The organism is Microcoleus sp. PH2017_35_SFW_U_B (genome assembly GCF_020737865.1).
In the GTDB taxonomy this organism is placed as follows: Bacteria; Cyanobacteriota; Cyanobacteriia; order Cyanobacteriales; family Microcoleaceae; genus Microcoleus.
Window position 1 is genome coordinate 1 of the sequence record NZ_JAEQDE010000021.1, and the last position, 115,343, is coordinate 115,343.

The following is a 115,343-nucleotide window of genomic DNA, read 5'->3' on the forward strand; positions in this document are numbered from 1 at the left end:
AACGATTCTCGGTGGATTTAATGATGTGCCTCTCTGCTAGTTGCATTCAGACTCTCCATTTTTTGACGATCGCAATAATTCTCTTGACCATTTTGACTATATGATACTATTGTTGTTTATTACTGCTTACAAACTTAATAAAGTTTTATAATACCATTTTTCTAAAGATTAGATAGAGATAAAGGACGACAAGACGTTGTAATTCTCTCGTTTCCCTAGTTTGCAAAAGTCTGTCATAACTTTAAAAAAATGGTATTATTGCAGCAACAGCAGGATCTCGTCACACCAAGCTAGCCAGCCTGTTTCGTAGTGAATCCCGCGCAGTAAAGTCATGTACTGAAATTTTAGGCTGTTTGACAACTTTTGGGGATTTGTAAATTCCTGGGTTTTAATTTGTTGATAAATCATTAATCGCTGCTGATGTTGCTGGCGGTGCACTTCGAGTTTTGCCACGATTATCTGAGGAGACACCAGATAGCCAGCATAGAGTTTGACGAGTAACTCATCTTTGATTGGTGCCATCTCCTCCGACTCAGCAATCCATTGACACAACTGCTGTTTACCCAATCCCGTCACGGTATAGATACGTTTGTCGGGTCGATTTTCCTGCTGTACGGATTCGGCTTGCAGCCACTGCTTTTCTTCGAGGCGGCTCAATTCTCGGTAAATCTGCTGGAAGCTGGCACTCCAAAAAAAACCAACCGATCCTTCCACAGAGGGATTGAAGCGCTTGGCTAGGTCGTAGCCACTGCTGGGGGCGCTTACTAAGACTGACAGAATGGCATAGCTAAGAGACATAGGCTAGGGGTTGACATACTCACTAAGTTGAATATATCATAAATTGTATATTCAATTTAGTGAATAATCGTGAGATTGAATATGTAATTTCCAGGTAGTAAGATTTTCAAGGAGTTTGAAGATGGCAAATGCAAACAGATATTCGATTTACCAGATCGATTTGCCGGATCGCGCGGAAGCAGTGGTGTTTGTCAACGGCTTTGTGGCACGCGATCGCGCGGGGTTTTTCTGGATGTGGAAAAATCTAGTGTCGATCGGCACTTCGACTGGTAAAGCTGAAGGCTGCGTGCAAGTGAAAGCAGGAATTTGTGGGCCAAAGGAAGTGATTATGGTCAGTTACTGGCGTTCAGAAGCCGATCTGAAACAGTTTTTCCGAGGTGAAGCCCATCGGCGGATGATGCAGTTTGTGTTGAAAAATCCTGATAGCCTCTGTTTGTATAACGAGACATACACACCTTCGCAAAGTGGGAAATACAGCCACGAACCGCAAGGGATGGCAACGCTTTATCCTAGTTTTGCAAAATGAGCAATAACGTGCCAAGTAGCTTGATGTTCGGGCAGCATCCCAATTTGGTAAAAAGCATTTTTTACGCAGTGCGAGCGTCTCGCTCGCGTGCTTTATAAAGCTTTGCTGTGCGGGGACAGCACTACAAATGCAAAACTGAGATGCTCCCGCTGAGGTAACAGAAAATCTGATGTCAGTTCTCGGCTAAAATCAATTAGCTCGATCTGCTTTTGCTGTGGTATTCTCATCTTTCGCTAAAAAAAAGTAAATCTAAAATCTACCAGAAAGAATTGGTTGAAAGCCGGAACCATTTGAGGGAGAAATTAAAAAGACGATTCATTACTCCAATTCTCTGACTTAAGGGTAGAGGTAGCTCTCAAACTGTCAACTGTCAACTGTCAACTGTCAACTGTTGAAAATCTACAATCGACTGAGGGCCACACCATTCGATCGAGCAAATGTTCGATCGCACTTGGGAGATTCTCGCAAAAACCAGTGTGTACCCGTTTTCTTGAGGAATTACCGTAATCGCGATCGCAAGTGCGATCGACTCGTCATTCGTCTGGGCGATCGAATCATAATCTTCTGGATTCACAAGATTTGACATGATTTTTAAATCACCTAAAGTAACCAAAGAGAGATAGAAATCGATTTTGGAAAATGAGCCGATTCTACTAAGAAGCCGGAATTCTTATCCATCCTAACAACTCCTTTGGGAATACAATCAGTAAATTCCCACTTTAACGAAGTTTCCCAAGCTGTTTCAAAGCACTTACTACCGCCTCCGCACGAGTTTGTACTCCCAGCTTTGAGTAGATATGTTCTAAATACTTTCTGACTGTACCAATACTCAGACTCAGTGTTGCCGCAATTTCTGGATTAGTCTTACCTTGCGTCACCTCAAACAATACTTCTGTTTCCCGCTTGGTTAATCCTAGGAATTCCAAAGATACGGATGATAGAGTTAAAAACTCCTCTTCTTCAAGCAACAATAGATATTTTTCCAGCGGTTGCTCAGTCAGAAAGCGTACAATTAATTGTTTTCCTGCTTGTTCTAATTTCAGCGGTAAATGAGGTGCAGGGATTTCATCACTTGGTGTTACCAGCGACAACTGATATTTAACCCATCTCTGCAAATTGTCTGGCAAACATTTTGTTGAAAAATGTGAGTCTTGAAAATACTGTTTCAGCCAATGCAAAGCTCGTTCGCTCATGAATTGAACTTGCCCATCTCCGTTGAGAGAAATAATTCCTAATGCCTCCAGAGTATGACGCTGTTCTACCCACTCCTGTTCTATTTGGGTAAACTGATTCATGTTTTGCTGGGCTTGTACCAGATGAGGGTGCAGTAAATTGAATAAATAGCGATCGCGCTCAGTAAAAATCCGATCTCCCAAAAGTGTAATCGCAATAATATCATCTTGTCCAGAGTAGAGCTTGCTCGCAGATTTAGCAGCCAAAGCAAGAGGTAGTGAAACTGCGATCAGATCCTTGATTCCTCTAGGCTGCATCACCTTTCCATACAATCCTTCCAGACGGTGCAGTTGCTGCTCGTTTAAGAAGTCTGAAACCTTATGCGCTCGATCGTCACGAGTTCGGAGATAATTACCGACTAGAGGGTTTTCGTAAAAATGCTGGTGAGCAACTTTCTCAAAATTCACTGTATCAAGGCGATCGAACCCAGGGGCGGGTTTATAGTCGAGGGAGGTAGTCTTGCTATTCTCGAAGGAGAGGGTGGTGTAGGTGTAATCTACTGCGGAAATAACCTTCGAGACGATCGCCAGCAGATGAGATGAGAAATCCTCAACGCTACAAGTTTTGTATAGTTCCTGTAGGCATCCTGAAAAAATTTGAAAATCATGCTGAGTTAAGTGTTGCATTGTCCCTGATAAAATAGTCGCTAATCATTCGGACTCGATATAGAGTAAGACGAGTTGCGAGGAGAAATAGATGCTTTTGTATCTTTTTTGTAACAATTGACTACGGCAAATGACGGGTTGAATCTAGATTTGAGATATGACAAGCTTTAAAAACAGTTGACAGTTGACCTGGGACAGTTGACAGTTGACCTGGGACAGTTGACAGTTGACCTGGGACAGTTGACAGTTGATTAACATAACAAAAACGGTTTGTAGTGCGGACTTCAGTCCGCAGCTTGAGAGCGGACACTCCCGACGCACGCGCGATCGAATCTTATAGCGGTTAAATGACACTACGAATGTAACAACAAGTCCTAAGTTCAAGTTGGAATAGTTGAAATAGTTAAAATGTCACTAACCCCTGCCTTAAGGCATGGGGCTTGAAAGAGGGAGATTCACCAACTTCTTAATTTGAGACTAAAATAGTGTCTAGACGCCAACCGCATCGTTGGGACAAAAAACTGAACAGCCTGGGCGTGGTAGCTCGAAATACGTCAAGAATGCCTCCCTAGTTTTTAACCTCTATAGCTGTCAGTGTCGAAGGGAAATATATACTCGCAAGAGACTTACCGTAAATGTTTGTACCAGTTCTAGATAGTGAAAACAGACCGCTAATGCCTACTACGCCAAGTCGTGCGCGGCGTTGGATTAAGGCGGGCATCGCCACCCCATTTTGGAAAAAAGGAGTGTTTTGCGTTCGACTCAATGTAGAACCATCAAACACGCACCGCCAACCAATAGCAGTTGGTATTGACCCAGGTTCAAAGCGAGAAGCTTTTACAGTCAAATCCAAAGCTCATGCCTACCTCAACGTGCAAACCCACGCCGTCGATTGGGTGAAAGACCATATTGAGACACGGCGAAATATGCGACGCGCCAGACGTTTTCGCAAGACGCCATGCCGCCAAAACCGAGCAAACCGACTGGTCAACAAACATCGCCTGCCCCCATCGACTAAGGCGAGGTGGCAGTGGAAATTAAGAATAGCTAAATGGCTAACCTTGATGTTTCCGGTATCAACTTTCGTCGTCGAAGATATCAAAGCCCGAAAGAGGAAAAACGCACGCAAGTGGAACGTGTCGTTTAGCCCTCTGGAAGTAGGCAAACGCTGGTTTTATCGGGAACTTACTCGTATTGCACACCTTGAAATCAAAACGGGTAACGATACCTACAATCTGCGTCAAAGTCTGGGACTCAAGAAATCAAAGCAGAAATTGTCAAACAAATTTGAGGCTCACTGCGTTGATTCTTGGGTGCTTGCTAATTGGTATGTTGGAGGACATTTTGAACCCGATAACACAGTGTTGATAGAAGTGATGCCTCTGGAGTTTCACAGAAGACAGCTACATCGATTGCAACACGCTCCCGGTCATATTCGTTCTAGATATGGCGGTACGATTAGCGCAGGGTTTAAACGCGGCTCAATCGTCAAACATCCCAAGTATGGGTTTTGCTATGTCGGTGGCTGGCAAGCGTCACCAACGAAAAAAGACCCAAACCGGAAAACAATTAGTTTGCACAGTTTAGGGACTGGCAAGCGGTTGTGCCAAAATGCGTTGCCGGGAGATTGTAAGTTTTTGTCCCCGAACTCGTGGCGCATTGCCAATTAATTGTAAAGCCGTCCTATAAGGACGGGGTTTCACACCGATTTTTCTGATGACTAAACTGCCGCAAAAGCGCAAGCGCCGAGGCGTGATTCTTTCAGATTGGGGTTTGCAGCGTCTACAGAATACCCAGGAACAATTAGCCATTGCTGAAAATGGCGGTTCTGCTTACACATTAGAGCGATTAAGCAATTTGACAGGGCTCAGTGCTCGATCGATCGGACGGCTGCGAAGTGGCAAAGCAGCAGTCGATCGCCAAACCCTAGAAGAGTTATTTCGCGCCTTTAACCTGACTATAACCGAGCAAGACTACATCCAGCCAGAACCAACAACCGCAGAACGCCAGCCTGTAAAGTCGATCGCCCAAAATTGGGGAGAAGCCATAGATGTTTCCCGCTTTTACGGGCGTACCGCAGAACTTACCACCCTCACCCAATGGATTTTACAAGATAATTGTCGGTTGGTGTGTATTTTTGGGATTGGTGGCATCGGGAAAACCGCTTTATCTGTCAAATTAGCAGAACAGCTACAAAACCAATTTAGCTACGTCATTTGGCGAAGCCTCCGCAATGCCCCGCCGCCGGAAATTTTCTTAGCAGAATTAGTCTCATTTCTCTCAGGACAACAGGATACAAAAGCAGAAATTAGCAGCTTGATTCAGTGTCTGCGGAATCATCGCTGTCTGATCGTTATAGACAATACCGAAAGCCTGTCACAACCAGGGGATCAGAGTGGACAATATCGTCCCGGCTATGAAGCTTACGGAGAAATGTTGCGCGCGGTGGCCGAAACTCGCCATCAAAGCTGTTTGGTGTTAACCACCAGGGAAAAATGCCCTCAATTTGCTCAATCGGAAGCGGGCGACTTAGCAGTACAAAGCTTGTCCTTGGGCGGTTGTCCAGAAGCCTCCGAAGCATTGATTGAGGCGACGGAATTAACTGGATCGGACAGTCAAAAACAGGATTTGTGCGATCGCTATCGATGCAATCCCCTGGCCTTAAAAATCGTTGCCACCACCATTCGAGATTTGTTCAGCGGCAATATTGGTCTTTTCCTAGCACAAAATGTTACTGTATTTGGCGATGTTGCAGATTTAATTCAACAACAATGCAATCGTCTGTCAATCTTAGAGACTCAAGTCATGTGCTGGTTGGCGATCGATCGCGAATGGGTTTCCTTTACCGAACTTCGAGAAGATTTGAATGCTGGCGTATCCCAAACGCAGTTGATGGAAGCCCTGCAAAATTTGAAATGGCGATCGTTGATTGAAACCAACGCAGGTCAGTTTACATTACAACCTGTGGTGATGGAATATGTCACGCAGACACTGATCGATCGCATTTGTGACGAAATTGCCGATCGCTCATCGCCGACTCCATTGTCAAATTCTTCCCTATTGCAAACCCATGCCTTAATCAAAGCACAGGACAAAGACTACATTCGCGACAGCCAAAATCGCATGATTTTAAAGCCACTGAGCGATCGGTTGCTGAGTCAATTGGGTTCTCAAAAAGACATCGCATATCAACTAAAACAAATTCTATATCGCCTGCAAACCGAGTGTCCGAATCAGGCTGGATACACTGGTGGCAATATTATCAATCTATTACGCCACCTTCAGATTGACCTAACTGACTACGACTTTTCCTATCTCAGCATTTGGCAAGCCGATCTTCAGGATGTGAACCTGCATCGAGTCAATTTCACCCATTCTGACCTATCAAAATCGCGGTTTACCCAACCATTAGGCAGTATTTTAAGGGTTGCATTTAGCCCCGACAGTCAACTGCTAGCAACTGGAGATAGCAATAATCTGGTGTCCCTATGGCAAGTTTCTAACGGACAATCCAGAGCCATATTTAGATCGCATCACGGTTGGGTTTGGGCGCTGGCTTGGAGTCTCTTTCCCTTGCCTCTTAACGGGGGAAACGAAGCAGGGTATGTCCTCGCCAGCGGCGGTGCCGATCGAACTATCAGACTGTGGAGTATTGAATCAGAAAGTTGTTTGGCAATCTTGCAAGGACATCAGACTACCATCAGAACCCTAGCATGGCAGCCGCACGGACACATCCTTGCTAGCGGGGACGATCGCCAGATTCGACTGTGGGATACTCGTACCAAAGAATGTTGCCAGATTTTGCAGGGCCACAGTAATTGGGTGATGTTTGTTGCTTGGAGTCCCGACGGTCAAATCCTCGCCAGTGCTTCCTTAGATGGAACGGTTCGAGTCTGGGATATACAGAATGGTGAGTGCCTGAAAATCTTATCCGAACATACTAATGGAATTTGGTCAATTGCTTGGAGTCCCAACGGAGAACTTCTCGCCACAGGGAGTCAAGATCGAACCGTGAAGATTTGGGATGCCGACAGCGGTAAATGTCTCAAAACTTTGCAAAGAGACGATCGGGCAGTCTTTTCCCTCGCCTGGAGTCCCGATAGCAGAATGCTCGCCAGCGCTAGCGGAGACCAGAATATCGCGATCTGGGATATAGAAAGCAGTCAATGCTTGCAAACCTTACAGGGAGACAGCAATTCGATTTGGAACGTGACTGTAGCTTGGAGCCCAGATGGGAAAACGATCGCCAGTGGTTCCCACGATCAAACCGTGCGACTGTGGGAGGTCGATCGCAGTCGATCGAATCAGTGCCGAAATTTCAAAACATTGCAGGGATACAGCAATTCTATGTTTGCGGCGGTTTGGAGTCCCGATGGTACGATCCTTGCCAGCAGCAGTGGCGATCGTCTGGTTCGGTTGTGGAATCCTCGCACAGGTCAATGTTTGAAAACATTAAAGGGTCACACCAATTGGATTTGGGGTTTAGCCTGGAGTCCCGATGGCACTACCCTTGCTAGCGGATCCGATGACTGCACGGTTCGACTCTGGGATGCCAGCAGCGGCCAATGTTTGGCAACCCTCGAAGGACACGCAGCCTGGGTTTGGGCTGTCGCTTGGAGTCCCGACAGTCAAATTCTTGCCAGCGCGGCGGGCGGCCTGAATATTCGGTTGTGGGATGTTAAGCACCGGAAATGCCTGAACATCTTGCAGGGAAATGACAGTTGGGTTGGGAGTTTAGCCTGGAGTCCCCACGGCAAAATCCTTGCTAGCGGTTCCCACGATGGAAATCTGCGACTCTGGGATAGCAGCACCGGTCAATGCGTGGATGTCTTGCAGGGACATGAAAGTTCCATTAGATATGTATCTTGGAGCCCGGATGGCCAAACCCTTGCTAGTGCTTCCCAGGATCTGAGCATCCGACTCTGGGATAGCTGTACTGGCAAGTGTCTGAAAATTTTGCAGGGACACAGCGATATGGTAAAAGCAGCAGTCTGGAGTCCTGACGGTGAAATGCTGGCCAGTTGTTCGCACGATCGAACTATTCGACTCTGGGATGCGGGCACGGGAGAATGCACGAAAATTCTACAGGGACATACAAGTCAAATTTGGTCTGTTGCTTGGCGTCCTGTTGTCTCGAATGAGGCAGAAAATCGCGACTTTGTTCTTGCAAGCACCAGCGCTGATGAGACGATTAAGCTGTGGGATGTCAACACAGGTGAATGTTTGAAAACTCTCAGAGCCGATCGCCCCTATGAAGCTATGAATATTACCGGAGTCACGGGTATTACACAAGCTCAGAAAGCCACTTTGGAGGTGTTGGGGGCACACAGTTGACAGTTGACAGTTGACAGTTGACAGTTGACAGTTGACAGTTGACAGTTGACAGTTGATACCCGGTTTCTTAAAGAAACCGGGTTTCTATGTACCTCACTTACCACCAAACCAGATTTGGGATCTAAACCAAATTGTTAGCTACCGAACTGTCTACTGTATCGTTGCCTCCGAGCATCGAAACTCCCAAAGGAAAATTATTGGCATCTGCGATCGACAAAAAAACTGTTTCGGATGTATTGTCGCCAATTAAGCGGCGCGGTTCGGATGGATCTGTTTGTAAAGCCATGATGTCTTACCTGATAAAAAATCTCGGTTTTGATGCAGAATTTTTGCTAGAAACAGGGTTTCTATGTACCTCACTTACCACCAAACCAGATTTGGGATCGTGGCAAATTAAAATCCTTGAACCGAGATGATATTGCCTTGAACCTGGGCTGGAGTTACACCATCAACAAAACCCAATATATTGCCGGAATTTTTAACTTTGATGAGAGTTCCTGTCGTTACAATAGGGCCAGGATTTAGTAAACTTGTCAGACCTTGGTCTTTTAAAACTTGTGGCCCGTCAAACCCCAATATAATTGTCACATTTGTCAGGTTTTCCAAAACTACATCGCCAGCAGTCAAACCCCCTGCTAATCCAATTCGATCGAAACCAACTCTGAAAAGGCTAATCAGATCCGCATTATTGATATCTGTAACTCCGGGTTCTGCTTGCAAGACATACAAGTTGCTGCCGATTTTAGGCCCAGAAATATTGTCATCAAATCCCAATAAAATATCTCGTCCCAAACCCCCAATAAGAGTGTCATACCCATTACCGCTAACTAAGAAATCATTGCCTCTACCGCCCAATAAAATATCGTTTCCCCCAAACCCATAAATCAAATCTGCATCTTGCCCTCCGCTGAGATAGTCATTTCCAGCCTCTCCACCTAGTAAGTCTTTCCCCCTGCCTCCAAATAAGGAATCATTACCCGAGTTTCCCCTGAGAACGTCTTCTCCTTCATTGCCATACACCAAATTGTTAGCTGCTGAAATGTTAACTGTATCGTCACCTTCGAGCATCCAGACTCCCAAAGGAAAATTATTGGTATCTGCGATCGATAAAAAAACGTTTTCGGATGTATTGTCACCAATTAAGCGGCGCGGTTCCGATGGATCTGGTTGTAAAGCCATGATGTCTTACCTGATAAAAAGTTGTCATTGAAATAATGAACCTAGAATTGTTTAACAACAATTAAAATTCAAATAATTACAATTTTTGGAGTTAAACAAATAGGTAAAGTCGCATGAAATTTGCAAGCTGACTATTTATGGGTCGCAGTGCCTATAAACAGACTCAAGCTTTTGATTAAAATTCTTACAAATTTAAACAGTGCTCCGACTTATCAGCACATTAACAAAATAACTCAACTCCATGAATCATGTCCAGGACAGTTAGCCACTTAAGCTAGCCACTTAAGAAAGGCTACCAAACAAAAGATTTTTTAATTTTCAAAGCGCCGATGTTAATTTTTTATGTTCCGGCACACAAATAATCAAAGACCGGGTTTTTTACCAAAATCCTTGGTTGAAGTCCATAGATTAGGTAAAAAACCCGGTTTTTTTTAGCTAATTTGTCCAGGAATGTCCTAGCAAGCGCGACAAGTCCTAAGGAACAAAGACGATATCCGAATCGGGACGAAATCCACCCGGTATTTTGGCAAATTGCTGGTTTTTAAACGACAGCGCACCAGTGCTGTTATTGTATTGAAATTCACTGACTGAAGACACTCCCATTCCACTTACCGAGACTTGGACTTTATCACCTTCCCAGTAATGAAAGTCTTGGATTAAATCAATGCCTTCATAGGCGGGGGTGGAGTAAAAAATGAAATTATCTGCTCCACCACCACCATAGAGAGTGTCATTTCCTGGTTCACCAGAAAGATTGTCGTTGCCATAGTCACCGTCGAGGTAGTCATTACCGAAGGAACCAAGCAAAAGGTCGTTGTCATATCCACCGTAAAGGGTGTCGTTACCAGTCCAACCATCTAAGGTATCGTTACCCCCCTCGCCGTAGAGTTTATCAGCAGAATCGGTACTATTGAATAAACCATTGCTACCGTTGATATAATCATTACCTGCACCTCCCCAGACGGTATCCGCGCCTTGTTCGCCATAGAGGTAGTCATTATCCTCTTCACCGAAGATCAAGTCATTGCCCGAGTATCCCCACAAGGTATCATTTCCAGACCCTCCATACATCGTATCGTTGCCCGCCCCGCCAGATGAAGAGTCGTTACCCGCCAAGGCATAGATAGTATCAGCCCCGCTAGTACCATCCAAATACGTATCGTTGAATGATGTACCGATAATTGGCTTTGCCATCGGAATTTCTCCTAAAATTTGTAGTTTGTTTGCTTGTTTTCTCTGGTTCTCAAAGTTCAGAACCAATCTGCAAATTGCGAATTAGATTCACAATCGATCGATTTTGCGATCGCACAGATACAAGCTGTCGCGATAGGTGAGCGTCGCACTAAACACATTGCTGTGAATCTGAGTTGAATGCGAATTAGAACAATCGGAAATGCCACAATAATTAAACATTATTTAGGTAATTTCCTGATTGGTTGAAATCTAACGCTGCACGCTGATATATCTACTTTGTCCTGAGTGACAGCCAATGTCCAGGACATTTAGACAGTTAAGCTAGCCACTTAAGCTAATATCAAAAAACTACCTATAGATTAAGATTGAAAGATAAATATTACTAAGATTTAATTTTTTTTTAGCAGGGTTAGATTCAGCCATTCAGTCAGTTATGCTGTCATCTAAACAAACAAAAGAGTGCCCAATGGGTACTCTTTTGTTTGCATCCGGTATTGTAACTAGCACGCTACTATAGACTTGTAGGGTGCGTCAGATTTTTATGTTTCCCAAAAGGTACGTTGTTGCGCTTCAGCGCTCTTTCTAAATATAACACTGCGAGCGAAAGATTCGCGGACGCTGTTGGGATGAACTCACTCCTGAGAGTTATTGTGTAGCAAGGTATGCGCCTAACAACTCGATTTACAGTCATACCTCATCTATCGCTCGAAAGGCTATATAAAAGAGCGCTGAAGCGCAACTACGTGCCTTTCCGGAGCGCTCAAGCGCAACTACGTGCCTTTCCGGAGCGCTCAAGCGCAACTACGTGCCTTTCCGGAGCGCTCAAGCGCTCCGGAGCGCTCAAGCGCAACTACGTGCCTTTCCGGAGCGCTCAAGCGCAACTACATACCTTTCCGGAGCGCTCAAGCGCAACTACGTGCCTTTCCGGAGCGCTCAAGCGCAACAACATACCTTTCCGGAGCGCTCAAGCGCAACAACATACCTTTCCGGAGCGCTCAAGCGCAACTACATACCTAAGATTTAGTGGGGGCAGAACATCCTGTCTGCCCCGTAAATTGCTGATTGAAAATGGTGTAATATCTGAGTTAAACGGACTTAATGTCAAGTCTGTTTAACTCAGATACAATTCAATTCATCCTCATGGCAATAGCACAATATCTCGGGATACTAAGAAGTCTGCTGGCTTATTCTCAAGAGTGGCAAACTTAACTTGACCGAAGAATAAATCACCAGTAGTCTTGCTATAGCTGAATTGGTTTAGGGAAGTAGCACCAAAACTGCGGTGAATTTCAATTTTGTCAACTTCACTTTTCTGGAAGTCTTTGATGGTGTCAATGCCTGTGGGAGCAAAATAGAATCTGAATCCATCCGCCCCTGCACCACCCCAAAGAATGTTGTTGCCGGCAAGGTCAATATCGCCACCACCAGCTAAGACATCATTGCCATTACCACCATTGAGGATGTCGTTACCACCACCACCAAAAAGTTGATCGTTATCATCGTTGCCGTAGAGGATATCGTTACCTTTCATGCCTTGTATGTCATCATTTCCAGCATCACCTAAAAGCGTGTCAATTCCATTACCACCAAGAATGATATCTCTGCCACCTCTACCATTGATTAAATCGTCTCCATCCTCACCTTTGAGGAAGTTCTTGCCAGCGTTACCCAGCATATAATTATTCAATTCGTTACCAGTGCCATCGATATCAGCAGCATCACTCAAGGTGAGGTTTTCGACGTTTGCACCCAAAGTATAGCTGATAGTGGAAGTGACTACGGTATCAGTACCTTCGGCAGCTTTCTCGGTAACTAAATCAGCAACATTATCAACCAAATAAAGGTCATTACCGCTACCACCATTCATGTCGTCGGCACCAGCACGACCATATATGATGTCGTCGCCTGTACCACCATAGATTTGGTCATCGCCATCACCACCATCTAGGAAGTCGTTACCACCTCCACCAAATAAGTAATCGCGATCGCCTAAACCATAGAGAGAGTTGTTCGCATCATTACCTAGAATAGCATTGTGCGCGTTGTTTCCCGTCGCATCAATGGCAGCGGTTCCCTTCAAATGCAGGTCTTCGACGTTCACTCCTAAAGTGTAGCTGACGGTAGATTCCACCAGATCGATACCTTCGGCAGCAGACTCAGTAACTACGTCAGCAATATTATCGACAATGTACTTATCATTACCGCTACCACCATACATTTTGTCTGCACCAGAACCACCATCAAGCTCATCATCTCCTGCTTTACCGTAGAGAGTGTCGTTGCCTGCTAAACCTGTGAGAGTATCGTTATCAGGAGTGCCATGTAGTAAGTCGTCTTTGGGAGTACCTGGAATCTTAGCCATGTTAAATTTCTCCAAAAAAAATGATGAATTTGTCTGAACTGTATCGGGCGCTAGAAAGTGTCGCGATACGTTAAGAACTTATCTACAAATTGCAAATCTAATTGGCTATTTGCAGATGCCAGATGCGGCGATAGGTGAGCATTGCACTCAAGACTTTGCTGTGAATTTGAGTGAAATGTAAATTGGAACAATAGGACAGATCGCCATACTTAAACAGCATGGGATTGATTTCCTGATTTGTTGAAATCTAACGCTGCACTTGATATATCAACTTTGTCCTGATTTATGGTGAACGTCCAGGACAGTTAGACAGTTAAGCTAGCCACTTAAGAAGTAAAGTAAGAATATCTAAAAATCTCTAAGTTATTTTAGGATTGAAATTGAGGGCTGATGTACAAGTTTGCGGCGGCTGCGGAGGATGAATTAGTTGTGTTTGGTGCGGCCAAACCGGGCTACCGCGATGAGGAAGTTGCTGGCTGGATTGATTTTATGCGGCGACAGAAGATCGATCGAGTTTGTTGCTTGCTTCCCCAGACACAACTCATCGGCTATGGTGACTTGTTGGGAAGCTATGGAAATGTTTTTGGGTGCGATCGCGTTTGCTGGGCTCCGATCGCAGATTTTGAATTGGCCGATCGCGAAATTTTAGTCGATCGCATTTTACCGTTTTTGACATCTGCAAGTCGATCGGGCGATCGGGTGGTGGTTCACTGTGCTGGCGGGATTGGGCGCACAGGACAGGTTTTGGCTGCTTGGTTGGTTAGCGGGCGGGGTTTTTCTAACCAAAAGGCGATCGCGGCTGTGAAAAAAACTGGCAGAAATCCTTATGAAGCTGCGATCGCTGCTGTTTTCAAGGGTCGAAATCCGTGGAAAGTCGCTGCTGAACTTGATGCTTTGTTGGATGATTGTCGTTGACAGTTGACAGTTGACAGTTGACAGTTGACAGTTGATCGCTTGAGTGCACTTGATAAAGGAAGGAGGAGGATTGGAGTAATGATATCGTTTCCGGTTACATCGATATTGTTTAAACAGTCACCGGAAAAGGGTTCCGGCTTTCAACCAATTCTTGGTGGTTAAAAAGTCGGTTTCTGATCTCGCAAATGCCTAAATGGTGTTCAACATAGGAGATCGATCGCCTTCAATGACTATTGACTATTGACTATTGACTGCTGACTACCCTTCGGCTTCGCTCGGGGGGCGAGCTGACTACTGTCAACTGACTACTGTCAACTGTCAACTGTCAACTGTCAACTGTCAACTGATTTGTCACTGCTTCGGCGAAGGGAACCGGCGCATCAAGCTGCAACCAGTGGCTGGTTTCTGGTATGACTGTGGTGGCAATTTGGGGGCGCAGTATGTGGAGGCTGAAAGGCCAGGAGTTTGCCGGCGCGAGGACTGCTGAGATTTGAGTGCCCGGAGTTGCTAGGATGCGATCGATCGCACCAACTGCATCGTAAGCAAACATACCTTTGTACATACCGATGAGACGATCGCGCGGCGTGGCTGCGAGGCGTGCGATCGTGGTTTCGCGCGTCGCAGTTGTACCGCCGTCGAGGGCTTGGGAGAACTTTTCCTCTGCCGCAGCGCGGTAGCTGTCGCCCGCTAGCGCTGCGAGGAAGGGAACCATCTGTTCTTCGTACACGGAGGGCGGCAGGTAGTTAAAGTCACCGGGGGGATCGGCTAGGATGACGCGGGTGATGCGAGTTGGGGCGCAGTCGGCGGTGGCGAGGACGACGAGGGAACCGAAGCTGTGTCCGACGAGGGCTACTTGGGGGATATTCAGCGCGTCGAGGATGGTGATGATGTCGGTGGCGCAGCTATCGGGGGTGTAGTCGCCGTCTGCGGGCGGATCGGATGCGCCGTGGCCCCGGAGGTCGATCGCCAAAATGCGCTGGTTTTGGCCGAGATTGGCGCGCAAAAGTGCGATCGTCTCGTCCCAGACTCCGAGGTGGTATGCCATACCGTGTACGAAGAGGACGGGGATGGGTTCTGCTTCTGCGCTGCTTGCTGCGCCCGTGTCGGTGAGATTGAGTCGCCCCGCTGGGCCGGTGACAGTCGTAATTTGCATAAAATACCTGGACTTTAACGTTGTTCGGATTGGTTCGTAGTGCGGACTTCAGTCCGCATAATGCTACGGACTGAAGTCCGCACTACGAACCGTTTTTGTCATGGTAATCGACCGGAAGCGATCTGCGCGATCGCAAATATGAATCATAATTGGAACCTGCGGCATGAATAATTTGCAGTCGCCCCTCAACTTGTTTTACTCAAAGATAGCCCCATCCAAGCAAGCTTTTTTCAAGTCTACTTTACCTAAAGTTGCACCTCTTAAATCAGCATTTGTTAAGTCAGCATTACTTAAATCTACATTAGTCAAATCGGCACCTCTGAGATTAGCATTGCTTAAATTTGCCCCAGCTAAATTTGCCCTCACAATTTGTGACTTATGCAAGTTGCAGCCACTCAAATTAGCCGATTGCATCTGTGCTGCTGCTAAAATTGCTTTATTTAAATTAGTGCCGCTCAGGTCAGCCAAATTCAATTTGGCATAACTCAGATCGATGTTTTCCAAACAAAGTTGGCTCAATTGAGCGCATCTCAAGTTAGCATTAACAAAATATCTGTCTCCCGCCGCATAACGGCGCAGCAATTCGTCAACTCCCAGCCGAGTTAAAACCGGTTCGGCCGCCTTTTGATAGCACCACGATGTCTCCAGCAAACTCGCGGCTGTTTCAATTGCTACCTTGTCGGATTTAGGTAGAACCAAGCTATTGCAGCCATCCCACTCGCCGCCTAGCATAAATGCCATTTCAGAAGCTGCTGCAATTGAGTCGCAAAGCAAAACGGTTTCTGGTTTGGGTGGCAGCCAGTTCATTAAAGCGATCGAACTCTTGTTTTTCACTGTTTATTCAGGATTTGTTCGCGTTTCTTAAATTATAAGTTAAATTATTTTTCCTCTCTGGAAACAGGTAAGGTGCGCTGCGCGCACCTACCGTTTGAGTTCTTGCAATTAGTCCTAGATATTGCAGCAGTCAGAAGGCCTTTGTCACAATCTGACTGAGGACTTATGACTGATGATTAATCAGTCGTACTAACGTGGTCGATGCGCTCTAATTGCCAGAGAATTTGGTTGCCCTCGCGGCGCACGCGAGAAACTACCCAGTTGCGCCAAACCCAGTTGTCTCCGCGGCTGGTGACAGCGCTGGCATTTACATCCATCAAATCAGCCAGTTCAGAACTGGTAATCAAGTAGCCTTTGGTGGCAACTTCGTCAGCTATGTGCAACGTCTCGATCAGGTTGCGGAGTTCCTGAACCCTCACCTCGCGGGGTAAGTTCTCCAGGGTATCGGCAGTTGAATCCATCATGGTAGAGTTGGAGATCGGAAGGTCAGAAGTTATGACATAGGATTCTATCGTTTTGTTACCAGTTGTGTCCGTTTCTTCCAAAACAATTGGGTTTTCAATGTCTAGCGGCGATGACCCAGACTCATCTGTTGTTGGTCGATGCTGTTGCAGGGCGGGAGTGCGATTGTGAGAGAAGCTGCGGGCAATTTCATCGCATCTGTCGTTGTAGAAGTCGCCGGAGTGGCCGCGGACGTGTTCCCACTTGATTTGTCGGGAATTCAGCTTGTCTAGCAGGTGCCAAAGGTCTTGGTTGACGACATCTTTGCCTGTTGAGGTTTTCCAGCCTTTGTTTTTCCAGCCTTGAATCCATTTGGTGATGCCGTTTTTAACGTATTCGCTGTCGGTGTAAACGGTGACTGGTTCGGTTTGACCGGAATTGGCAAAAAATTCTAATGCAGCGACGGCCGCCTGCATTTCCATGCGGTTGTTGGTAGTTTGAGGGTCTGCACCTCCGAGTTCGTGACATTTGCCGTCGGCGAAGCAGATGACTGCACCCCAACCGCCGGGGCCTGGATTGCCGGAACAAGCGCCGTCTGTGTACAAGCTTTTGATTGTGGGAGTTGTCATGAGTTAATTAATTTGTTATTTACGATTATTTTGTTCGCGGGTGCGATAATTGAGGGAAATTGCGATCGACTGTAGATGCCCATGAAAAACGTCAACTTAAAGATTAAAAAGGTCGGGCTATTTGTTTGTCCGTTTTCTTTGTTAATTTTTAATACTTTCGCCCAGGCGCAAACAGTTGTGCCTGCTGCTGACGGTACTGGCACTGCTGTCATCCGCAATGGTAACCGCTACGATATTAACGGTGGCAGTTTGTCGGGAGACGGGGCGAATCTTTTTCACAGTTTTGGGCAGTTCGGCTTGAATGAAGGTCAAGTTGCTAATTTTCTGACTAATTCGGCTATTCAAAATATATTAGCTCGCATTGCTGGTGGGAACCCTTCGCTAATTAATGGTTTAATTACGGTCACGGGTGGCAATTCTAATCTGTTTTTAATTAATCCTGCGGGGATTGTGTTTGGCCCGAACGCGAGTTTGAATGTGCCAGGTGCTTTTACTGCGACTACTGCTAATAATGTGGGTTTTGGTTCTAATTGGTTTAATGCGGCAGGTACAAATAATTTTAGTGCCTTAGTTGGTGCGCCAAATGCTTTTTATTTTGGGGCGAATCAACCGGGAAGTATTGTTAATGCTGGCAATTTGGCTGTGACTCCGGGCCAAAGTTTGGCTTTGCTGGGCGGTACGGTTTTGAGTACGGGGCAGTTGTCGGCACCGGGCGGGCAAATTACTGTTGCTGCTGTTCCGGGCGAGAATGTTTTGCGGATCAGTCAACGGGGGCTTTTGTTGAATTTGGAAATACCAACTGACCAGAATTTGCGTAATTCTCAACAAAGTTTAAATCCTGTTTCTTTGCCGCAGTTGCTGACAGGTTCTGCACAAAATCAGGCGACGGGTGTTGCTGTTGCTGCTGATGGTAGCGTGCAGCTTGTGGACTCTGGTTTGCAGGTGAATTCTGGGGATGTGGCGATCGCTGCTGGGAATATATCTGTACTTCCGCAGGTGAATGCGGGAAGTGCGACTGTTTCGGCGGCGGGAAATCTGACGTTAGCGGGGGCTAGGCTGCAAACTGCGGGGGATTTGAACTTGCTGGCACGGGATGCGGTGCGGGTTCGCGATCGCGTGCAGAATCCTTTTTTGGCCCGGGCTGGGGGGAATTTAGAGATTCGGGCCGATCGCGCGATCGACATTCTCACCTTAAACGCTACCGGCGGCTTATCTCTTCCCCCGCAATTTCAAAGCGGTGGCAATTTGAGTTTAGTCAGCAACGGTGTAATTTCTGGGGATGCTCACTTTGCTTCAAGGGGCAATTTTTTGGTGCGGAATCTGTCGGGAAGGCCGGGAAATTTTGTCAGTTTATTTGACCCGATTATCAGTTCCGAAGGTGATGTTTTATTGGGAGATTATACTGGGGTTTCGCTGAAAGTCGAGGCGAGGGGTAGCATTGTTGCGGAGGATATTACAATTACCGGCCCGGATGTTGGATTGCGGACTGAAAATGCGACTTCAGATCCAGATATTGCTATTTTAACTAGCAGTCCAGCCTTAATTCTCCGGGCGGGAGTAGCAAGTTTGGCAAATCCGGTGAGTATTTCTTCTGACAGTGTAGATGATGATAGTATTTTCACTTCGACGCCAATTTTGAGTGGCAGAACTTTGATTTCTGTGGAAAACATTTCCGCAGGCGGGCCAGTGATTTTGTCGGCGGCGCAAGAGGTGGCAACTAGAAATATTAATGGCGGTCAAATTAATCTCGAAAGCAGGGAAGGGGCTGTGATAGTTGGAGGCAGATTAACGTCTGCTTCGACGATTAATATTCAGGCTGCTAACAATATTAATTTGACAAATGACATCGTTCCGGCTGATATCAACGGCAATATTACTCTGAATTCGACTGGGGGCAATATAGTAACTCGCGCGATCGACACTGGGAATTCTGGGGCGATCGCACTCACAGCATTCGGCAATGTCAATTTCGGGAATTTGCGGGGTTCTCAAGTTAATGTTATCAGCAACTCCGGCGCTCTGGGAGTGTTGAACGATCCCAATACAATCGTCCCAAATACTACACCTGCCAGCGTTACAGCAACCGAGAATGTCACTTTGGCAGCTCCTGGGGACTTAAACGTGGGGAACCTCACGGGTTCGACTGTCGGAGCTACCAGCCGCACCGGAAATGTCGCTACGGGTGCGATCGACTCTACGGGAGATGTCAGAGTTGTAGCGGGACAGCAAATCATTACAGCGCCAATCACTGTTAATCCGATCGCAGCAAATCCAGTTAATCCTACTACTCCCACAGTCAATCTGGACGCGAACACTAATATTAATGTAGCATCGGTTAATGCTCCCACTGCCACCGTTGCTTTGAGAGCAACCAACAACTTAACTGCCGGAAATTTGCAGGGGGGAGCAGTGGATGTTTCCAGCACCACGGGGAATATTACAACTACTAATACTGCATCAACAGGAAATATCAATATCAGGGCTCCTGGAAATGTAATAAACTCAGGAAATTTGCAGGGTATCGGAGTTAATGTTGCCAGCAATTCGGGAACTGTTACCACTGGTAATACCAACGCTACAGGTAATGTAGATTTGACAGCTTTTGGCAATTTAAATGCCGGGAATTTGCAGGGAGTTGGGATTAATCTTAACAGCACTACCGGAAATGTCACCGCTGGTAATCTCACCGCTGCCGAACAAGTTGGGATTTCGGCGGGCCAGCAAATTCAAACCGGGACAGTTAATATTACTCGCCCTACCACACAGCCAGTTAATCCCCTGTCGGCGGTAACTCTCAATGCTGGAAATAATATTAGCGCGATCGGGATAAATGCTCCTGCTACAAGGATTGTTTCGAGAACACCGACTAACTTTACTGCGGGAAATTTGCAAGGAAGTGCAGTTGATGTTAATAGCGGTGGCAATATTGCGATCGGCAATACTTTGTCAACGGGCAATATTAATTTAAATGCGGTGGGAAATGTGACTGCGGGTAATTTGCAGGGAGTAGGAATTGATTTAACTAGCAGTAGGGGAAATGTCACTACTGGTAATATCAATGCTGCGGAAGTTGTGAGGATTTTAGCGGGAGGGCAAATCAGAACCGGGGCAATAAATGTTAATCCTGTGGTTGTCGATCGCACTTCTGGAGTAAATCTTAACGCTCAAAATGATATTAGCATTGCATCCATCAATGCTCCGGGCGGTACGGTGAATATCCAGACTCCGGGTTTGGTGCGGGTGACGGGTACTTTTGACCAAAACGGTACTCCTGTGAGTGTCTCGACTGTTGGCGGCACTCAACCGGGTACAGTGAGGATCGCCCACGGCGGCGGTGATGTCAATCCGCCGACACCTTTTGTGGTGGGAAATCCGATGAATAATGGAACGGCTGGGGCGATCGCGAGCAATGCGGATGGTACGATTACTGAGGGACAATCTTTCATAAATTCTTACACTCAGGGCAATAGTGCGATCGTCACTACCAACCAGCCAATTAATCCCAACCAACCAATTAATCCGAATAATCCGAATAATCCCAACCAACCAACTAATCCCGAGAATCCAATTAATCCGAATAATCCCGAGAATCCAATTAATCCGAATAATCCAATTAATCCGAATAATCCCGAGAATCCAATTAATCCGAATAATCCAATTAATCCGAATAATCCCGAGAATCCAATTAATCCGAATAATCCGAATAATCCGAATAATCCAATCGATCGCAATAACCCAAATTCGTTGCCACCATCGCTAATCAATAGATTTCCCTTAGATAGATCCAGAGCGGTTTTTCCCGAACCCAACCAACCCTTTAACCCCGAACAGCTACAGAATCAAAACAGAATATCGCGATATCTAGGAAAACCCGGAGACAGGCTGCCGCCGGAAAGAATGCAATCTCCGAGAGGACTCAGAAATTTCATCGTTGGAAATCCCAGAGAACCAGTTTTTGAGGCAGCATTTCGCAGCGACATCGGCAGGAACTTGGATGCAGGGAAATTATCAGCAGCTTTACCTCTGCTGGAGAAATCTTTTGGTCAAGAATTCGAGGAATATTTCGGTCTTAACATCAGCAAGGATTTACTATCGGTAGACGACATCAAGAAAAAATTAGTATCGGTGGGCGCAGAAACGAAAACGAAACCCAGCTTAATATATCTGTTTTCGCGATCGGAAAAATTAGATTTAATGTTAGTAGATTCTTGCGGTGCAGTAGTTCACAAAACTGTGCCGGAAGCGCACCGGGAAGAATTGCTGAAAGTTGTAAAGGAGTTCAGGAATGAGATTACTAATCCAGCCAGACGTAATACTACGAGTTATCTATCATCTGCCCAACAGCTTTATAAGTGGATGGTTGAGCCTTTGGAGGAGAATTTGAAGAAGTGCGAAACAGATACTATTTCTTTTGTAGTCGATCGCGGTTTGAGAGGTATGCCCTTTGCTGCTTTGCACGACGGAAAGCAATTTTTGATCGAAAAGTACAATCTCAGCCTGATGCCCAGCATTAATTTAACAGATACTCGCTACGTGGATATCAGGAAATCTGAAGTTTTAGCAATGGGTGCGGATCAATTTTCGGAATTGAATCCTTTACCAGCGGTTCCTGCGGAAATAGCGGCTATTTCGCGAGAATGGCCGGGAATTAGTTTTCTGAATGAGGGTTTCACTTTCGATAATTTGAAGCAACAGCATGAAAGCCGACCTTTTGGGATTATTCACTTAGCTACTCACGGCGAATTTCGTCCGGGACTGCCGAATAATTCTTTTATTCAGTTGTGGGATAGTCGGTTAAGACTGAATCAATTGCGTGACTTGAGATTGAATAATCCGCAGGTAAATCTATTAGTTTTAAGTGCTTGTCGGACTGCGGTGGGTGATGACAGTGCGGAGTTGGGTTTTGGGGGATTGGCGCTGCAAGCGGGGGTGCAAACTGCTTTGGGGAGTTTGTGGTATGTTTCGGATGAGGGTACTTTGGGATTGATGGCTGAGTTTTATCAGCGTTTGAAGATTGCCCCAATTAAGGCGGCGGCGCTGCGAGAAGCGCAAATTGCGATGTTGCGGGGAGATGTGCGTTTGGAGGGCGGCAAGTTACGGGGTTCGAGTCGGGGTGAGGGAGTGGAGTTGCCGCAATCTTTGCAAGGGTTTGCAGATTTGAAGTTGTCGCATCCTTATTATTGGTCGGCTTTTGTGATGATTGGGAGTCCGTGGTGACTGGTAATCGGTAGTCAAGCCTTCAAATCTGAAAACCAAATAGAAACCTCAGCATCTGGATTTTCGGGTAGCCGAGTCCATCCAGTTGATTGGGCAAATCTCTGCTTGACTAGCGCCAGTTGATTTTCATTTTTATCCAAAGCATTGGAGACAACAAGTATGACTCTCAAATCTTGCGCTGTTGTAATTTTACTCTTAGCTTCTTCACCGTCAACTATTGGGAGTGAGAGGATTCTGTGTCTCATTTCCAGCCACGAACCAAAACGCAATTCATCGGTATCTTTAGTTAAAACGACAACATCTTTAGGTGATTTAACGGCAGATTTTATCTGAGTAACTACCGATTTAACATTCTTTTTTGACAAGATATCGACATAGAGAAAATTCTCTGTTGTTGCGTAATTTTTCCGCAAAATTATAGCCTCAGCCCAATCAACTATATAATTGAGCGGGGGCAGCAATACAAAGAATACCAATACAACAGACAATACAATTTTTGACAGTATAGATTTTTCATGATTTGAAATCCAGTAAATGTAGTAAGAAATCACAAAGAAGACAGTAAGTATAAAGAAAGGATTGCTGTAACGACCGATGCCTGCCATTAATAGATTTATTCCAGTTTTATAAGATATATATGCAATGAATATAAAAGGAATCGTTGTAATGCAGCCCCAAAGAATAATAAGTTTTTTATTGTATATATTTTTGCGAGCAGACTCTGCAACAAACCAAAAAGCTGCTAAGGTTCCTGCCAGACCTACAAATATTTTAAAAGTTTCTGCTTTCCGTGAAATATCTAAGGTAAATAACTGTTTAAGAATAGTGCTTGTAAACGTCAACAGCCTACCTTGAGTAAAAATTTCTGAATTGAATAGACCTAAACCTGGAGCTCCTATTAAACTCAATAAAAAACGCATTCCTCTTGTAGAAGGCGATGCCACAGGAATAGCAGCTTCAAATTGGTCTATAGCACTATTGACTCCAGAAAGTGCATGGTGAATAGCGCTCAGACCAATTACTGGCAAAAGGGTGAATACCGTACAAACTGCTAACAGGATAAAACGGTTTTTTAAGGTATATTGTTTGCTGAAAAACCATAAAAATACAGCTAGATAGGCGAGCATTCCTAGAGAAACTAAAAAAGCAGAGTATTTTAACCAGTAAATTCCTCCTAAAAGTAGACCTAGTAGAGCTGCATGAACTAGAAAGCGACTATCAAATTTATTCCCTGAGTCTAAAATTGAGCACAGATACATTGCGTACAGTAATACCCAAGGCATGACTGCCCAAGGAATCACATCTCCTGCTGTACAAACCAATAATGAGCCAATTTCTATATAATAGATAGATAACAGGACAGCTATAATTATTTTGATTTTCTGGTCAGAGGTGAGAGTATCTATTACCTTTATCCACCCCAGACCGCCTGAAACAAACAAAAAGTATGCGGTTGTTCTGACTGCGATTCCTAAAGGCAATCCGAGGGCGATTAAAGGTAAAAATGCGAAGGTGACGCCGGGAGCGTGCCAGACTATCCAGGTTTGTATATCTTGAGAGATATCTTTTTGATTTACTGTGACAACTGAGTTGATCAAACTAGATCCTCCGCTCAACCACTGGTTGATTCCTTTGATTTGAGGGATTGGATCGAACTCTATTTGGTAAGGAAATACTGAGGCGATCGCAAAAAAGACAGTGACTATAAATAGAAATATTAAATATGGCGCTAATTTCTGATAACGAGAATTTGTTAAATTCATAATTATAGTTTTAATTAGGTGAAAAATAAACTATAAGTCACCTGTCTAAAAACTGGCGATAAATGTGATATTTCTTAATAGTTATGAAAGTTTTCGCTGGTAGGTATGTTCGCCAGCAAGAGGTGGGAGTGTTGGGTGGGACGATCGCGCTTGTTGTCGATCGCGCTTATTGTCGATCGCACTGCGCTATCATTCGGATCTAAGCGGATTTGAGATCGATGATTTTTTGGGAAAGGTCGATCGCCCTTTTGACCTATTTTTTCGGTTTGGTGCGCCACCAGGTGATGCCGGCTGCGAAAAGGGCGATCGCGCAACTCAACAAAAAGGAGAATGCAAAGGGATGCAGGTGCATTACAACTGGGATGTGATGGTTTTGCACTGTCTCGAAGAGTTTGTCTGTACCGCTGGATGCGGCGATGCCTCCGGCTGCTAAACCTACGCCGATCGCCTGTACTGTGCTCTCTAGGCGATCGTCCCGATCTTTCTCTTTGTCCTCGCTGTTGCGGAGTGCGAGTTGATTGGTGCGATCGCTCCTGGCTTGTTCTATTTCTACTATGCCGCGGATTGAGGCGATCGCCTGGTCGATTAAGTTTGTCCCGTGGCGGAAATATCCTAAGTCTCCGGCTATTTGCGATCGCATATAAAGAGCACTTTTTCTACTGAAGTGATTTAATATAGATAGTTCTTCCTTATCGATTCCTAGTATATCACAAATTGTTTGCAAAATGTCAATGTAATTGTTAAGATTTAGGACGATTGTATTGTCATAATCTTCGAGTTTCCGCAGCAGACAAGTATAAGTTACAGCTTTACTGAAGAGTTGCTTTAGCTGTTCCTGAAATTCCTGCAATTGGGCGGCAGTTAAGACGGTTCCTCTGGAAAATTGAGCCTGCAATATCTCCACATTTTTCTCAATAATGCGGTATTCGCGATCGAGTTCGCGGTAAATCAGGCGGCTGTCTTGAAAAACTTTGATGATTTTGTTGCGGTAAAATAGTAGGTCAAATATTTCTTCTTGGCAAGTGTTAAAATCCTTGTCGGTTTGTTTGTCAGCCAGCAGCCAGACAAGCAAATGGCGGTAATTTGCTATATCGGCAATTGAACCGTATTCAAAAATCGGACTACCAAATAATTTACCTGAACGATAAAATACAGGTGGCGAGTCGCCTTGGAATAAAGCATTGCGACATTCATCGGCGAGGGGTTTGAGGGAATCTAAATTATCTGAAGAGTTTTCGGGAAGCCCGGTGGTAATTAGGAGAGTTTGACCTAAAAAGTTGTCGTCGCCGTTGATAAGTAAGACTCGATTGGGGTTGAATTTCTGGATGAAATCGACACCTAAATTATTAGCGGTGCCGTCTTCCGGGCAACCTATATTTAAGCATAAAGCATAGCTGTCTTGAATTTGTAGCGGTTGGGCAAAACCTTCTATGGGTTGATTGCTGTTGAATTTTAGTGCGACATTTGGCAGTAAATCCTCGCGGTAGCTGTGAGAATTTGGCGGAAAAACTAGATTTGGTGTCAGCTTTTTATCGGTGAAGTTGGCGAGGATGTTGTCGCAGTGTTTCCAGAGAGGATTATGGCGGCCCTGACTGTCATCGTGCAGTTGGAAAGCGTATAGATAAACATTGGGGGCAGAAATTTTGTCGCTCATATTATTGGCGCGGGGGCTGTGAATTGGGAAGGCGTTTTTTGAGGTTTTCGGGTAACTCTGGATAGCGGTTTAATAGCCTTGGTTCTTGCTCTTCTTTTTTGGTGGGTTGCGGTTCTGGTTTTCTCTCAAATTTATTGATTTCATCTGTTATTTTAGGATAGTTTGCACACCAATCGCCAATGGCATCAGCTACTTCGTTGTTCGATTTATCAGCCATCTGGGATATTGTATTGCTGAGATTTGCTAAATCCTCAACCGCCCCGACTTGTTCAAATACTTCGGGTTTAGTTTCAAAGACTGCTAGGAAACCAGAAATAAATTCTTCATCTGTCATTGCCAATTTCTCCTTTGATTGTATTGTAGTTAGCCGGGGCGGGTTTTTGGGATTTACGGTGTGGTTTCACAGATAGTCGCGAACCCGCCCCTACAGCAATTATATCTGTTTCATACAAGATTAAATTCCCAATTTCAACAATTTTGTAGGGGCGGGTTCGCAGAAATTTATGACTCAAAACCAACCAACTAATAAACCCGCCCCCACCCCATGAAAAGACAGTTTATATTATTGCCCAACTGCACAGAAAGCCGCCCAGTATACGGGAGACTCATAAGGTTGATAATCCTGTTTGTAACCGCGCCTGTATTTGCCTTGAATTTTCTGTTTGTGTTCGCGACTCAGCAACTGCGACGCTTCCACCCATTCTAGCAAACTTTTAACAGTCAAACTCCGCAGCCACAACTGAGACTCCCGCAAAGCAACAGCCACAGGCGGGCGAGTTTTAGACAAGAAAATCTCATAAAACTTAATCATCAAAATCGCCGTAGATACATCATTGACAGCCCACAAAGTGCTAATCACATTCGTGGTTCCGGCGTACAAAAAACCGCTAGGCAATCCGATATACTCATCTGTGCTATCTCTAATATCCGTTAACCCAGTTTCGCAGGCGGAAAGCGTCACTAAACTGCACTTACTCAGGGGCAAATCAAAGATTTCTTCCAGCGTCAGACATTTTTCAATATCCCACAATTTGTCTTGAGGGGAACGAATATAACTTTTGTTCTCGGAGTCCACGTTATCGGTGGCATTTTTCGCACCAGCTAAGATTAAAGCTGATTTCCGAGGATTGTTAAAGTCGAAAAAGCCGTGACAGGAAAAGTGGGCGATCTCGGCATTTTGCAACGCTTCAAGCTGTTGCTGCAATCCTGTCTTACTTGCCTTTTCCCGAATCAAAACTTCCGCTGGATTAAAGGATTTGGCAATTGCTTCAACTTCGATGTCGGTGAAGTCTAAATCTTCTGTCGGGTTTTGAATGGCAAACAATCTTGTGGGTGATGACTCTTCCCCAGTCGGATTTACCCGCTGAGATAATTGTAATAGCTGACAACTGGGAGTATATCTCACGCCGCCAGGGAAAAGATCGAGGAGACATCCAGTTTCTTCTATATTTTGTCTTAGTCTTCGGCTGGTTAATGCGTGAAGCGGTAACAAGTGCAAATATCGGAAGGGAACTAATATTAATTTTTGGCATTTTTCTGGGAGGCGAGAGATTATTTCATCGAAATGCAAGATTTTAGCTAATTTTTCCAGGCGGGTTTTTAGCTGATTTCTCCAGTTTTCAGGTTGATTGATATAGTCACCGATATATTCATTCATAAACTCCACTAATGCTTCTGAGTCTGTATCGGAAGATTGCCAGACATCAGGTTGGGTGGAGTCGCGGGTAATAATGAAAACTTTAAAACCGTTAGAGGTGATGTACCATTCCAAAATTGCCTCATCTTCACCTAACAGACTGCGAATTTCCTGAAAACTAATCTGCTGCACATTTTCCGGGAGGCTGCGGGCCTTGTGAAACAATTCTACTAGGTTTCTGGTTTTGCTGCGTTCGAGGTATTCTAGGGCGACAGTGTTGTTTTCCATTTCCAGGCAAACTGCTACCATATTATGATAAAGCATATCCCATTCTTCGGCTAATTTCTGTCTGTCTGCTTCGCCACCGATAATAATTTCACTCCGCATTAATTCTACTGTATTAATGGCGGATTTAAAGGTATTGTAAGCTTCTGGTAGTTGGGAATTATCCCAGTAAGCAAGTCCGAGATTAGATAGGCTTACAATATTATCTATAGGAAATGCCTCGCGGGTGTAAACTGATAATGATGCTTGAGAAGCAACGATTGCGATTTCGAGATTATCGGCTTTTTCACCTCGAATTCTGTTGCGGTAGGCAAGCCCCAAATTATTTTGACTCCGGGCCCATTCAAAGGGAAATGCCTCACGGGTATAAACTGATAATGATGCTTGATAAGCGGCGATCGTGAGTTCGAGATTATCGGCTTTTTGGCCTCGGATTCTGTCGCTGTAGGCAGCCCCCAAATTATTTTGAGTCCTTGCCCAATCAAATGGAAATTCCTCAGAGGTATAAACTTCTAATAATTCGTCAAAAGCAGCGATAGCCAGTTCGAGATTCTCAGCTTTTTCGCCTCTGATTCTTTTGCTGTAGGCAAGCCCCAAATTATTTTTACTGGTTGCCCATTCAAACGGAAATGCCTCGCGGGTGTAAACGGACAAAGCTGCTTGTGAAGCGGCGATCGCCATTTCGAGATTCTCAGCTTTTTCGCCTCTGATTCTACTACAGTAGGCAAGCCCCAAATTATTTTTACTCATTGCCCATTCAAACAGAAATGCCTCGCGGGTATAAACGGACAAAGCTGCTTCTGAAGTGGCGATCGCCAGTTCGAGATTCTCAGCTTTTTCGCCTCTGATTCTGTTGCTGTAGACATTCGACAAAATATTTTGAATACCTGCCCATTCGCTGGGAAATGCCTCACGGGTGCTAACTTCTAAAGCTGCTTGAGAAAACTCGATCGCCCTTTCAAGATTATCGACTTTTTCCCCTCTAATTCTGTCAAAATAGGCAACCGCCAAATTATATTGAGTCATTGCCCAATCCTCTGTATATTCTTGACGGTTAAAAACAGTCAGGGCAACTTCATAACCTGCAATGGCAATTTCCAAATTACTCTCTCTGTTTAAGGAAAATTGCCAGATTGCATTACTAAACTGGACAACAAGTAATATTATAAAAATGCAGTCTTGTTTCCTATCTAAGTTTTGCAAAGTTTGCTTCGCCCAATTTCGGAAAACTACAGCAAAATTATCATTAATTAAGTTGAGATTATCCCGCAGCAGGGGATAGATTACATTACGATAGTCGCCACTTTCTGCCGTACTTTTTGCCGTACTTTCTGCCGTTACCTGCAATACTTGCTTCAAAAATTCTAACTGATCATTAAAAGAGGGCAATTTTAATATGAGATAGCTTGCCCAATTCATTAAAAAATCTGCTTCATTCTCATTGCCTTCCTCGCGTTTAATTTCTGCCAGCCATTGCGTTACCTGCACCAACCCCGCATCAACTAACTCGGGGTTTGCCTGCAAAATTTGGTTTCTTTCCCCGCTGGGGCAATTCACTAGCGATTGAATCAAATTGAGATAAGCTTGGATTCGTTGTTCGTCCATATCTGGTGGCGGGGATTGCGCGGCGAGGGTATTATTATTTAGCCGGATGTAGCACAATACTGAGTCCGACTTATAATATCCGCATAATTTCTCAGTCTCGCGTTGCGGGAACTTCGTTTGTATAGATGCGATCGCAATCGCCGAATTCTCTGGGGCAATTCAGTAGGGATCGAATCAGATTTTGAGCTAATTCGACAAATTGTTCGGGTTTCATAAAACTATTCCCTCTTTACGAATGTTCCTCAACAAAGGCCCGTTGTAGTGCAAAAACCGATTTTCATCCATAAACAAACAGCTAATCACTTCATCATTTTGGAGAGACAAGTCAGCCCGAATATGGCTAATTCTTTTGATTTCTTCGCCGGGATTGACTTGTCCTTTGAGAACTACCAAAACATCAATATCTGAGTCGGGATCTGCGTCGCCCCGCGCTTGGGAACCGTAGAGTACCATTTGGGTGAGCCGATCGCCGTAGAGTTGCTCGAAGTGCGATCGCAACTGAGTTAAAATAGTCTGGAGCTTATTGTTGACGTTCATATTCGTTGTCGTGGATGCTGGAAGGGCGATGGGGCTTGTCAATCTACGTACATAGTCTAGTCTAAATGCACAAAACTCGGCACAAAACTCCGCACTCTTCAACCCGCGGAGGCGGGTTTCGTATGTGTAGACGCGGTTTCAACCGCCGTCTCAACCGCCGAAAAAACCCCGCACTCTTCAACCCGCGGAGGCGGGTTTCGTATGTGTAGACGCGGTTTCAACCGCCGTCTCAACCGCCGAAAAAACCCGCCGAAAAAATCCCGAATTATCTACGAGAAATATCCCAGCATTCCCGCGCAATCTCCCAATCTTCCTGAGTATGAATCACCAAAACCCGCACCGCAGAATCAACCGCCGCAACATCATCATCAATTGGCGAATTCAAATTCTTCTCCCCATCCAACCTTAACCCAATAAACCCAAAAACCTCGCACACAGCAGCCCTGACAGCAGCCGAATTTTCCCCAACACCAGCCGTAAAAATCAAAGCATCCAACCCTCCCAAATTCGCCAACATCGCCCCAATTCCGGCGCGCAAACGGTGGATGTAAATATCCAATGCAAGTTGAGCCCGAGAATTGCCATTTGCGATCGCCTCCGCAACCAGCCGCATATCGCTAGAAACCCCAGAAATCCCCTTCAAACCAGAATTTCGATTCAGAATATTATCGAGTTCCTCAGCAGTAAAGTGCGATCGCCTTAACAGATGAATTATGATACCAGGATCGATCGCACCCGATCGACTCCCCATCATCAAACCATCCAAAGGAGTAAAACCCATCGTAGTGTCAACACTCAGGCCGTCGCGAACCGCCGCCAGAGAGCATCCGTTGCCCAAATGACAGCTAATCAGCCGCAAATCGGCAGAATCGCGGTTCAGAATTTCGGCAGCCCTGCGAGCGCAATATTGATGGCTAATGCCGTGGAAACCGTAGCGGCGAATCCCCTCTTCCAGCCATTCGTAGGGGCCCGGATACACAAAAGCTGCGGGCGGTAACTGTGAGTGAAAAGCTGTATCAAAAACTGCGACTTGCGGCACATTTCCGAGGATTTTCTCAATCGCTTCGATACCTTCCAAGTTAATCGGATTGTGAATGGGAGCAAACTCAGATAAACGGGCGATTTCCTGTTTTACTTCCGGCGAAATTCGCGTACTTTGCTGATAGTTTCCCCCCCCATGTACGACGCGATGACCGACAATATCAATCTCGTTTAAACTGTTAATAACTTGAGTTTCACCCTGCCACAGAGTCTCTAGCATTCGAGCGATCGCCCCAGCGCGAGAATCCGAGGCAATTTCTTCCTCAAATCTATGGCCAGCAGCAGTTGTGACTTGCAACTCCCCCGCACCTTCGCGGTGAGTCCAGTCTATTTTTGCTTCCCATAGAGGTTGTGGCGGGCGATCGGGAAGCGTGTCATTTAGTTCGTAAAAGCAGCTTTTTTGACTGCTAGAACCTGCATTTAAAACTAAGATTTTCATGGTAATTGGTAATTGGGAATTGGTAATTTAGGACTTACTCACTCCAACCTCAGAAACCGGGTTTTTACCTTTTCTGCTGGTTGGAACCTGTGTATTTTGCTCAAAAACGCGGTTTCTGGCTACCCGTATTGATTGTTAGCTATTCACTAATGACGACTTTATTAAGGAATTTATCAAAATGTTAAGTATTAATGCAATCTGTAGTCAAGCGTTACGGTTATTTGATATATCTTCGTCATCAGATTTTCATTGATTAAAGTTTAAGGAGCCGATCGCCATGTTGACAACTATTTTATTAACCGTTGCGCCTCGTACCGTAGAATGGAGCCCCACCATTGGGCTGATTATGATTGTCTGCAATATTCTAGCCATTGCTTTCGGCAAATTAACAATCCAGCATCAGAGCACAGGTGGGGCAATGCCTTCAGCGAATATGTTCGGCGGTTTTGGTTTGGGTGCAGTCTTGGGAACCACCTGCTTTGGTCATATTTTGGGCGCAGGTACGATTTTAGGATTGTCTTACATTGGCGCGATTTAGAATCTAGGTGGGGACTGCACACCTTTTCTAAGTACCGGGTAAATTGCGGAGGTTTTCATCCAAGTGCGATCGATCGCCCAAAACCTCCAGCATCGGCCCGCGCACATCAAACTTGACAATACTAACAGAAGCTGCTAAAGCGGCAATACGATTGCGATAACTTCCCAAATCAATCCCCAACAAACCGCACAGAATAATCCGAATAGTCGCCTTGTGGGAAACCACCAAAACATTTCCGCTCTTGTATTTTTCCTGAATTTCTGCAATAATTAAAGAAGCTCTACTCGCAATTTGCACAGAAGTTTCGCCCTTAGTCGGTGCATTCCAAGCAGGTTCAGTCAGCCAATTAATATAATCTTCAGAATATTCTTGTTTGACAGCTTCCAGGGTTTTGCCTTCCCACTCGCCGTACTTAATTTCCTTAAGTCCGTCGCGCAACTGCATTTCAATTCCTAGAGTATGGCACAAAGGTGTTGCAGTTGCGATCGTCCGTTTCATCGGACTAACATAAACAGCATCCCAAGGCAATTTCGCGTAAGTTGTGGCAAACTGTTGGGCCATTTGAGCACCTTCGGCTGTCAACTCTGGATCGAGGTCGCCGCAGAAACCGCCACTTTTGCTGTAAACTGTTTCACCGTGGCGTAGAAAGTAGATTTTTAAGCTCATAAATTACTTAATTGTGATATCAAATCCAGTTTACTCTTCAGTCCGCGAAGGCGGACTTCGTTCGTGTAGAAGCGGTTTCAACCGCCGATTATTTCAACCGCCGATTTCATTTGTTTTCTCATTTTAACAAAAAAGCCTAAAAAAATCTTTCAAATCATCAAGAGCAGAATTATCCCAATCCCAAATATCTTTTTTGTGTTCCATAACATAATCAAACTCAGACATACTGCATTTCCTTCCAGCTTGTTTCTGTTCCTTATTTGAGCAAGTATCAAATCTAATATAGTTGCTAACCCAGAATTTATCAAACTCTTTCTGGTTGATTTTCTTTCCCTGGTTTTCTAGGCAAGTTTTCCAGCTATCCAAACAATCAGCATAGGTCGAATCTTTAGCCTTGATTGCCTTTAAAAGCGTTTCCAGTTCACCTTTACCTCCAACATTTGTAAAATAGCAAGCCAATTTTGCATTTGTTCCATGATCTGTTGTACAAATATCGATAAATTGTTTAGTGCTTGACAAGCTTTCAGCTTCAAACACTTGTTTTATACATCTATCTACGAATTGCAGCCGTTCTTGCTCTGAATAGTTATCAATATCGATAATAATCCCTATTTTTTCTATATCTCTTTTTTGCAGGTCGGCTTCTAAAGCTTTTAATGTAGTGATTAACTTGGTTTCGCTCAAACCTTCCAAACATTCATAATCATCTATATAGATAGGTGGTTCTACCTGGATATCGCAGTTAATAAAATCAACCATTGCCTTCATAAAAATTGCATCATTTTTACTTTCTACTATGACAATATTACTCACCTCTCACTCCTTTTTGATGCTCTAGTGCGTAATTCAATGTTTCCAAATCGCGTCGGATACCGATTATTTGATTTGTTTTGGGTTTCTTTGCTAGTTCAAAATAGGCGCTGCTGCATTTCTGATTAGGTTCCAAACCAACATCAGCAAATGCTTGAAGCATCTCTAAACTGTGAGTTGTCGCGAAAATCTGGGTATCCAGTTCAACCGCCAACCGAAACAACATTCTCCAAAACTCTCGCTGGTTTGTATAGTGTATGCCATTTTCTATTTCATCGATTAGCAGTATTTTGTGTTCGCTGTTTACCAGTTTAAGGATAATGTCTGCAACTCGGTTCATAGCATCTCCAAACAATGATAGAGGCAAACGCTTTTCGCCTTTTCTTCTCAAGTATAGCGTTGGTTCCCCAATATAAAAACTCTCTACTGATTCGATTGCAGGGTCGATAATTTGAAAAGCTTTTAAAACTTCGCTATCTTTTTCATTCAAACGCGCGTTATCGTATGCTACTGTGAGTTCTCTCCCTGAAATCCTGGTAAACGATGGAATGATTGGTACTTTGCCAGTAGTAGAAGTATCATAACTCATTAAATGTGTCGCAGGAACCTTTTTTGATGACAAGGCAGATCGATTTTCGTTCCTCATAAACTCAATAACTATACTAGATTTAACTGAATTAATTTCTAATTTAATTTCTACTCGATCCGTGTTGTTGTAGTCTTTTCCAATAATTACTATAGATGTATCTTTTTTTAGTGCGTAAAATAAGTTATCCCAGGCTCTATCTGGCATAGCTTGTACAGCTTTTGATGACTCTCTTCTTAACTCTTTTAGGATTGCTAGACTGCTAGCGTGTGGAGCAATATTGAGAAAAAATGCTTCTAGCAAAGCTGTTTTGCCAGCATTGTTTTTGCCGCCGATTAAATTGACTCTTTCAAACCCAGAAATTTTGATTTGCTCAAAACACCTAAAATTTTGGATTTCTATTTCTTTCAGCATTACTTATCCTTTTGAATTAATCTAACTCATCTGCGTTAATCTGTGTTCATCTGCCTGTATCTGCGGTTAAAAAAAGAGAATTTTGCAACCGCAGATGACAATAGATTAACGCGGATTCACGCAGATAAAGAGAAGCCGTACCTACCCAGGAGCACCCGATCGCACACCTTGATCTCCCGTCACCGTCGGATCTTTCGTTTCCTTCGGCATTTCCGACACAACAGCGCCACCGTGCGGCCACTTCCAGTCGCGGATTTCCGGCATATCATCACCGTGTTTGGTGATATACAGCCTGTGATCAATCAGCTTGTCCCGCAGCGCCTGTTTCCCATAAGCCGCAGCATAACTCAGTTTTGGAACGCGGTCAATTACATCACCAACCAAATGGAAGCGATCGAGATCGTTCATCACCACCATATCAAACGGCGTGGTAGTTGTTCCCTCTTCCTTGTAACCGCGAACATGAATATTCGGGTGATTTTTGCGGCGATAAGTCAATCTGTGAATCAGCCAAGGATAGCCGTGAAAAGCAAAAATTACAGGCTTATCCTTCGTAAACAAAGCATCAAAATCCTTGTCAGACAAACCGTGAGGATGTTCTGTCGAAGGCTGAAGCGTCATCAAATCCACCACATTCACCACCCGCACTTTTAACTCAGGATAATCTCGGCGCAGAATGTCAACAGCGGCCAAAGTTTCCAGCGTTGGAACATCACCCGCGCAAGCCATCACCACATCCGGTTCGCCACCTTTATCATTGCTAGCCCACTCCCAAATTCCGAGGCCAGCCGTACAGTGTTTAATCGCAGCATCCATATCCAAATACTGCAAAGCCGGCTGCTTCCCAGCAATAATCACATTCACATAATTGCGACTGCGGAGACAGTGATCGGTAACAGACAGCAAAGTATTCGCATCGGGCGGCAAATATATCCGCACCACCTCCGCTTTCTTGTTAATTACGTGGTCGATAAAACCCGGATCTTGGTGCGAAAAACCATTGTGGTCTTGCCGCCAAACGTGAGAAGTTAAGAGGTAGTTGAGAGATGCGATCGGTCTGCGCCAAGGAATTTCGCGAGTCGTTTTCAACCATTTAGCGTGTTGGTTGAACATCGAGTCAATGATGTGAATAAATGCTTCGTAGCAGGAGAAAAATCCGTGCCTTCCTGTTAGCAAATAGCCTTCCAGCCAACCCTGACACAAATGTTCGCTGAGGACTTCCATCACGCGGCCGTCGGCAGACAGGTGCTCGTCATCCTCCGGCAAAACACTACCCATCCACTCCCGCCCAGTCACTTCAAACACCGGATCGAGGCGGTTTGAGGCCGTCTCGTCGGGCCCGACAATGCGGAAATTGGCGTTTTCCTGATTCAGTTTCATCACATCCCGTAGAAAGCGGCCGGAAACGCGGGTTGCTTCTGCCATCACAGTCCCCGGTTTTTGCACGTCTACGGCGTAGTCGGCAAATTCTGGCATTTTCAAATCTCGCAGCAGCAGACCGCCGTTAGCGTGCGGATTTGCCCCCATGCGTCGATCGCCCTTTGGTGCTAATTCCGCCAATTCTGCAATCAATTTACCCTTGTCGTCAAACAGTTCTTCGGGCTTGTAGCTTTTCATCCAATCTTCCAGGAGTTGGACGTGTCCAGGCTTAGAAGCCATTTCAGCTAATGGAACTTGGTGCGATCGCCACGAGCCCTCAGTTTTCTTCCCGTCAACTTCTTTCGGCCCCGTCCAACCCTTGGGACTTTTAAGTACAATCATCGGCCACTGAGGGCGATCGGCATAGCCCTTCGTGCGCGCTTCCTCCTGAATCGACTTAATTTCGCCGATCGCCGTATCCATCGTTGCAGCCATCAACTGGTGCATCGTTTCCGGGTCTGAACCTTCGACCCAATAAGGTTTGTAGCCATAACCGACCATCAAACTCTCTAATTCCTCGCGGGGAATGCGGGCCAACACCGTCGGATTCGCAATTTTGTAGCCATTCAGGTGCAAAATCGGCAACACAGCCCCATCCCGAACCGGGTTGAGAAACTTGTTAGAATGCCAGCTAGCAGCCAGCGGGCCAGTTTCTGCTTCCCCATCCCCGACAACCGCCGCCACAATCAAATCGGGATTATCGAAGGCCGCCCCATAAGCGTGGACAAGGGCATAGCCAAGTTCCCCGCCCTCGTGAATCGAACCCGGAGTTTCCGGCGCGACGTGGCTGGGAATACCGCCGGGAAACGAGAACTGTTTGAACAGCCGTTGAATTCCCTCTTCATCTTGGGAAATGTTCGAGTAATATTCGGTATAAGTTCCTTCGAGATAGGTGTTAGCCACCAAGCCCGGCCCGCCGTGTCCTGGGCCTGCGATGTAGATAGCGTTTAAGTCTTGGGCTTTGATGACTCGGTTGAGGTGAACGTAGATGAAGTTGAGGCCTGGAGTGGTGCCCCAATGTCCGAGGAGTCTGGGTTTGACGTGTTCGAGTTTGAGGGGTTCTTTGAGTAGGGGATTGTCGAGGAGATAGATTTGTCCGACGGAAAGGTAGTTAGCGGCCCGCCAGTAAGCGTTGATTTTGCCTAGTTCTGAGTCGGAAAGTGGCTTTAATTGGGGGATTTCGGTCGTTGCTAGCATCATAAGTTTTTCAATCCTGAGTTTGAGTGATGTGTTCGGTAAACTCTGTTTTGAAATTCGATCGAGGCCGAGAAACCGGGTTTTTTACAAAAATACTTGATTGCAACCCGCAGATTCGGGGAAAACCCGGTTTCTTTGTCGGAGTCCGTAATTTATGTTTACTCCATATTTTTCAAGCAAACAATTGAATTGTATACCAGTTTTATCTAAATCAAACTTTAAATCAACGTTAATTTTTGAGTAACAAGTCAGCTATTATCGCGGCAGAAAAGCTGGAGGTTGTGAGGGGTGAAAGCCAGCAATGAAAAATATACTTCTCTAGGTAGAGGTGAGAATAATTTATATTAGATATGCAGATTTTTAATTGTGGAGCTATAATGAAAAAGTTCGACATTGAATCTGAAGGGAGCCTTGATGCTACCTGTTAAGAAAAAACTTTTCACCATAGATTCTATGACAATCAAAGAATTAGAAGCACAACTTTTGGCCTTAACGCCAACCGAGAAAGCTCAAATCATCCAATTATTAACCCAAAACTTAGCTAACACCTGGCAAGGAATTAGCAAAACCCCCGGTGTCTGTGGCGGTGATGCTTGTATCAGACAGACTCGCATTCCTGTTTGGGTGCTGGAGAGCTTTCGTCGGTTGGGTATGAACGAGTCTCGACTTTTAGATAACTATCCCACACTAACGGCTACTGATTTAGCAAATGCCTGGGCTTATGCGGCAGTTGTTCCAGATGAAATTGAAATAGCTATCCGCGAAAATGACGAGGCAGACGCAATTTTAGATACACCGGAAAATATCAAATAGTAAAATATGGCATAATATAAATATTCGTTTCATAGCCATTCGACCTATGACCGCCCAAATCACCCTGAATTTGCCAGATGAAGTCTATCACCAAGCAGAATTACTAGCGCAGCAACGCCACCGCAGCGTGAGTGAGATTATAGTAGAAACTCTGGAAATTTTCCTTTTACCAACCACTAAACCAGTATCAGAATTGTCTGATTCTGAAGTAATCAGTCTGACTCAACTCCGGCTGCAACCAGTCCAAGAACAACGATTGAATGAATTGCTAGATCGCCAACAGTCCGGTACGATTACCTCTGTAGAACATCAAGAATTGCAAGCATTAATCCACATCTATGAAGCTAGACTATTACGACAAGCTCAATCCTTAAATGAAGCTGTGCGGCGCGGGTTGCTCGAACCATTAAAAGGATAATCAAAATGGCAATTTCTGAACAAGTTAGAGCCAGAGTTCGCACACAAGCTCAAAATCGATGCGGTTATTGTCGCAGTTTACAAATGTATGTCCTGGGAATATTGGAAATTGACCATATTATTCCTAAAGCGACGGGCGGTACTGACGAGGAAGAAAATCTCTGGCTGGCTTGTAGTCTGTGCAATAATTACAAAGGAACCCAAACTGACGCATTAGATGCGGTCACGCAAACGCGCGTTAAGTTGTTTAATCCGCGCACTCAACAATGGTCACAATATTTTGCTTGGAGTGAAGACTCTACAGAAATTATTGGACTTACAGACTGCGGTCGCGCAACAGTAACAGCACTACAACTCAACAATAATATTGCTGTTACTGTCAGGAGTCAGTGGGTTAGTGCTGGATGGCATCCGCCAACAGAATCAAGTATTTCATAACAAAATTCAAGTCCAGAGCCATTCATAAATCAAATAGATTATATGACAATCCCAGAATTAGAAGCACAACTTTTGGCCTTAACGCCGATCGACAAAGCTGAGGCCATCAGCATCTTAACCCAGAGTTTGAAAAACAGTGGCCGCCCGATCGCAAAAACTCCCGGTGCGATCGGCGGTGATGCTTGTATTGACAACACTCGCATTCCCGTTTGGTTACTCGCCAGCTATCGCAATGACGGCGCTACCGATGCTTTTATCCTAGATTGCTATCCCCATCTCAGTGCTGCTGATTTAGTAAATGTTTGGGCTTATACTGAAGCTTATCTAGATGAAATTGAGTCAGCAATTCGACAGCAAGATGATGCTGACGAAATTTAGCGAGTAAAGTGCATCAGCTATTGAAGCCCTCATAACTCGCTAAATTCTTATCTTTCCGACTGCTGCACCTCCAGCCAAGCCTGCAAATCCGCCATAGTAGCAAAATCCAACAGCGCCTCACTCAAATCTTCGAGGACTAGCAAGGGCAGATTGGCAAGGCGCGATCGCATTTCCTCAGAAAGTTCTTGCCGTAACCGACGGGTTAATTGTCGAACAATCAGGGCACAGGCTTCTGCCTGCCGTCCTTCCTGCCGTCCTTCCTGCCGTCCTTCCGCCTTAGCTTCTTGATAGAATCTCGTTTCCTGTAATGTAATTCCCAACATTGATTCCACCTCGGCTCGACTCAACGATGTAAATTTGTACGACAAAATAGTAGCTAATAGGTCTATTATGTCACGACCTGCTGCTGGTGGAACTTCTTGCTGCACTCGGCTCAGCAAATATCTTGCTTCTGCTGGTGCTTGAGTCTCCCCGACAGTCGTCAACACCATCAGCGCAATCCCTAAAGGCAAAGCGCGAATATCCCCCAACTCATCCAAGCATACCCGATGCACCTGATTGCTGTTGAGCAAAGCTCGATAAGGATAAACATCGCTTTGTTCGACGCTGCGTGATGGATAAATCACTACAGCCTGCCAATCCCTATAACGACTGCGATTGCGGTAAAAATATAAAAACGATTCGCCAAACAACCTTTCGTAAAGCTGTTCGTCTTTCTGAAACTGAACTTCACAAAAATAGACAATGCCCGGTTCCTCAGATTCTGGGGGCAAAAATACGCCGTCAATTTCAAATTTAGGTTCTTTGACTGCAACCGAGTCAAAGCGATAATTGGCAGCATTTGCTGGAGTTGTCGCTAGTAGATCGAACAGCAAAGTGGGCGCTTGTCCGAACAGTTTGTAGAAGATTGAATCCCGTCGCATGAAAGATTTGCAAAGAAAGAGAGACAAATTAATACTACTGCATAATGGTTCGCGCAAAATATGCGATCGGCCTCTATCGAAATCTCGAAATATGCGTTAGCGAAGCCCTCGAAGAGGATCGCCCTTAATTCAAATTTTATTAAAAGTTCGATCTATAAAAACCGAAGCCCTAAAATAACAAAGGCTCGTTAATGAGCCTTCGCCAAAATATAAATCTTGGTATTCAGAACGTCTTTACCGGAATTCCTCGACCCTCGTGGGTAACGGGATGTCATGATTAGATCATGTCTGCTGCATCCATGTCTTTAATATAGTTCATGGTTTAGATATGGGTCAATTTTTACCCAGAAAACGATGAATATTTTCCAGTGTGGGCAATTTACGGTATAGTATGCTTTCTATTTCTGGATTACCGCAGTTTTTTCGTTTGGTCGATCGCGCATATGGCCTTTTTGGCGACTGAGGAGATTTTAGACCAACGCGAGGTAGGGATAGGGTGGGTTTGTGCGATCGGCGTTGGGCGATCGAAATTTGTGATAAACTTTCAAATCCAATCTAAAATCTAGATTGTGCTTTTGGACTATCAACCAAGCAGTAAACAAGCCTTATGACTTCACAAGTACAACTTGAACAGGTAAAGCCGGAGCTAGTTTGGCGATCGCATGATGGACTGTCTCACCTTTATCATGGCGATACTTTGGAACTCATGGCTTTGCTGCCTGCTGAAAGCGTAGACTGCATCTGGACGGATCCGCCTTACAACCTTTCCAATGATGGTATTACCTGCGTTGCTGGTCGTATGGTCAAGGTAAACAAGGGGGAATGGGATCGCAGTCAAGGTGTTGAACTAGACCATGAATTTAACAAAGCATGGTTGGCTGCTTGTTATCGGCTTCTTAAACCAACTGGTACCATCTGGGTAACGGGTACTCTCCATGTGTATCCATCAGTCGGATTTGCTATGCAGCAGCTTGGCTTTCGTATTCTCAATGACATTATTTGGGAAAAACCTGCTCCACCTCCAAATCTGGGGTGCCGCTGTTTCACTCATTCAACAGAACTAATACTATGGGCAACAAAAGCACGTAAAGGAAAAGAACGTTACACATTCAATTATGAGGAAATGAAGGCTGAGAATGGCGACAAACAGATGAAGAATGTTTGGCGAATGTCTACTCCTGGCAAACATGAAAAACTCTATGGTAAGCATCCGACACAAAAACCTATTGAACTTGTTGCGCGTTGCCTTCGAGCAAGCACAAACCCAGACGATCTAGTTTTTGATCCTTTTTCCGGTTCTTCCACAACTGGAGTTGCAGCTTTATCATTAGGGCGAAAATTTATTGGTTGTGAAGCAGATGCGGGTCATGTTGAACTCTCGATTAAACGCTTAACCGGAAGTACCCCGACCGGGGATAACTTCGGTTTAATTAATCCCAGTCAAGTAGAGTTACCAGTGGCATTTAAGTAAGGTTATCTATGGAGAGAGTAGAGGCAATTACAAGACTCACTACATTGGTAGGTCAAGATCTTCGACAACTAGCAGATCAATACCGTATAACGGTTTGGAGTAAAGAAGATAAGAAAAACAAGGGTTGGGCTGGGCATACAATTGAACGCTACTTGGGATTAGCCCTTAACTCATCTCGATCGCCTAATTTTGGTAGTTGGGAGCTAAAGCTAGTTCCACTAATACGTAAACGAACAGGAGAACTCAGAGTCAAAGAAACGATGGCAATCACGATGATAGATCCAGTAGAGGTGGAAAACAAAGAATTTGAGGAAAGCCATCTCTTCAACAAACTACAGAAAATGGTTGTTGTTGCACGGGTATTTGAGAGCCAAGCAGATAATTGTTCTTTTGTGCATTCAGTAGCTTCCTTCGATCTTGATAATCCTACAATTTACGAGCAAGTGAAAGCAGACTACAACCTTGTTCGGGAAACAATTATAACTCAAGGGTTTTCAAGTCTTAGTGGAAAAATGGGCAAACTTGTGCAGCCAAGAACTAAGGGGCAAGGGCATGGCAGCACCTCTCGTGCTTTCTACGCTCGAACTAAGTTTGTCGCACATATATTAGGAGAGGGGTATTCTGTTCCACTGCCTGTCAAGCCTTAACCTATTTTTGATTGGCACTGCTAATTAATTAAGTGTCTAAATGACATGAGGCTGCTATAACTTTAGCGTTAATTAAGGTAAAAATTCGATCGAGTTCGAGTAAACTTGCTAATTCTACAACCTCTTCTGAAGTTAAAAGATTAGCCTTTTTTCTCTCGGCTAATTCTTCCAATCTGGCTTGCAGGTTTTCCGTAAATTTGAATAAGTAAAGATTTCTGACTTTCTGCATCGAAATCTCGCTATCTATCCAGTAAGAAGGTTGTACCATAAGTTCAGATATCATGGTGATTCAATTACTCGAATTACTACATGGATAGTCTTGATCATATCATTAAAACAAAATGTTCCGATGCCACGGTTTCTACAACCTGGATGTGAATCAATATTAACCTGCTGTTGCCAAAGAACGAACAGTTAAGATTTCATCAGGGCGGAGAACTTCTACAGTAGAGATAGGGACGGCTATAACTGTAAGAGACTCACCAACAGCATTAAATACTTCCAACAGACAGCCTTCTTCACCACCACTAGGATGAGGAACAAAATCAACCAATGTGGCAATATCTCCAGCTCTGAGTTGATATTCTGGTAAGTCACGAGTTAAAGCAACTTCCTGATATAGCTTTAGAATCATCTTAATTCTCCTTAAAAGGTTGTAGCGTCACAAACTGAAATTTTCCATCAATCCGTCGTTGCAGCCAAATTGTAACGACAGATAGGTTTATACCATTTGTACCAACGAGTTCTCCTACAACTCGATAAAAGATTCCATACTCGTTATTCCTCTCTTCAATCGCCTCACCTACTCCCACAACTGACTGGATGGCTGCTTTCAGCGCTTCTGGGTTTTCTGAGGTAAATCCAGCCCGTGCCAAGAATTTTGACTTATCATTTCTGGCTTTGTGTACCAGCAGATAACCAGTTATCTTATCGTCTGGGATGACCGCATCTTTTGGAATCTTCACCCTGAAATCTCTCCATCCTTTTATTTTGCTCGTGCAATACAGCAGCCAAAAAGTTTCTATTTCTTCGATAACGCATCATCCAAAAGAAATCCGTGAGTTTTGTAGGGACACAGCACTGCTGTGTCCTTACTAATTTCAACGTCTCCTTACTAATTTCACTCTGTTTTCTTCTTACTCGCCGTAGCAGTCGTCGCCTTCTTAGCAGTGGTTTTCTTCGCAGCGGTTTCCGACTTTGCCGCAGTAGTTTTCTTCGCCGCAGTTTCCGATTTCGCCGCAGTGGTTTTCTTCGCAGTAGTCGTTTTCTTCGCCGCAGTTTCCGACTTCGCCGCAGTAGTCTTAGTTGACTTCTTCGACTTGCTAGATTTTCCGCCGCCCGCAGCTTCCTTCGCTGCTAACAAATCCAATGCTTTTTGTAAGGTGAAATTCTCCAAAGATTCATCCTTAGCCAAAGAAGCATTGATATCCCCATGTTTGACGTAGGGCCCGTAGCGGCCGTCGTAAACATTGATGAGCTCTCCAGATTCTGGATGGGCGCCCAATTCCTTTAACGGTGTCGTTGATTTGCTGCCGCGCACGGCTTTCGGTTGCGATAATAACTCTAAAGCCCGATCGAGCGTTATAGTCAAAACATCATCAGGAACCTTGATCGATCGATAATCCTTACCAACCTTACCCTGGTCGTGTACCACATAAGGGCCGTACATCCCCAAATTAGCCTGCACCTTCGCCCCCGTATCCGGGTGAGTGCCCAACAACCGAGGTAGAGTCAACAAACTCACCGCCATATCAACCGTCACGCTATCCTTATCCGTCCCCTTCGGTAAAGAAGAACGCTTCGGTTTCTTGTTCGTTTCCGAAACATCCCCCAACTGAACGTAGGGGCCGTAATTGCCAATCAGCACATAAATCGGTTCCCCAGTGTCCGGGTGCAGACCTAATTTTTCTGGCCCTTCCGTCTTTTGCTTTAACAGAAACTCCACTTTTTCCGGGTCTAAATCTGCCGGAGTCAAATCCTGGGGAATCGATGCTTTCACCTGGCCTTCTTCGTTTTCAGATTCGAGGTAAGCGCCGTATTTACCGATGCAAACTTTTGCCGTGATATTCTCCAATACCACAGTTCGAGCAACTTTCGCGTCAATCTGACTTTCCTGTTCCTTAACTTGGGTTGCGAGTCCCGTTTCCCCTGTATAAAACTTTTGCAAATACGGCAACCATTTCGCCTCGCCCGTGGCAATTTCATCCAGGGTTTGTTCCATGCGGGAAGTAAAACCCGTGTCTACTAAGTCGGGGAAATGTGTTTCTAATAAAGTCGTGACGGCGAAAGCGGTGAAGGTCGGAATTAGCGCGTTAGCTATTAATTTCGCGTATCCTCGATCGACAATTGTACCGATAATACTCGCATAGGTACTCGGACGGCCCACACCCTCACTTTCCAACATCTTCACCAGAGAAGCCTCCGTGTAGCGGGCGGGAGGTTGAGTTTCGTGTCCCACAGCCTCTACATCCTTGCAATTAGGCTTATCCCCCACCTTCAGCGCCGGCAAAATCACCTCCTGGTCTTCCAGCGCCGCATTCGGGTCATCGGAACCTTCCACATAAGCGCGCAAAAAGCCCGGAAAATCAATGCGTTTCCCGCTAGAACGGAAACCGGCATCTTCTACCTGAGTTAATACCGTGACGTGAGTTTGGCGCGAATCTGCCATTTGAGAAGCCACTGTCCGCTTCCAAATCAAATCGTAGAGGCGGAAATCAATCCCATCCAATCCCGTTTGCTGCGGAGTCCTAAAAGTGCTACCGGCCGGACGGATAGCTTCGTGGGCTTCCTGGGCACCTTTGCTTTTCGTCGTGTATTTGCGCGGTTGGGGGCTGAGGTATTCGCTACCGTAAAGTTCTTGCACGCAACTGCGGGCGGCAGTAATCGCCTGTTCGGATAAATGCACCGAATCCGTCCGCATATAGGTGATAAAACCGCGTTCGTACAAACTTTGGGCAATTCGCATAGTTTCCCGCGCACCCAGTCTCAACTTCCGGTTAGCCTCCTGCTGTAAAGTCGAGGTCGTAAACGGCGGCGACGGTTTGCGGGTGACTGGCCGTTCTTCGATATTACCGACAGTCCAGGGTTTGTTTTGAATGCGTGCGAGTAAAGCCCGCGCCTGGTCTTCGTTCAGCAAAAGTACGCGGCGGCCTGCGGTAATTTGTCCGGTATTTTCATCGAAATCGCTACCGTTGGCAACTTTTACATTCCCGACTGTCACCAGTTTTGCCTCAAATACACCCGCCTGTCCTTTGGCGGGAGGTTTGGGGGGGGTCAAAGTTGCTTTCAAATCCCAGTAGCTACCTTGGCGGAAAGCGCGGCGTTCCCGTTCCCGGCGTACCAACAGGCGTACTGCGACTGACTGGACTCGCCCTGCGGACAAACCCCAGGCGATTTTCTTCCACAGTAGCGGAGAGAGGGTGTATCCGACGAGTCGATCGAGAATTCGGCGAGTTTCCTGGGCCTGTACCACTCGATTGTCGATATCGCGGCAGTGAGTTAGGGCGTCGCGGATAGCTTCGCGGGTGATTTCGTGAAACACCATCCGCTTGATGGGAACTTTGGGTTTGAGGATTTGCAGCAAATGCCAGGAAATGCTTTCGCCTTCCCGGTCTTCGTCAGTGGCTAGAATCAGTTCTGTGGCGTCTTTTAGCGCATCTTTGAGTTCTTTAACAATTTTCTTTTTATCTTTGGGGATGACGTAAAGCGGTTCAAAATCTGCCTCCACGTTGACGCCGAGTTGCGCCCATTTTTCACCTTTAACGGCTTCTGGTATTTCTTCGGCGGAGGATGGGAGGTCTCGGACGTGGCCCATAGATGCCTCTACCCGGTACGTAGAGGGCAGGAAGTTACGAATGGTACGGGCTTTGGTGGGAGATTCGACGATAACTAAAGTTGACATGGCATCTTTTTATATATGGATGGCGGCGCAGTTAGAGTGTCTAATTTACAGAGTGTAGGTCGGATGTCAAGGCTTAGGGGAACTTTAGGGGATGATTTCAAATTACCTTAATGTTTAAGTTACTGCCGATCGGGTTGCAGGTCACAAGCTGATGGGATTTTACTGCTTTTGGGGCAAAGACCAGGAACCCTTGTCTCTGCAAGATGCACGGAATGTCTCTCACCTGACTCTAGCAGAATTGGCGGTAACTGGATGCTGAGACTGCTGGATGCGGGCGGATGGTTCCTCTGTTGTAGATTTGAGATTTGAGATTTGAGATTGGGCAAGATTTGATGGTTTCCCCGCAAACAAGACTTGAAATGCGATCGAGAATTGGTCGAATAGTCGATCGCACTCACCAGCTAACATCAGATATTGTGGACTAATTCTTGATACCATTTTGCGATCGCGTTATTATAAATACTCGGCAAGATTACGTAAATCTTTGATTGATAGAACAACCGCAGATGTCAGGCAGATAAACACAGATTAACGCAGATGTATTTAAAGATGGGAAAGCGAATGAATGCCAGCACTCTAAAATAATAGATGCGGAAACTATCTAAAAAGAGGTTGATGTATGGAATTACACCCAATTAAAACAGAAACAGATTATCAGGAAGCCCTGCGATCAATTGAATCACTGTTTGATGCAGCCCCCAATACCCCAGAATGCGATCGATTAGATATCCTCAGTACCTTAGTGGAAGCTTATGAGAAGGCAAACTTCCCCATTGAAATACCAGATCCAATCGCAGCAATTCAATATTATATGGATACCTGTGGATGGTCTCGTCATGATTTAGAGGTATGTCTTGGCAGTCAAGCTAGAGTCTCTGAAGTGCTATCTCGCAAACGTTCTCTAACCTTGGAGATGATTCGGAAGTTGCATCAAGAATTGGGGGTTCCGGCTGAAATTTTGATCCAACCATATCAATCGGTACAAACCTCTGCTTAATCATGCCAGCGCACACCGAATAGCTAAAAAATTATGGCATTTGAATTCGACCATATCTTCATCTTAACTGATATTGGTGCCCCGATCGCCGATCGCCTTTCATCCCTCGGTTTAGTCGAGGGCTCGTCTCGCATTCACGTTGGACAAGGTACCACGAATCGCTGTTTCTTTTTCCATAACGCCATGTTGGAACTGTTGTGGGTGCGCGATCCAGAGGAGGCGCAATCTGAGCCTATTTATCGGACTCGTCTTTGGGAGCGATCGACAAATCGCAATAATGGCGCCTGTCCCTTCGGCATCTGTTTGCGTTCAACCACAGGTTCTGAGGACACAGTAGCATTTTCTAGTTGGGCATATCGTCCGCCCTATTTACCTGAAACAATCAGCATCGCGGTAGCCACAAATAGTGATAATTTAACTGAGCCGATGCTGTTTCAAACTCCCTGGGGAAAACGTCCAGATTCATCCTCTACTGAGAAATTACAGCCCCTGAATCACGGTGTTGGTTTCCGCGAAATTACTCGTGTAGAATTAGTAAGTCCTGCTGCGAATAATCCGTCACCAGAACTGCAAGCAGTAATTGATACAAATCAGGTCAAGTTAAGGAAAGGAACCGAGTATTTTCTGGAGCTAGGCTTTGATGGAGAAGTGCATGGTAAACAAGTAGATTTTCGACCGGGATTGCCGCTGATTATCAGTTGGTAATGTCAAGTTGCAAGCTAACAGTGGACATCTTCCATTCATTCCCAACTAATCTAGAAATTATCTACATTTATTTGTGTTTATCTGCCTTTAATCTGCGGTTCATTTATTAATCAAATATTTATGCAATCTTGTTTAACGATCTCTATAAGCTGTAGGAGTCATCCCCGTCAACTGCCGAAACTGTTTGCTCAAATGGCTGTGGCTGTTGAACCCACATTCTAAGGCAATTTCCGCGATCGATCGCTCTTTTTGCTGTAACAACTCCTTCGCCCGTTCGATCCGTTGTTGAAGCAGATACTGATAGGGAGCTATTCCCACCGCCACTTTAAACATATGACTAAAATGAAACTGACTCATCCCCAGCAACGCAGCCAAATCAGCGAGCTTAATGTCTTGACTTAGATGTTCGTTTATGTATTCCAAGACTTGCAACAATTGACGCTGAGGTAAACCGCCCTCGTAAATTGTCAGGCGAGGTTTGGTAGTAAAGTATTGTCTGAGCAAATGCACTGCTATAATATTTTACACTGACTTGATGTAGAGATTTGGGCTTAAATTTTGCTGCTGTAGTTCCGAAAGTAGCATAAAGCTGATCGACTCAATTTGTCGATCGCGCATCCGAAATTCCGGCAGCAATTCCAGGCGATCTGGATTCATGTCAAAAGCTTCTCTGGCAACACTTTCAATGAAACCAGACGCAATTTTAATCTGCAAATAGCGATCGTCACTATCCCAACGCGCAAACAACGGCATCCTTGCAGGCGTGATGGAAATATCACCTTTCCTGTAAAGCCCTGCATAGGTTTTTTCTCCCTGGATTTGCAGCAAACGGACTGGACGAGGTGCAAGGGACAAATTAATTGTATGTTCATCACCGCCATCATAGTTGCACTCACCCGGAGGTTCATAGAATTGCTCGACCAAAATATGCTTCCAACCCAGGCTTTGGCTAGATAAATTGTGCAAGCTACTTGCTTCAGGTTGATGAGTCGCTGGTGGCTCCATGATATAAACCCAACTCGTCTCGTTTCTATTGTACTCGCTGTTCGATAATTGCTCTCAAGTCTGGCTACAAAAAATGTTTGTTATTTAACCCCATGTGGGAGGTGCGTCGCTATAAAATTTTCCATTTTACTTGAGAGATTGTCGATGGCGACGCACCCTACGGCTAATTTTAACTGCCGTTATTCCTATACCGCCCAGAGCAAATCCTGGAACGAAACACATTCAGAAAGTTAACATAATAACTGATAAGGATTAGGAGATACTTTCATGAAAACACCTTTTACTGGCGGTTGTATGTGCGGAAATATCCGCTACGAATGTTCAGCAGAACCAATTGTGATGGGGAATTGCCACTGTCGCGATTGCCAAAAAGCGACAGGTACTGCATATGCTGCTGCGATGCTGGTTCCTCGAAATGCAGTTGCGATCGCAGGTGATGTCAAATACTATGATGTTACGGGCGATAGTGGGGGAATTGTCGGTCGTGGATTTTGTCCCAACTGTGGTGCGCGATTATTTAGTAAACCACCAAATCCTGAACTCATGGGCATCATGGCAGGCAGTCTTGACGAGCCGAGCTGGTTTGGGCCGACAATAGATGTTTACGCAGCTAGTGCCCAACCGTGGGATTATATGAATCCAGATTTGCCTAAATTTGACCAAATGCCGCCACCAAAGAATTCAAATGCGGTAGATTGAATCAATTTTTGGTGAAGGTGCTGCCGCTACTGATTCTTGCTGTTAGGTTTCAGAAGAGCGTTGACAAATGTATAACACAAGTTCATATCAATAGTGCATGAATAGGCGACTAATTAATTGCATTTCCAAGCTCTCACTTCTTGAAATTATCTGCGTTTATCTGTGTTCATCTGCCTATCATCTGCGGTCGAGCAATCAATCAAACATATGTGCAATTGCTCGTATATTGAATTGTCATTCCTTAGCAACAGTCGGGAGTCCGACGTGGTGACTTCGCTCGATCGAGTCATTTCATCGATCGCCCGTGCACCTCAATCAGGATTTTAGGATTGCTGGACTTCGCGCAACCGCCGATCGAGAAAACGGCGTTCGCTATCATTCGTAACTAACGTCAATGCTCGCTCATAACTGTGCGCGGCTTCTGCGGATGCTCCCATACGGCGCAACAAATCGGCCCGCGCGGCGTGAAACAGGTGATAGCCATCAAGTTCGGGGCCGATCGCATCCAGAAGCGCGATCGCAGTTTGCGGCCCATCTACCATCGCGATCGCCACCGCCCGATTCAGCGACACAATTGGCGATGGCTGTAAGCGTTCGAGCAGATTATAAAGCTGAACAATCTGCTGCCAGTTTGTCTCTTGGGCCCGCACCGCCCGACAATGCACGGCTGCGATCGCAGCTTGCAAAGCAAACGGCCCGATCCCGCCACGGAATGCTTCCTCAACCAGCGGCAGCGCCTCGACAATCTGTGCCCTGTTCCAGCGACTGCGATCTTGCTCTTCCAGCAGGATCAGGTCGCCAGACTCATCCAGACGCGCATCGCGCCGCGAGTCGTGCAGCAACATCAGCGCCACCAGAGCAGTCACTTCCGCTGGCGGTTGCGGTGCCATCAACATCCTCACGAGTCGCCCCAGCCGGATCGCTTCGGCCGAGAGATCGGCTCTCACTATTGTCTCGCCATGCGTCGCCGCATAACCTTCGTTAAAGATCAAATAGATCGCCGTCAGCACCGCTTCCACCCGATCGGGCAAATCCTTCGTCTCCGGTACTGTGTAGGGAATGCTCGCATCACGAATCTTGCGCTTGGCGCGTACCAGCCGCTGCGCCATCGTCGCCGTGGGTACGAGAAACGCCCGTGCGATTTCATCCGTCTCCAGCCCGCCCAGCAGGCGCAGCGTCAAAGCAACCTGAGCCTCGATCGCCAGCGCGGGGTGACAGCAGGTGAAAATCAACCGCAATCGCTCGTCGGGGATTTCGCCGATATCGTCATCGATTTCTTCGATAGTTTCGATCGACTCAGAGGCAGCATACACTTCAAGTTTTTCGGCGAGTCGCGTCCGCCGTCTGAGGCGATCGATCGCCTTAAATCGAGCTGTTTTAATCAGCCACGCGCGCGGGAGATCGGGAATTCCGGCAGTCTGCCACTGCTTCAGTGCAGCCGTAAAGGCTTCCTGCGCCGCCTCTTCGGCTACGTCGAAATCTCCAACCAGTCCGATCAATGTGGCGACGATCCGACCCCAGTCCGATCGATAAACGGAGTCAATGGCTTGGGTTACGTCTGGTTTTGCGTTTGGCATCACAACCTGATGAGAAAAATTTTTGGCGAGGTGTCGATTTGAGCGATCGCCCTTCGACTTATACCATTTTTTTAAATTTATGACAGACTTTTGCCAACTAGGGAAACGAGATAATTACAACGTCTTGTCGTCGTATCAAAATCGCCAATAGCCTAACTTCTCGTTGAAACCAAAATAGCCGATAGACTTGACACAGTATAATCGCACTGCTATATTATAATGAGCGCTCGATATAAATTTTATGCCCAAAATCGTCCATGCCCAAAATCGTTGACTCTGAGGAGTATCGTAAAGAGCTTCTCCATAGATGCTTTAACCTATTTGCCGAAAGCGGATATGCTAGTGTTACAACACGACAAATCTCTAAGGCATTGGGTATCTCCACTGGAGCAATGTATCACTACTTTGCTAGTAAACAGGTGTTGTTTGAGCAATTGGTTGAGGAGATCAGTTGGCAGGATGTTTATCTATTTAAGTCGATTGCTGAAGGAGGAACGCTGACCGAACGCATTGAAAGACTTGGATGTATGCTGGTTCAGCATGAAGAACACTTTGTCAAACAGGCAGTAATTTGGACAGATTTCTACCAGCATACCGCCGTGACAGAGATTAACAGTAATCCCATTTTTCAGCAAATAGATCGGCGCTATCAACAAATGATGGAGGAACTGCTTAATCTCTCAGATCCGAAGCTCGCTCGATTTGTCTGGACTTTGATCAATGGTATCTTGATCGAGCAGATAGAACGTGAAAATAGCTTTTCCTTTGCCCAGCAGATTCACTTATTTACCAAGATGTTAATTGCCTACTGCGAAAAATACTGTATCTAGCCTTAACAGGCAGACAACTGTAAAAGCTCTATCGACATGAGTTTAAATAATTCGAGCGCTCGAATTAAGACACTCAAAACACCATAGGATGTTGACTATGAACATTTCTGCCCAACCGATTCTAGAAAACTTGCAGCATCTAGAAACTTCGCTGTTCTCCCTATCGCTTATCTTGTTTTGTATTATCTTCGCTGAAATCGGCGTTGACTTTTTCTTTCGTAAACAACGGAATTACCGAGAAACGGCTGCAAATATCGGTGTTGGTATCGTTCATGATTTTCTCAGCGATCAATTAGCAAATGTTGTAGCTGTAGTTGGGCTATCCCTAATTGCGGCAGTCAGTCCTCTAAAGGTTCCTGTAAATGGCTGGACAATGCTATTAGCAGTATTCATCGCAGATTTTCTCTATTACTGGAACCATCGTGCAGAACATCGGATTCGTTTTTTTTGGGCATATCACAGCGTTCATCATAGTTCCACTGATTTTAATTTGACTGTAGCGCTGCGGCTGGCATGGGTTGAAGACTTTATCCTTTGGATTTTCTACATTCCGATGGCACTGCTGGGATTTCATCCCCTACAAGTCTTGATTGCGCTCGAAGTTGTGGGGCTATATCAAGTCTGGATTCACAATCAGAAAATTGGGCGATTGGGAATTCTCGAATCCATGATGAATACAGCTTCCAATCACCGTGTACATCATGGCTCAAATCTGCCATACATTGATAAAAATTATGGTGGCATTCTGATTGTTTGGGACAGGTTGTTTGGAACTTACCAAGCCGAGACGGAAAAGGTGATCTACGGGCTGACTGAAAATATTCAAACCCACAATCCTATTCAGATCAATATTATGGAATATTCCAGAATCATTAGCGATTTACGACGATCGCAGACTCTCAAAGAATGGTTCTTGAGTCTATTCGGTCCGCCTGAATGGAAACCACAAGCATTCAAACAACTGCCTAGCAAAGATTAAACCTACTTAAATCTATCTCTATGAAACTTCATTCTGTCTCGCAAATTTTGGAACGCCTGTTTCGATCAAATTACAGGTCTATCCTGTTTACCTATGGGCTGACGTTGCTGGAAAATACGTTTGAATTGCTATATCCGCTAGCGATCGGATTTGCTATCGATCAGCTTCTAAAGGGAAACTATAGCAACATCATCCCCTTTCTATGCATTTGGCTGGCACATGCGATTACAGCTATTTCTCGTCATGTATACGATACTCGAACCTTTACCAGTATCTATAGCAACTTAGCAACAGCGATGGTTGTAGAGCAGAGTAAGCAGGGCGCTTCAACGGCTCAAATTGCTGCGCGTTCCGTGCTTTCCAGAGAATTTGTCGATTTCTTTGAGCGAAATATTCCCCAAATTATTGCAGGGTTGTTTAGCTTTGTTGGCGCATTGGTAATGCTATTCATCTATGACATACAGATTGGCGCATATTGTTTGGCTTTGCTTATTCCGTTGATTTTGATCAATCGCAGCTATGCTCAGAAATCACAACGGTTGAATCAAAACTTGAATAATCAGCTAGAACAGGAAGTAACAGTTTTAAGCCAATCTGAGGCTGAAGTAGTGAGATCGCACTACTTGTTAATAGCAAAATGGAGAGTCCACCTTTCTAATGCAGAAGCCCTGAATTATGGATTTATAGAACTGTTTACGATTTTACTTGCTGCCACGGTTCTGATTCGTACAGTCTGGATTCCAGGCATTCAAACAGGTGAGATTTATGCCATTATTTCCTACCTGTGGAACTTTTTAAAGAGCTTAGAGAATATTCCAGCACTGGTACAGCAGTTTAGCCGGTTACAGGATATTGGGCAGAGAATGCAACTAAGTTCTGAGGCATTGAGCAAGCTGTGAATCTTGAAGTGATGGCAGCAGCCCAATAACTGTTCTGAACTAGAACGTATCAATACTAATTGATCAGTTGGGGTGCAAAGTTTGGCTGCATCTGATAGGTACATCAGTTATACAGAGAACCTTTGATAGGATCGTGATTAAAGATTAGAGTGTTGGCTCTCAGTATTGAATTTAGCTGTAATTGGAGGAACTATGATGTCAATGAGATTATTTACAATTTTGTGGCTAACAGGCATGGTAGGCATCGTTTCTCTTTGGTGGATGAAATTACCTATTCCTGAGGATGAAGAACTTCAGATGCCGCTCTGGGGAATCAAATTGATTTCTTTGATTCAACCAACCTTTCTTTTGTCTATTACTGTCTTGATTGGTGTTGTACTAGCTCATAAAGTTGGATTATCCGCACCTCTGGCTGAGGCAGTGTCTAATCGAACTTCAATTAGTTTGGCTATTCAGCCCCAAGTGCTTCCAGGAATTATTGGAGGCTTGATCGGAGTTATTGGATTAACTTTTATTCAGTTTTGTGCTAAAGTTTTTCTACCTTCTGATTTTATTACGAAGGCTGAAACTCTATCAAGCAACACCCCATTTTTGACTCGTATTCTGTATGGAGGTATTACCGAAGAATTATTGCTCAGATGGGGAATAATGACGCTTTTAGTATGGATAGGTTGGCGTATTTTTTCAAAAGGGCAGGGTGTGCCTTCCATATTCTGCTTTGTATCGGCGATCGCCCTTTCAGCATTTCTCTTTGGGCTGGGTCATTTACCCCTTGCCTTCGTACTAGGAACACAAGTCACTCCTTCAGTCATTACCTATGTGATTGTGGGTAATTCATTTTTTGGCATCATTGCAGGCTATCTGTACTGGCGTAAAGGTCTTGAAGCGGCAATGATTTCTCATATGTTGGTTCATGTTGTTATGGTTACATTTACCCGTTTAGCCCGATGATACAAGAATGGAATGTTTTCATTGACAACTCACTGTAAATGTTAGCCCCATTCGGTAGTACAATAATCCCAATGCACCAGATTGACACAAAGTTCTTAGTTGAGGATTCGAGGCAATCGGCAACTGGTGATTAGGAACGCCATCGTACAGCAAGCTCTTGGTGCTGGAAGCATAAGGAGAATTTTAGTGTTAAAATTTGCTGGGAAAGTCGGTCGAGGTAGAATCGTTTTATGCTTGCTCAATCCATCCTAGAAACAACCAGATTGATTTTGCGCCCCCTATCTCTTGCAGATGCGCCATCGCTCCAAAGTGTGGCAAGCGTTCGTGAGATTGCCGATACTATGATTTCTATTCCTCATTATAAATTAAAATCTTACCTCAAAGTTCCAAGACCCCAAAGTAATAAGGTGAACGAAGTTGCACAGACAAACTTCAAAAAAAACTGTGGGAGATTATCAAAGTAATGATTAAATATTTCGGAACAGGACAGCCTGTAAGGATATGGTGTCAGGACGAGAGTAGATTTGGATTGATTACTATGCAGGGCAAGATGATTACATTGAAGGGGATAAAACCCATCGGCAAAAAGCAATCTTTAGCGAGAAAACTTCTATCTTTATGGAGTTGTAGAACCATCAACAGGTGAACAATATTATCAAGAATTTTCTCAGCTCAATCACAACTGCTTTCAAGAGTTTTTAAATGGATTTGCTGAAAAATATTCAGAGAGTTTCAATCTAATTATCATGGATAATGGTAGCTTTCATAAAGCTCTCTTGTTAGACTGGCATGACCATGTGATGCCAATATATTTACCTGCCTATAGTCCTGAATTGAATCCGATTGAAAGATTGTGGGAACAAAAAAAGACCTCAAGTTGGCAAATTATTCGAGTTTAGAGAAACTCAAAGAACAGGTAGATATAATTATCAAATCTCTCACGAATGAAGAAGTCTTATCTCTCTGTAGTTGGGACTATATCCTTGAAGCTATATTAAGTGCAGGTTCATAGTGAATTGGTATTACACAGGGCAACAACGGAGGCAAATAGACATCTGGTAAAAAGAAATTAGGCGAGGAGCGAGCGATCGCACTTGCTCGGATCCGGGTGAAGCATTTGGACATAAAATCAAGGGTTTTAGGCATAAATTGTCGCCCTCGGCGTACGCCCTACATTTATCAAACAGATGTCTCTTCAAGATCGTAACCTGACGAGCAAAATTTTTTGGCGAGGTGTCGATTTGAGCGATCGTCCTTCGACTTACTGATACAGGGAAACAACCGAGACAAACCAATGAAATATTTGCTGCTGATTTACATGGAAGAAAACGCCATGAACCAGACCGATCGCGAACATTGTTATGGAGAATCCACACAGCTTGCACAAGAACTCCATGCAAAAGGGCAGTTTTTGTCGGCAGCCCCGCTGCACCCTGTAGCGACGGCGACTAGCGTCCGGGTGCGCGACGGCAAACAGTTTGTTACCGATGGCCCGTTTGCAGAAACTCGCGAACAACTCGGCGGGTTCTTCCTGGTTGATGCCCAGGATCTCGACGAGGCGATCGCGATCGCCGCCCGCATTCCAGGGGCGCGCGCCGGCACGATCGAAATCAGACCAGTAATTGAGGTCGCGGGATTACCTAAGAATTAGTTTTTGCACTTCTTAAAGACAATTTGAGTGCAAAAGATAACGCCTAAAACTCAACAAACAGGAGCAAGCCATGCAACTCAATCCTTATCTCTTTTTCAACGGTAACTGCGAGGCAGCTTTCAAGTTTTACGAGCAATGTTTTGGGGGCAAAATCGTCACAATGCTCACTAACGCGGATGCGCCAACTGCGGAACCAAAACCCTGTGAATTATCTACTGATTGGCTTGACAAAATTATGCACGCGTGTATGGAATTCGGAACGTATCGCTTGATGGGTTCTGATTGTCCGCCTAAGTTTTTTGAAGAAACCAAAGGCTTTTCTGTACAAATCGCGATCGACGATCCAACAGAGGCGGAACGTATCTTTCACGCCCTCGCTGAAAATGGCACAGTGAAGATGCCATTCGGGCAAACTTTTTGGGCTTTTCGGTTTGGAATGCTGGTCGATCAGTTCGGTATACCGTGGATGGTTAACTGCGAGAAAGCTGCCTAAATCAAAGAGAGGCTTAACTGTTTCCGTCACTTCCGCCACTAGAACGATTAGTAGAAACACCATGCAAAACAGTCAAAAAATCACACCATGCCTCTGGTTTAACTTTAATGCCGAAGAGGCTGTCAATTACTACCTGAGCATTTTCAATAACAGCAAGATTTTGGAAGTTTCGCACTACGGCGATGCCATACCCGAACACAAAGGCAAACTGCTTACCCTGCTGTTTGAAATTGAAGGGCAGCAGTTTCAGGCACTCAACGGTGGGCCGCAATTCCCATTCACTGAAGCCATTTCCCTCAGTGTGGACTGCGAGACACAAGAAGAAGTTGACACGCTGTGGAGCCAGTTGTCCGCAGGTGGAAGTGAAAGTCAGTGCGGCTGGCTCAAAGACAAGTTCGGGCTATCTTGGCAAATCGTACCGCGATCGCTCACAGAAATGCTGAAGGACAAGGATGCCGACAAGGCGACGCGCGTGATGCAAGCCCTGTTCGCAATGAGCAAGATTGATGTTGCTCGCTTGCAGCAAGCCTACAACCAGCAATAGCCAACAACGCAACAACTACCATTTACTTTCCCATAAAACAACAAAAGGAGAAGATCGTGGCTACTAAAATTTTCGTCAATCTGCCCGTAAAAAAGCTCGATCGATCTATTGACTTTTTTACTAAACTCGGCTTCACCTTCAATCCTCAGTTTACTGACGAGACAGCCACTTGCATGATTGTCAGCGACGACATATTCGTCATGCTTTTGACTTACGAAAAGTTCAAGACTTTTACGCCCAAAGCAATTTGTGATGCCACCAAAAGCACAGAAGTGCTGGTGTGTTTATCTACTGAGAGTCGAAAAGAAGTTGATGAAATGGTTGAGCGGGCGATCGCCGCTGGTGGAACAACCTATAATCAACCACAAGACCACGGGTTTATGTATTCCCATGGATTTCAAGACTTAGATGGTCACATTTGGGAACTTGTCTACATGGAACCAAGCGCAGTAAACCAATAGTCACTGCGTTCACAATGGAAGAAAGATTGCGATCGCCATTACAAATGTAATACACTGGTTACAACCTTTGAGATGATGATGCAAATGCGGATTGAACCTTACGACGCTCAACAACTGGATGCAATCATTCGCCTTTCTCTTCGGGCATGGACTCCGGTATTTGATTCGATTCAGAAAGCGATGGATCTGGATGTCTACCAGAGTTTCTATCCCGATGGTTGGCGCGTCAGCCAGCAAGAGGCTGTCGAAGGTGTCTGCGCTGCGGAGGATACAAATGTCTGGGTTGCTATTGATGCAGGTTCCACCGTGGGCTTTGTCGCCGTGAAACTCGATTCGGAAAGCAGCATGGGTGAAATTTACATGATCGCTGTCGATCCAGACTTTCAAGGTCGTGGCATTGGCTCCGCTCTGACAGAATTCGCTGTAAATTGGATGAAAGATGCGGGGATGTCTGTTGCAATGGTCGAAACCGGAGGCGATCCAGGTCATGCCGCAGCACGTCGCACCTATGAAAAGGCGGGTTTCGGGCTGTTACCGATCGCCAGATACTTCAAAAAGCTGTAGATTTGTCGATCGGGTGGAACGTTATTGTCATTGAACTCGTCGATCTGGTTACTTCTTCACAAGATAAATAAGCGATAATATAGTAGGAAAAATTGATGATTGACCATACTGGCATTAACATTAGTAATTTCGAGAAAAGCAAAGATTTTTACACCAAAGCCTTAGCCCCGCTTGGTTATCAATTACTGAAAGAGTTTGATGCTTCTGTGACTGGTTCTATATCTCTGGCAGGTTTTGGAATAGACGGAAAGCCCGATTTCTGGATTACACAGGGAGAGGTAAATACCCCTAGAATTCATATTGCTTTCCGCGCAGAAACTCATGAGATGGTTCAGGCTTTTTACACAGCAGCGCTAGCAGCAGGGGGGCGAGACAATGGTACTCCGGGTTTGCGACCTCACTATCATCCTGATTATTATGGTGCTTTTGTTTTAGATCCAGATGGACATAATATGGAAGCAGTATGTCATTTTCCTGTTTAACATTAATCAAGGCAGTGAAAATAAAATTTCAAAAGTAATGAATGATGATAAACCTCCGCTCCGCCACCTCCGCTGATTTAGCTCTACTGCGACATTGGGATGAGCAACCTCATGTGGTTAATGCAGATCCTAACGATGATTGGGGTTGGGAAATAGAACTCGATCGCACTCCCGACTGGAGGGAGCAATTAATTGCTGAAATTGATGGCCGGGCGATCGGATTTATTCAGATTATCGATCCAGCACTTGAGGATAGTCACTACTGGGGCGATTGCGAACCGAATCTACGTGCGATCGACATTTGGATTGGAGAAGAGACAGATTTGGGCAAAGGCTATGGCACACAAATGATGCAGCTTGCACTGACTCGATGTTTCGCCGACTCTGCTGTGACGGCTGTACTCATCGATCCACTGGCCAGCAATACCCGTGCCCACCGCTTCTACGAACGTCTTGGCTTTCAATTTGTTGAACCGCGACAGTTTGGTGACGATGACTGTTTTGTTTATCGCCTGAACCGGGCAGATTGGCACCCCAGTAATGAGAATAACGCTCAATGACTTGTTCGTTGCACAAGCATCGCCCTGGAAAGGAGGTTAATCAATGACAAAAATCGTACTTTATATTGCAACCAGTCTGGACGGTTATATTGCTCGTAAAGACGGCAGTATTGATTGGCTTACAGCTTTTGAGACGGACGAAACTGACCACGGGTATGGTGAGTTTTATCGATCGATCGATGGATTGGCGATGGGACGCAAAACCTACGAACAGGTGTTGAGCTTTGGCGAGTGGCCCCATCCCGGCAAGCCATCCTACGTTTTTACCCAGCAAAGCCGATCGCCCGATCGCGATGATGTGTTATTTACCTCCGCAACGCCCGATCGATTTCTGCACGAAATGGAGTTGCAAGGACTCAAACGAATTTGGCTAGTTGGAGGTGCAGAATTAATCGCCTCATTCCTCCAATGTCAACTGATTGATGAATATATTCTGTCGATCGCACCTATCATGTTAGGCGAAGGAATTCCCTTATTCTTGCCATCTCCCATGGAGATGAAATTAAAGTTAATAGAAGTACAGAAGTATCCGACCGAGTTAGTTCAAGTAAGATACACCAAATATAAAAGTAAATAAAAAATACAGACAAAGGAAGCTCTCACATGAGCAAAGTTCGCATTTAATTCTGCTGAGGAATCAGTACAGGTTTTATTTATCGAGTGATGTCTAGCTTTAAAATGATTAGAGGCGTACCAATTGCATCGGGATAGCGACGGTTAACAACAACTTTGAATGCCAACTCAATTTGAGTCTGAGGAAAGTTTTGTGAAACCCATGCTGGCGAAAAATTGTATTAAGCAGACGATGGTGACAGTCCTAATAATGAATGTAATTGTTGGCAATCCGTTTCAGCAACAAACAATCTCAGATGTACCAGATAGGAATCTCCTCAGAATACAGTCTTATCGTCAGTCAGTTTTCCTGTTCTTGAATTAGTACAGGTCAAGGGAATTTTCAAGGTCAAAATTCATTCTTTATTGTAGAATATCTTTGAGCAAACTCCACAGCAGCAATCGGGTGGGCTCAAAGCCTCTGTCCACAACCAGAAGTTTGATGAAAGCCGACGAACTCCCGCGATTGCTATCAGTCAAGCCCCTCTCTATCCCAGGGCTGATTTATTCTAATATCAATTTACGATTTAAATCTGGACAAAGCTTTTAGTAGCAAGGAAAACAGGAGTTTTTAATAATTTGCTAAGCCTGCTACAGAAAGATCTACCCAACGCCTCATAACATAAGGGTTAGAGAGATTGGAAAATTTTAGAAGGAATCAGCCCTGCTCTCTATCCCAATCTCCTGCTGCTTCAAAAGCAGAGTTTGCCTAATATCGATAGGGACTGTTGACATTTGGTAAAATCCCCATGTATTGTTAACGGAAAATTAGTACCCCGTGAGGACGGTGATTATGTCTATTCAGGCGATCGTCTCAATTGAGACTGATTACCAGGAATATTTGGTGAGGTCAGACAGGAAAATGTCAGTGATGCAACCGCATCAAAATCTCGCAATCGAATCGGATTTGCAGCGGTATGGTTAACGGCTTGAAAACACTCAGGCTGTTATGAGTTTCCTTGGGCGCTGCCCTACAGCTTGCTTGGAACAATTGAGATCAATGGTAATGGCGCCGACAAAGTTATTGTCAAACGTGCTCTGAGTATGAAGGCACTAGCTTTGAGTTCTAGGAATACAGAATGGTCAACTCAATCGCATTTTCAGGGGTGAAGGGTACGGTTGTCAAAGTTGTTTTCCAGGAATGTAAATTCGTTGAGGATTTTATGCCAAACTCTACTTTGAAATCATCGATCCCAGAAGCAAAACTCGAAGCAGTTGAAACAGCAATTCAAACTGCTTTTAATACCAGAAATGTCGAAAGTATCCAGCTTCTAACTGGAGGGTTCTCCTCAGCGCTGGTTTATAAAATTACCGTGAATGGTAAAGCTTATGTATTAAGGCTGATTATGCAGATCGATCCGCTCAGCGATCCCGTTCGGCAATATGCTTGCATGAATTTGGCCGCAGAAGCTGGCATTTCACCACAGGTTTATTATTTCAGCACGGAAGATGCTTTAGCAATTACCGACTTTATCGAAGCTGTACCTTTGTCGAAATATGTTGGCTCGCGAGATGATTTGCTGGCAGAATTCGCAAAAATGATTGAATCGATTCATGCTACCTCGCTTTTTCCAAAATTCGTGAATTTCATGGATGGCATTGACGGTTTTATTCAGGAGTTTAAGGCTTCAAAAGTATTGCCAGAAACTGCAACAGCAGAAGTTTTCAAATATTACTCAGAAATCCAGATGGTTTATCCGCGTCACGATCGCGATTTAGTCTCAAGTCACAACGATTTGAACCCACACAATATTCTTTTTGATGGCAATAAATTTTGGGTCATTGATTGGGAGGGGGCCTTTGGGAGCGATCGCTATGTGGATTTGGCGATCCTTGCCAATAGCTTTGTCACCACCGAAAAGCAGGAAAACATCTATCTAAAGGCATACTTCGGTGACGCACTGGATGACTGCAAGCGCGATCGCTTGTTCCTGATGCAGCAAGTTTGTCACATTTTCTACGCGCTACCGTTTATGAAGTTTGCTGCGGCGTTGCGTCCCCCCAATTTCGTCCATGACAGCAGCATGGATACGCCTGGTTACAGACAATTTTGCTGGCAACTTGGGGCTGGTGAAGTTTCGCTTAATTCCTATGAAGGAAAACTATTGTTTGGAAAAGTCTTGTTGAACGAGGCTTTGCACAATATGAAAACAGCGCGATTTGTAAGAGCGATCGAGCAAATGGCATAATAAGATATGATGTTCGCAACCTAACTCTGTGAATTCAGATTCCATCTCTTGAGAGCAAAACAGTTCCATAGATCGCGATTAAGGGGTAGCACATTGATTTCCACAGCAATGCAAAATCAAGAAATCACAGATTTTGGAATCAAACTGATTGCAACGGTGAATGGGATTGCAGCCTTACTGCACTTGGGTTTCTGGATATTTGCTTTCCTGCGGCTGCCCCGTCCATCGGTTGTCGAGACAGAAGCAGAACGTGTTGACCTAATCGTGACTTACGGGTTGGGAGTTGCGGATCTTTTATGGTCTGTACCTCTGTTGATTGTTGGTTGTTTTTGGCTTTACAATGGCAGGGAAATTGGTTGGCTAGCGGCACAAATGGCAAACGTGCTTTATTGGTACTCTTTTACGTTCATTCTGATCCGCGAACTGAATGCTAAGTCTATTCGTTTTGGCACCCTGCTATTTTCGCCGTTTGCTATGTTCTCGCTGTGGGCGGCCTGGTATCTATGGCAGGTTCGCACCATGTTTTATTAACCAGAAAATAGATTAGATTAATAGTGCAGAAAAAGTTCTAGCTGGATGATTCTGAAGCAAAACTACTGGTTGGAAAAGTCTTGTTGAACGAGGCTTTGCACAATATGAAAACAGCGCGATTTGTAAGAGCGATCGAGCAAATGGCTCGATAAAATCTACGCTTTAGTCATGACATTCAGGGAAATTGCCTGCGTTTAGTAAGCGGGATAGTTAGATATAAATTCCACCTTTTTGCCGATCGTTGAATGAAACATACCGCAATTGATATGCCGCGCATTCCCACCGCGCCGAGTTCAATTCAGAAGGGAGTTCCTCTGAAGCATCTGCTTGGGTCAGAAGCAGTTGATTGTTTGGCACACAATATCTTGCTCGCGTACCCGCAATTTGATGAAAAATCGTTTCGTCAGGTTGCGTTAGATGGATTGGATTCGCTTGAACTTATGGAACGCGGCCGACATCTGGCATTAGCACTCCGTCAATGTTTGCCTGATAAATATGCGACAGCTATTGAGATACTTGTGGCTTCTTTGACACCGCCACTAACTCAAACAGATGGACTAAAACTGGCAGTATTTTTTTATCTTCCTCATATTTGTTTCATTGCTAAGTATGGTATAGAACTAAAAGATAATGATGGACAAGATCCGTTTGAAATATCCATGCTTGCCCAATACGAACTTACCAAACGGTTTAGTGCGGAGTTTTCCATACGACCGTTTCTAATTCAACAACAATATCGCACCCTTTCGCAACTGCTTGATTGGACATCGGATCCAGACCCCCATGTCCGTCGTCTTTGTTCTGAAGGTACGCGATCCAGACTTCCTTGGGGAACGCGAATCCCCGCTTTCATCGCCAACCCAGCCCCCGTATTCCCAATCCTTGATGCCCTGAAGGACGATCGCAGCCTTTACGTGCGTCGCAGTGTCGCCAACAATCTGGGCGATATTGCCAAAGACCACCCCGAACAGGTATTTGCAATTTGCGATCGTTGGCTAAACGGTGCCTCTAATGAAGTCAAATGGCTCATCCGCCATGCTCTTCGGTACCCAGCAAAAAAAGGAAATAAAACCGCTCTCCAACTTAGAGTCGCAGCTAAATAACGAAAATCACTTTAATAAACCTCTCCTAAAAAGATTCTGGAGGCCTTGCTATATGACGATTTTAAAATACAATAAAAATAAAAGTGTTTTTGTTGCGTAAGTCATATTTGAATTAAATTTCCAATCAAATATCGATCGAGAAGGCAGAACCATGATTGAGACGACTAATCTGCAACTACTCCCCGTCGAACGGATACACATCAAGGCTTTTTTGAGCAGTAAAAGCGAGCTGGCAGAACTTTTGCAAGTCACAGTACCTAATAACTGGCCGCAGTTCCCTCACCGAAAACGAGCGGGAAGCCCCGGGCTACCGACATGGGGAGGAACGCGGCTGCGACTTATTTAGTCGCCTACATCTTTTTTGAGAATAAATCTTTTCATAGTCGCCTACAAAATGTTTTTTATTGGCAAAATCCCACCTTAAATAAGATTGCTATGCTAATCTAATAATCAGGAGGAAATAGAAATGTTTGGATGTCAACAAAATCTCATTAGTCCCGATAATAATCTCAAAGCAATTCTAGAATTCCTGTGCAGTGAGTCATCAAAATTGACGAATTGCGGAATTTATTATGCTCGACAGATGTACTTCAAGACTGGTAAAATACCGACGAGGGCAGAGTTACACAAAGTGTTAGGCACGGAGAATCAAAATCTGCATTACAAGGCATTCTATTCGGACACGGCACAGCAGATTTTAACTACTGTCGCCGAGTCTTTTAAATCCTATATTGGACTTCTAGAAGGCATCAAAAAAGGGACGGTAACTCAAAGACCTAGATTACCTAATTATCGACAAGGTGGTCTAGCTTTGGTGACTTATACAGGTCGCTCCGTTCGACTTAAAGACGGACTTTTGAGATTTCCGCTGGGTACTAAAGTTAAAGCCTGGTTCGGATTGGATGCTTTTTATCTACCTTGGCCTACAAACTTAGACGACAAAGCAATCAGAGAATATCGAATCCTACCTAGAAACGGCTGCTTCTATTTGGAATTAGTCTACAAAACGGCAGATATCCAAGCAGATGTAGACCCATCTAAAGCTTTGATGATCGACCACGGAATGAACAACTGGCTAACTTGTGTTAGTAATATAGGAACTAGCTTGATCGTTGATGGGTTACATTTGAAGTCGCTCAATCAAGGATACAATAAGCGTGTTGCTTTTTTGATGTCAGGGAAGGCAAATGGTTATTGGTCAAAACGACTGGCGCGTTTGACAGAAAATCGCAATCGGACGATGCGAGATGCTATTAATAAAGCAGCTCGAAAAGTGATAAATCATTGCTTAAGCAACAATCTTGGTACTGTTATATTTGGTTGGAATGCTGGCATGAAGAATGCTATTAATCTTGGCTCTCAAACCAATCAGAATTTTGTGCAAATTCCGACGGGTAGACTCAAGAATAGAATTGCTAAACTGTGTGAAGAATACGGGATTAAGTTTGTAGAAACGGAAGATTCGTATACTTCCAAGGCTTCATTTATTGACCTTGATTTGCTACCTAAATTCTGCGAAAAACTTTCGTGGGTGGCAACCTTGTGGTAAACGAGTTAAGCGCGGATTGTATCGTACTCTTGAAGGTTTGTTGATTAATGCAGACTGCAATGGGGCAGCGAATATTGGTCGAAAAGTAGCGGCAACCTTGGGGATAAGTCTCAAGGGAGTCAGTAGAGGTGCTTTGATAACGCCTTTGAAAGTCCCTTTGTGGTCTTAGTCAAGAATCCCCCTGATTCATCAGTGGGGAGTATCAAGCATTTTCCCTCCCTGAGGATGAATCCTTACCGCTTTCTAATGGTTGGAATGGATATTTGTTTATTCACCCGCAACAGGCAGTGCTTGTGGGTAATGGAGGTTTCAAAGGTGAACCAAATGAGTCGGGCATTGTAGAAATTGGTTATGAAATAGCTGCCGAATACTGGAATCGCGGATTGGCAACTGAGGCAGTACAGGGGCTAATTGACTATGCTTTCGATCGCGAGGAAGTGCGAGCAGTCAACGCTCATACTCTGGGTGAAGCTAATGCTTCCAATCGGGTACTACAGAAGGTGGGGATGCGGTTTGTGTCCGATGTTGTTCATTCTCAATTAGGTACAATCTGGCTCTGGCAGATCGATCGAGATTCTGCCAATCGTTGATGGAATTGATGAGGATTTTTGTAGCAAGGTCAACAGGTGCGATCGATCGCCCGCAATGACTCGCCAGTTGTTTCGAGCATCCGCTTTAACACTCGCTACATCACCTGTGCTTCATCATCATGTAGAATATGCTGAATCTGTCAAATAAATTAACCACAATTATTGTAGAGACGGGTTCGCGGGCGATCGCAAATATCAGCAATAACACCCGCAAACCGGATTTGATTGGGAACTTTCTAAGCTCGCAAATCGCCTAAAGCTTTCAAGGCAAATTGTGGCAAAGCCAACATCCTGCGCCAGCGCCAAGGTTCTTGATAAAGCCGGTACAACCATTCTAAATGATTGTCGCAAAACCACGCCGGTGCGCGGTCTTTTGTTCCAGCCCAAATATCAAAACTGCCGCCAACTCCCACCCAAATTGACTGCGGACAAAGGTGGCGGTGTTCGGCAATCCAAAACTCTTGGCGCGGCACTCCTAAGCCGACAAAAATAATTTTTGGCTGTATTTGTTTGAGGCTTTCACAGAATTCTGTTTCTTCCTCAGCAGAAAGATAGCCGTGTTGAGCAGAAATAGACAATCGATTAACTTTTTGCTGCCAACTTTCCGCCGCCTTCGCCGTGACTCCGGGTGCACCTCCAAAGAAAAATATTGGTTCGGAATTCGGCAATTTTCCGGCCTGTTGCAGCAGCGATTCTGCTAGTTCAATCCCCGGAAACCGCTGTGCCGATTTGCCGCGCATTCGCAAATACAGCACTACTCCAGAACCGTCGGGTATCACGAGCTCGGCAGAGCGAATTACATCGGCTAAAGCCGGGTTTTGTTCGGCTTGCATTGCCATTTCAGCATTCAGCGTCACGACGTGAGTCCCTAACCCTTGATGCAGGCGCTCTATCAGCCAACCTGCATAATCGTCTAATATGTGAACTGGTAGTCCCAGGACTGAGAATTGCGGGCGCGATCGATCCATATTTCTTTACTTTGAGATTCCTACATACCTAGTTGTTTAAATTAGCTTAGTTTGGCGATCGCCGCACTTGCCACTTCTGGACGCCAAAAATCCGGTTGGTGCCGAAAATAGGGGAAAATTAAGGGTGAGAGCTTTTCTCTGAGTGCGATCGCACTTTTGCTTGCTGGTATAGCGGTTCTCTCGCTTGCTGTGAGGTACCCGCCAGTTAATTACCAATGCCCCAAATGCCCAATCTAAAATATAAAATCTAAAATCTAAAATTTCCACCTGTGCGATCGCCTCTTAGCGTTCCATTTTCTTGACAGAGCCGTCAGCGTACCATTCCATCGGCACGAGTTCAATTTTACCATTAATTTTCACTGTAGAGTAGACAATCTTTACGAAAGCAACGCTGTTGTTATTGTTGTTGCGGCTAGACATGGCAAATACCTTGTTATGTTTGTAGAACTTGAGAAATGATAGAAACTCTGATATATTTAAAAGTCTATTCACCGCAATTCGGCTCGCATCAGGAAAACTAAGGAAAACGAAATGGCGATCGCAACAACCCAGCGGCAAACCCGGTTAGATTATTACTACCAGCAAATCAAAAACGTCATCCTCAAACGCCAGAACCCAATAACCGGTTTGCTGCCGGCGAGTACGGCTGTTAACGCCCACGGCGACTACACCGATGCCTGGGTGCGCGATAACGTGTACAGCATTTTGGCAGTGTGGGGTTTGGGTTTAGCTTACCGCAAAATTGATGGCGATCGCGGCAGAACATTTGAACTCGAACACAGCACAGTCAAACTAATGCGCGGCTTGATGTTTGCGATGATGCAGCAAGCAAACAAAGTCGAACGTTTTAAAAATACTCAATTGCCCCTAGATGCCCTGCACGCCAAATACAATACTCAAACCGGAAACATTGTTGTCGGCGATGACGAGTGGGGACATTTGCAGTTAGATGCTACCTCTATCTTTTTGTTAATTCTTGCTCAAATGACGGCTTCGGGATTGCATATAGTTTTTACAATCGATGAAGTCAATTTTGTCCAAAATTTAGTTTACTACATCGGTAGAGCTTACCGCACGCCCGATTACGGAATTTGGGAAAGAGGCCATAAAATCAATCGCGGTAATGCCGAATTAAATGCCAGTTCTGTGGGTATGGCAAAAGCAGCACTGGAAGCAATCAATGGATTGGATTTGTTCGGAGTTAACGGTTCTCAAGCATCGGTAATTCACGTTTTACCGGATGAAATTGCCAGAAGCCGCATCACTTTGGAATCGCTTTTGCCTCGCGAATCTAGTTCAAAAGAAGTAGATGCTGCTTTATTGAGCGTGATTAGTTTTCCTGCTTTTGCTGTGGAAGACAAAGAATTAGTAGCGCGGACTCGCAATAAAATTATTGACAAATTACAGGGAAATTACGGCTGCAAGCGGTTTCTGCGGGACGGACACCAAACAGTTTTAGAAGATGCCGATCGCCTGCATTACGAACCGACAGAATTAAAGCAGTTCGATAGTATAGAATGCGAGTGGCCGCTATTTTTCACTTATCTGCTCTTGGACGGCATATTTGAGGGAAACCAAGCCCAAGTCGAAGAGTACCAGGAGCGTTTGGCATCTCTGGCAGTCGATCGCGCTGGTTTACCTTTACTACCAGAATTGTACTATGTCCCTGCCGTAAATATAGAAGCCGAAAAATTAAATCCCCGCAGCCAGCAGCGCTTACCCAATGAAAATGTTCCCCTAGTTTGGGCGCAAAGTTTGTATTTTCTCGGTCAATTGCTGAACGAGAAATTAATTGCAGTGGGGGATATCGACCCGCTAGGAAGGCATCTGTCAGTCGGCCAGCAAAGAGAACCTTTAGTGCAAATTGCCCTGTTAGCTGAAGACGAAGATTTGCAAGCAGAATTAGCCGCTAACGGCATAGCAGCCCAAACGCCCAAGCAGGTAGCACCAATTCAAGTCCGCCAAACTAAGGAATTATCCGCTATTTACGCGGAGATTGGACGCAACGATCCGCTAGGCTTAACCGGGCGCCCCGTGCGCCGTTTGCGGAGTTTGACGACTTCCCGGGTGTTCAAAATTCGCGGAGAGGCGATCGTATTTCTCCCCTCATTTTTGGACAGAGAAGAATTTTACCTAACCCTAGACTACCATTTTCTAGTATCTAAAATCCAAAGTGAAATCGCTCACATTCACCGCCACTGGTATCAGTTAGGACGCCCCACAGTAACGCTGATGTTAACTCATGCGATGCTGGAAACCGGCCGGGAAGCATTGTTAGACTTGATGAAAGAACTCCGGGACGGACACTGCAAAAACACGCCAGTTAAACTCGGGAATCTCAACCAGTTAATGCTGACTGCGGGTACGGAAAGAATTGATTTCATGCACGATTTTGAATTCACCGAATCTCCGGTAACAGGTGCAATAGAAACCCGCAGCTATCTCGGTTACAATCCCGAAAAAACTTGGCCTTTGGGTCACACGCAAGAATTCAAACTAGAGTGCGAAACTAATACTAAATTGCTGCTCGCTAGCCTGCGCGGTTCAGAGAACTTGTACGAACAAATAGAGCTGCTGCACACATTGATTCGACTAAAAGGACTAAATTTCGATACAGGATTTGGAGGCGCCGAAGCAACAGTAAAAGTTGTGGATTTGCTCAACGAAGTTTATACAAAAGCTGGAGAAAGTTCGCAGTCAAAAATCCAATGGGCAGTCATCCGCTATGCCGCAGGTTTGCTCGACAAGGTTGATATCAGCTTGTCTGATGCAGTGACAGACATTTTGGTCAGGCAAAAACAAATTGCTGTGGGGAAAGCCTACAGCGAAGATTCGGTGATTTCGCGGCCTGGTTCTTACATGGAAGTGATGGATAAAATTCGGGAATTCTGCGGAGAAGATGTTCGCGATCGAGTTCTCACCCAAGAAGTTATTATCTATCTCAGCGTCCTAATTAAAGCCGAACCGCAGTTATTTAAAGGTCTGCTGACACTGAGAGTTAGCTACTTTATTTTGTTGTTAACCAGCGAATTAGCCCGCGAATTGGGAGTTACGCAAAACGAAGCTTACGAACATTTAATGCAGCTAAGTCCCTTTGAAATCAAAAATCGCCTGCGCCAAGTTTTGACAGAATACGAGGAAATGAATCAAATCCTCAAAGAGCAAGAATCCCTGCGCGTCAAACAGCCGGAAAAAGATATTGAATGGGTAGTCGCGCCTGTTTTTGAAGAACCACAAATGCCTGCGGGAGGATGGCGTCGCAAGCGGCAAATGGAAGGTGCAGTCAATCGCGTACCGAAAGATTTTTATCCGAGTGTTTGGGGATTACTGCGGCACTGTAAAGGCTTGATTATTGGCGACAAATTAGAGCGCCGAAATCGGTTAGATAGCGATGTTATTTTATCGGAAATGACGCCGGGTGAAAAGAATTTTGCGCTGCAAATCGAGCATTTGCTGAACAAGATTGTGGCACCGGAATATCGACAAGTAAATATTGAGGCGCTGATGGAGTTGGCTGCGATCGCCCAGCGGAATCCAGAATTGAAAGTAGAAGAATACATTGTTTTAGATGTATTAGTCGGTCACGCGGTGCGGCTGAATTGGCAAGGAAAACACCCGGAAAGAGCGGACAGGTATGATGAAGATAAGGCGGCGGCGTGGCAAGGTTTTTACAATACTTCGCCCTACGTTTGTGCGAGTCACGTCCTCGATGCTTTCCGATTCTTGACGACGTTTGGATAGGTAGTAGGGTGTTGTGAATTTAAATTGCATATTCGGGGTGGTGCTGCGAAGCCCACCCCACTAATTGTTTGATTGTTTTTTGGGACGCAGTTACTACCCCTAAACTACAAAACTCCTTTAGAGCTCGGAATCCGACTGGCGCGCCGAGGATCGATCGCCACCGCCATCCGCAGAGCCCGCGCAAATGCCTTAAACGCGGCTTCGACAATGTGATGAGAATTCCCGCCCTGCAACTGTCTGACGTGCAGTGTCATTTGAGTGTGGTTCACCACCGCAGCAAAAAACTCTCTCACTAACTCGGTGTCGTAACTACCGATGCGCTGGGTGGGAATTTCCAAGTTGTAACTTAAATGAGGCCTTCCCGAAAAATCTAGCACTACTTCAATTAATGCTTCATCCAGCGGGGCGATGAAGTGTCCGAAACGAGAAATGCCCGATCGATCTCCGACAGCTTTTGCTAGGGTTTGACCTAAGGTAATGCCCACATCTTCGTTCGTGTGATGGTCGTCGATCGCCAAATCGCCGATCGCCTGCACGTCCAAATCAATCAATCCGTGAGAAGAAATCTGCTGCAACATATGGTCTAAAAACGGAATTCCTGTAGACGCCTTGCAAGTTCCCGAACCGTCGAGATTGAGGCTGACAGTGACATCCGTTTCGAGTGTTGTGCGCTTCACCAAGGCGGCCCTGGCGATCGTGTTACTAGAAATTGGAGGAGGTACAGGCGGGCGATCGATTATTTCCATAATTCGCAATTGGTCATTCATTAGAATTAATTAGTAATTTGGGATTAACACTTTTGTAGCGAACAAAAGACAGTTATTGACAGTTGACTGTTTGCAAATCTTGCTGTCAACTGTCTAAAAACTTCGCTGTCAACTGTCAACTGTCAACTGTCAACTGTTTAAAAGCTGTTACATTCCCATGATTTCGTAACCAGCATCGACATACAAAACTTGACCCGTAATCCCGCTAGATAGATTGCTGCACAGAAAAGCCGCAGCATTTCCCACTTCCTGCTGAGTTACCGTCCGCCGCAGCGGTGCCACTTCCTCAACGTGGTGGATCATGTCCAGAATGCCGCCAACTGCTGACGAAGCCAGAGTCCGAATCGGGCCTGAAGAAATGGCATTTACCCGAATATTTAACGGGCCGAGTTCCGCCGCCAGATACCGAACATTCATTTCCAAAGCAGCCTTAGCAATTCCCATGACATTATAATTAGGAACTACCCGCACACCGCCCAAATAAGTTAGCGTGATAATACTGCCGCCTTCGGCCATCAGCGGTTTAGCAGCAGCACAAAGCCGCACCAGCGAGTAAGCGCTAATATCCAAAGCATTGGAGAAGCCTTGACGCGAGGTGTTGCTGAAATCTCCGGAAAGTTCGTCTTTGCCGGCAAAAGCCAGACAGTGAACTAGGACATCTAACTTGCCCCACTTGTCGGCGATGGTTTTAAAAGTAGACTCGATTTCGCTTTCGTCTTGGACATTGCAGGGCAGATACAGACTGGGATTGAGCGGTTCCACGAGTTCAGCGACTTTGCGCTCGTGCTTGCCTTTTTCGTCCTTCAAATAAGTTATGCCGAGATTAGCCCCAGCTTTGTGGAGCTGCTGGGCGATGCCCCAGGCGATCGAGCGATTGTTGGCAATGCCCGTAACAAGAGCATTTTTTCCGGTCAAATCTATCATCTGTATTTTTTTAAGAAGCAACTAGCACCGTTCTCATTGGCTGTATGCGACAACCCCGCCAGTTTAGACACAACCGATTCAGATTTAACTGATTCAGACACAATTGAGACACAATTGATATTAATTTTGCTGTGGAGCTAGATGGGGCGGAATTGAAAAAGTTAAGAGAAGGGCTAGATTTAATCATACAGCGTGTGCTTACCTTAACATTAGATGACAGTAACAGAATCCCTAGAGATTGGAGGTTGGGCAGTATATTTACTCAATAAGGTTAATCGACAAGTTACAAAGTATTGATTAGTACAAAGGATCTCGTCGTGACACATGATAGACCGCTAGCAGCCGTGTTCCGCCAAATCAGCGGCGGGGCGTTTCCGCCCATTGTCGAAAACTTTGAACGGGGCAAGACAATTTTTTTCCCTGGAGATCCGGCTGAGCGCGTCTACGTTCTCATTAAAGGCGCTGTGAAGCTCTCCAGGGTGTACGAAGCAGGGGAAGAAATTACAGTCGCCCTCCTGCGCGAAAACAGCGTATTTGGGGTGCTGTCTCTGATTACGGGACACAGATCGGATAGGTTTTACCACGCGGTAGCCTTTACACCGGTGGAATTGATCTCGCTGCCGATCGAACAAGTGGAGAAAGCGCTCAAGGAAGACCCGGAATTGTCGATGGTGATGCTTCGGGGACTGTCATCTCGGATTTTGCAAACCGAGATGATGATCGAAACGCTGGCACACCGAGATATGGGTTCGAGACTCGTCAGCTTTTTGCTGATTCTATGCCGGGATTTTGGGGTGCCGAGTACGGATGGGATTACGATTGATTTGAAGCTGTCCCATCAGGCGATCGCGGAGGCGATCGGCTCGACGCGGGTAACTGTGACTCGTTTGCTGGGGGATCTCAGACAAGAAACAATGATCTCGATCCACAAGAAAAAGATCACAGTTCACAATCCGGTGGCCTTAAGCCAGCAATTCACTTGATGCCGAGAAATTATACGATTTTGGATTTTGGATTCTTTCTTCAATCCAAAATCCACAATCTAAAATAAGAAATCGGAATGACTGCTGGATACATCTTAATATTTGTAATGTTAGTGTTGGGCGGCGTGATCGCTACTGTTAGCGATCGCCTTGGGACGAAAGTCGGCAAGGCCAGATTGAGTTTGTTCAAACTGCGCCCCCGCGATACCGCTGTTGTAGTGACAGTGATGGCCGGCAGCATCCTGTCAGCCATTACTCTGGGCATTTTATTTGCTACCAGCAAGCCGCTGCGAACCGGAGTTTTTAGCATAGACGAGATTCAAAAAAGACTCAACAACGCCCGCAGAGAAATCAAACAAGCCACTCAAGAGAAAAATCGAGTTGAAACTGAATTAGCTCAAGCTTTGGCGGCTCAATCCCAAGCTAAAGCCAATTTAGAGCAAATTAATCAATCGCTCCAAGCAGCTAATGCCGAGCAAGCTAAGACGCAAACAAAATTAAATTCGCTGCGGGCCCAACTTAACAGCGTGCAAGCAGCCAAGTCTAAAACTGAACAGCAGTTAAGTCAGGTAGAAGCGGCTAAATCGCAAACGGAAGAACAGCTTGCTACTGTGGAAGCGGCTAAATCTCAGACAGAAGAACAATTGAAATTGGTGGAAACGGCGCGATCGACTACCAGAGTTCAGCTCGATCGCACTGAGAATCAATTGAAGACTGTTTCAGGGCAAAAAACGACTTTGAGCTCGGAAATCGCCCAACTGCAAGCGGAACGCCAACAGTTAATCGAGCAGCGAGAGCAGGTTAAAACTCAAATTGCTCAGCGGGACAAGGAAATTGCCCAGCGAGAGGCAGAAATTACAAAACGAAATGTGGCAATTGTCGATCGCAACAAGCTAATTGCTGAGCGAGACAAGGAAATTGCCCAGCGTGCGGAAAATCTCGCCCAGCGCGATCGCATAATTGTCGAGAGGGACAAGGTAATTGCCGAGAGGGAAGCACTTTTAGAAACCCTGGGACAGCAACAAGCTCAACTCGAACAGCAACAAACTTTATTGCAGCAGCAAATGCAAGTTTTGGAACGCGATTTTCAAGCCATCCGCGAGGGTACAGTTGCGATCAGGCGCGGTCAAATTTTAGCTGCTGGCGTGGTTCGCATCCAGGAAGCGGGTACGGAAAGGCGCGCGATCGATCGACTGTTGCAAGAAGCAAATAAAACCACCGTCGAACTGATGCAGCCGGAAAATAATAAGGTTAGAGAGCAGGTTATTCAAATTACTAAAGCGGAAATCGATCAATTAATCAGTCAGATCAAAGACGGTAAAGACTACGTGGTGCGGATTGTAGCCGGCGCTAATTACCTGCGACAAGAAAAGGTAATTAAGGTATTTGCAGAAGCCGAAATCAATCGAGTGGTGTTCCGCGCTGGAGATGTGATTGCAGGGGTTGCTGTCGATCCCGTAGCTTTACCTGACGAACAGGTGCGACAACAGTTGCAGCAATTGATCGAAGCTTGTCAATTTCGCGCTCGGTTAATTGGTGTTGTCGGCGGTAGAGTCCAAGTTGCGGACAATCGGATTGAAACTTTGGGCGGTTTTGTCGATCGACTACAGCAGTACGATAAACCATTGGAGGTTCGGGCGATCGCCGCGGATGTCACTTACATCGCCGGGCCGCTGAAAATAGATTTAGTTGCTCTGTCAAACGGAGTCGTGGTTTTCCGCACCGGACAACAAGATCCAGCTAGGGGAGATTTGAAACTTAGATAAGTGCGATCGATCTATCGAATTTGATGAAATATTTTGGGCGATCGAACCGCAATTTTGCTTGACATTTTCGCGCCATTGACATATCATTAAATCATGGGAATCCGTGTCGCCATATATATAGCAATCGTAGGGTATGTCGCCACCAAAAATCTGGAAGCACCACCAACAATCTCACAGCGACGCACCGCACCGCTAAAAGGTCAAAGAGAGAAATTAAGAATCGATCCCTGAGATATTGACATCACAAAACAAAATTTTACTCAATTAAAATGCAGGACAGTGCGGTGTAATGTCAGAGAATCAAAATGAACCCAGAGAATACGATGCTGTCCGTGGCGGACAAAATTCAATTCCTGTCAATGCCGCGGTACTCGGAGGCATACCCGGTGTTAAAAGCCGCTTAGCCTCACCCATTGTCGAAGTGAAAATCGCCGCACTCTCCGAAGCACTGAAATATGGAGAAGCAGGCTTAGATGTGATAGTGCAAGCCTTGCGCGAGGAATCAATGCAGGTGAAATTTGCTGCCTATTCACTCCTGAAAGATAGAGATGACTTAAAGATAAAACCGCAGTTTCAAGACTATCTCCCTACATTTGAATTTGATGTCATCACAGTCGATGATAAAGGAAAAGAAAACAGTCGCATCAAGTCCTTTGCTCATTACTTCAGAGAAGACTTAGGTAATGGAGTTGTACTAGAAATGGTTTACATTCCTGGCGGCACATTTATGATGGGTTCGCCAGCAACAGAATCAGGTATATACGATCGCGAAAGTCCGCACCATCAAGTAACAGTACCCGCTTTTTATGCAGGAAAATACCCCATCACCCAAGCACAGTGGCAAGCAGTGATGGGAAATAACCCATCGCACTTTAGAGGTGAGAAACTGCCTGTAGAAACTTTAGGCTGGGATAAGGCTGTAGCATTCTGCCGGAAAATTTCTGAAAAAACAGGCAAGATTTATCGCTTACTTTCGGAATCTGAATGGGAATATGCTTGTCGCGCCGGAACTGCAACACCTTTCTATTTTGGCGAGACAATTACCACGGATTTAGTTAATTATAATGGGAATTTTCCCTTCGGTGCAGCACCGACGGGACGTTACCGCGAACAAACAATGGATGTGGGGAGTTTTCCCCCCAATCCCTTTGGACTTTATGATATGCACGGTCAGGTTTGCGAATGGTGCAGCGATAAGTGGCACATTAACTATGACGGCGCACCGATTGACGGAAGTTCTTGGGAAACTGGAACAAGTAATTGCCGAGTGCTGCGTGGTGGTTCGTGGTACAACTATGCGGTGTATTGCCGTGCTGCCCGCCGCGACTGGATCCCTGCGGGCCACTCGTACAGGTGCAGGGGTTTTCGTGTAGCGGTAGCTTTGACTGTCCCTTCCTCCCTGTCTTCCCTGTGAGGACTCTTCTCTACTCTCTAGATAGTAGGGTGCGTCGCCATCTGCAATTTGCAAATCAAATCGACAATCTCACAGCGACGCACCGCCAGAATCAGATACGCCTTCTGATATCATGTCTGGTCGATTACCATAACAAAAAACGGTTTGTAGTGCGGACTTCAGTCCGCAATATTGAGCGGACTTCAGTCCGCACTACGAACGAATCTTGCTGCGGTCAATTGATGGGACACGATATCAATTAAAACGGGGAAGTAAAGATTGTGGCAAAAACCCGGTTTCTGATTTTAGGCATTATATGGTCGCACGGATTCCCATGATGATATAATATGTCAATCCTGCAAAAAAGTCAAGTAAAATAAGTACGATCGCCCGCCAAGATTTTGAGACAGTCAAGAATGCAAGTATCAGATTAGATATAAGTTGGCGATTGAGTTAGCCGGCGCTCAAGCCCCTGTAAAAACTTATTAAATGAGGACTAATAAATATGATTTTAGGTTTCGATCCGGGGAAAGACAAGTGCGGCATCGCCGTGATGGGTAGAGATAAGAACATCTGCTACCATCAAGTAGTGCTGTCCAGTCATGGGAGACCAAACAACTTCCAAAAGTTGGAAACAAAAACTGACGCAGAGTTTGTCGCCCTTTATAAAAATTGTGCAGATTGACGAGAGGTTCAGCAGTCTAGAAGCGAAGGATCGTTACTGGGAAATGTACCCTGCGACGGGACTTTCTCGCTTGATTCCCCAGGGAATGCGGACTCCGCCGCGGCCTGTAGATGATATTGTGGCGATCGTCCTAATTGAAAGATATTTAAACAAGCAGTTGACATTTGACAGTTGACAGCGAGGTTTTTAAGCAAGTTCTAAAAACTTTGGGTTTAGTGCGAAATCCTATTTTTTACTGAATAAGTGAAATCTAGCTAAGTCTGTTGAACCATCCAAACCAAGAATCCTAAAATGGTTTCCACGGGAAGCAGCGGATAATCGGTAAGATCGATCGCCACAGTTGTTCCTGAAAGCTTGAGAAAGCGCCATTGAGTGCCGCTGCTGATACAACCGTAGATAGTTGCGATCGGGTGTTCTGCTGCTTCGTTAAAGCGCTGTGCTGCTACCATTTCAGCAATACATTGACCGATCCCTTCGTTCAAATCGGCTTTTTTTGCTTCCACAACTACGATCGCAGGTGCTTCAACGGTAAGCTGTTCGGGCGATCGGCTAATTAAAAAATCGACGTATCCGGTAAGATCGCAACTGGGGTCAACATTAAATTCCCGTCCCGAAAATAAACTGATTTGGCGGTTCATCAAGCGCCGGACTTCTTGCAAAACTGGGTAGACAAGGGCTTCCGATCTCGCTTTTTCGGAACCAACTGCGATCGTCCAAGGCAAATCTTCTAATTCGCTAGTCAATCTCGGACTGGGATTAATTGATTCCACCTCAGGAAAAAACCGAGTTCCCTCCACGATAGTTAACTGAAAGTCTTTTTTAGCTTTAGTAATTGTGAATTGACTGTAAGGCATAATGTGCGATCGCTCTTTATGAAATTGAAAATGCTATAGACAAGATACGCAAGGCGCACTCTGACTTTTTACTATCGATCGCCCATTTCCTGCAACCAACTCACCAAATCTTCCGCGCTATTGAAATCAAGCACAGCTTCTGTCAAAGTATCGATTCGATCGCTAGATAACTGTGCAATTCTAGATTTAATTGACTCATCCAAAGTTTCCAGCTTTCGTTCCAGCAAACGAATCACAGTATTAATTTGACCCCGCTGAGCTCCGGTTTCTAAGGCTTCTTCTATAGACCTTTGCTGATCTTGCAGATAAAAGACCTGTGCTTCCAGTTGATCTAATTCTTTGCGGCTGAGGTTCACGGTATTAGCAATACCAAAAGCTTGCTGAATCGGTGCAGTTGTTTCCAGCGATTCTGGAACCATTTCCAAATTCGGTGCTTCTCTGATAAAATAAATCCACTTGTCAGCTAGAGATTCTAACTCATCAACAGACTTATTAAATTTTGGTAACTCCACAAAAATTAGCGTCATTGTCGGACAGATATAATCAAAATGTTCTTCCTCTTCTTTAAAAGAAAAACGCGAAATAATTTTATTGGTGTTTTCAAACAAAATAAAATCCGTAATTGTGATGGCAATTACTGGGTCTAAACTGAAGTAGCCCTTGCCCCGCGTGAGTTGATTTCCGTAAGCTTTCGCTGCATTGTAGGCAATCCGTTTTTCAAAGGCTTTAACATTCAAAACTTGCATTTCGATAATCACGATCGTCCCGTTATCTAGGGTTGCTTTGACATCTAAATACGAGTCTTTCAATCCCACAACTTCTCCGGCTTGATACGGATCGATCATTTGTAAATCTTGAATTGTGGGATTGCCTTGATAAATCAGACCGTTGAGAAAGCTAATCAGAATAGGTTTACTTTCTGCGGAAGCAAATATTCTTTTAAATGCAAAATCCGTTCTGGGGTCGATAAAAGTCATGATGTTTATCTCCTATTTATGATTCTGTTTTCCAAGTGTTGACAATGTGAAAAAAATTAGGTTCGTAGTAAGGACTTTAGTCCGGTTTGTTTTAATTTCGGAAGGACTGAAGTCCTCACTACGAACCTTCTTGAAGGACTAAAGTCCTCACTACGAACCTTTTTGTCGTAAAGACTTTAGTCCGGCTTATCTTAATTTGGAAGGACTGAAGTCCTCACTACAAACCAGGAAATCAACGAACAGCAGTTAACTGTTTGTCTTTGATTTCAACAGGTGCAGTCAAAGCTGCTTCCAAATCCGCACAGCCGAGTTTTTCCTCCAAAATCGCCATCACTTCGCGGCCGAAATCATTGGAATTTCGCTGCCAAGCTTCTAAACAAATTTGTCCGAAAAACGAGCCCAAAGGTTCGGGATTCCACAGCAGTTTGCGCGCTGTCCAAGGCATCAAACTCATCGGATCGTAACCGGGTTGCAGAATATCCTTTTTAAAGGCGTATTCTTCTAAAATTGTGTGCGGCTGCAACCCGATAAAGAAAATCGCTGGTTCTACTTTATCGACTCCGAAAATTCGCTCTAATTCTCGGTGGTAAGCAATAGTTTGGCGGATGGTTTCAAGAGTTTCGTCAATGACGTTGAATGAATAATTTACCGAAACCACATCGTTGTAACCGGCGGCTTTTAAATCGCGGCAATTTTCCAAAACTACGCGCAAGTTGTAGCCCATCCGCATTTTGCGAACCAGTTCCTGGGAACCGCTGGTGATGCCGATTTCAAAGTAATTCATTCCCGTTTTTACCATCAAATCGCACAATTCGGGTGTGAGATTGTCCGCACGGATGTAAGCAGCCCAGTGGATGTCACTCATGCCGTCGGCGATGATTTTTTGCAATAATTCGATCGCATCATCGATGAATTTGCGCGCCGGGATAAATTGCGCGTCGGTAAACCAGAAATTGCGGATACCTCGATCGTACAATTGGCGCATCTCTGCCACCACCTCATCCGCCGGATTGATCCGCACTTGCTTGCCTTCAATCACCGTATAGATGCAGTAACAGCAATTGTGAGGACAGCCGCGCTTGGTTTGGACTCCGAGGTAGAAGTCCATATCCTGTAGATAATAGGAAAATTCTGGCCAAATGCTCTCGATGTAGTTATAGTTGCAAGCAGTTTTCTCGATGTTGGCTGGCTTTTCGTGAATTAGTCGATCGCGCGGTACAGTTTCTCCTGCTACATAACACCTTTCCTGTGCCAAATCTTCGCCTTTAATCAACTTCTCCAGCAAAGCCTCGCCTTCGCCCACCGAAACCACAGTCCCGGCCGGCAAGCTGCGGCCCAACTGCTCGTAAAACACGCTCACAGCACCGCCACCGACGACTGCGCGCGCTTCCGGATGGTATTTCCGGGCCCGCTTCAATCCGCGCTTAAGCAGTCCCAGATTGCGCCAGAGTTCGGTGTAGTAGGACGTGGCCAAACGCAATCCTCCGAGAGCTCCCCGGAACTTGGTTAGGGGATTTTTGGCGTAGTAAAACTCGAAGGCATTTTGCAGCGGATTTCCGCCTCTACCGCCCACGGGCGCGTAAATTTGAATGTCCCGCCAAGAGAAAACTAACAGCGTTGGCCTAAACTCATCTACGATCGCATCCAAACCTTTAGCGTAATCCAGCGGGGGCACCGCGCCTAAGTCGAAAATCCGCTGTTGGACATCGGGAAACAGCTTGTGCACGTGATCCGAAAGGTACACAACTCCGATCGGGAAAATGGGATTGCAAGGGAGGCGAACGTACAAAACTCGGTTTTCTCGGCTTTCCATGATTGCCATATCCTAATGTGGAACTTTTTTAACTATGTTTATATTCTTTTAATATAACTTTACATTCAATCTAATTTTCGCAATTTAATATTAAATATTCTTAAATTTTGCTAAGAGGCTTAAGGGTGAGCTGGTGGGTGTCGATGGGCGATCGCAGCAGAAAAAAGTTAAATTTTAAGCAAATACAGCGTATATTGACCGAAAATCGCCGGAAAAAGTCAAAAATTTGGTATTTTTTTGGGTAAAGACAAGTATGAGGTGCGATCGGTCTCTCATCTGTTATTCAGTTGGTAGTCGGCTTTACAGTAGGCCGGGATCGCAAGATGTTAGCCTGAGAAGATAACTAAAACTTTTAGGCAAAGCCCCTCAGCATTTATGGCTCAAATTCTTGACCCAGTACCCTCAGACGCCGACAGCAAAATTCTCTGCTGCTACGTCAACGCCACGAGTCAAATTCAGATTGCTCGCATCTGCAACATTCCTAACTGGTATTTTGAACGAGTGGTGTTTCCCGGACAGCGTTTAGTCTTTGAAGCGATGCGGGCCGCAGCATTGGAAATTCACACCGGGATGATGGCCAGTGCAATTTTGTCGGATAAAATTCCTTGCGATCGCTTGCAGATTAACGAAGGCCCTTATTCAAGCGTCAATCCTAGCAGATCCCGAGGCAAAGCTCAGGGCGATCGCGCCATGATGGCCGGCCGCCCCAAATCCCGAGAAATCTCAGAACCTTTGACAGTACCCGCATTAACAGCCGTTGATTAATATAAGTTGTGAGTTTTGAGTTATAAATTGTCCGTTAATTGATAACTGGGCACTCAAGATTCCAACTCCTGCAAATCGGTAAAAACTCAACAGTTAAAAATCAAAGTTTCTGAATAGAATTTTAGCTCGAAAGTCAACAGTGCAAATATAGTCATGTTTTGCATATTTGCCTGAGTATTTGTAGGGTGCGGATCCATCAACAATCCCTCCCATTTAATCGACTTTTCGAGTGGCGACGCACCTTATACCATTTCTTTCAAGTATTGGTACATAATTATTGAGTTTGTTTGCTCGACTATTCAAAAGTATAGGTGCGTCGCTATTAGACGAGCGATTTTTATTTGGGGATTTTTAATGGCGACGCACCCTACGGCTCAAAACTTCATGAATATAGCCGATACCCGTGCTGCATCAATGATTTGATTCGGGTTCTGCAACTGTCAACTGTCAACTGTCAACTGTCCACTGCTATAATTTCAGCCATGTCAGCAGAACCGATCGCACTTTCGCCATCTTCCCCTCCAGTATTTGAGCCGGCTGTATTCCGGCTTTCTCCCCTGATTAGAATCACGCTGTTGAGTTTGTACTTCGCCCTGAGTATTCCCTTACCGTTTTTGTCGGAAGTAACGAAAGCACCGATTCCGCCCGCTGCACTGTGGGCGGCAATTGCGATCGGCGCAGCGGGCCTTTACGGCGTGCTCAGCGAACGGGTAATCCTCACCGAGGAGGGGATTGAAGTTACCTATCCGAACTGGTTTCCGCGCGTGTTTCGCAGGGGTTGGGATCTTCCTTGGACTGAGGTGAAGGCTCTTAAACCTCGATCGACCGGTCAAGGAGGTTTAGTGTACTATTTTTTGAGTCATGCGGGTGAAGGTTATTTGTTGCCGATGCGGGTGGCTGGATTTGCTAAATTAGTGCGTTTGGTGCAAGCGAAAACGGGTATTGATACTAGAGATGTTCGCCCTTTGTCTCAACCTTGGATGTATCTTATTTTACTTTTATGTACGCTGTTGTTGCTGTTGGTGGATGCGTGGACGATCGCAACGGCGATTAGCATAAAAAGTTAAGAATTTCAAGTAATAATTGGTAATCGGTAATTGCTAATCGGTCAGTCCTGGACGCAACCATCAAAGAAATAGGGGCAACCACGAGTGGATTGCCTCTATAAAACGCTATATGTTGGTGTGTTATATGGCGTCATGCACCCTGCATGACTCGATTATGGATCCTTTATTTCGAGCAGATCCCTAAACGCTAAAGAACGAGGAATTAGGCACATTGATCGTGTCTTGAATAACAGCAATCCGGTTTCCGTTTAACAGAATCTCCGTGTCAAATGCGCTGCCCCCCAGTTGAAGGTCACGATCCTTCCTTAGCGTGTACTGAGACAGACTGCCCTTAATCTGAATCTTGTCGCCCTCACCCGGTGCAAAACCTCGGATCAGCGCGAATTGGTTGGATGCAGTGTAGAAGGCAGTGGAGAAATTGCCAAGCACATAGGTATCTGCACCACCTCCACCAAGAAGATCGTCAACTTGAGAACCAGATTGATTGCCGAAGCCATTCAAGGTGTCATTGCCCAATCCCCCCGTTAGGAAATCTGAGCCCGCCTCACCATTCAAGACATCGTTGCCTTGGCCACCGCTCAACTGATCGTTGCCAGTACCACCGAAAAGTACGTCATTGCCACCATTACCCTGGACGTTATCATTTCCGTTTCCAGCAAAGATTGTGTCATTACCATCGCTCGGCAGGGCTGCACCACCGTTATCACCAAAGATGCGATCGTCTCCGTCAAGACCTTGAATGAAATCGTTTCCTCCAAGTCCCCTGATTGTATCAGCTTGTAAAGAGCCGATCAGATTGTTGTTGCCGTTAGTACCTGTAATATCCATGTTGGGTTTCCTGTTTCTTGTTAATTCAGTCATGTGTAGAACCTAACAAGGCATCGTCTACGCATCGTCCACAGCAGCGTGAATCGATCGTGAATTGGTAAAATTTTCTGGCTTTACTGTTTTGGCTACTATGGAAAAGCTCAGCAATTTCATAACCGTAATTTTTTTGCTGAGGAATGAGAATTAAATAACTTACAAGCTTTATTATTCTTGTGGGATGGGCGTCCCGCCCGTTCTTTATGGACGGGCGGGACGCCCATCCCACTTTCATTGTGTAAATTATTTAATTTGCGATCCTGAGTACCCCTGTGGGTACTTTCTCTGCTCCTGAATCAATACATACGACTTTTTATGACTTTTTATGGCTGGCATTGTCAGTGCATTGGTTTAACTTGGGTTTATCAGGTCAAACAAACCCGCTGATACTAATACTATTCCCTAAAACTCATGCAACAGTAAAAAGAGTAGGTTGATTGCCTGAAATCAAGCCAAGGATGCAGAGTGTAGCAAGAGTTTTTAGAATTGGTATCTCCAGCAAAGATAACTGACTCAAACGCACAATTTAAGTTCTGGGAATTGACCCAAATCACACACTATTCACTCAATTAAGTTTTTGTAAGAGGCACAATATTATGACTCGATTAGCGTTAGCATTGCTCGGACAAATGCAAGTAATGGTGAACGGGCAGCCAATCCTGAATTTCCCCTATGAGAAAGTGCGGGCGCTGTTTGCTTATTTAGCGATCGAATCAAGCTATCCCCATCACCGCGATTCTCTGGCTGCGCTGTTGTGGTCAGATCGGTGCGAGTCAAACGCTCGCAGCAATCTTCGCAAAGCCTTATGCACGCTCCGCCATCTGCTAGCAGATTCGACGGTTCACTCACCGCTATTTCTCACCACGCGCAATACGATTCAGTTTAATCCTGCGGGCGAGCATACGTCTGATGTCGCTATATTAACTCAATTGCTTGATGGTCACAGCGAACATTCCTATGCCGGTGGTGAACTCGATCCAGAATGCGTGTCTGATTTAGAACAAGCAGTTGCTTTGTATCGGGGAGCGTTTCTCGATCGCATTCAACTTCCAGATAGCGAAGCTTTTGAAGCATGGGTGATGCTGAATCGCCAACGATTCCACGAATTTGTGGTCAACGCCTGTATGGCACTTGTCACACACTACGAACACCAGCATAACTATCAAAAAGCACAACATTACGTTCAACGGCAGCTTCAACTAGAACCCTGGAATGAATCAGCCCATCAATGTTTGATACGGATTTTGGCACAGTGCGGGCGGCGCACGGCTGCTTTGAAGCAGTACGATCGCTGCTGTCAGATTCTAGAACAAGAATTAGCCACCGAACCAGAACCCGCAACGATCGAGTTATGGGAAGCGATTCGATCGGGCATATTTCCTGACCGGGCGAGTGCAGATTTCGATCGGGTGAATCTACTATCCATCTCTGCGGTTTCTCAGCACTCGGTTCGAGAATCCTTAGCGGTAGTGGGACAGTGCGGACGGCAGACATGATATAACTAATAACTATTCGCAATTTCCACTGCTCCGAGCGCCTTGAGTGTTGATTTTTGAGCATCGGTTATACCCGTGACACCTGCAATATTCATGCCTTCATAAATCCTGGGCGATCGCATATTTCCAACAGATTCTGCCGTCTCCATTTCCCACAGATTAATAGCTCCATCGGCGCTGCCGCTGGCTATGGTCTTACCATCGGGAGAAATTGCGATCGCCCAAACTTCAGATGTATAGTTCTGGATGGTTTTAACACATTCCCCGGAGCACACATCCCACAACTTAATTGTTTTATCGTGACTGCCGCTGACCAAAATTCGCCCATCTAAACTAAACCGCACGCACCAAACTAAAGCTGCGTGACCTTGCAAGGTTTTCAGACATTCTCCAGACTCAACATCCCACAGTTTTACCGTTTTGTCGTCACCGCTACTTGCTAGAATCTTTCCATCTGGGCTAAAAGCAACCGAAAACAGCAAACTGGTATGACCTGAAAGGGTTTTGAAACATTCCCCAGAACGCACATCCCACAATCTCACCAGTCTATCATCGCTGCCACTGGCTAAAATTGTGCCATCTGGACTGAAAGCAACTGACCAAGCACGACAATTATCTGACAGAATTTGGCAGCATTCACCAGTCTGAACGTTCCACAATCGGAGAGTATGAGCATTATCGCTACTTGCCAATGTGCGACCGTCTGGACTGAAGCTAATGGCAAACACGACATTCGGAATGCTTGTACTCCCCTGCATTACCCGCAGCAATTGACCTGTAGCGACATCCCACAAGCGGATAATGCCACGATTACTGCTGCTAGCAAGCATTTGACCATCTGGACTGAAGGCAACCCACCAAACCCAATTTGTATGTCCTTGCAGTGTTTTGCTGCACTCACCAGATTGGACATCCCATAATTTGAGTGTTGTGTCATCGCTACCGCTGGCTAATAACTGTCCATCTGGACTAAAAGCAAGCGATTTAATCCCAGCGCTGTAGCCGTGCAGCGTCCTGAATGATTCTCCTGTTTCCCGATTCCAGAGCGTGACGGTGCAATCTAAGCTACCACTTGCTAGAGTATGACCTTGCGGGTGAAATGCGATCGACCAGATCCAACCGCAGTGTTTCTGCATAATTTTGAAACACAGTCCAGTCGCAACATCCCAGAGTCGAACCGTGCAATCATAACTGGCACTAGCGATCGCGCAACCATCGGGACTAAACGCGACTCCTGCAACAGGATCGGTATGTCCCCGCAAAATCTTTAAACATTGTCCTGTAGAAATCTCCCACAAGCGAACAGTACCATCCCAACTGCCACTGACCAGAGTTTGATTATCTGGACTAAAAGCAATCGACCGAATGATGTGTGTATGCCCTTGCAATGTGTTAATAATTTCCCCTGTTTCAAGCAGCCACAATTTTATAGTTTTGTCGTAACTACAAGTCGCCAAAAGTTTACCTTCGGGACTAAAAATCACCGATGTTACAAAATTGGTATGTCCCTGAAGCGTCTTTAAACATTCACCCGTTGCCACATCCCACAACTTAATTGTGCAGTCCCAACTACCACTAGCTAAGGTTCGACCGTCTGGACTAAATACAACAGAATCCGCCCATCCGGTATGCTCTCTTAATGTTTGAATACACTCACCAGTAGCCAAATCCCATAACTTGACGGTATGGTCAAAAGAGGCACTTGCTAAAGTTTGATTGTTCGGACTGAAAGCAACACGAGCAATCCAACTGGTGTGTCCTTCACAGGTGAGAAAATCTCGATAATCTTGGGTGCGGCAGACTCGAATCTTACCATCCGCATTGCCGACTGCCAAAAAATTACCATCGGAGCTAAAGGCAACAGATACAGCCCCATTTGAATTGCTGGTAAAAACGGATTTAGATAGATCGGAATTGGCAAAGTTCACTCGATGCAAGTTGGTACCAATCAGATAAGCTTGCCAGATACTCAAGTACGAGAAATCATAGTCGCTTAAATTTATTTTTAATTGAAGTAACAGGTTAATCAAATTGCCACCCGCATATCCCACTGAGTTAGGAAATTGCGATCGCATCCGAAACAAAACCTGATTTAGTTGATATTCGACCTCTTTATTAGAGCGGTATTCGCCGATTAGTCGTTCGGCAAACGGTGCTAAAATTAAGCGAGTTTGGCTTTCTCTGACGTAATCTTTAGCCTCGGCTTTAATCAGGGCGTGGGTTATGAATAAATCTAGATTCTGCGACTGAATTTCCCGCTCGAACCGCTCGATCAACTGTTCGGTAACGTACTCCATCACCACAGGTTGCAAGGTGAATTGTCCGGCATTTTTTTCGATCAGCGATCGCCCTCTTAGCGACAACAAAGCATCCAGCAGTTTAGATTGTGAAGGGAGGGAAACAAAATCCGCCCGTAACTCGGCAAGCGTTATCCATTCTCGATCGATCGCCAGCCAATACACGATCTGCTTTTCCAAGTCTGACAAACGACGAAATTGCCCGTCGAGCAGAATATTGATATCTCCAAACGCGATCGCTCCATGCTCCAAAAAGTTGGTAATATTGCCATCAAATAAATCTCGCACGGTTGTGGAGACAATTTTGAGCGCTAGGGGATTTCCGCAATAATGTTGAGTTAAATTTACCCAATCTGTTTCTGTTGTGGAAAAACACCCATTGGCTTGTAAAATATTTTGCACTTCCTCGGAACTTAAGCCTATTAAGGGTAAGGTTCGCACAGGTGAGTTTTCGCCTTCCAACGGCATCAAAGTTGTGGGTTTTTCCCGACTTGTTAATAGCAGACAACTGGAATGCCCTTCGCTTCCCACTCGTGTCAGAAGTTCCCCATATCCCTCGTAACCTTCTCGATATTGTTCTACTATACCTGTGGGAAAACTCTGGTTTGGCAGGCATCCTGCCTGTCTTTGTGCTTCTGGGCTGGATAAATTTGCGGGGGACTTTGCGCCATCATTACTGCCGAGAATTGCCTCAAGGTTATCCAGGATTAAAAGACAGCGTGAGGCACGTAAATATCCCATTAATTGAGAAATTTGAGCCGACAGCGATGTCGGGAGTGCAGTTTCTTGCTGCCCAGAAAGGATTTGAATCAAATTTAACAATACATCTTCAATTGGTGGCGCGTTGCGTAAGGATTGCCAGATCAGGAAGTCAAAGTTATTTTGAAGTGCGATCGCGAGTTTTGCAGCCAGTGACGTTTTGCCAATTCCACCCATTCCAATCAAGGCAACCAAACGGCAGGAGTCGCTCACAATCCATTGTTGCAGTCGCGCTAATTCCTGATTTCGGCCGTAGAATGCGGAGACATCAACGATTTCTCCCCAGTGGCGGTGTGTAGAAAATTCTTGTTGTTGAATTTGCTGTTGCAGTGGCTGTATTTTTTGTATCTCTGTGCTGGATGATTCTACGGATACCTGACGCGCTCGCCGCCCTATTACTGCTTGAAGATTGCTTTTAGTAACCTTTTCTCCAAGTGCTTGACTGAGTAGTTGCCATAACTTGTAACCCACATCTTTTATATAACTAGCATCATAGCCAGCGCTACCAGCAATATCTAAATAAGATAGCCCTTCCCAAGATTGGCGAAATACGATCTCTTGGATGTTGCTCAGAGAAGTTGGCGCGATCGCACTATCTAAAATTTTCAGTGCTTCTTCCACAGTCATGGCTTTACAGCACTCCTAAATTAGTCTTCTGATATCTTGCTTTTCTTATTTTACGTGAGATAAGTTTTCCAGCCCATCTCACAAGAAAAATTAACCTCTTGCAGGTAAGTATCTCGCCTGCCTAGTCTGTGGATGCAAAATCTGAGTCCTCTTACTTTAACAAGATTTTTCTATGTTTTTACAAAAATAGCGATCTCAACATTTATCGCCCGCCAGCGGACGAACAATGGTCATCGAACTTGCCAATCTTAATCGTACTGACTTTTTCAGACTATTTATTCCTGACTTTTTACGGCCTTTTCTTGTCGTCATATCAAAGCTGATTGCTTAACTTGGGTCTAGAGCGAAACAAAACTTGCATTGTACGCAGCAAGAGTCGCTCAATTGTCAATCATTCATTTGGATGATTTTCTTGAGTTTGTAACAAAAGAGAAACATTCAAACCTAAACAAATAAGGAGAAACAAAATCATGGCGATTATCGGAAACCCAACCCCTGGTAACGACTTAATTCTTGGTGATGCAGCGAATAACTTCATCGATGCCCTCGCAGGCGATGATACTGTCAATGGTAACGGTGGCGATGATTCCCTCCTCGGTGGATTGGGCAATGACCAACTTCTGGGTGCAGTTGGCAATGACACCCTGATCGGTGGAGGAGGCAATGACGTTCTCGTTGGGGATATTTTTGGAGGCACGGGCAATGACAGCCTCAATGGTGGTGCGGGCGACGATGTACTTAACGGAGGCTTAGGTGCAGATACTATCGCTGGCGGCCCCGGAAACGATACCTACAGTGTCGGCTCACTTAATGCCACCTTTATCGAGCAGGCTAATGAAGGCAATGACATCGTTAATTCTCCTATCAGCTTCACTCTACCAAACAACATCGAAAGATTGACTTTGGTGGGAACTGCTAACATCAACGGCACTGGCAATGCCCTTGGGAATAGCATTCTCGGTAATGCCGCTAATAACAGTTTGAGTGGCTTAGCAGGGGATGATACAATTAACGGTCTTGATGGCAATGATACTCTCAATGGTGGTGATGGCATTGACATTCTCAATGGTAACAATGGCGATGACATCCTCAACGGTGGTGCTGGTAATGATGTCATCAATGGTGGTGCTGGAATCGATCGAGTCAAGGTGAATGCTGTTGGAAGTAACATCGTGCTGACTAACACCAGCGTGACGGGTGAGGGGGTTGATAGCCTGAATGGAATTGAGAATGCTGAACTGTTTGTCTTCCAAAGTAACAATATTCCCGGCAACATTGATGCTTCAGCTTTTACCTTAGGATCTGTTACCCTCGATGGTGGAATTGGCAGTAACGTCCTCATTGGTGGCAGTGGCAATGACTTTTTGGATGGAGAAGGTGCCAATGACACTCTCACCGGTGGCAGCGGCGATGACACTCTCAATGGTGGATCTGGTAACGATTTGCTCACTGGCGGTGCTGGTGCCGATCGATTCCTTTACGAAACTGGTCGAGCATTTATTGCTTCCGATGTTGGCCTTGATACTGTCACTTCTTTCAGCGTTAGTTCCGACAAATTCGTTCTATCCAAAAAGACTTTCGATACTCTTATCACTGCTGCTGGTGGAACGTTACTCAGTTCGGAATTTGAAGTTGTAGATAGTTTCATCGAACAGTTTTCAAGCAATGCCAAAATTACTTACAATCGTGTAAGTGGCGATTTGTCTTTTAACCGCAACGGTTCTATCCTAGTTGGCGGAGATGCAGAGGGCGGTTTTATTGCGGATCTCAATCCTGGAAACGTAGCGGGTGGTGCTCCTCTGCTGAGTGCTTCAAATATTCGGATTGTGGCGTAGGGAAGTTGTATGGGATTGGAAAAAATGTAAATAAAAGAAACCCGGTTTTATTGCAAAACCGGGTTTTTGAGTCGGAAGAGTTTTAAACAGTGGACAATTGTCAATAGTCAATTGTCCACTATTAAATTAACCTGCTAACTCAATTCGATTTCCGACTGTTAGGCGATTCGTAGTAAACTCCAGAACCTGTATCGGAAACAAAGTGACAATCCCAGTAAGAGCGAATAAAGCTCTTCCAAATGGGATCGGTTGATTTGCGATAATAATCGCCCAACAGTGGCTTGATGGCTTCTGTGGCTTCCTTCAAGTGATAGTGCGGCATTGTCGAGAAGATGTGGTGGGCGACGTGGGTGCCGATGTCGTGATGGATGGAATTGATGATTCCGTAATCGCGATCGATCGTAGATAGCGCACCTTTCAAGAAATACCAGTCATCTCCGCGATACCAGGGAATATCGGCTTCTGTGTGGTGCAGGAATGTTACCAAATCCAGCCACATTACGAAGATTACGTAGGGAACTAGGTAGAACTTCAGTAAAAACAGCCAACCAAATTGATAGGTTAACGCACCCAAAAAGGCTACCATCAATACCAATGATGCGGAACTCGTCAATACGTCCGCTTTTTCGGAAGGACGGAAAATCGGGCTACCGGGCATGAAGTGAGAACCTACCCGATCGGGCGATCGCCGAAACAGATAAATTGGATAAGCAAATAACATCAAATAAAAGCGTCCCAGCTTCTCGTACCAGGGCATTTGATTGTATTTGCTCTCCGACACTGGATACCAGCTTTCATCGTTGTCCAAGCTGCCTGTATTGGCGTGGTGGGTTCTGTGGCTGATCCGCCAACCGTGGAAGGGTACGAGAATGGGTGCGTGGGAAAGGTGTCCGATCAGGTTGTTGAGCCATTTGCTCTTAGAAAATGAACCGTGCCCGCAGTCGTGCCCGACTACAAACAATGCCCAAAACATGGTTCCCTGCATGAACCAGAAGATTGGATAAAATAACCAGGAATCTAGGCTGTAGGCGATCGCGTATAAACCTGCGATAATTCCAAGATCCAAAAAGAAATAAGCTAGAGATCTCCAAGCCGAGGGTTCAAAACAATGGGCTGGAATGGCTGCTTTGACATCACCAAGAGTAAAAGGTAACTCTTTTGTACGAGAGGATGAGCTGGTATTGCTCGGCTGATTGAGAACAGTATCTAATTGCACGAAGTTTCCGATTTAAGCTGACTTGAGAAACCGCATTCCGCCTTTTAACTTTCACTTTCAGCCCGCAAGGAGCCATATTTTTTACTCTGCAAGGGTTTCTAAAGTTCTTTAGTTCCGCATGAATCGCCCGCCCGCGATTCTCAAGCAAGTTGGCTTGTAGAATATTTGTGTGGGGAGATTTAGCGCGATCGACCCTGTTATCTGAAAAAATCCTATGTGTCCGTTGTTGGTACGAAATGCGACTTCAATTTGAGATCGCACTTTCTGGAGAAACTATCTCCAGTTCGCAGGTAGCATACAACATTTCCAGCAGGTATTGTCAACGAGAGTGTAGGTTGAGCCGATCGATTTTAGATTGGCGATTTTAGATTCAAGGACAAATCTCAAATCCGAAATCTCAAATCGGAGTCTTGGGTTTCACATCAAGCTCTACCTCAATACGCTTGGGCTAACACTGTTTATTGCCCGGAGATCCCCCTCGCATCCCCCTTAAGAAGGGGGACTTTGAGAAGATTCTTGTCCCCCCTTTTTAACGGGGGTTAGGGGGGATCTGTCTTAAACCAAGCCTATTGAGTTCTACCCAACTGATCGCTCCCTACAGTTCACAAATTCTGCCAGAGTTGCTAGAGCTAAGTTAATTTAACATTTCTACACACACTCTGGCAATGACTTACCAGAAAATTTTTTTCAATCGACAAATCGCGGAAAGCGAGCTAAGTAGATGAGTATGAAAATACACAAGTATGTCCGAAGAGAGCGAAACGAAGTGAAGCGAAGCATAAGCCCTAGCCCTTTCAGGGCGGCTTCGCCAACGGGCAGGCACGCGGCTACGCAGGGGTTACGGTTGCTTTACGTTCTGTTACATGAACCGATTTATTTACACCCACCTACTTACCCAAAAACGGATAGAAGCGCTAAACAATCGTCGCGAATACAGCAGAGTTTTAGACTAAAGTTTTAGATATCAGATTCACTGTGCGAGCCGTGTGAATCTAAAATCTAAAATCTAAAATCTAAAATCTAAAATCTACTGACTGGCGATCGCTTTCTCGCTGTTTGGTTTTCTAGGTTGCAGCCTTTTCTAATAAGAGCTTCGCCCGTTTGACCATTTCCGGAATCTCGATCGGATAATCGCCGGTGAAACACGCCGAACAAAAACTTTTCGTGTCTTCGTTAGTCGCACTCAGCATTCCTTCCCGGCTCAAGAAAGCCAAGGAATCCACCCCAATTTGAACGCCAATTTCGGCGACGGATTTGGTAGCAGCAATCAACTGATCTTGATTGTCGGTGTCGATGCCGTAAAAACAAGGATGAGTCACCGGGGGCGAAGAAATTCTCATGTGAACTTCGGTGGCGCCCGCATCCCGCAAGGCTTTGACAATTTTGCGGCTGGTAGTGCCGCGGACGATAGAATCGTCGATAATAATGACCCGCTTTCCTTCCAACACATCTTTGAGAGGGTTGAGTTTCATGCGGATTCCTGACTCGCGCATTGTCTGAGTCGGTTGAATAAAAGTGCGTCCGACGTAGCGATTTTTAATCAATCCTTCGGCGTAAGGAATGCCGGAAGCTTGAGAAAAGCCGATCGCCGCTGGGATTCCAGAATCGGGAACACCGATGACTATATCAGCATCAATCGGAGATTCGACTGCCAACCTCCGCCCGATCCGCAGTCGGTAGGTATATAAATTTTCACCTTCCATAATGCTGTCTGGTCGAGCAAAATAGATCATTTCAAAGACGCAAAGTTTGCGTTTTTGCTGCTGACTCCAGTGGAAAGAAGCCATACCTTCCTCTGTAATCCAAACTAATTCTCCCGGTTCTACGTCCCGCAAAAATTCAGCACCGATAATATCTAATCCGCAGGTTTCCGATGCTAAAACGTACCGTTGCGGAGTTGTGGGGAGGGTGCCAATTACCAGCGGGCGGACGCCGTGGGGGTCGCGGACTCCCATGACGCCTTGGGGGGTGGCGATCGTCAAACTAAAGGCTCCTTGGCACATAGCAAAGGCACTGATCGCAGCTTCCAGCCAGTCTTTGCCCTGGTCTACCTCCCAACCGATCGCCACTGCGATCGCCTCTGAATCCGTCGTGCTGACAAACTCGCACTTCCGAGACAGCAATTCTTCCCGCAATTCTTTAGTATTGACAAGATTCCCGTTATGTGCTAGAGCCAGACTTCCCAAGCGAGTTTCGACAACCACAGGCTGAGCGTTGACCACGCGGGACGAGCCGGTAGTAGAGTAGCGAGTGTGCCCTACGGCTAAGTTACCGGGCAAATGACCTAAATTCGATTCGTTGAAGACTTGGGAAACCAGTCCCATCTCCTTGTGCAGGTGGACTGTTTCACCATCAAAAGTAGCAATTCCGGCGGATTCCTGACCTCGGTGCTGCAAAGCATACAAGCCGAAGTAGGTCAACTTGGCGACATCTTCACCCGGTGCGTAGATACCGAAAACGCCGCAAGCTTCCTCGGGCTTGTCTGGTTTGCTAGAATGCTCGTCAGCCTCGAAGGAATGGTTGGGAATCATAGATGGGTGGGCTCCTAATGGGAACGGTGGGTTAGCGGGAAAGTTTCAGCGGGAAGTTTTGTTTGCGATCGCGTCGCATAACTTAATAATTCCTTAATATTGCCACGGATCGAACATTAATTTCAAGTTGTTTGGCATTCTGGCTGGGGATGTGGGGCGTTTAAGGGGATTGTAATATCGATCGCCCATATCTCTGATAGTAGCGTTTATTCACGGGGGGCGATCCTCTTCGAGGGCTTCGCTAACGGGGGGAAAACCCGCATAAGTAATTCGGGATTCGCAAATCGATAGATTTTGTAGGGAAAATAGGTCTTTTTCAAAGATTAAGATATCGAGGGCGATTTCCTACGGGATAGCTACGCTTCACGGGCTGTTTGAAATATTAGCATTTAATGGCGATCGCTCTTGACTTTTGTGTGAGATTGACATACTATATCATCATGGGAATCTGTGCGGCCATATAAATCATTTTTGACACGACAAGTTATGTCAATAGCACAGAGCAGATAAATTTTTCAGTCTAATTGGTAGGGTGCGTCGCTGCGAGATTCTTGATGAAACTTGCAGATTGTAGATGGCGATGCACCTTACTATTGTGTGGTGCGTCGCTGCGAGATTGTCGATCGAAATTGCAGATTTTCGATGCGACGCACCCTACGGATTAAGTCCATGCACTTGCTATTATGTGGTGCGTCGCTGCGAGATTGTCGATTTGATTTGTAGATTGTTGATAGCGACGCACCCTACGGCTTCAACCCGCACATCCTCCGGGTTTTGTTTATCTAGACGCGGTTTCAACCGCCGCTTCCAATTCTTGAAAAATTTTGTAACTACCGCAAACTACTTCGATACAAATATCTCCTTCCAGCCGAAAGTAGAAAAGAGTTGAAGAACCTGTCTCAACCAAACCCTCTTGATTTTGAAAAGGATAGGACAAAGCAGATAAAATTTGACTTTTATCTTCTGTCAGTTGTCTTAATTCTGCGTTACCTACCCAGAAGCAAGAGTCTTCTGAGTCGGCGTTGACAGGTTGAGAGATTACCTGATGCACGAGTTGATAGAATTCGATCGCAGTATCGTAGATCCCGGTTCCGAAAGTAAAGTCCAAACGCAAGGTTAAAGGTTGAGGGATGAGAGAAATACCTGTGAGGTCGGCACTTTTCAGGTCTTCTATGCAAAAATGTTTTAAAGGGCGATCGGTTGTAGCAGTCATAGAATTACCGTGCCAATAAATTATGGTGGAAATTAACGCTTCAGCTCAATATCAAACTCAAGCCGAGAACGATAAAAGTGAACGTCAAATTCTAAGAAAAAATTTGTCTGTCCCAGAATCAATGATACGCTATCACTTTTTGCCCAAGCAAATACTAATCTTACCGGAGCAAACTCCCCTATTTCAGCCATGAAAAATACTGGCATCGCTGGTTGATTACCAACGTTACCAGCCAGTCGAATAATGGCTTTGCTGTCATCCCACACTAAGCCAAGCTGAATTCCTATTTTGTAAGGCAATACACTCACTGTTGCACCGCTGTCTACTAACCCAACAACTTCGACTCTCTGGTTATTGTGGTGCAGAATCAAGGGAATGCGCGGTAAGCTGTCAAACTCATCTTGAGAGGGGTGATTGGTAGAGTATTGAAATCGCATAATACTCACTTTTCGTTGCTGTTAGCCAGATTCATTGCCTGCATCAAAGCTGTACCAGCACCAAAAGTATTGTAGGGAGTTGGCAAGTAGTAAGTCTTGTAAGGTTCCAAAGGAAAAATATTCTGACTGATATCTTCTTCCGCCATAAGAATACGGATTAACTCTCGTTTATCGATCGCAGACAGTTTTTTAATGGTAGGGAGTAATTCTGTTAGTGTCATCGGTTGTTTTCCTACGATGCGTCTATCTTGATGATAGCAGGTGAACAGTGTTTGTAGGGTGCGTCGCTGTGAGATTGTCAATTTGATTTGTAGATTGTTGATAGCGACGCACCTACAAGTGAGACTACCCAGAAACAAGAGCAACGCGAAAACCTCTGTCGTCGTCGCCTGCCCTATTCCCGGAGCGATAGGCACTGCGACAATTCACCGCATGACATTTCCAGGAACCGCCACGAAGAACTCTCAAGTCAGAGTGAGTTTCCCAAGAACTTCCATCATTTGGTGCGCCATTGTAGTTAAAATTCACGCTATCGCTGCACCATTCGTTAACATTCCCGTGCATATCGTAAAGTCCAAAAGCATTCGGAGGAAAACTCCCGACATCCGTTGTTTCTTTGCGGGAAGGTTCCCATTGTGCAGAACCATAGGGATAGCCACTATAATTGACTAAATCCGCGGTAATTGTTTCGCCAAAGTGAAAAGGTGTTTTAGTTCTCGCGCGACAAGCATATTCCCACTCGGCTTCCGAAGGTAAGCGATAAGTCTTGCCTGTTTTTTGGGAAAGTTTCTCGCAGAATTCCACAGCATCATTCCAACTTACTTTTTCTACAGGACGTTTCGCGCCTTTGAATTTAGATGGGTTATTTCCCATCACCGCTTGGTATTGTTCTTGAGTGACTTCATACTTGCCCATAAAAAAAGGAGAGATGTTAACTTTGTGTTGCGGATTTTCCATATTTTCTTTCCCTACTTCCTCAGTGGGGGAGCCCATCAGGAAACTGCCTCCAGGGATTGCTATCATTTCTAAGCTTGCACCGCCACCTAAATCTTCGCTAATAAATTGTGCTTGATTGTCTTTACGGTTAGTTATATTACCCTGGACATCAACTGTCAATGTTTCAAAATCAAACGTTTGTAAATTTCTCATAATTGTGGGTTTTAAAGAAGAAAATATATTGTAGAAATTTAACCCGCGCAGGCGGGTTTTGTCAGTGTAGCGGTGGTTGAAACCAGGCACTTTCAACCACCGCTACTTATCCCTCGAAATCAAACAGATCCAATTCGACGCTCGATCGCATTATAGAACCGATCGCCCATATCACCCATCCCGACCTCAATCAACCCCAAATTATCCGCACTCAACACCCGCAAAGGCGAGTCAGCACCCCCAACTACACCGATTTTCTGCCACATTTTAGCCAAATGTTCTTGCAAGTAAGCTTCCCAAACTCCTTGATTTTCCGGCGCGATGGAAACAATAATGCAGTTGCCCATTTCACCAAACACAACTTCATCCCAACGGCTAACATTTGCCGAATTCAAGCCCAGATGGATTTCCGCACCCAGTTTACCAGAGATGCAGGATTCCGCCAGGGCGATCGCAATTCCACCTTCCGCAGCATCGTGGGCGGAACAAACCCAACCGCTACGGATTCCATCGCGACAAACTGATTGCACTTTCCTTTCCAATTCAAAATTAATCCTTGGCGGTTTCCCCGCTACAATCCCGTGAACTGCCGCTAAATATTCCGAACCTCCGAGAGTAGCAAAAGCCGATTTCTTCGGAGTTTCAGTTTTCAATTCAGAATTAGCAGATTGAAAAAAGGTCAGTTCATCCTGACTATTTGCTCCAATTCCCAACACATAAATTAAATCGCCCTTCTTTTGCCAACCTTGACCGCAAATCTTCGTCAAATCTGGAATCAATCCCACCATTCCGATTACCGGAGTTGGATAAATCGGTTGAGGATTGCCATCAGAATCAACCGTTTCATTGTACAGAGAAACATTACCCCCAGTCACAGGTGTTTTCAACTCGCGACAAGCATCAGCAATCCCGCGACAAGCCGATGCTAACTGCCAATATCCTACAGGTTTTTCGGGACTGCCAAAATTGAGATTGTCCGTAACTGCAATAGGTTCAGCACCGACACAACTTAAGTTTCTCGCTGCTTCCGCTACGACGGCTTTTGCACCTTCATAAGGGTCGAGATAAACATAGCGAGAATTGCAATCAACCGTCGCCGCAACTCCGGGAATAACCCCCCCTGGCGAGGGCGGGCACGGGGGCACCGCCCCTACAAGGGGGGGAGAAAATTCGGCAGTTTCTCTTCCTTGTGCTTTCTTAAATAAGGGAATAGCTTCTGCTTCCTCTTGTAGCGTCGCCTTAGTAAGGGCGGGTTCTTCCTCTTGTAGCCCCCCCTTAGCAAGGGGGGGTTGGGGGGGTTCTTTTTGACATGGTTCCAGAGGCCGCAATCTGACCACAGCAGCATCAGCGCCTCCCGGCAAAACAACAGTATTATTTTGCACCTGATGGTCGTATTGGCGATAAACCCAGCGTTTAGAAGCGATGGTGGGAGTATCTAAAAGAGTCAGCAAAATCTGATTCCAAGTTTGGAAATCACCTTGAACTTCGATACCGGCTGCGGTGCATTCCGGCAACTTGTCCGCCGTCCATTCCCATGCTTTTCTAGCATATTCTGGCGCTTCCGTTAACAATTCGCGGTGATAAATTGGCGTATTATCTGCCAAAGCAGTCGCGGTAATTTCAGCAGCGATTTCGCCTTTAAACAGAATTCGGACGATCGGCTCTGCGATGACTGTCCCCGCGACTACGGCGTGCAATCCCCAGCGATGAAAAATATCAATTAATTCCTGTTCCCGTCCTTTCTGTGCGACAAACAACATCCGTTCTTGCGATTCCGAAAGCAGGTATTCGTAGGGAACCATACCGCTTTCTCGAACCGGAACTTTATCTAAATCAAATTCAATTCCGACACCACCTTTGGCTGCCATTTCCGATGTCGAACAGGTGATTCCTGCCGCGCCCATATCTTGGGCGGCGACGACAGCACCAGTTTTGAATGCTGCCAAACAAGCTTCAATTAAGGATTTTTCGAGAAACGGATCTCCTACTTGGACTGCTGGGCGGTCATCCATTGATTTGTCGGTCAATTCTGCACTAGCAAAACTTGCGCCTCCCATGCCATCTCTGCCAGTAGTTGAACCCACATAAAGCACAGGATTTCCGATTCCCGATGCGCCAGATTTAACAATTTCTTGAGTTTCCATTAAACCCAAAGCCATGACATTAACTAGCGGGTTTTCAGAATAAGCAGCATCGAAATAAACTTCGCCGCCAACCGTGGGTACGCCGATGCAGTTTCCGTAGTGACTGATTCCCGATACAACACCTTTGAACAATCTCTGAGTTTTGCTATCATCTAAATTGCCGAAACGTAGAGAATTCAAAAGTGCGATCGGGCGAGCACCCATTGTAAAGATATCGCGGAGAATCCCACCGACGCCAGTTGCAGCACCTTGGAAAGGTTCCACTGCTGACGGGTGGTTGTGGGATTCAATTTTGAAAGCAAGTTGCAAGCCATCTCCCAAGTCTACGACGCCGGCATTTTCTCCTGGGCCGACGAGAATGCGATCGCCCTCTGTGGGAAACTGTTTTAATAGCGGCCGCGAATTTTTGTAGCAGCAGTGTTCGCTCCACATCACGCCGAACATTCCCAATTCAGCCTTATTGGGATGGCGGCCGAGACGCTGAACGATTTCTTCATATTCTTCGGGTTTGAGTCTTTCAGCGGCAATTTGTTCGGGGGAAAATGGGAGGTTTGGCATAATAATTGCGATGTTTTGTAGATTTTACATCCCGACTTGGGATTTTGTCGATCGGGATTTAGGTATCAAGACCAAAGAAACCGGGTTTTTTATTTAATCTGAGGGTTGGAAGGAAATCTTTGGGTGCATCTGGTTTTTGAGGAGGGCGAAGCATGACCGCATATAAATTATTAGTTATAATCCCATATTGACTGCGGTCATGCTTCGCCCCTACAAACATATTTGTCTTGCGCCAGATGCACCCAAATCTTTTCGGTAAAAAACCCGGTTTCTGACCACTCTTGCATCCAGGACTGTTAATGCTAATTTCTAGGATGACAGAGTTTGTGGATAACAGCATTCAGATTTTAATTTCTAGCATGAATTGAAGGGGCTGCATTGTTGTCAACTTAATCTCAAAGATCGTAGCAGTTTTTGGCGGCTCCGATGAATTCCTAGGACGCGATCGATCGTACAGGGAAACTGAGAAGTTACCAAATATCGGATAATAATTGACATATATCTTATTTTCTGCTAAAGAAGTCGCACCCGACAGTTAAGATATGCTTAATTCCTCAAACCCTCTTCCTTCTTCCCTCTTCCTTCTTCCTTCTTCCTTCTTCCCTCTTCCTTATGACTCAAAATCTCAATTTTGCCAACCAAAACTTGCGGAACCGTTCATTTAAAGGGCTGGACTTATCAGGGGCGAACTTCAGCGGTTGCGACATTCGAGGCTGCAATTTCACCGGGGCGATTTTGAGAGGGGCAAATTTTCAGGGCGTCAGAACCGGACAAAGCCGCCGCCGAGTAAAAAAATTGATTGCTAGGGCTGGGGTGACAGCGGTGATAGTGACGGCTGCTGGGGCTTTGATTGGACTGATTGGCGGGGTGGATGCGGGGGCTGTGGCTGTGGCGGGAACTGCTGCGACGGCGATTGCTGCGACTCGGGGCGAGGCGGGAATTGTGGCGGGGGCTGTAGCTGGGGCTGCTGCTGCGATCGGCGCTAACGGTATTGTGACATTTTTGGGCGGGGATACTCTGAGGGGAATTGGTTTATTTTTGGTTTCTGGGGTTATTTTGGGGTTATGTGCGATCGGCTTTTTTATCGCTGTTGAAGAAATCGAAAAATTATCAGTAACGTCGTTTAGAAAAGCTGATTTAACTGGCGCTATATTCGATCCGGGGGCGGTTCTCGATGCTGATTTTTCCGATGCGCGAGGCTTGCCGTGGTAACCTGCACAATTAGTTCGCGTTTGGTAAAATAACCCTGATAACGTTAGGTATGAAAGCACGTCCGCCGCTACTGGGAGGACGTTAAGCGTGCGATCGAGGCGGGTATTTTTTCGGCGGATTAGAAGCTGATTGATGATGGTGGAAGATGTTTTGGGCGATCGTACCCACAGACTTATGTTAAATTAGACCTCTTGCAAAAATAGCTAAGACGGGATCTCCGGCCCATCCCACAAAAATCATCTTTTCTTGTGGAATGGGCCGGAGAGCCCGTCCTAAAATTTGATTAAAAGGACTTTTGCAAAAGGTCTATTTTCCTGTATTTTCAGTCACTCACAGTACCTCCGGCAAACGACTTCTTTTTAAAGCAATAGATAATTGCCTTAATCGTTCGCTAACTTCTAAATTCGATTCTTCTGACTTCAAGTTATCAGGTATTTCAGCAAACAGAATTGAATTTCCCTGCAACCATTCATTAAGAGCAACCCCAGTCCAAGTACCTTCTTTGTCTCTAAAACTATCAACTAAACCCTTCAGTTCTTGAATACAGTATGACTCGAAACCAGACGCACCGAAGATTGCATAGCGTAGGTATTCTTCAAACGCATTAATATCATTCTCTACCTCAAAAACTACAGATTCTTGTGAAGATATGAGGTCTTTAGAAACATCTACTACTATCTGCGTTGCTACCCCAGCAATTTGTCTTGCTACTCCTGGCACTCCCAAGACTTGTTGCCGAAGGTCAGGATTAAATAGTAAATCCGAGCCATATTTTACATATTTTTTCAGAACTTTAAAGGCAGCTTCTTCGCCACTATAGTAGTTATCAACAATTTCAATATCTACTCCTAAACTTTTGATGATTTTATTTCGAGTATCACTATTAACTGGGCCACGAATCAGCGCTTCCGAAACTGGACGGGCAAAACGTAAAAATAATACGCTTAAGCTATTCTCTAGTTTTGCTAAAAAATACTCCTCTGAATTTTCAATAAGCCTGGATTTTACTTGGTTACTTTCCCATAATAAACTTGTCATGTATTCAACTAATTTTAATGCTTCATCCTTAAGTTCTAAAGCAAGTTGATGAGCAATTGAAGATAGAAGCTTACTAATATCACCATACAAACTATCACGCCAAGCAAAATTGGCTTTCATGCGATCAAACTCTGGATTTGAGTTAGCCAGAAAAATCGTATCTTTCTTGTTAAATGTTTCCTCCCTAAGTTTCTTCATTTCAGTCTCGACGATTTGTAAATATCGCTCTCTAAATTTTTCTATTTGAGTAAATGACTTAGCAGTTGAACTCTCTAAGGGTTTGTTGACAACAGAATATTCATAGTATTTTTGTAAGTCAGCTTTAATTATTTCCCATTTTTGATTCCACCATTCTGTAAATAAAACTCGCCGATTATTTTCTTCAAATAGCTTTGCTTCTTCAGGATTTTCAGGATACTTTTTACTGACTGTAATATAAATTTCTTCAGAATTGCTAATAATTTTATTGATAGACGCTTCGCATCTTTTCTTTAAAATAGATACACGCTCAGTGTTGATATAGTTAAAAATTTTGTCTTTAATTTCTGGAATGCCCGTGCCATCTTTAGTGATAATTTTTCCATCGGCAATTCCTGTTAATCTCTTCAACTGAGCTTGAATATTACTTGCGTCCCCAATCTCTAACTTAGTCTGTTCTCCTGCTAAACCATTCAAAATTAAATAGGCTCCCGCTGAACCATATACAATGCGTTCAGGTGGAAGGTTTGCACGCCTTAACCAATCTTGGGAAGCTTCTTCAATATGTGTTTTAAGCGCCTCTGCACTACCTAATGAATCAATCCGACTTAAAAAAACAAACAGCTTATCAGCAACGGTGACGTTTTTATCGCCAAGTTCTGTGAATTTTATTATTTCTAGTTCCTTTTCTCGGAGGCTAGTAAACCGTTGTACCAATATTACAGCATCACAGTCAGAGAGCATTTCTTGTGCTTCATCAACGTGCTTTGCTAAACCTGAATCTAAACCCGGAACATCATAAAAAACAATCCCTTCAGCTTGAGCAAGTTTGTTAGTATAAAGTCGAGCTTCTAAAACAGCGTGAGCATACTTTTCATCTGCTACATATTTTTTTAGCGGTTCTCTAATATCTTCTAGTCTAGTAAATGAGAAAGTCACATTACCTTCTCTTCTTACCTGTTGTAAAGTTATTTCGTTTGCTCTTATGGTATTTAGGTCTTCGTTCGCCCCTACTTTCTCAAGCTCTTTTAGTAAATTTAGAAACTCTTCATCAGTTCTCGCTTGTACTTCCAGCCTTTGTTCGGACTCATTTTCAACTGAATAAATTTGGGTGGTTGTAAATGTACATCTTCCTCCCTTCGCTGGAAGTAAATCGCATTCTAGCCAAGCATTAATAAATGTGCTTTTTCCGGCTTTTTCTAGCCCAACAACAGCGATGCGAAACTCACGCTTTCTCAGTCTTTCAAGTTGGCGACGAGTTGGTTCTGCTTCTTGTAAAAGTACCTCTTTTAATCGAGCCGGAACTTCGGCTTGGGGTAAGTTGGCTAAATTTACCGCGTGTCTTTGGATGTTTAAAGCGTCAGTGAGACGAGTCTCATAGTAAGAAGAAGCTGTTTTCCAGTCCATTGATATATTCCTTACACGCGGTTAAATTTTTCTAAACCAGATACAGATAGATATTCCAGACAAGCTAATTCTTTAACAGTACCCTGTCCATTTGGGGGAAGATTTCTTTTTAAAATATATTGAACTTTTTTCCCAATCATTTCTGGCCCATCAGCAATGTCAATCCTGAAGTAAAATTCTCTTTGTTCACTTACATCTGTAATATCTTCCTCAGTTAATTTTAGACGCTGCTGTATGATATTCGCATCTTCAGGACTTGTACATAGAAAATATGAAGCATTTTCTATTAGTGTTTCTATATCAGAGACATTAATTGTATGATTTTCTCTGATATTTCCCACCACCGATGCTGGAACAATAAGACACAAAGCTACAGACACGGAAGACTTTTTTGGAGAAGGAGGTAGAGATGGTCTATTATTTGATGATTCTCCTTGTATTTGCTTCCTCTTTGGTTCTTGAGAATTTGGCCTCTCCACAAATTTGGTAGCTGTAGCAGCAACAAAATCCTGGATAGCTGTACCAACAACATCCTGGATAACTTTAGCAGTATCCCTAATTTTTTCAAAATCCATTTCTTTATCGCTCCAATAGCAAATTTGATTTGCGTTCCTTAATACTCATTTGAATTTAACACTCCTGTTTTAAGATTATGTCGAAGCTCGAAAATTCTTCTGCTAGGTTTTGAGCTTTTTGTTTCATAGGTTGCCAAATGTTTCTTTGCTTTTCATAATCTAGAGTAATTTCTTGGTTTGCTTTATCGAGTCTTTCCTGATAACGGTCAATAATATCACTCTGAATTTTGTCTACATTTTTTTTTAGACAGTCAATTTGTTCTAGTAACCAGCGTGCAACTTGATTTACTCTTTCTGACTCTTGCCCTTTCGCCTGCTCTATCCAACCTTCCAGTAATTTTTCTGTGCTGGGTAGTTCAGCATTATCACTAGAACGTGGTTGATACTCAGTTTCATAAATGGTTTTTTTACCTATCCACAATGTATACCAAGTTCGTTTTTGTTTTGGAACCTGTACTGCTTCTTCCCAAGTCCCTTGTGTAATAGCAAATCCTGCTTTAAACCGAAAATTAAATTTTAAATTACTCTCGACTTTAATCAGTTCTGATTCAGGAAATTTAATCGCTATGTCAGGTGCACGAGAATTTGCTCCATTTTCAAAATAAGACAAGTGGCAACGAAACAATTCGGACACAGCCTGATGAATTCTATTTAATTCTTGAGTAGAAATCTGTTTTAATACATCCTGTATAACAATGTTGAGATGGATAGCTAGTTCATTAAGTTCCTCATTGAGTTGTTTGAGTTTGTTTTTATCTGCCTCTGTTCTTGCTTCCATTGTTTTTCCTTCTTTAGCAACGGAAGCTTTGTAGCCTAAGTCAACTAAACGGTTCAAGTTTCTTGCTAGTAAATTGACATTTAAAACATTTGCTCTTTTTAAATTCGGACTGTCTAACTCTACCCTTCCAGTTTCTAAAGACTTTGCCACTGCTTCTAAGACTTGAGTAATTCCTTTTTGAAATTCCTTCTCCCATGAATAAAGTGGAAATAATTTTTCTCCTAATTTCTTGTATGGCTCTTCCTGTTGGAGTTCCCTAATTACGGTTCTTATATAATTCACAACGTCATCTTGTGACTGTTTTGCAAGAACCTGTTTGACTTTTGTATCTAGTCTTTCAAACGGCTGTTTTAAGTTTGTATCGCTAGTTTCTAAGAAGCCTTCAAGCTCTGCCCTAATTTTTGATATTTTTTCACATTCCTCTTGATAACCTGCTTCTGAACTGTTAAGAATAGCTGTTGTTGTTTGTACAGCCCATTCCGTTACTGCATTTCCAGCAGCCAGATTAAAACGTTCTATAATTTGTGGAATTACTAGCTGTGGGAAGTGTTCAGTAATATGTTCTCTTAAGTGTTGCTGAAACTCTTCTGCATAAGATTTTTTCCATAATGCTTCAGCAACTCGGTTTCGGTCGTGTCTAGACCATTTTTGTACGTTACGTGGCAAGTCTTCTAATATATCTTCATCAATTAATCCATTAAAATTGTTGTCCGCTTTTTTACACGCCTCAGCACTAAATATTTCATCATAATTTTGGATCTGAAGAGCCAGTAAAGCCGGCCATGTACTAAGTTTTACAACCTGCAACTTCTCAATCTCTTCTGTATATTCTTTTAATTGTTCAGTCAATTCACCTTTAATACTGCGGATAGCATTTTCAAAAAAGCGATTTTCTGTTTCAGGCCAATTTCTATCGGAGCGAAAAACATCAATACGATTAAGAGTAAAAAGCATACGCGCCGGAGAACCACCTAAATCTTTGACCTGCTGTACAACTTCTTGCAACAAGCTTTTTACTTTCTGTGCATCGGTTTCTGCACTATTGTATGTTACTATGCACAATGCCTCTCGGCACTGTTGAATCACATTTGCGTTACCTTGATCGCCCACATAGGCTAAACCAGGTAAATCAAGAATTTTTACCCTAGTTCCTTGTGGCAGTTCTAGTTTTGACTCTTTGACAAGCCGGAAAGGGTAAAAGATTGTCGATTGTGGACAAGCTAAATTCGGTTGTTTTTCTCTATTTTCAATATAACTTATCATTGCTTCATATAAGCGCTGATAAATTTTCTCCTCTCTGATACCTCTCCATTCTCCACACTCCCACAATGCTCCTGGTGTTTCATGGATTATTAGAGACTTTTCCTTGCTATATTCGATAGTGACTGCCCCTGCGCTCATTTCACTTACGGCTACGGGGACAATTTCGGCTCCACATAACAAATTTACCAAAGTGCTTTTCCCACTACTGGTGGTTCCTGTGGTCGCCAGAGTCAGAGTTGGATTACGGAGTTCATCAACCAGATTACTTAAAGCCTCGTCTAATTTACTAGAAAGTTCTTGTATTTCAGGCTGATATGTATCTGGTAAATGTTCGGAGATTTCTGTAGAAAAATTATTCCAGTATTTAGCAAGCAGTTGAGCTTGGAATTCTACTTCGTCAAAAACTTTGTATAATTGTTTACTCATGTGTTAAATACTGGTGTTGAGAGTGAATATGTATCCTATTTAACATATTTGAGTCGCAACTGATAGAGGGCTGACAGCCGCACTGTTTAATTATGACTCTAGGGTATTATACTATACTTGTAAAGATACGATCGCACTTTCTTTAAAGAATTTTACACACAGGCTCTTGAGATTGTTGCAGGTCTTCAATCAGATGATCGGCGGGCGTTGCTTAATGCAGGTATGAAACGATCGCCCGCTCGCCGAACGAGCGCTCTCTATTGTAATAAATTATACCCATATTCCCCAAAAGTCGATCGCCCGCACAGTCAAACACCAGTTTTGTGCGAGCTCTGTGATTGTCGTTTGCGTGCACGAGGGATCTCGCACGTTAAGAGTTGGTAGACTCACAATTACCTATTCCTCACCCATTCCCGGAATTCTCGCACTGCTGCGGTTGCGCCTGCTGTTTGAGTGCGATCGATCGGTCTGTTGCGATTTTCATGTTCCGGTAGCGGCACCATAATTTCTAATTGACCTTGATGATAAGCAATTCTGGCGGAACGTTGATTTCCCAGTTCCGCGAGCAAATCTTCATATAATTTCCAACTGATGTTTGGTAGTAAAACTCTTTATTCAGAGGACGTTGATATTGTTAACATTTGAGTTGGGTTTGTATTAATGACTATTTGTTTGTGTAAAATAGCAGGGAGTGCAAAACATTGACTTTATGACTAAGTTTCCCCACGACCAGTTTGCTAAAGAATACCTTCAAGAGTTATTGTCGCCTCTGGGAGAAGTAGAAACCAGCAAAGATGTCACCGCTGAAGTCAGAGAAATTGATGTCTGGTTTCAACCAACTTCTTTTGAGGGCGAATATGTTCAGAGTTTGGGTTTATTGGGTAAGATGGCTGCTACTGTAGCTGTGATTGAGCCGTTTCGCAATCCGGTTAATACTGAGGGAATCTTCAGTTGTGTGGTAAAACTATTAAATAGTAGGGCAAAACTGGGGCGGCAGACTAATCGAGAAGACCAGCGTTTAGAAGAAAGACAATTGCCGAGGTTGTGGATTTTAACTCCCACTGCTTCGGAACTTTTACTGGACAGTTTTGGTTTTCGGGTTCCCGAAGAGTCCGAGGGCTGGGCGAAAGGAGTTTATTTTTTAACTCAGGTTTGGAGAGTCGGACTAATCGCGATTCACCAGCTACCGAGAAGTCCCGAGACTATGTGGTTGCGGATGTTGGGCCGCGGACGGGTACAGGAACAGGCGATCGCAGAACTCAGTGCATTGCCTGTGGATAATCCACTCCGAACTAACGCGCTAGAATTATTGTACATCTTGCAGGCAAATTTGCAAGCGAATACACCACCTATTCCCGCAGGGGATGATGAAGATCAGGAGTTAGTTATGGCGATTGCACCTCTTTTTCAACAACATTTAGAAGCTGCACAACAACAAGGCCTCCAACAAGGCCTCCAACAAGGCCTCCAACAAGGCCGGGAAGAAGGACAGCGGATGATTTTGGAGAGTTTTTTGCAAGTTAGATATGGGGAGTTAGACCCACGAACTGTCGCATTAATTCTACCGATTTCGGCTTTGCCTGTTGCCGAGTTCACCTTGCTGTTAGTGCAATTATCTACTCTGCCTGCGGGAGAAAATGAACACCAAAATGTGCAAATTTTGTTGGCACAAACAGTTATGGAAAAAACCTTCATTCAATCGGGACAATTAGAAGAAATCCCGGTAAATCTCATCCCCGATCTGCTGGCTTTATCCCCAGACAATTTATCATCGCTGTTGGCAGACTTGCCTCAATTATCGATTGAAGAACTGATGGCTAGATTGGCACAATCATTGACTTAGAAAAAAATAAACTGACGGGTAATAGCCTGTCAATATTGGGGCGGTTTCTCACAGACACCGCCTCTATATTTTGCAGATGTCAATAGCTACGGTCATGCGCTACTGTAGTTAATAGTAGACTGTGGTCATTAGTCCTTGTTGTATGAAGCTGCGATCGTTCTTTTCTTTCCTCATTGCTGGCGTTTTGGTACTCTTAGCCTTGAGTGCAGGCGGTTTTTACTGGCTGTCAACCAAAACTCCCCTAAATTTGCTCGCTGGTGGGCCGACAACTACTCCGGCTGCGGCTGTGTTTGTCTCGAAACAATCACCTGTGTTAGTTTCAATGCTGGTAAATCCCGATCGCCTCGAAGCATTGCGACAAATCTTTGCCTCTCCTGAAGAAAGAAGCCGATCGCACGCTGAATTCGAGCAAATAAAAAAAAGCTTCCTCGTTAATACTGGCCTGGATTACAGTCGCGATATCCAACCTTGGATAGGTGACGAAATTACTTTCGCCACCACCACGCCAGATTTCGACGATCGCGAACTCAACAACGGCAAACAAACCGGGTTTTTGCTAGCCGTTTCCTCCCAAAATGCCGATCGCAGTCAAGAATTTCTCACTTCCTACTGGCAAAAAGAATCTCGTAAGGAGAAAACTGTGCAGTCGGAAGTATACAAAGGTGTGAAAATTTCTTATAAAGAGTCACCAATAACTAACCCTAAAAAAGATTCGATTTGGTCTTTCAACTCGCTTTCTCTACCAAATTCAACTTTGCCTCCCAGCTTTGCAACAGCAGCAATCGGCGGTAGTTCTGATTCAGGAAGTAACAGTAGTTTTGTTTTATTTGCCAACAGTCCGAACGTGCTGCGAGATGCAATTGATAACGTAGAATCAGCAAACCGGAATCTCAACAACAGTCCTAACTATCAAAAAGCTTTGCAGCAGCTAACTCAAGGCAGAATAGCTTTAGGATTTGTCAATCTCCCGCAGCCAGCAACCGAGAAAAATCCCCAAGTTTCCCCCAATTCCCTCGCAGTTGCTATCGGAGTCAACCGACGGGGATTGCTGGCCCAAACTGCTTTGGTGACATCGGGAGACAAAACAGCAATTCCCACACTATCCGCACCAGTGCAAGCCTTGCAGTACATACCCTCAGCCAGTCCTTTCACGGTCGCCAGCACCGATTTAAGGAATTTTTGGACTGATTTGTCATCGGCGGTGTCAACTAACACAGAGGCTTCAAAATTAGTCGATCGCGCGATCGCAGATCTTCAGGAAAATTGGGGCGTCAATTTGCCCCAAGATATATTTAACTGGGTACAAGGAGAATACGCTTTAGCCGTGGTTCCGAGTTCGTCAAACACTCCCGACTGGATTTTTGCGGCCGAGAAATCTGCTGATGCTCAAAAGGCGATCGACAAACTCGATGAAATTGCCCGCAGCAAAGAATACAGTATCGGCAACTTTACTCTCAGAAACCAGAAAATTACCGCTTGGACGCAGTTGACAACGAGCCAGAGTTACGATGTAAAAAATAAGAGCAAAAGTGCGATCGAAACCGAGGCAAAAGGAGTTCGAGCCACTGTCGGCAAATACGAAATTTTCACGACTTCCGTAGAAGCAATGGACGCAGCACTCAAAGCAGCCGAAACAGGCTCTTTGGTGGCAAATCAAGATTTTCAAACCAGCATCGAACCGCTACCGCCAGCTAACGACGGCTATTTTTATTTAGACTGGCCCTCCAGCAGAGCAATTTGGGAAAAACAAATCCCGCTGTTGAGGTTAATTGAACTTTCTGCAAGACCACTTTTTGACCACTTGCGATCGCTCACCGTCACCAGTACGGGAGAAATAACAGGAATTCGCAAAGCTACAATATTTATGCGGCTGAATTAGTCAGTTGTCAGTTGTCAGTTGTCAATAATTCGGACAGTTTGATGCCATCCGTAGGGGTGGTAAAAACCCGGTTTTTTACGTAAACGCACCTCGACCATCTATCAGCAGTGCAGTGGGAGCATCTCAGTTTTGATTTTATAGTGCTGTCCCCGCTCGCGATCTATCCAACACTCGCGAGCGGGGACGCTCGCACTGTAAAGAAATTGCTTTTTCCAAAAGTGAGAGGCTCCCAGTCCAGTCATGAGTCATAGCACGTTTAAAAATTATTGGCACAAACATTGTGTTTGGGCTTACTGTCTCATAACTAATGACTGATAACGTTCGCGAGCTCTTAAGCTCGCAAAACATGACTAATGACTAATAGCGTTCGCGAGTAACGTTCGCGAGCTCTTAAGCTCGCAAAACATGACTAATGACTAATGACTACTCAGGATTGACTACTATTGGGTTGACTGGTGTTTTAGGTTTCCCAAAATAAGCTTGAAACACCTCTTTGGCGATCGGCGCCGCGGCAACAGAGCCAAAACCGCCATTTTCCACAACCACGGCGATCGCAATTTCCGGCTTGTCCGCAGGCCCATAGGCCACATACAGCGAGTGATCCTTCTGTCCGATCACCTCCGAAGTCCCAGTTTTGCCCGCTGTTAGTGGAATTGAACCGTCATTGAGCCCCTGTCCCGTACCGTCGGTAACTACTGCCACGAGTCCTTCTTTAATCACATTAACTGTCGAAGGTTTCATCCCCGTAGGTACTGGTTTTGTCTCAGGCTTGCCAGTCAGAGAACTCAAAAGATGCGGTTTGACCCGATTACCACCATTGGCGATCGAACCTACCATCACCGCCGCCTCCAAAGGAGTCACCAACACGAACCCTTGACCGATCGACATTGTTACCGTATCACCAGCATACCAAGGTTCTTTATAGATTTTTTCCTTCTGGGCCGGGGTCGGCATTTGACCGTGATCGCCACCGCCTAGGCCCAAAAGCTTCAAATCCGTATCCTTACCAATGCCCAAGCGGTGTCCCCACTTAGCAATTTCGTCCGGCCCGGCACTCATCCCGATTTGATAAAAAAACGTATTGCTGCTGAAAGCCAAGGCATCCCGAAAGCCGATGTTTCCGTAACCGCCACTGTGTTCGTTAAAATCAATTCCCCCCACAGTAATGTAAGACGAAGTACCAATAATTGAGTCCGGCGAAAACTTGCCCGACTCCATCCCCGCGACGGAAGTCACAATTTTAAACGTGCTGCCGGGGGGATAGCCTTGCATGGTTCGATTCACAAATGGATTTTCTTCCTGTTGAAGAGTTGCCCAATCATCCTTAGTGATTTTTCGCGTAAACAAATTGGGGTCAAAAGTCGGGTGGCTGGCCAAAACTAATACCGCGCCGGTTTTCACATCAAGGGCCACTACTGCTCCCCGGCGGTTCCCCAGGGCTGTTTCGGCTGCTTTTTGCATGGACAAGTCTATGGTTAGCTGCACTGCCTCGCCCGGTTTGGGCGGTGTCTCCCCCATCAGTCGCAATTCTTGATTTTGGGCATTTACTTCGATCAGCCGATCGCCCCACACACCCGCAATTTCCTTGTTAGAACTTGCTTCTATGCCCATCTGACCGACAATCATCCCCATTGGATATTCCGGGTGAGCTTTCAAGTCTTCTGCGGTAGCTTCGCCAATATATCCCAAAACGTGAGCAGCTAAACTGCCTTCGGGATAGTAGCGGCTTGCTTCTGGCCGCACTTCCACTCCCCGCATTTGTCCCACCTGTTCTGCTAGCGGTACAAACAATGCTGGTGGCATAGCTTGCTTGATTCGCACCGGTCTGTAGGATAGAGGATCAACTTTTTTTAATTTCTCTAATATTTCTTTAGCCGGGATTTTTAGCAGCGGACTCAACTTTTGTGCTGTCACTTTCCACTCTTCGGGCGTTTGTTCTTTCGGCCACAAATAGACCGATCGAGCTAAATTGTTAGCCGCTAGCAGCTTGCCTTTGCGATCGACAATGTGTCCGCGATTCGCCGGCATCGGTACTAGGCGAACGCGATTGTTTTCGGCTCGTTCTCGGTTTTGCTTGCCTTGTACCAGTTGCAATTCCACCAGCCGGCTAGCGTGCAGGCCCAGCAAACCGGTTGCTACTAGCATTAACACGATCGCCCGGTGTATCGGACGCGACTGTTTCTTAGGAGTTTCCAGCAGAGTTTTGTCATTCGAGCGAAATTCAGAGAGCGCAGAAATTTCTCGTTGCATCATTCTATAGGTAGATGTTAAATCCTAGATTTTAGAGTCCTGATTGTCAATTTTGCAGTATACATCATCACACCCCGGGCCGTTCTATAGGTGCAAGCTGCATTAACGGGAATTGACCGTTGGGCGAAGCGGAAAGATTGTTGACACTCCCCGGCAGTCAAGGCACGGGGATTCTTAAGACATTTCGGTCTTAATATCCCTATGGCTAGGGTTCCCAAACTCACCACATTTGCTTTTTGAGCGTGGTGATACCTTTTGGGCGTCTAGGTACATAGTACCAGGTTTCGCAGAGTCCCCGCGTACCATTTTCAAAGCTCGATCTCTAATCGTTTTTGCAGCACCAATATCAGCGTGTTCATGATAGCCACATTCTACACAGATGAATTTTTCACCATCTCTGTTGGACTTATCTATATGACCACAATTTCGACATTCTTGGCTAGAGTGTTTAGGATTGACTTTAATGACGACCTTTCCTTGCTTTGCAGCTAGATACTCAATCTTCAAAATCAATTCACCCCAGCCTGCATCAGAAATAGAGCGATTTAAACCTTTTTTTCTGGACTGTCCATTTTTGAGAAATCTTCCAGTTTTCTCCTCAATTTTTACACGACAACGACGTAGCATTCCAGAAATATGTAAATCTTCTAAAGCAATTGCATCAATATTTCGCTCCACTATTTTGTGAGCGACTTTCCATTGATACGCTTGACGCCGATTGCTGATTTTTTGATGTAATAGTCCTACTTTTTTGGCTGTTTTTTTCCGATTTTTACTGCCTTTGACTTGGCGACTAACTCGTCTCTGTCTAATTTTTAAGGTGCGTTTAACTTTTTTATTAGTTGAAAATTTGGGATTTTCAATTTGATATCCATCGGAAAGATGCACCAGCTTGGTAATCCCTAAGTCGCATCCAATTACTTTAACCACATCCTGGAGAGATTTAGCCTTGTAATCGGGAACAGACTTGTCTTCGATCCTCAGAGACACGTACCAACCATTTTGGCGCTTCCTGACAGCACAAGCTTTGATATAGCCTTTCTCAAAAAGGTGAGGTATGACTGACAGGTTATATAACCACTGAAACCAAGAGGGCTCTCTTCCCAACAACGTCCGCGAATATGAGAGCTGATTGAGCGTGAGTTATAAAACCGCATCCAACCTACTTTGGGCAAGTAGATTTTGTTACCTTGTATCTTTATTCCCATTACAAAAGTAAAAGAGGTAAAGTTACTACGGTTTTTGAATTGAGGAAATCCTCTGCCTTCAAAAAAGTTTCTGTAGGCAGTATCTAAACGTTTAACGTTCTGTTGTAAAACTGTTGAGTCACTGCCACTATACCAAGGTCTAGCTATTTTGAGCTTCGGTAAGGATGTGATTTGAATGTCACCAGCAGTGCGACGAGGATTTTTGAGTTTACCTTCAAAATCTACCTTGCCATCTTTCCAGGGATTGCCGGTTGCACCATTTTTACTGACGAAGCAGGTTAACGGACAAGCTTCAACCTGATTTCTGATATCGCAGTAGTCTCCTTGAACAAACTGTTGGTTATATTGAATGATTCTGTCGTTCAGGCACCAGTTATAGTGACTTCTCAACATATCCACCCAGTTTGAGATTTTTAAATCTTGGGTTTGATTTGGACGAAGTTTGTAAACATAGTTGGTCAACAAGATTGAGTCACCTCCTGTTTGTTGTGTACCTGATTTAAGCTTAAACTAAAATCTATTGGATTGAAGGGTTTGTCATACTTCTTTGTATTGAAAAGGTTTAAAAGTTGAAGCCTTGCTCTATATTTGAATTAAAGCCGTCCTATAATGACGGGGTTTTCAACCCAATTTTCTGATAATTGGCTTTTGAATAACTAATAACTCGTCACCGATCGCTGCAAACTAATCGCCCAAGCACCAAGAAATAGCCAGCAAAATCAAAGTCAGGCTGAGCCAAACCGGGAAATGGAGCCAGCCAGATAGACTCATAGGTAACAATAGCAAAACCTCGGCGAATAGGGAAGCAATTCCCAATACAGAGGCAAGCAGTATCAAATTTATCATCTTGACACCGTACAATTGCGGGTATGAGCGTGGCGCGTGTGGCAGAACTGGGAGTGGCACGAGGAAGGGCGATCGCACAGGTGTTGTTCTGATAAAAATAAGGAAGAGAAACCAAGAGGTTTTGAACTAATTAAAAAAAAATGTTCTTCCTCTCCTAGTTCGGATTCTTGGGGCTGCGATGGGTAAATTCTGAGTTGTGATTTTAAGTTGTGACAGAGGAGTAGTGCCATGTTGTTTAATCCGCGAGTTCATTTCAAAAACGCTGCGATCTTGGCTGCGACTTGTGCGATCGCCACCCACCCAGTTTTAGCAGAAACAGCCAATTTCGGCACATTAATTTTATCGCGAGGTTTTGGGGCCCCAACAGCAGCTTTGAGAGGTTCCACAGGCGGATCGTACTCTCTATCTGCCATTGCCAACGCCGATCGCCACAAAAACAAATGTTTGGGTTTTGCCACCCCCACTCCCGACCACATCATAGTCTTGCAGCAAAACTTGGACAAACTTACCATCCAAGTCAACAGCGGAGGCAAGGACACCACCTTACTCGTACAAGGCCCCGGTAACACCGTGCGCTGCGGAGACGATACAGGTCAGAATAAAGATGCTGGCATTGTAGATT

Annotated in this window: 102 protein-coding genes and 2 pseudogenes (1 of these 104 running past the window's edge); 47 read left to right on the forward strand and 57 right to left on the reverse strand. The window is 45.0% G+C overall.

Annotation, left to right across the window (positions count from 1 at the left end):
• Nucleotides 1–255: 255 nt before the first annotated feature.
• On the reverse strand, nt 256–798 hold the full coding sequence (locus JGK36_RS01455; RefSeq protein ID WP_293179139.1) for a PadR family transcriptional regulator: 543 nt from the start codon (nt 796–798) through the stop codon (nt 256–258).
• Between the two features lie 121 nt (nt 799–919).
• On the opposite strand from JGK36_RS01455, the gene JGK36_RS01460 reads away from it, so the two are divergent.
• On the forward strand, nt 920–1,324 hold the full coding sequence (locus JGK36_RS01460) for a DUF4188 domain-containing protein (protein ID WP_293195781.1): 405 nt from the start codon (nt 920–922) through the stop codon (nt 1,322–1,324).
• Nucleotides 1,325–1,694: 370 nt separating this feature from the next.
• Here the strand turns inward: JGK36_RS01460 and JGK36_RS01465 are convergent, their stop codons facing one another.
• Together JGK36_RS01465 and JGK36_RS01470 are read right to left on the reverse strand one after the other, a co-directional pair.
• On the reverse strand, nt 1,695–1,910 hold the full coding sequence (locus JGK36_RS01465; protein ID WP_293195784.1) for a hypothetical protein: 216 nt from the start codon (nt 1,908–1,910) through the stop codon (nt 1,695–1,697).
• A gap of 133 nt (nt 1,911–2,043) precedes the next feature.
• Nucleotides 2,044–3,183, reverse strand: coding sequence for a helix-turn-helix transcriptional regulator (locus tag JGK36_RS01470; protein ID WP_293195787.1), 1,140 nt, complete (start codon nt 3,181–3,183; stop codon nt 2,044–2,046).
• 614 nt (nt 3,184–3,797) lie between these two features.
• Between JGK36_RS01470 and JGK36_RS01475 the strand changes: the two genes are divergently transcribed.
• Entirely contained in the window at nt 3,798–4,832 is a 1,035-nt protein-coding gene (locus JGK36_RS01475) for an RRXRR domain-containing protein (RefSeq protein ID WP_293179127.1), read from the forward strand.
• 46 nt (nt 4,833–4,878) lie between these two features.
• On the forward strand, nt 4,879–8,496 hold the full coding sequence (locus tag JGK36_RS01480) for an NACHT domain-containing protein (RefSeq protein ID WP_293179124.1): 3,618 nt from the start codon (nt 4,879–4,881) through the stop codon (nt 8,494–8,496).
• A gap of 121 nt (nt 8,497–8,617) precedes the next feature.
• On the opposite strand, the gene JGK36_RS01485 is transcribed toward JGK36_RS01480, so the two are convergent.
• From JGK36_RS01485 to JGK36_RS01505, 5 genes are all read right to left on the reverse strand, one after another.
• Complete coding sequence (locus JGK36_RS01485) at nt 8,618–8,782, reverse strand: hypothetical protein (protein WP_293179121.1); 165 nt, start codon at nt 8,780–8,782, stop codon at nt 8,618–8,620.
• Between the two features lie 107 nt (nt 8,783–8,889).
• Nucleotides 8,890–9,675 (reverse strand): calcium-binding protein, encoded by a 786-nt coding sequence (locus tag JGK36_RS01490; RefSeq protein ID WP_293179118.1) that lies wholly within the window; start codon nt 9,673–9,675, stop codon nt 8,890–8,892.
• Nucleotides 9,676–10,149: 474 nt separating this feature from the next.
• Entirely contained in the window at nt 10,150–10,935 is a 786-nt protein-coding gene (locus tag JGK36_RS01495) for a calcium-binding protein (protein WP_293179115.1), read from the reverse strand.
• Nucleotides 10,936–10,956: 21 nt separating this feature from the next.
• Entirely contained in the window at nt 10,957–11,088 is a 132-nt protein-coding gene (locus tag JGK36_RS01500) for a hypothetical protein (protein ID WP_293179112.1), read from the reverse strand.
• A gap of 919 nt (nt 11,089–12,007) precedes the next feature.
• Nucleotides 12,008–13,231, reverse strand: a complete 1,224-nt coding sequence (locus JGK36_RS01505) for a calcium-binding protein (protein ID WP_293195789.1) — start codon at nt 13,229–13,231, stop codon at nt 12,008–12,010.
• 390 nt (nt 13,232–13,621) lie between these two features.
• On the opposite strand from JGK36_RS01505, the gene JGK36_RS01510 reads away from it, so the two are divergent.
• Entirely contained in the window at nt 13,622–14,146 is a 525-nt protein-coding gene (locus JGK36_RS01510; RefSeq protein WP_293185276.1) for a dual specificity protein phosphatase family protein, read from the forward strand.
• Between the two features lie 325 nt (nt 14,147–14,471).
• Here JGK36_RS01510 and JGK36_RS01515 read toward each other — a convergent pair whose 3' ends face one another.
• The 3 genes from JGK36_RS01515 to rnhA form a co-directional block, all read right to left on the reverse strand.
• Entirely contained in the window at nt 14,472–15,299 is an 828-nt protein-coding gene (locus tag JGK36_RS01515) for an alpha/beta fold hydrolase (protein ID WP_293195791.1), read from the reverse strand.
• 195 nt (nt 15,300–15,494) lie between these two features.
• On the reverse strand, nt 15,495–16,133 hold the full coding sequence (locus tag JGK36_RS01520) for a pentapeptide repeat-containing protein (RefSeq protein WP_293192459.1): 639 nt from the start codon (nt 16,131–16,133) through the stop codon (nt 15,495–15,497).
• A 176-nt stretch (nt 16,134–16,309) separates the two neighbouring features.
• Nucleotides 16,310–17,203, reverse strand: coding sequence for a ribonuclease HI (gene rnhA, locus JGK36_RS01525; RefSeq protein WP_293185270.1), 894 nt, complete (start codon nt 17,201–17,203; stop codon nt 16,310–16,312).
• An 81-nt stretch (nt 17,204–17,284) separates the two neighbouring features.
• Between rnhA and JGK36_RS01530 the strand changes: the two genes are divergently transcribed.
• On the forward strand, nt 17,285–22,420 hold the full coding sequence (locus tag JGK36_RS01530) for a CHAT domain-containing protein (protein ID WP_293195793.1): 5,136 nt from the start codon (nt 17,285–17,287) through the stop codon (nt 22,418–22,420).
• 14 nt (nt 22,421–22,434) lie between these two features.
• Here the strand turns inward: JGK36_RS01530 and JGK36_RS01535 are convergent, their stop codons facing one another.
• From JGK36_RS01535 to JGK36_RS01565, 7 genes are all read right to left on the reverse strand, one after another.
• Nucleotides 22,435–24,183 (reverse strand): hypothetical protein, encoded by a 1,749-nt coding sequence (locus JGK36_RS01535; RefSeq protein ID WP_293185267.1) that lies wholly within the window; start codon nt 24,181–24,183, stop codon nt 22,435–22,437.
• 253 nt (nt 24,184–24,436) lie between these two features.
• Nucleotides 24,437–25,837, reverse strand: a complete 1,401-nt coding sequence (locus JGK36_RS01540; protein ID WP_293185265.1) for a hypothetical protein — start codon at nt 25,835–25,837, stop codon at nt 24,437–24,439.
• Between the two features lies 1 nt (nt 25,838).
• A complete protein-coding gene (locus tag JGK36_RS01545) occupies nt 25,839–26,171 on the reverse strand; it encodes a hypothetical protein (protein WP_293185264.1) in 333 nt (110 codons plus the stop codon).
• Nucleotides 26,172–26,399: 228 nt separating this feature from the next.
• Nucleotides 26,400–29,363: a CHAT domain-containing protein gene (locus JGK36_RS01550; protein WP_293185263.1), complete on the reverse strand. Its 2,964-nt coding sequence runs from the start codon at nt 29,361–29,363 to the stop codon at nt 26,400–26,402.
• Between the two features lie 91 nt (nt 29,364–29,454).
• Complete coding sequence (locus JGK36_RS01555; protein ID WP_293185262.1) at nt 29,455–29,577, reverse strand: hypothetical protein; 123 nt, start codon at nt 29,575–29,577, stop codon at nt 29,455–29,457.
• Nucleotides 29,574–29,900: a nucleotidyltransferase domain-containing protein gene (locus JGK36_RS01560; RefSeq protein ID WP_293185260.1), complete on the reverse strand. Its 327-nt coding sequence runs from the start codon at nt 29,898–29,900 to the stop codon at nt 29,574–29,576. The genes JGK36_RS01555 and JGK36_RS01560 overlap by 4 nt, the downstream gene beginning before the upstream one ends.
• 265 nt (nt 29,901–30,165) lie before the next feature.
• Nucleotides 30,166–31,380 (reverse strand): acetate kinase, encoded by a 1,215-nt coding sequence (locus JGK36_RS01565; RefSeq protein WP_293195795.1) that lies wholly within the window; start codon nt 31,378–31,380, stop codon nt 30,166–30,168.
• Nucleotides 31,381–31,657: 277 nt separating this feature from the next.
• On the opposite strand from JGK36_RS01565, the gene psaK reads away from it, so the two are divergent.
• Nucleotides 31,658–31,918, forward strand: coding sequence for a photosystem I reaction center subunit PsaK (gene psaK / locus JGK36_RS01570; protein ID WP_293185258.1), 261 nt, complete (start codon nt 31,658–31,660; stop codon nt 31,916–31,918).
• 27 nt (nt 31,919–31,945) lie between these two features.
• Here the strand turns inward: psaK and JGK36_RS01575 are convergent, their stop codons facing one another.
• The 4 genes from JGK36_RS01575 to JGK36_RS01590 all read right to left on the reverse strand — a co-directional run bounded on the left by JGK36_RS01575 (nt 31,946) and on the right by JGK36_RS01590 (nt 37,013).
• A complete protein-coding gene (locus tag JGK36_RS01575) occupies nt 31,946–32,584 on the reverse strand; it encodes a histidine phosphatase family protein (RefSeq protein ID WP_293195797.1) in 639 nt (212 codons plus the stop codon).
• A gap of 123 nt (nt 32,585–32,707) precedes the next feature.
• Complete coding sequence (locus JGK36_RS01580) at nt 32,708–33,397, reverse strand: DUF3226 domain-containing protein (RefSeq protein ID WP_293195799.1); 690 nt, start codon at nt 33,395–33,397, stop codon at nt 32,708–32,710.
• On the reverse strand, nt 33,390–34,394 hold the full coding sequence (locus JGK36_RS01585; RefSeq protein ID WP_293195801.1) for an AAA family ATPase: 1,005 nt from the start codon (nt 34,392–34,394) through the stop codon (nt 33,390–33,392). Before JGK36_RS01585 ends, JGK36_RS01580 begins: the two co-directional genes overlap by 8 nt.
• 141 nt (nt 34,395–34,535) lie before the next feature.
• Nucleotides 34,536–37,013, reverse strand: a complete 2,478-nt coding sequence (locus tag JGK36_RS01590; RefSeq protein ID WP_293195803.1) for a phosphoketolase — start codon at nt 37,011–37,013, stop codon at nt 34,536–34,538.
• Between the two features lie 450 nt (nt 37,014–37,463).
• On the opposite strand from JGK36_RS01590, the gene JGK36_RS01595 reads away from it, so the two are divergent.
• From JGK36_RS01595 to JGK36_RS01610, 4 genes are read left to right on the forward strand one after another with little or no spacing between them, the layout of a single operon-like run.
• Nucleotides 37,464–37,823 (forward strand): DUF433 domain-containing protein, encoded by a 360-nt coding sequence (locus JGK36_RS01595; RefSeq protein WP_293187022.1) that lies wholly within the window; start codon nt 37,464–37,466, stop codon nt 37,821–37,823.
• A gap of 46 nt (nt 37,824–37,869) precedes the next feature.
• Nucleotides 37,870–38,241: a hypothetical protein gene (locus tag JGK36_RS01600; protein WP_293187021.1), complete on the forward strand. Its 372-nt coding sequence runs from the start codon at nt 37,870–37,872 to the stop codon at nt 38,239–38,241.
• Nucleotides 38,242–38,246: 5 nt separating this feature from the next.
• Nucleotides 38,247–38,678, forward strand: coding sequence for an HNH endonuclease signature motif containing protein (locus tag JGK36_RS01605; RefSeq protein ID WP_293187020.1), 432 nt, complete (start codon nt 38,247–38,249; stop codon nt 38,676–38,678).
• 42 nt (nt 38,679–38,720) lie between these two features.
• On the forward strand, nt 38,721–39,056 hold the full coding sequence (locus tag JGK36_RS01610; RefSeq protein ID WP_293195805.1) for a DUF433 domain-containing protein: 336 nt from the start codon (nt 38,721–38,723) through the stop codon (nt 39,054–39,056).
• 47 nt (nt 39,057–39,103) lie between these two features.
• Here JGK36_RS01610 and JGK36_RS01615 read toward each other — a convergent pair whose 3' ends face one another.
• Nucleotides 39,104–39,979, reverse strand: coding sequence for an Rpn family recombination-promoting nuclease/putative transposase (locus JGK36_RS01615; RefSeq protein WP_293195807.1), 876 nt, complete (start codon nt 39,977–39,979; stop codon nt 39,104–39,106).
• A 607-nt stretch (nt 39,980–40,586) separates the two neighbouring features.
• Between JGK36_RS01615 and JGK36_RS01620 the strand changes: the two genes are divergently transcribed.
• The gene (locus JGK36_RS01620; RefSeq protein WP_293187017.1) at nt 40,587–41,450 is read left to right on the forward strand and encodes a site-specific DNA-methyltransferase; all 864 of its coding nucleotides are present in this window, start codon (nt 40,587–40,589) and stop codon (nt 41,448–41,450) included.
• 8 nt (nt 41,451–41,458) lie between these two features.
• Nucleotides 41,459–42,097, forward strand: coding sequence for an MvaI/BcnI family restriction endonuclease (locus JGK36_RS01625; RefSeq protein ID WP_293187016.1), 639 nt, complete (start codon nt 41,459–41,461; stop codon nt 42,095–42,097).
• A gap of 28 nt (nt 42,098–42,125) precedes the next feature.
• Here the strand turns inward: JGK36_RS01625 and JGK36_RS01630 are convergent, their stop codons facing one another.
• The 5 genes from JGK36_RS01630 to JGK36_RS01650 form a co-directional block, all read right to left on the reverse strand.
• On the reverse strand, nt 42,126–42,380 hold the full coding sequence (locus JGK36_RS01630) for a hypothetical protein (protein WP_293192487.1): 255 nt from the start codon (nt 42,378–42,380) through the stop codon (nt 42,126–42,128).
• Nucleotides 42,381–42,482: 102 nt separating this feature from the next.
• The gene (locus JGK36_RS01635) at nt 42,483–42,731 is read right to left on the reverse strand and encodes a DUF4926 domain-containing protein (protein WP_180274614.1); all 249 of its coding nucleotides are present in this window, start codon (nt 42,729–42,731) and stop codon (nt 42,483–42,485) included.
• A 1-nt stretch (nt 42,732) separates the two neighbouring features.
• Nucleotides 42,733–43,062: a DUF6883 domain-containing protein gene (locus tag JGK36_RS01640; protein ID WP_293187014.1), complete on the reverse strand. Its 330-nt coding sequence runs from the start codon at nt 43,060–43,062 to the stop codon at nt 42,733–42,735.
• Between the two features lie 155 nt (nt 43,063–43,217).
• Nucleotides 43,218–45,998: a type I DNA topoisomerase gene (gene topA / locus JGK36_RS01645; RefSeq protein ID WP_293195809.1), complete on the reverse strand. Its 2,781-nt coding sequence runs from the start codon at nt 45,996–45,998 to the stop codon at nt 43,218–43,220.
• Between the two features lie 219 nt (nt 45,999–46,217).
• Nucleotides 46,218–46,436, reverse strand: a complete 219-nt coding sequence (locus tag JGK36_RS01650; RefSeq protein ID WP_293192493.1) for a hypothetical protein — start codon at nt 46,434–46,436, stop codon at nt 46,218–46,220.
• Nucleotides 46,437–46,617: 181 nt separating this feature from the next.
• On the opposite strand from JGK36_RS01650, the gene JGK36_RS01655 reads away from it, so the two are divergent.
• Together JGK36_RS01655 and JGK36_RS01660 are read left to right on the forward strand one after the other, a co-directional pair.
• The gene (locus tag JGK36_RS01655) at nt 46,618–46,995 is read left to right on the forward strand and encodes a transcriptional regulator (RefSeq protein ID WP_293187011.1); all 378 of its coding nucleotides are present in this window, start codon (nt 46,618–46,620) and stop codon (nt 46,993–46,995) included.
• A gap of 33 nt (nt 46,996–47,028) precedes the next feature.
• The gene (locus JGK36_RS01660; protein ID WP_293187010.1) at nt 47,029–47,700 is read left to right on the forward strand and encodes a VOC family protein; all 672 of its coding nucleotides are present in this window, start codon (nt 47,029–47,031) and stop codon (nt 47,698–47,700) included.
• 132 nt (nt 47,701–47,832) lie between these two features.
• Here the strand turns inward: JGK36_RS01660 and JGK36_RS01665 are convergent, their stop codons facing one another.
• Both JGK36_RS01665 and JGK36_RS01670 read right to left on the reverse strand, forming a co-directional pair.
• Nucleotides 47,833–48,204 carry a helix-turn-helix domain-containing protein gene (locus tag JGK36_RS01665; protein ID WP_293195812.1) on the reverse strand — a complete coding sequence of 124 codons (372 nt, stop codon included), beginning with the start codon at nt 48,202–48,204 and terminating at the stop codon, nt 47,833–47,835.
• 18 nt (nt 48,205–48,222) lie between these two features.
• Nucleotides 48,223–48,705 carry a hypothetical protein gene (locus JGK36_RS01670; RefSeq protein WP_293187008.1) on the reverse strand — a complete coding sequence of 161 codons (483 nt, stop codon included), beginning with the start codon at nt 48,703–48,705 and terminating at the stop codon, nt 48,223–48,225.
• 267 nt (nt 48,706–48,972) lie between these two features.
• Here JGK36_RS01670 and JGK36_RS01675 point away from each other — a divergent pair, with 267 nt between their 5' ends.
• Nucleotides 48,973–49,404, forward strand: coding sequence for a GFA family protein (locus tag JGK36_RS01675; RefSeq protein WP_293187007.1), 432 nt, complete (start codon nt 48,973–48,975; stop codon nt 49,402–49,404).
• A 323-nt stretch (nt 49,405–49,727) separates the two neighbouring features.
• On the opposite strand, the gene JGK36_RS01680 is transcribed toward JGK36_RS01675, so the two are convergent.
• On the reverse strand, nt 49,728–50,981 hold the full coding sequence (locus tag JGK36_RS01680) for an RNA polymerase sigma factor (protein ID WP_293195815.1): 1,254 nt from the start codon (nt 50,979–50,981) through the stop codon (nt 49,728–49,730).
• A 257-nt stretch (nt 50,982–51,238) separates the two neighbouring features.
• Between JGK36_RS01680 and JGK36_RS01685 the strand changes: the two genes are divergently transcribed.
• The 19 genes and pseudogenes from JGK36_RS01685 (at nt 51,239) to JGK36_RS01770 (ending at nt 66,226) form a co-directional block, all read left to right on the forward strand.
• Nucleotides 51,239–51,811: a TetR/AcrR family transcriptional regulator gene (locus JGK36_RS01685; RefSeq protein WP_293176345.1), complete on the forward strand. Its 573-nt coding sequence runs from the start codon at nt 51,239–51,241 to the stop codon at nt 51,809–51,811.
• A 97-nt stretch (nt 51,812–51,908) separates the two neighbouring features.
• Nucleotides 51,909–52,790: a sterol desaturase family protein gene (locus tag JGK36_RS01690; protein WP_293176347.1), complete on the forward strand. Its 882-nt coding sequence runs from the start codon at nt 51,909–51,911 to the stop codon at nt 52,788–52,790.
• Nucleotides 52,791–52,810: 20 nt separating this feature from the next.
• Nucleotides 52,811–53,689: an ABC transporter six-transmembrane domain-containing protein gene (locus JGK36_RS01695; protein WP_293176349.1), complete on the forward strand. Its 879-nt coding sequence runs from the start codon at nt 52,811–52,813 to the stop codon at nt 53,687–53,689.
• Between the two features lie 201 nt (nt 53,690–53,890).
• Nucleotides 53,891–54,640, forward strand: coding sequence for a CPBP family intramembrane glutamic endopeptidase (locus JGK36_RS01700; protein WP_293190297.1), 750 nt, complete (start codon nt 53,891–53,893; stop codon nt 54,638–54,640).
• A 614-nt stretch (nt 54,641–55,254) separates the two neighbouring features.
• A pseudogene (locus JGK36_RS33780) lies at nt 55,255–55,539 on the forward strand (transposase); the annotation flags it as partial.
• Nucleotides 55,540–55,865: 326 nt separating this feature from the next.
• Nucleotides 55,866–56,291, forward strand: a complete 426-nt coding sequence (locus JGK36_RS01705) for a YciI family protein (RefSeq protein WP_293176353.1) — start codon at nt 55,866–55,868, stop codon at nt 56,289–56,291.
• A gap of 70 nt (nt 56,292–56,361) precedes the next feature.
• Nucleotides 56,362–56,784, forward strand: coding sequence for a VOC family protein (locus JGK36_RS01710; RefSeq protein ID WP_293176355.1), 423 nt, complete (start codon nt 56,362–56,364; stop codon nt 56,782–56,784).
• Nucleotides 56,785–56,845: 61 nt separating this feature from the next.
• Entirely contained in the window at nt 56,846–57,328 is a 483-nt protein-coding gene (locus JGK36_RS01715) for a VOC family protein (protein WP_293176357.1), read from the forward strand.
• Nucleotides 57,329–57,384: 56 nt separating this feature from the next.
• Nucleotides 57,385–57,789 (forward strand): VOC family protein, encoded by a 405-nt coding sequence (locus JGK36_RS01720; RefSeq protein ID WP_293176359.1) that lies wholly within the window; start codon nt 57,385–57,387, stop codon nt 57,787–57,789.
• Nucleotides 57,790–57,873: 84 nt separating this feature from the next.
• Nucleotides 57,874–58,353, forward strand: a complete 480-nt coding sequence (locus JGK36_RS01725) for a GNAT family N-acetyltransferase (RefSeq protein ID WP_293176361.1) — start codon at nt 57,874–57,876, stop codon at nt 58,351–58,353.
• Between the two features lie 95 nt (nt 58,354–58,448).
• On the forward strand, nt 58,449–58,835 hold the full coding sequence (locus JGK36_RS01730; RefSeq protein WP_293176362.1) for a VOC family protein: 387 nt from the start codon (nt 58,449–58,451) through the stop codon (nt 58,833–58,835).
• Between the two features lie 41 nt (nt 58,836–58,876).
• Nucleotides 58,877–59,395, forward strand: a complete 519-nt coding sequence (locus tag JGK36_RS01735; protein ID WP_293176364.1) for a GNAT family N-acetyltransferase — start codon at nt 58,877–58,879, stop codon at nt 59,393–59,395.
• A gap of 43 nt (nt 59,396–59,438) precedes the next feature.
• Nucleotides 59,439–59,972, forward strand: a complete 534-nt coding sequence (locus JGK36_RS01740) for a dihydrofolate reductase family protein (RefSeq protein WP_293176366.1) — start codon at nt 59,439–59,441, stop codon at nt 59,970–59,972.
• Nucleotides 59,973–61,086: 1,114 nt separating this feature from the next.
• The gene (locus JGK36_RS01745) at nt 61,087–62,196 is read left to right on the forward strand and encodes a phosphotransferase (RefSeq protein WP_293176368.1); all 1,110 of its coding nucleotides are present in this window, start codon (nt 61,087–61,089) and stop codon (nt 62,194–62,196) included.
• A 108-nt stretch (nt 62,197–62,304) separates the two neighbouring features.
• The gene (locus tag JGK36_RS01750; RefSeq protein WP_293176370.1) at nt 62,305–62,727 is read left to right on the forward strand and encodes a hypothetical protein; all 423 of its coding nucleotides are present in this window, start codon (nt 62,305–62,307) and stop codon (nt 62,725–62,727) included.
• A gap of 245 nt (nt 62,728–62,972) precedes the next feature.
• Complete coding sequence (locus tag JGK36_RS01755) at nt 62,973–63,830, forward strand: hypothetical protein (RefSeq protein WP_293176372.1); 858 nt, start codon at nt 62,973–62,975, stop codon at nt 63,828–63,830.
• Between the two features lie 466 nt (nt 63,831–64,296).
• On the forward strand, nt 64,297–65,379 hold the full coding sequence (locus tag JGK36_RS01760) for a transposase (RefSeq protein ID WP_293195818.1): 1,083 nt from the start codon (nt 64,297–64,299) through the stop codon (nt 65,377–65,379).
• A 188-nt stretch (nt 65,380–65,567) separates the two neighbouring features.
• Entirely contained in the window at nt 65,568–65,969 is a 402-nt protein-coding gene (locus tag JGK36_RS01765; protein WP_293176534.1) for a GNAT family N-acetyltransferase, read from the forward strand.
• 128 nt (nt 65,970–66,097) lie between these two features.
• Nucleotides 66,098–66,226: a hypothetical protein gene (locus JGK36_RS01770; RefSeq protein ID WP_293195820.1), complete on the forward strand. Its 129-nt coding sequence runs from the start codon at nt 66,098–66,100 to the stop codon at nt 66,224–66,226.
• On the opposite strand, the gene JGK36_RS01775 is transcribed toward JGK36_RS01770, so the two are convergent.
• From JGK36_RS01775 to JGK36_RS01785, 3 genes are read right to left on the reverse strand one after another with little or no spacing between them, the layout of a single operon-like run.
• A complete protein-coding gene (locus JGK36_RS01775) occupies nt 66,206–66,937 on the reverse strand; it encodes a WecB/TagA/CpsF family glycosyltransferase (RefSeq protein ID WP_293176378.1) in 732 nt (243 codons plus the stop codon). The genes JGK36_RS01770 and JGK36_RS01775 overlap by 21 nt on opposite strands.
• Before the next feature lie 36 nt (nt 66,938–66,973).
• Complete coding sequence (locus JGK36_RS01780; protein WP_293190301.1) at nt 66,974–67,204, reverse strand: hypothetical protein; 231 nt, start codon at nt 67,202–67,204, stop codon at nt 66,974–66,976.
• Between the two features lie 15 nt (nt 67,205–67,219).
• Nucleotides 67,220–67,357, reverse strand: coding sequence for a hypothetical protein (locus tag JGK36_RS01785; protein WP_293190302.1), 138 nt, complete (start codon nt 67,355–67,357; stop codon nt 67,220–67,222).
• Nucleotides 67,358–67,468: 111 nt separating this feature from the next.
• Here JGK36_RS01785 and JGK36_RS01790 point away from each other — a divergent pair, with 111 nt between their 5' ends.
• Nucleotides 67,469–70,678, forward strand: a complete 3,210-nt coding sequence (locus JGK36_RS01790; RefSeq protein WP_293195823.1) for a glycoside hydrolase family 15 protein — start codon at nt 67,469–67,471, stop codon at nt 70,676–70,678.
• 104 nt (nt 70,679–70,782) lie between these two features.
• Here JGK36_RS01790 and hisB read toward each other — a convergent pair whose 3' ends face one another.
• Nucleotides 70,783–71,445: an imidazoleglycerol-phosphate dehydratase HisB gene (gene hisB / locus JGK36_RS01795; RefSeq protein ID WP_325314964.1), complete on the reverse strand. Its 663-nt coding sequence runs from the start codon at nt 71,443–71,445 to the stop codon at nt 70,783–70,785.
• Between the two features lie 147 nt (nt 71,446–71,592).
• A complete protein-coding gene (fabI, locus tag JGK36_RS01800) occupies nt 71,593–72,369 on the reverse strand; it encodes an enoyl-ACP reductase FabI (RefSeq protein ID WP_293130545.1) in 777 nt (258 codons plus the stop codon).
• 317 nt (nt 72,370–72,686) lie between these two features.
• Between fabI and ntcA the strand changes: the two genes are divergently transcribed.
• The 4 genes and pseudogenes from ntcA (at nt 72,687) to JGK36_RS01820 (ending at nt 77,371) form a co-directional block, all read left to right on the forward strand.
• On the forward strand, nt 72,687–73,352 hold the full coding sequence (gene ntcA, locus JGK36_RS01805; protein WP_293145473.1) for a global nitrogen regulator NtcA: 666 nt from the start codon (nt 72,687–72,689) through the stop codon (nt 73,350–73,352).
• Between the two features lie 77 nt (nt 73,353–73,429).
• Nucleotides 73,430–75,118: a DUF3084 domain-containing protein gene (locus JGK36_RS01810; protein WP_293195826.1), complete on the forward strand. Its 1,689-nt coding sequence runs from the start codon at nt 73,430–73,432 to the stop codon at nt 75,116–75,118.
• Between the two features lie 289 nt (nt 75,119–75,407).
• Complete coding sequence (locus JGK36_RS01815) at nt 75,408–76,532, forward strand: formylglycine-generating enzyme family protein (protein ID WP_293176386.1); 1,125 nt, start codon at nt 75,408–75,410, stop codon at nt 76,530–76,532.
• Between the two features lie 484 nt (nt 76,533–77,016).
• A pseudogene (locus JGK36_RS01820) lies at nt 77,017–77,371 on the forward strand (resolvase).
• A gap of 79 nt (nt 77,372–77,450) precedes the next feature.
• On the opposite strand, the gene JGK36_RS01825 reads toward JGK36_RS01820, so the two are convergent.
• The 3 genes from JGK36_RS01825 to JGK36_RS01835 form a co-directional block, all read right to left on the reverse strand.
• On the reverse strand, nt 77,451–78,050 hold the full coding sequence (locus JGK36_RS01825; RefSeq protein WP_293176390.1) for a hypothetical protein: 600 nt from the start codon (nt 78,048–78,050) through the stop codon (nt 77,451–77,453).
• Between the two features lie 71 nt (nt 78,051–78,121).
• Nucleotides 78,122–79,027 (reverse strand): Rpn family recombination-promoting nuclease/putative transposase, encoded by a 906-nt coding sequence (locus tag JGK36_RS01830; protein ID WP_293195829.1) that lies wholly within the window; start codon nt 79,025–79,027, stop codon nt 78,122–78,124.
• Between the two features lie 232 nt (nt 79,028–79,259).
• Complete coding sequence (locus tag JGK36_RS01835; RefSeq protein ID WP_293195832.1) at nt 79,260–80,840, reverse strand: photosystem II high light acclimation radical SAM protein; 1,581 nt, start codon at nt 80,838–80,840, stop codon at nt 79,260–79,262.
• Between the two features lie 375 nt (nt 80,841–81,215).
• On the opposite strand from JGK36_RS01835, the gene JGK36_RS01840 reads away from it, so the two are divergent.
• Both JGK36_RS01840 and JGK36_RS01845 read left to right on the forward strand, forming a co-directional pair.
• The gene (locus JGK36_RS01840; protein ID WP_293176394.1) at nt 81,216–81,605 is read left to right on the forward strand and encodes a DUF1830 domain-containing protein; all 390 of its coding nucleotides are present in this window, start codon (nt 81,216–81,218) and stop codon (nt 81,603–81,605) included.
• Between the two features lie 482 nt (nt 81,606–82,087).
• Entirely contained in the window at nt 82,088–82,672 is a 585-nt protein-coding gene (locus JGK36_RS01845) for a hypothetical protein (protein WP_293195949.1), read from the forward strand.
• A 180-nt stretch (nt 82,673–82,852) separates the two neighbouring features.
• On the opposite strand, the gene JGK36_RS01850 is transcribed toward JGK36_RS01845, so the two are convergent.
• Nucleotides 82,853–83,533, reverse strand: a complete 681-nt coding sequence (locus tag JGK36_RS01850; protein ID WP_293195834.1) for a calcium-binding protein — start codon at nt 83,531–83,533, stop codon at nt 82,853–82,855.
• 599 nt (nt 83,534–84,132) lie between these two features.
• Here JGK36_RS01850 and JGK36_RS01855 point away from each other — a divergent pair.
• Nucleotides 84,133–85,032, forward strand: a complete 900-nt coding sequence (locus JGK36_RS01855) for a BTAD domain-containing putative transcriptional regulator (protein ID WP_293195836.1) — start codon at nt 84,133–84,135, stop codon at nt 85,030–85,032.
• 5 nt (nt 85,033–85,037) lie between these two features.
• On the opposite strand, the gene JGK36_RS01860 is transcribed toward JGK36_RS01855, so the two are convergent.
• Nucleotides 85,038–88,715: an NB-ARC domain-containing protein gene (locus tag JGK36_RS01860; protein WP_293176400.1), complete on the reverse strand. Its 3,678-nt coding sequence runs from the start codon at nt 88,713–88,715 to the stop codon at nt 85,038–85,040.
• 470 nt (nt 88,716–89,185) lie between these two features.
• Here JGK36_RS01860 and JGK36_RS01865 point away from each other — a divergent pair, with 470 nt between their 5' ends.
• The gene (locus JGK36_RS01865) at nt 89,186–90,550 is read left to right on the forward strand and encodes a calcium-binding protein (protein WP_293176402.1); all 1,365 of its coding nucleotides are present in this window, start codon (nt 89,186–89,188) and stop codon (nt 90,548–90,550) included.
• Between the two features lie 139 nt (nt 90,551–90,689).
• Here JGK36_RS01865 and JGK36_RS01870 read toward each other — a convergent pair whose 3' ends face one another.
• The 7 genes from JGK36_RS01870 to purL form a co-directional block, all read right to left on the reverse strand.
• A complete protein-coding gene (locus tag JGK36_RS01870; protein WP_293176404.1) occupies nt 90,690–91,766 on the reverse strand; it encodes a DUF3474 domain-containing protein in 1,077 nt (358 codons plus the stop codon).
• Between the two features lie 1,064 nt (nt 91,767–92,830).
• Nucleotides 92,831–94,297, reverse strand: a complete 1,467-nt coding sequence (purF, locus tag JGK36_RS01875; RefSeq protein WP_293176406.1) for an amidophosphoribosyltransferase — start codon at nt 94,295–94,297, stop codon at nt 92,831–92,833.
• A 778-nt stretch (nt 94,298–95,075) separates the two neighbouring features.
• Nucleotides 95,076–95,510 (reverse strand): hypothetical protein, encoded by a 435-nt coding sequence (locus JGK36_RS01880; protein ID WP_293176408.1) that lies wholly within the window; start codon nt 95,508–95,510, stop codon nt 95,076–95,078.
• A gap of 32 nt (nt 95,511–95,542) precedes the next feature.
• Nucleotides 95,543–95,947 carry a hypothetical protein gene (locus tag JGK36_RS01885; protein ID WP_293176410.1) on the reverse strand — a complete coding sequence of 135 codons (405 nt, stop codon included), beginning with the start codon at nt 95,945–95,947 and terminating at the stop codon, nt 95,543–95,545.
• 5 nt (nt 95,948–95,952) lie between these two features.
• The gene (locus tag JGK36_RS01890; protein ID WP_293176412.1) at nt 95,953–96,168 is read right to left on the reverse strand and encodes a hypothetical protein; all 216 of its coding nucleotides are present in this window, start codon (nt 96,166–96,168) and stop codon (nt 95,953–95,955) included.
• Nucleotides 96,169–96,292: 124 nt separating this feature from the next.
• Nucleotides 96,293–97,096: a formylglycine-generating enzyme family protein gene (locus JGK36_RS01895; RefSeq protein WP_366034683.1), complete on the reverse strand. Its 804-nt coding sequence runs from the start codon at nt 97,094–97,096 to the stop codon at nt 96,293–96,295.
• Between the two features lie 119 nt (nt 97,097–97,215).
• Nucleotides 97,216–99,798, reverse strand: coding sequence for a phosphoribosylformylglycinamidine synthase subunit PurL (gene purL, locus JGK36_RS01900; protein WP_293176414.1), 2,583 nt, complete (start codon nt 99,796–99,798; stop codon nt 97,216–97,218).
• A 612-nt stretch (nt 99,799–100,410) separates the two neighbouring features.
• Between purL and JGK36_RS01905 the strand changes: the two genes are divergently transcribed.
• Entirely contained in the window at nt 100,411–101,010 is a 600-nt protein-coding gene (locus JGK36_RS01905) for a pentapeptide repeat-containing protein (RefSeq protein WP_293176417.1), read from the forward strand.
• A gap of 330 nt (nt 101,011–101,340) precedes the next feature.
• Here the strand turns inward: JGK36_RS01905 and JGK36_RS01910 are convergent, their stop codons facing one another.
• From JGK36_RS01910 to JGK36_RS01930, 5 genes are all read right to left on the reverse strand, one after another.
• Nucleotides 101,341–103,653, reverse strand: a complete 2,313-nt coding sequence (locus tag JGK36_RS01910) for a dynamin family protein (RefSeq protein ID WP_293176419.1) — start codon at nt 103,651–103,653, stop codon at nt 101,341–101,343.
• 11 nt (nt 103,654–103,664) lie between these two features.
• Nucleotides 103,665–104,228: a hypothetical protein gene (locus JGK36_RS01915; protein WP_293176421.1), complete on the reverse strand. Its 564-nt coding sequence runs from the start codon at nt 104,226–104,228 to the stop codon at nt 103,665–103,667.
• Between the two features lie 55 nt (nt 104,229–104,283).
• A complete protein-coding gene (locus tag JGK36_RS01920; RefSeq protein WP_293176423.1) occupies nt 104,284–106,695 on the reverse strand; it encodes a dynamin family protein in 2,412 nt (803 codons plus the stop codon).
• A 211-nt stretch (nt 106,696–106,906) separates the two neighbouring features.
• Complete coding sequence (locus tag JGK36_RS01925) at nt 106,907–107,050, reverse strand: hypothetical protein (RefSeq protein WP_293176425.1); 144 nt, start codon at nt 107,048–107,050, stop codon at nt 106,907–106,909.
• A 37-nt stretch (nt 107,051–107,087) separates the two neighbouring features.
• Complete coding sequence (locus tag JGK36_RS01930) at nt 107,088–107,264, reverse strand: hypothetical protein (protein ID WP_293195839.1); 177 nt, start codon at nt 107,262–107,264, stop codon at nt 107,088–107,090.
• Nucleotides 107,265–107,404: 140 nt separating this feature from the next.
• Here JGK36_RS01930 and JGK36_RS01935 point away from each other — a divergent pair, with 140 nt between their 5' ends.
• Both JGK36_RS01935 and JGK36_RS01940 read left to right on the forward strand, forming a co-directional pair.
• Entirely contained in the window at nt 107,405–108,538 is a 1,134-nt protein-coding gene (locus JGK36_RS01935) for a flagellar assembly protein H (RefSeq protein ID WP_293195841.1), read from the forward strand.
• A gap of 142 nt (nt 108,539–108,680) precedes the next feature.
• A complete protein-coding gene (locus JGK36_RS01940; RefSeq protein WP_293195843.1) occupies nt 108,681–110,417 on the forward strand; it encodes a DUF3352 domain-containing protein in 1,737 nt (578 codons plus the stop codon).
• Between the two features lie 423 nt (nt 110,418–110,840).
• On the opposite strand, the gene mrdA is transcribed toward JGK36_RS01940, so the two are convergent.
• The 4 genes from mrdA to JGK36_RS01960 all read right to left on the reverse strand — a co-directional run bounded on the left by mrdA (nt 110,841) and on the right by JGK36_RS01960 (nt 114,836).
• On the reverse strand, nt 110,841–112,670 hold the full coding sequence (mrdA, locus tag JGK36_RS01945) for a penicillin-binding protein 2 (protein ID WP_293195845.1): 1,830 nt from the start codon (nt 112,668–112,670) through the stop codon (nt 110,841–110,843).
• 171 nt (nt 112,671–112,841) lie between these two features.
• On the reverse strand, nt 112,842–113,735 hold the full coding sequence (locus JGK36_RS01950; protein ID WP_293200773.1) for a transposase: 894 nt from the start codon (nt 113,733–113,735) through the stop codon (nt 112,842–112,844).
• Nucleotides 113,648–114,340: a helix-turn-helix domain-containing protein gene (locus JGK36_RS01955; protein WP_293200762.1), complete on the reverse strand. Its 693-nt coding sequence runs from the start codon at nt 114,338–114,340 to the stop codon at nt 113,648–113,650. Before JGK36_RS01955 ends, JGK36_RS01950 begins: the two co-directional genes overlap by 88 nt.
• Nucleotides 114,341–114,542: 202 nt before the next feature.
• Nucleotides 114,543–114,836, reverse strand: coding sequence for a hypothetical protein (locus JGK36_RS01960; protein ID WP_293195851.1), 294 nt, complete (start codon nt 114,834–114,836; stop codon nt 114,543–114,545).
• Between the two features lie 113 nt (nt 114,837–114,949).
• Here JGK36_RS01960 and JGK36_RS01965 point away from each other — a divergent pair, with 113 nt between their 5' ends.
• Nucleotides 114,950–115,343, forward strand: partial view of a hypothetical protein gene (locus tag JGK36_RS01965; RefSeq protein WP_293176437.1) — the 5' portion only. The gene runs 89 nt beyond the window's last position; only the first 394 of its 483 coding nucleotides appear in the window; it begins with the start codon at nt 114,950–114,952; the stop codon falls past the right edge of the window.

Excerpts from the sequence above, each read along its gene's own strand:
- JGK36_RS01695 (WP_293176349.1), top strand. The coding sequence starts at position 52,811 with ATGAAACTTCATTCTGTCTCGCAAATTTTGGAACGCCTGTTTCGATCA.
- JGK36_RS01710 (WP_293176355.1), top strand. The coding sequence starts at position 56,362 with ATGCAACTCAATCCTTATCTCTTTTTCAACGGTAACTGCGAGGCAGCT.
- fabI (WP_293130545.1), bottom strand. The coding sequence starts at position 72,369 with ATGATAGATTTGACCGGAAAAAATGCTCTTGTTACGGGCATTGCCAAC.
- purF (WP_293176406.1), bottom strand. The coding sequence starts at position 94,297 with ATGATTCCCAACCATTCCTTCGAGGCTGACGAGCATTCTAGCAAACCA.
- JGK36_RS01755 (WP_293176372.1), top strand. The coding sequence starts at position 62,973 with ATGAAACATACCGCAATTGATATGCCGCGCATTCCCACCGCGCCGAGT.
- JGK36_RS01455 (WP_293179139.1), bottom strand. The coding sequence starts at position 798 with ATGTCTCTTAGCTATGCCATTCTGTCAGTCTTAGTAAGCGCCCCCAGC.
- JGK36_RS01725 (WP_293176361.1), top strand. The coding sequence starts at position 57,874 with ATGCGGATTGAACCTTACGACGCTCAACAACTGGATGCAATCATTCGC.
- JGK36_RS01940 (WP_293195843.1), top strand. The coding sequence starts at position 108,681 with ATGAAGCTGCGATCGTTCTTTTCTTTCCTCATTGCTGGCGTTTTGGTA.
- JGK36_RS01500 (WP_293179112.1), bottom strand. The coding sequence starts at position 11,088 with ATGTTTAATTATTGTGGCATTTCCGATTGTTCTAATTCGCATTCAACT.
- JGK36_RS01620 (WP_293187017.1), top strand. The coding sequence starts at position 40,587 with ATGACTTCACAAGTACAACTTGAACAGGTAAAGCCGGAGCTAGTTTGG.
- psaK (WP_293185258.1), top strand. The coding sequence starts at position 31,658 with ATGTTGACAACTATTTTATTAACCGTTGCGCCTCGTACCGTAGAATGG.
- JGK36_RS01675 (WP_293187007.1), top strand. The coding sequence starts at position 48,973 with ATGAAAACACCTTTTACTGGCGGTTGTATGTGCGGAAATATCCGCTAC.
- JGK36_RS01840 (WP_293176394.1), top strand. The coding sequence starts at position 81,216 with ATGGCTCAAATTCTTGACCCAGTACCCTCAGACGCCGACAGCAAAATT.
- JGK36_RS01600 (WP_293187021.1), top strand. The coding sequence starts at position 37,870 with ATGACCGCCCAAATCACCCTGAATTTGCCAGATGAAGTCTATCACCAA.
- JGK36_RS01535 (WP_293185267.1), bottom strand. The coding sequence starts at position 24,183 with ATGAATTTAACAAATTCTCGTTATCAGAAATTAGCGCCATATTTAATA.
- JGK36_RS01530 (WP_293195793.1), top strand. The coding sequence starts at position 17,285 with ATGAAAAACGTCAACTTAAAGATTAAAAAGGTCGGGCTATTTGTTTGT.
- JGK36_RS01630 (WP_293192487.1), bottom strand. The coding sequence starts at position 42,380 with ATGATATCTGAACTTATGGTACAACCTTCTTACTGGATAGATAGCGAG.
- JGK36_RS01775 (WP_293176378.1), bottom strand. The coding sequence starts at position 66,937 with ATGGATCGATCGCGCCCGCAATTCTCAGTCCTGGGACTACCAGTTCAC.
- rnhA (WP_293185270.1), bottom strand. The coding sequence starts at position 17,203 with ATGACAACTCCCACAATCAAAAGCTTGTACACAGACGGCGCTTGTTCC.
- JGK36_RS01785 (WP_293190302.1), bottom strand. The coding sequence starts at position 67,357 with ATGTCTAGCCGCAACAACAATAACAACAGCGTTGCTTTCGTAAAGATT.
- JGK36_RS01550 (WP_293185263.1), bottom strand. The coding sequence starts at position 29,363 with ATGGACGAACAACGAATCCAAGCTTATCTCAATTTGATTCAATCGCTA.
- purL (WP_293176414.1), bottom strand. The coding sequence starts at position 99,798 with ATGCCAAACCTCCCATTTTCCCCCGAACAAATTGCCGCTGAAAGACTC.
- JGK36_RS01615 (WP_293195807.1), bottom strand. The coding sequence starts at position 39,979 with ATGCGACGGGATTCAATCTTCTACAAACTGTTCGGACAAGCGCCCACT.
- JGK36_RS01890 (WP_293176412.1), bottom strand. The coding sequence starts at position 96,168 with ATGACACTAACAGAATTACTCCCTACCATTAAAAAACTGTCTGCGATC.
- mrdA (WP_293195845.1), bottom strand. The coding sequence starts at position 112,670 with ATGATGCAACGAGAAATTTCTGCGCTCTCTGAATTTCGCTCGAATGAC.
- JGK36_RS01670 (WP_293187008.1), bottom strand. The coding sequence starts at position 48,705 with ATGGAGCCACCAGCGACTCATCAACCTGAAGCAAGTAGCTTGCACAAT.
- JGK36_RS01860 (WP_293176400.1), bottom strand. The coding sequence starts at position 88,715 with ATGACTGTGGAAGAAGCACTGAAAATTTTAGATAGTGCGATCGCGCCA.
- JGK36_RS01680 (WP_293195815.1), bottom strand. The coding sequence starts at position 50,981 with ATGCCAAACGCAAAACCAGACGTAACCCAAGCCATTGACTCCGTTTAT.
- JGK36_RS01555 (WP_293185262.1), bottom strand. The coding sequence starts at position 29,577 with ATGAAACCCGAACAATTTGTCGAATTAGCTCAAAATCTGATTCGATCC.
- JGK36_RS01715 (WP_293176357.1), top strand. The coding sequence starts at position 56,846 with ATGCAAAACAGTCAAAAAATCACACCATGCCTCTGGTTTAACTTTAAT.
- JGK36_RS01470 (WP_293195787.1), bottom strand. The coding sequence starts at position 3,183 with ATGCAACACTTAACTCAGCATGATTTTCAAATTTTTTCAGGATGCCTA.
- JGK36_RS01730 (WP_293176362.1), top strand. The coding sequence starts at position 58,449 with ATGATTGACCATACTGGCATTAACATTAGTAATTTCGAGAAAAGCAAA.
- JGK36_RS01850 (WP_293195834.1), bottom strand. The coding sequence starts at position 83,533 with ATGACTGAATTAACAAGAAACAGGAAACCCAACATGGATATTACAGGT.
- JGK36_RS01845 (WP_293195949.1), top strand. The coding sequence starts at position 82,088 with ATGTCAGCAGAACCGATCGCACTTTCGCCATCTTCCCCTCCAGTATTT.
- JGK36_RS01905 (WP_293176417.1), top strand. The coding sequence starts at position 100,411 with ATGACTCAAAATCTCAATTTTGCCAACCAAAACTTGCGGAACCGTTCA.
- JGK36_RS01660 (WP_293187010.1), top strand. The coding sequence starts at position 47,029 with ATGGCATTTGAATTCGACCATATCTTCATCTTAACTGATATTGGTGCC.
- JGK36_RS01735 (WP_293176364.1), top strand. The coding sequence starts at position 58,877 with ATGATGATAAACCTCCGCTCCGCCACCTCCGCTGATTTAGCTCTACTG.
- JGK36_RS01880 (WP_293176408.1), bottom strand. The coding sequence starts at position 95,510 with ATGACTGCTACAACCGATCGCCCTTTAAAACATTTTTGCATAGAAGAC.
- JGK36_RS01505 (WP_293195789.1), bottom strand. The coding sequence starts at position 13,231 with ATGGCTAAGATTCCAGGTACTCCCAAAGACGACTTACTACATGGCACT.
- JGK36_RS01915 (WP_293176421.1), bottom strand. The coding sequence starts at position 104,228 with ATGGATTTTGAAAAAATTAGGGATACTGCTAAAGTTATCCAGGATGTT.
- JGK36_RS01635 (WP_180274614.1), bottom strand. The coding sequence starts at position 42,731 with ATGATTCTAAAGCTATATCAGGAAGTTGCTTTAACTCGTGACTTACCA.
- JGK36_RS01540 (WP_293185265.1), bottom strand. The coding sequence starts at position 25,837 with ATGAGCGACAAAATTTCTGCCCCCAATGTTTATCTATACGCTTTCCAA.
- JGK36_RS01565 (WP_293195795.1), bottom strand. The coding sequence starts at position 31,380 with ATGAAAATCTTAGTTTTAAATGCAGGTTCTAGCAGTCAAAAAAGCTGC.
- JGK36_RS01760 (WP_293195818.1), top strand. The coding sequence starts at position 64,297 with ATGTTTGGATGTCAACAAAATCTCATTAGTCCCGATAATAATCTCAAA.
- JGK36_RS01855 (WP_293195836.1), top strand. The coding sequence starts at position 84,133 with ATGACTCGATTAGCGTTAGCATTGCTCGGACAAATGCAAGTAATGGTG.
- JGK36_RS01830 (WP_293195829.1), bottom strand. The coding sequence starts at position 79,027 with ATGACTTTTATCGACCCCAGAACGGATTTTGCATTTAAAAGAATATTT.
- JGK36_RS01810 (WP_293195826.1), top strand. The coding sequence starts at position 73,430 with ATGACTGCTGGATACATCTTAATATTTGTAATGTTAGTGTTGGGCGGC.
- JGK36_RS01690 (WP_293176347.1), top strand. The coding sequence starts at position 51,909 with ATGAACATTTCTGCCCAACCGATTCTAGAAAACTTGCAGCATCTAGAA.
- JGK36_RS01745 (WP_293176368.1), top strand. The coding sequence starts at position 61,087 with ATGGTCAACTCAATCGCATTTTCAGGGGTGAAGGGTACGGTTGTCAAA.
- JGK36_RS01460 (WP_293195781.1), top strand. The coding sequence starts at position 920 with ATGGCAAATGCAAACAGATATTCGATTTACCAGATCGATTTGCCGGAT.
- JGK36_RS01885 (WP_293176410.1), bottom strand. The coding sequence starts at position 95,947 with ATGCGATTTCAATACTCTACCAATCACCCCTCTCAAGATGAGTTTGAC.
- JGK36_RS01865 (WP_293176402.1), top strand. The coding sequence starts at position 89,186 with ATGGCGATTATCGGAAACCCAACCCCTGGTAACGACTTAATTCTTGGT.
- JGK36_RS01465 (WP_293195784.1), bottom strand. The coding sequence starts at position 1,910 with ATGTCAAATCTTGTGAATCCAGAAGATTATGATTCGATCGCCCAGACG.
- topA (WP_293195809.1), bottom strand. The coding sequence starts at position 45,998 with ATGTCAACTTTAGTTATCGTCGAATCTCCCACCAAAGCCCGTACCATT.
- JGK36_RS01920 (WP_293176423.1), bottom strand. The coding sequence starts at position 106,695 with ATGAGTAAACAATTATACAAAGTTTTTGACGAAGTAGAATTCCAAGCT.
- JGK36_RS01835 (WP_293195832.1), bottom strand. The coding sequence starts at position 80,840 with ATGGAAAGCCGAGAAAACCGAGTTTTGTACGTTCGCCTCCCTTGCAAT.
- JGK36_RS01655 (WP_293187011.1), top strand. The coding sequence starts at position 46,618 with ATGGAATTACACCCAATTAAAACAGAAACAGATTATCAGGAAGCCCTG.
- JGK36_RS01935 (WP_293195841.1), top strand. The coding sequence starts at position 107,405 with ATGACTAAGTTTCCCCACGACCAGTTTGCTAAAGAATACCTTCAAGAG.
- JGK36_RS01475 (WP_293179127.1), top strand. The coding sequence starts at position 3,798 with ATGTTTGTACCAGTTCTAGATAGTGAAAACAGACCGCTAATGCCTACT.
- JGK36_RS01700 (WP_293190297.1), top strand. The coding sequence starts at position 53,891 with ATGAGATTATTTACAATTTTGTGGCTAACAGGCATGGTAGGCATCGTT.
- JGK36_RS01575 (WP_293195797.1), bottom strand. The coding sequence starts at position 32,584 with ATGAGCTTAAAAATCTACTTTCTACGCCACGGTGAAACAGTTTACAGC.
- JGK36_RS01685 (WP_293176345.1), top strand. The coding sequence starts at position 51,239 with ATGCCCAAAATCGTTGACTCTGAGGAGTATCGTAAAGAGCTTCTCCAT.
- JGK36_RS01585 (WP_293195801.1), bottom strand. The coding sequence starts at position 34,394 with ATGCTGAAAGAAATAGAAATCCAAAATTTTAGGTGTTTTGAGCAAATC.
- JGK36_RS01590 (WP_293195803.1), bottom strand. The coding sequence starts at position 37,013 with ATGATGCTAGCAACGACCGAAATCCCCCAATTAAAGCCACTTTCCGAC.
- JGK36_RS01750 (WP_293176370.1), top strand. The coding sequence starts at position 62,305 with ATGCAAAATCAAGAAATCACAGATTTTGGAATCAAACTGATTGCAACG.
- JGK36_RS01490 (WP_293179118.1), bottom strand. The coding sequence starts at position 9,675 with ATGGCTTTACAACCAGATCCATCGGAACCGCGCCGCTTAATTGGTGAC.
- JGK36_RS01895 (WP_366034683.1), bottom strand. The coding sequence starts at position 97,096 with ATGAGAAATTTACAAACGTTTGATTTTGAAACATTGACAGTTGATGTC.
- hisB (WP_325314964.1), bottom strand. The coding sequence starts at position 71,445 with ATGAATGACCAATTGCGAATTATGGAAATAATCGATCGCCCGCCTGTA.
- JGK36_RS01770 (WP_293195820.1), top strand. The coding sequence starts at position 66,098 with ATGCTGAATCTGTCAAATAAATTAACCACAATTATTGTAGAGACGGGT.
- JGK36_RS01545 (WP_293185264.1), bottom strand. The coding sequence starts at position 26,171 with ATGACAGATGAAGAATTTATTTCTGGTTTCCTAGCAGTCTTTGAAACT.
- JGK36_RS01485 (WP_293179121.1), bottom strand. The coding sequence starts at position 8,782 with ATGGCTTTACAAACAGATCCATCCGAACCGCGCCGCTTAATTGGCGAC.
- JGK36_RS01740 (WP_293176366.1), top strand. The coding sequence starts at position 59,439 with ATGACAAAAATCGTACTTTATATTGCAACCAGTCTGGACGGTTATATT.
- JGK36_RS01625 (WP_293187016.1), top strand. The coding sequence starts at position 41,459 with ATGGAGAGAGTAGAGGCAATTACAAGACTCACTACATTGGTAGGTCAA.
- JGK36_RS01790 (WP_293195823.1), top strand. The coding sequence starts at position 67,469 with ATGGCGATCGCAACAACCCAGCGGCAAACCCGGTTAGATTATTACTAC.
- JGK36_RS01910 (WP_293176419.1), bottom strand. The coding sequence starts at position 103,653 with ATGGACTGGAAAACAGCTTCTTCTTACTATGAGACTCGTCTCACTGAC.
- JGK36_RS01605 (WP_293187020.1), top strand. The coding sequence starts at position 38,247 with ATGGCAATTTCTGAACAAGTTAGAGCCAGAGTTCGCACACAAGCTCAA.
- JGK36_RS01510 (WP_293185276.1), top strand. The coding sequence starts at position 13,622 with ATGTACAAGTTTGCGGCGGCTGCGGAGGATGAATTAGTTGTGTTTGGT.
- JGK36_RS01825 (WP_293176390.1), bottom strand. The coding sequence starts at position 78,050 with ATGCCTTACAGTCAATTCACAATTACTAAAGCTAAAAAAGACTTTCAG.
- JGK36_RS01610 (WP_293195805.1), top strand. The coding sequence starts at position 38,721 with ATGACAATCCCAGAATTAGAAGCACAACTTTTGGCCTTAACGCCGATC.
- JGK36_RS01650 (WP_293192493.1), bottom strand. The coding sequence starts at position 46,436 with ATGGTATCAAGAATTAGTCCACAATATCTGATGTTAGCTGGTGAGTGC.
- JGK36_RS01515 (WP_293195791.1), bottom strand. The coding sequence starts at position 15,299 with ATGCAAATTACGACTGTCACCGGCCCAGCGGGGCGACTCAATCTCACC.
- JGK36_RS01595 (WP_293187022.1), top strand. The coding sequence starts at position 37,464 with ATGACAATCAAAGAATTAGAAGCACAACTTTTGGCCTTAACGCCAACC.
- JGK36_RS01560 (WP_293185260.1), bottom strand. The coding sequence starts at position 29,900 with ATGAACGTCAACAATAAGCTCCAGACTATTTTAACTCAGTTGCGATCG.
- JGK36_RS01480 (WP_293179124.1), top strand. The coding sequence starts at position 4,879 with ATGACTAAACTGCCGCAAAAGCGCAAGCGCCGAGGCGTGATTCTTTCA.
- JGK36_RS01815 (WP_293176386.1), top strand. The coding sequence starts at position 75,408 with ATGTCAGAGAATCAAAATGAACCCAGAGAATACGATGCTGTCCGTGGC.